Origin of the sequence: Mycobacterium sherrisii (assembly GCF_002102355.1) — a bacterium.
GTDB lineage: Bacteria > Actinomycetota > Actinomycetes > Mycobacteriales > Mycobacteriaceae > Mycobacterium > Mycobacterium sherrisii.
This window is the reverse complement of the sequence record NZ_LQPT01000028.1, coordinates 56,177-168,376: the sequence shown is the minus strand read 5'-3', so window position 1 is coordinate 168,376 and position 112,200 is coordinate 56,177. Positions and strand designations below refer to the sequence as shown.

Below are 112,200 nucleotides of genomic sequence, written 5' to 3'. Positions count from 1 at the left end.
CGAAGCATTCGCCGACGACCTCCCCGACGCGCAGATCCACCTGCTGGACGGCGGACACTTCCTGCTGGAGTCCGCACTGGATGAGGCCACCGCCCTCATCCGCGCTTTCCTCGAACAACGCCTGCCCGGCTGAACCCGCCACGCTGCGCACGCAATGGGCTACAGATCCCATAAGCGGCGCCGCTGACGGGTTAGCCTGACGCGATGGTCCATCCCGACGCTCAGGATGAACGACGGTTGACCGCCAAGGGCCGCGCCACCCGCGACCGGATTGTGCAGACCGCCGCCCAGCTGATCGTCACCGAGGGCCTGTCTGCGGCGAACATGGACAAAGTCCGCAAGGCTGCGTCGGTCAGCGGGTCACAGCTCGCCCACTACTTCGCCGACAAGGGCGCCTTGATCCGCGAGGTGATCAAACGCCAGATCGCCGTGGTGCTCGACTTCCACCGCCAGCCCAGCCTTGGCGACTTGGACTCGTTCGACGATTTCGAGCGATGGCTCGATCTCAACATGCGCTACCTGCGACGCATCGGAACCTCGGGCGGCACGCCCACTTATCACGCGCTTGCCGCACAGCTGGCCAAATCGGACGACACGATGCGCGCCACCTTGGCGGCCGGCTATTGGGACTGGGCGAAGTTGCTGGAGTCCGCGATTCTGCGGATGAAGGGCAACGGTGCGCTGATGGCCGGCGCCGATGCGCGCCGGTTGGCCCTCGTGATCATCGCCGCACACCAGGGGGGCGGCACCATGGCCTTCACCTATCGAGCGGAGTGGCCGCACGCCGATGCGACCCGCTTCGCGGTCAACTACTTGCGCATGTTCGCCACCGACCCCGACGAGCGCACGCCACGCCCCGTCCGTCGTCCTCGGCACCCGGCACGTAAGGGCAACGGCCGCAACATGGCCGGCGACTCCAAGTCCCGGTTCACCCCCAAGGGACAGGCGACGCGGAACCGCATCATCACCGCCGCGGCCGAGTTGATGTTCGAGCGCGGGGTAGCAAACACCAGCATCGAAGAGGTGCGCCGCGCCGCGGGGGTAGGTGGGTCACAGATCTCGCACTACTTTCGCGACAAGCGCGAGTTGACCCGCGAGGTCATCGCGGCGCGCCGCGACGACGTCATCGAGTTTCACACCCAACCTCGGCTCGCCACGCTCGACAGCATTGAAACGCTGCAGACATGGGCCGAGGCCTGCATCGACGACATCGACACCGTGTACCGGTTGGGTGGCTGCGTGTACGGGTCGCTGGCGGGTGAATTGATCGAAGCCGACCACGAGGTGCGCGACGACCTGGCGTACGGTTATGACCGGTGGCTCGAGCTGTTCCGGACCGGCCTGACAACCATGCGTCAGCGAGGGGAACTCCGACCCGAGGCCGATCCGCGGCATCTGGCCGCGTCGCTGGTCATCGCGCACCAGGGCGGGGCCATGATCACCCATGCCACCGGCGATGCCGAACCGCTGCGGGTGGCGGTCACCGCGGCCGTCGACTACGTGCGTTCCTTCATCGCCGGCACGGGCGAACGGCGGCCATCTCGGCGACGCCGCAAACCCTGAGTCTCCAGCGCCACCCCTGGGCATTTTTGGGTTTTACAGCCCATAATATTGGGTCATATGGCCCATAATTGCCGCATGCGTCGATAGCAACGCCTGCCTGAAGATTCGGAAAGAGGCACCGCCATGACCAGCACCAGCAGCGCATTGCCCACCGCCCCAGCTGTGGTGCGAGAGCAACCCGGTGGGGACAGCATGCGGGCGATCATCTTGAACGGGTTCGGCGGGCTCGACAGTCTGGTCTACACCGAAATCCCCAAGCCGCGTCCCAGAGACGGCGAGGTGGTGATCGAGGTGAAGGGATTCGGGATCAACCATGCCGAGTTACACATGCGCCGTGGCGAGTGGGCCGAGGCCGCCGAGGTCAGTGGCATTGAATGCGTCGGGATCGTCGATTCCTGCCCCGGCGGGGAATTTCCGGTCGGCGCCAAGGTCGCGGCGCTGATGGGCGGTCTGGGACGAACAATCAACGGCAGTTACGCGCAATACACCCGGGTGCGGGCAGCCAACGTTGCGCTCATCGAATCCGAGCTGCCGTGGCCGCAACTGGCGGCGTTGCCCGAAACCTACGCCGTAGCGTGGACGTGCCTGTTCCGCAACCTCGACTTGAAGGCCGGACAGACGCTGGTGCTACGCGGCGCCACCTCATCCTTCGGCCAAGCGGCGCTGAAGATGGCAGTGGCCGCCGGCGCGAAGGTGATTGCCACGGCGCGCAATCCGAAGCGATTTCCGATGCTCGAGGATTTGGGCGCCTCGGGTGTCGTGCAGGAAAGACGCGACCTTGCTGCCCACATCACCGAATCCAAACAGATCGACGCCGTGTTGGATCTGGTGGGCAACAGCACGATTCTCGACTCTCTGGACATGCTGCGCCGCGGTGGCACGGCCTGCCTCGCCGGATGGCTGGGCGGGCTCGACCCGATCGGTGACTTCAACCCGCTGCTGCGCATGGCCAGCGGGGTGAACCTGAACTTCTTCGGCAGCTTCGTGTTTGGGACACCCGGCTTCCCCCTATCCGATGTGCCGCTGCAGGACATCGCGCGGCAGGTGGCCGAAGGCAAGCTCGATGCAACCCCGTCACACGTCTTTTCTTTCGACCAGATTCACGAGGCACACCGCATCATGGAGGCCGGCGAAGCCGGCGGGAAAATGGTCGTCGTCATGGACTAAAGGTTCACGAGATATCGACTCTGACAAAGTATTCGGCGAAAGGTGGCGGCGAAGATGGGGTTGGCATGGCAGCAAGGCCCGCTGGCCACCGGGTCGGTCGGCCACTTCCTGACTCCGCAGCCGCTGCCGCCCCGGTTGCTCTACGCGGAGCCGTTACGTCGCCGCATGCGCGTCCGCTTTGCGGACCGATGGATCGCCGACAGCCAGGACGTGGTCCTGCTGCACGAGCCCGGACGCTATCCCGTCGCGTATTTCCCGGTGGAAGACGTGGCAGGAAGCGTCCTGCTCTCCGAGGGTCGCGTGACCCAGCACCAAGACCTCGGCGACACTCAGTGGTTCACCATGCGGGCTCCCGGGCGGGAGGCCACGCACGCGGCGTGGCACCACGTCGGCCTGCCCCACCATGCCGCCGTTCTCGGCGGACGTCTGGCCTTCGCGTGGCGTGCCGCGGACGCCTTCTACGAGGAGGACGAGCGCATCGTTGGGCATGCGGCCGACTCGTATCATCGCATCGACATTCGCTCCACCTCACGGCATCTGGTGGTTCGAGACGCCGATCGGGTGGTCGCCGACTCGCACCGCCCGCTGGCTCTGTACGAGTCCGGCTTTGCGCCGCGTTGGTACGTGCCGCGCGACGACATCGACGACTTGGCCCTCGAACCCGTTGGCGGGCAAACATTCTGTCCTTACAAGGGAATCGCCTCTTACTACGATATCGGGGCCCACAAGCGCGCCGCCTGGTCCTATGTCAATGCCTGGGCCGAGGTTTCTCGGGTGCGCAACCTGGTGTCCTTCGAACCCGACAAGATCGAGGTGCGCCTCGACGACAAACGGCTGCACCTCGAACCGGGCCAAACCGTCGTCCCGCACGGCGTCGACCGGGGACTCGACATCGACGAGATACTCGGCGAGCCGCCGACGGCAGACCGTCGGGCAGACTGAACCGGACGCGACGGGAGGTCACCGTGGCTGCACACAAAGTCAGCGCGGAACGAGTGCAGGCATTCTCCGACGGCGTCTTCGCGGTGCTCATCACCATTCTGGTGCTCGAACTCAAGCCGCCCGGTGCGCCCAGCATCAGCGCGTTATTGCCGCTGTGGCCGACGGGGCTGAGCTACGTAGTCAGCTACGTGTTCATTGCGATCGTCTGGGTCAACCATCACCACCTGTTCGGCTACGCCCAGACCGCAACTCCGCGGCTGGTGTGGTCCAATTTCGCGCACCTCTTCTCGGTGTCACTGATCCCGTTCACCACCGAATGGATCGCCGACAGCCGGTTGGCCGACGCACCAGTCGTGTTGTATGCCTCGGTGTTCGTCCTGGTCAACATCACCTACATTGCGCTGTGCACCGAGGTCATCGACCGTCCCGCCCACGAGGATGTTTCGCACCGGATGCGCAGGCTGCTGCGGATGAGATCATTCCTCACGATCTTCGTCTTCTCGACAGCCGCGGTTGTCGCACTCCGCTGGCCAGCCGTCGCGATGGCGTTGATATGTCTGTGTCTGATCGGATACATACGGCCGGACATTCCGGATAATCAGGAGGCGCAGCAGTAGCCATGCGGACGACACCGTCGGTACTTGTCTTCGACGTCAACGAGACGCTCATCGACATCGACTCCATAGCGCCGCTTTTCGGCGAACTGTTCGGCGACCAGAAGGTGCTGCGCGAATGGTTTGGCCAACTCGTGATGTACTCGATGACCATCACGCTGGCCGAACGCTACGTCGACTTCTTCACGCTCGGGCAAGGCGTCCTGCGCATGTTGGCCGAGGCCCACGGGGTCGACATCACCGACGCTCAGGTCGACCGGCTGCACTCACACATGCAGACGATGCCCGCCCACCCGGACGTCGAAGCAGGACTTGTTGCGTTGCGCGACCACGGTTTTCGGCTCGTTACGCTGACGAATTCACCACACCGCCCCGGTGCGACGACACCGCTTGAGCACGCGGGACTCGCCGGCTTTTTCGAGCGACAGCTCAGCGTGGACGCCTGCCGGGCGTTCAAGCCGTCTCCCGCGGTCTACCGCTACGCGAGCCAGTCCCTCGGCGTGGATCCCGCCGATTGCATGATGGTGGCCGCCCATGTGTGGGATCTGCTCGGCGCGCAGAACGTCGGCTTTGACACCGCCCTGATCACGCGACCGGGCAACCCTCCGCTGCCGGTCGACGGCCTGCCCCAACCGACCCTGGTCGCAAGCGACCTGCGACAGCTAGCCGAGCAGCTCGCCGCCGGGACCCGCTGAACCGACCGCCGAGCGACGCGAACAGGCCCCACCGAAAGCGAGAACATGACACCCAGCAACGAATTCGACGTGGTGGTGCTCGGCGCCGGACCGGTGGGCCAGAACGCCGCCGAACGTGCCCGCTCCGGCGGCCTGCGGGTCGCGGTCGTCGAGCGCGAACTTGTCGGCGGTGAATGCTCGTACTGGGCGTGCGTGCCGAGCAAGGCGCTGCTGCGACCCGTCCTTGCCCTGGCCGACGTCGAGCGGGTCGACGGCGCACGCGAGGCGGTCACCGGGCCGATCGACCCGGCCGGGGTATTCGGCCGCCGCAATCGCTATGTGACCGATTGGGACGACACCGGGCAGGCCGACTGGGTCAGCGGCATCGGCGCGACACTGGTGCGTGGGCACGGCCGGCTGAATGGGACCCGCCGGGTCACCGTGTCATCCTCCAGCAAAGAGGTCTCCCTCGATGCCAAGCATGCCGTGGTCGTCTGCACCGGCAGCCGGGCCGCGCTTCCGGACCTGCCGGGCATTGCCGAGGCCCGACCGTGGACCAACCGTCAGGCAACCGATAGCAGCACGGTACCGAGGCGCCTGGCGATAGTTGGCGCCGGCGGTGTCGGCGTCGAAATGGCAACCGCCTGGCAGGGACTGGGCTCCTCGGTGACTCTGCTGGTTCGCGGGTCAGCTTTGTTGCCGAGGATGGAACCGTTTGTCGGCGAACGTATTCGGCGCGGCCTCACCGACGCGGGTGTGGATGTGCGGGTCGAAGTCACCCCACGCGGGCTGCGACGGACCGACCCGGCGGGGCCGGTCACCATCGAACTGGACGACGGCACCGCCGTAACGGTCGACGAGGTGCTCTTCGCTACGGGCCGGACGCCCCTCACCGACGACATTGGCCTGGAAACGATTGGGCTGTCCCCAGGCAGCTGGCTTGATATCGACGACACCTGCCGAGTCCAAGCCGTAAAAGAGGGCTGGCTCTACGCGGCGGGCGATGTCAATCACCGAGCGTTGTTGACTCATCAGGGCAAGTACCAGGGCCGTATCGCCGGTGCAGCGATCGCCGCGCGTGCTGCCGGGGAACCGTTGGACACGGCGGCGTGGGGCGCGCATGCCACAACGGCAGACCACCATGCGGTACCCCAGGCATTCTTCACCGACCCGGAGGCAGCCGCCGTCGGACTGACCGTCGAGCAGGCCTTGCGGGCCGGGCACCGGGTGCGCACCGTCGACGTCGAAATCGGTGACGTTGTGATGGGCGCCAAGCTTTATGCCGACGGCTATAGTGGCAGGGCGCGTATGGTGGTCGACGAGGATCAGCGCTATCTACTTGGGGTAACAATGGTCGGTCCGGGTGCCACCGAAATGTTGCACTCGGCCACCATCGCCGTCGCCGGTCAGGTCCCTATTGCCCGACTGTGGCATGCGGTGCCGTGCTTCCCGACGATCAGTGAGCTGTGGCTGAAACTGCTTGAAGCCTACCGGAATTCAGATTAGCGACAGGAGCACAAATGGCAACCGCCGACGGTTTTCACCCAGACTTCGACGTCACCGAACAGAGTTCCCTGCGCAGCCGGGTGCACCACATCAAGGCGTCCGACATCAGTGCCAACACCGCGCAGTCGGAAGGCCTGCGGCGGTTCGTGGCCCTCAACGGCAAGTTGGTAGGCGCCGAGAAGCTGTGGATGGGTGAGACTCATGCGCTGCCGCAGACCGTCTCCGCCAACCACCATCACGGCGACTCCGAGACGGCGATCTACGTGCGAAGCGGGCACCCGGAGTTCGTGTTTCACGACGGAGTCGAAGAGGTGCGCATTGCTGTCGCTCCCGGTGACTACGTGTTCATCCCGCCCTATCTGCCGCACCGGGAAGAAAACCCCCACCCCGACGAGCAAGCCGAGGTCGTGATCGCCCGTAGCACGCAGGAGGCCATCGTTATCAACCTGCCCGCTCTGTATCCGCTGGAAAGCGGTCAGTAGACGGCGATTTCGACCAGATTGCCGTCGACGTCTCGGCAGTAGTGAGAGGTCATCGGCCCCAACGCGCCGGTCTTGGTCACCGGGCCCGCGGTGATCTCGACCCCACACTCGATGAGATGTGCGCGCACGTCGTCCGGGGTGGCGTCGGTGATGAAGCAGAGGTCTTCGGAGCCTGAGGCTTCCACAGCGCCGGTGACCCAGTCGGGGTCGTCGGCCAGCGCGCCCAGCGGCCGAAGGTTGATCTTCTGGTTCCCGAAGGCCAAGGCGGTCCGGTTCGACGGCCCGAACGTCTCTCGTCTCATGCCCAGCACCCGCTCGTACCACGCGGCGGTAGCTTCGACGTCGTTGCAGTTGATCACGATATGGTCGAACCGTTGCACGGTGAATCCCATACTCACCCCTCGTACGTTAACGCGTCGCAGCACGACGCGTGTCCCCGAACCAGCACCGAACCAGCCCAGGGACGTGATAGCGTCACGACTCGGTATCCGTATTCCGTTGTGCGCGTGACTGAATCGTTACACTCAGCAAACTTTCAACCAATTCTTGGCTCTCGCACTGCTTCGCTCCCAGGATCCGCAAAGGCGCAGGGCCCAGCATGGATTTCATGACGACTGAGGCGCTGTCCGCCGAGCTGATCGAACGTTACCTGTGCACCCGCGGCAGCCGGTATTTCCGCGGTCAGCACGACGGTGAATTCTTCTACGTGGCCAATACCCGTCCGCGGCGACTGCATGTCCACCTCGGCATCTCCCGTTGGCACAGTGATGAATTCACGATCCAAGTGACTCCCGGCTGCTTCTTCCCGGTGGGCGACAGCGCACGGCTGGCCGCCCTGGCCGATTCGTGGAATCACGACCACCGGGACGTTATCGCGACCGTCCACGGATCCTCCGACCCGCAGCGGATCGGGGTGGTGGCGCGCAACTCTCGGCGGATCCGCGAACCCATCGAGTTCGACGAGTTCGCGACCCATGTCGACCACAGCATCGCGGAGGCCATCGAATTCTTTGCCGCGCTGAGCGGTGTCCCGGAGTGCCCGCAGGAGTCGTTGCTGCGGGACGCCGGGTGAGCGTCCGCCTCGCGTCCCCTGGCGCCTAGTGCTTCAGGTACCCACGATCCACCACGACCTGATTACCGGACATGTTCGCCGAGCCGTCCCCGGCAAGCCACACGACGACATCCGCAATGTCCTCGGGAGTCATGGCTTCCTCCGGAACGCCGAGCGCGCGGTACGGCATCGGGGAAAGACTGTGCAGATAGGACGGATGCTCGGCAAGGAACGTCAACATCTCTTCGGAGCTGCCCATCGGCGTGCTCACCGCGTACGGATGGACGGAATTGACGCGGATGCTGTATTCGCCCAACTCCACCGCCAAGGCGTTGGTGAGCCCGACCAGCCCGTACTTGGACGCCGAATAGTGCCCGTTGCCGGGCGTGGCCTTCAGGCCGGTCGTCGAGCTGATGATGATGATCGAACCGCCGTTACCCAGCTCGATCATGGCCGGGACGGCGGCGCGCAAAGTGCGCCACGTGCCGCTGAGGTTGACGTCGATGACGGTGTCCCAGTGTTCTTCGGACATTTCCCACAACCTGCCGAAGCTCAAAATCCCGGCGTTGGCGACCACGACATCGAGCCGGCCGAATTGACTGACTGCGTCATCGACCAGCCGCTGCATCTCGTCCAGGTGGCGAATATCGACCTCGCGGGTCAGCACTTTGCGGCCCAGATTCTCCACAGCGCGCGCCGTCTCCGCCAGGTCCTCGGAGGTCGCGGGTGCATACCGGACGGTGCTGGATACCGGGGCGCACACGTCGACGGCGACGATGTCGGCACCTTCGCCGGCCAGCCGGGCGGCGTCCGCGCGACCCTGCCCGCGCGCCGCCCCCGTCACCAGAGCGACGCGACCCTCGAGACTTTTACCGTTTTCACTCATCGGCTTTCCCCCTCTGTCTCGATCGTGTGTATGGACGGCGGCCGTGACAACGACGCATCTACTAACTCGAAAGAGGCTGGCCCTCTTACCGCGACCGAGCAACGAAACCGGCGATAGCATCCCATGGCAGTTGCACACCCGATGTGGCAGGCTGCTCGCGCGCGCTATGGACATCGACGGCTCGGCACAAGACGAACGGGACGACGACCAGGCGGGTCACACCCCGTTGTGAACTACGACGGGCGGGCCGACCGGTCGCTCAGCGCATCGGTGCCCACCGCGACCGACAAGTCCGACCGCATCACCGGCAACGAGATCAGCGGCGATGAGTGTGGCCCTGTCCAGCGTGGTGGGCCCGCGCGAACGCGGGCATTTCGTGGGCGCCGCGGTGAGCGAGATCCTTCCCACCGGGGTGCTTGCACCGATCAACAGCACGGTGTGGAGCTACGTCGATCAGCTCGGGATGACGGTGCTCACCGACGATCAGACCCTCGACGGTCCACCCGAGACGACGGATGCGATGACCGAACCTTTCGCCGAATTGCGTAATGCCGCAGGCGTTTCGGTCACGTTAGGCAGTAAGCACGGCGTCCAGCGCTGAATAGAACAGCCCCAACCCGTCGTCGGATGGCCCCGTCAACGCCTCGATCGCATGCTCGGGATGCGGCATCAGCCCGACGACCCGGCCGTTGGCCGAGCTGATCCCGGCGATGCCGCGCATCGAACCGTTGATGTTCTCGTGGTAGCGGAACACCACCCGTCCCTCGCCCTCGAGCTCGTCGAGCACGTTGTCCGGCGCCACATAGCGCCCCTCACCCGATTTCAGCGGAATCAGCAAGTCCGCGTCGGCGTCGAAGCGCGATGTCCAGGCGGTCGCGTTGGAGACGACCCGCAACCACACGTCGCGGCAGACGAAGTGCAGACCGGCGTTGCGAGCCAGCGCCCCGGGCAGCAGTCTGCTCTCGCAAAGCACCTGAAATCCGTTGCAAATTCCCAACACCGGCATGCCGGCGCGCGCGGCGTGGATCACTTCGGACATCACGGGGGCGAACCTGGCGATCGCACCGGCCCGCAGGTAGTCGCCGTAGGAGAACCCGCCCGGCACCACCACCGCGTCGACCTTCTTCAGATCGGCATCGGCATGCCACAAACTGATCGCCTCGGCGCCGACGCGGCGCACCGCCCGGGCGGCGTCGACGTCGTCGAGCGTCCCGGGAAAGGTGATGACGCCGATCCGCGGGCTCACAGCGCTTCCCGGCTGATGGACCAGTCCTCGATCACGGTATTGGCCAGCAGGGATTCCGCGATTTCGGCGAGCGCAGAATCGTCGACGGAGTCGTCGATCTCCAGCTCGAACCGTTTGCCTTGCCGAACTTCTGAAATTCCGGGATGTCCGAGTCGGCCCAGCGCGCCGACAATTGCCTGTCCCTGCGGGTCGAGAATCTCCGCTTTGGGCATCACATTGACGACCACCCGTGCCACCGGCGTCCCTCCTGACGATTTGCTACCGGCCCCAACTCTACCGGCGGCCACCGGGCCGCGCGGCTCACGGGCAGGACGCGATGTAGGCGTCACACAGTGGCGCCGTCATCGCATCCAGCGGTTTGGTATCGAGCATCGACGGCCAGGGCACCTGGGGCGGTCCCGACGACCACAGCGTCAGCTCGGCGATTGTGCTGCTCGTAACGTGGGCGACCAGGTAGGTGTGCATGATCACCGGTCCGCTGATCACCGCGGCCATCCGGTTGGTCTCGTCGGTGGTGATCGATGGTGACTGCAGCGGTGCCCCTTGCTGGCAGTCGCGCAGCGCCGCGACGGCGCCGGCGAACACCGATCCCGCGATGGCGCCGCCGTGGGCCGTGTCGCCGCGCCAGTGCAGGATCTGGGCCTGCAGCTGCCACTGCCCGTCGGGCGCAGCCACCGCTGCACGGGCCGCGACCGCCGACTCGCGCGGGTCCTGCGGGCGCGGCGGCGTTGCGCACAGCTCCTCGAACCGAAACCGCGGACCCGGCCGCAGCCCCGTCGTCCGCACCGCCCGGCCCGCCAGCGCGGGCCAGTTGTAGGTGGAGTTCAGCGGAATCGCACTCTGCGGGATCCACGCACTCGCGGGGATCTGGTCGCACACCGGCGGGCAGGTCTCGGGTTCGGCCGGCGCGGGGACCACGAAAACGATGCCCGCCACCAGGCCACCGGCGACCAGTATCGTCGCGAAAACTACCCGCACACGACCACCCCCGTCAGGGCACAATCGTAAACATGCAACTGACGCATTTCGGGCATTCCTGCCTACTTGCCGAGTTCGACCACACTAGCTTGCTCTTCGACCCCGGTGTCTTCGCGCACGGTTTCGAGGGAATCACCGGTTTGTCCGCCATTCTGGTCACCCACCAGCACCCGGATCATGTCGACCCGGCGCGGTTGCCGGCGCTGATCGAGGCCAATCCCGGTGCCGCGCTGTACACCGACTCGCAGACGGCGGCACAGCTGGACGCGCCGTTCCAGGTCGTACACGTGGGTGACGAGCTACAAATCGGGGAATTGACCGTGCGGGCCGTCGGGGGTCGGCACGCCACCATTCATCCGGAAATCCCTGTGATAGAGAACATTTCGTTTTTGGTGGGCGACGGGGACCACCGCGCCCGGCTGATGCATCCCGGTGACGCGCTGTTCGTGCCCGACGAGCCGGTCGACGTGTTGGCCGCACCGGCGGCAGCGCCATGGATGAAAATCGCCGAGGCGATCGACTACCTGCGCGCGGTCGCTCCGGCCCGGGCGGTGCCGATTCACCAGGGCGTCGTCGCACCCGAGGCGCGCGGCCTCTATTACAGCCGTTTCACCGAGATGACCGACACCGACTTCCAGGTGCTGCCCGAAGAGTCCGGAGTCACGTTCTAGCTGGCGCCGCCGTCGAATGGCCGGACTAGGTGATATCGCCGGCGGCACCGCGCCCGGCGGCCCGGCCGCTGAAGATGCAGCCACCGAGGAAGGTGCCCTCCAGCGCCCGATAGCCGTGCACCCCGCCACCGCCGAACCCGGCCACCTCGCCGGCCGCATACAGACCGGCCAGTGGCTTGCCATCGGCTGTCAGAACACGCCCATCCAAATCAGTCTCGATGCCGCCCAACGTCTTTCGTGTCAGGATGTGCAGTTTGACGGCAATCAGCGGCCCGGCCTTCGGGTCGGTCAGCCGGTGTGGCGGCACGACCCGGCCCAGCCGGTCGCCCAGGTATCCGCGGGCCGCACGAATCGCGGTGATCTGACCGTCTTTACTGAACTTGTTGACCACCTCCCGATCCCGGGCGGTGACCTCGGCCGCCACCGTCGCATAATCCAGCGGGACCACATTCGGCAGCTTGTTCATCCCGGTTACCAACTCGCGCAACGAGTCTGCGCTGACAAAGTCGACCCCCCGGTCGACGAACGCTTGTACCGGGCCGGGCGGACCGGAACTGACCCTGTTGCGCAGCAGCGCCCGCACACTCTGACCGGTCAGATCCGGATTCTGCTCCTGCCCGGAAAGTGCGAATTCTTTCTCAATGATCTTGGCGTTCAAGATGAACCAGGTGTAGTCGTATCCGGATTTGGTGATGTATTCGCACGTACCCAAGGTGTCGAAGCCGGGATACAGCGGAATCGGTAGCCGGTTGCCGGCGGCATCCAGCCACAGCGACGACGGTCCGGGGATGATGCGGATTCCATGCAACGGCCAGATCGGATCGTAGTTGGTGATGCCCTCGGTGTAATGCCACATCCGGTCCGGGTTGATCACGCGGGCGCCCGCCCGCTGCGATATGCCGATCATCCGGCCGTCGACGTGCGCCGGCACCCCGCTGAGCATCTGCTCGGGCACCCGTCCCATTCGTTCGGGCCAGTTCTTGCGCACCAGATCGTGGTTGCCGCCGATGCCGCCGCTGGTCACGATCACGGCAGAAGCGCGGAATTCGAACTGGCCCATCCCTTTTCGAGAAGAGGGCCGGCCGCGCGGCTCGGCTGAGGGCTCCAAGACGGTGCCCCGGACGCCGGTCACCGCGTTGTTCTCGACGATCAGTTCGTCTACTTGATGCCGGTGCGCGAAGCGCACCGTGGACCGGTCTCGCAGTCGGCGAGCGAAGATGTCGACGAGCGCCGGCCCGGTGCCCCAGGTGATGTGAAAGCGGGGGACGGAATTGCCGTGCCCTTGAGCGTTGTAGCCGCCGCGTTCGGCCCAGCCGACCAGCGGAAAGAGCTTCAGGCCACGCTCTCTCAGCCAGCTGCGCTTCTCACCCGCGGCGAAATCCACGTAGGCGTGCGCCCATTGACGTGGCCAATAGTCCTCTTCGCGGTCGAAAGCCGCTGTGCCCAGCCAATCCTGCAGGGCAAGCTCGTGACTGTCTCGGATGCCCAGCCGTCGCTGCTCGGGACTGTCCACGAAGAACAGCCCGCCAAACGACCAGTACGCCTGCCCGCCCAGGTTGGCGCTGTTCTCCTGGTCGACGACGAGCACCCGTAAACCGCGGTCCACCAGCTCACAGGCCGCCACCAGCCCGGAAAGCCCCGCCCCTACGATGATCGCGTCAGCCGCGAAACCCGCCGCCGAAGAGTCGCTCATGCCCGAAGAGCGTAGTGGCCGCAACCCACCGGTTGATCAGTCGGCTTGGTCAGGCGGCGTCCAGGATGGCCTTGTCGGGCCGCCACCGATACACCGTAGGCACGCAGCCGTGCATCGAGGCCAGGTCGACGGCGTCCAGCATTGTTTGCAGGGGACCCGGCTTGCGTAATTGCCGCGCCGCGACCGCAACCCGCACGATGCCGCCGCGCCGTGCGATCCGCTCGGCCGACAGCACCACCATCCGGCACCACCACGGCTCGGTCAAGAAGCCTTCGCCGATGCCCAGCACTCTGGCTCGGACGGTGGTGTGACGGACCAGGTCAGTCACCCCGTGTAGATCAGCAAGCAATCGAAAGCCGTTGCGCGGCAATGCCTTCACCACACCCGGTGACACCGTCCAGCCGGGCGCCGCGAACAGCCGGGTACGCAGCCCCATGTGCTCGAGGACGCGGTCGGCGGCCATCAGGCGCAGGTTGGCCTCATGGGCGCGCAGCACGGCGAACTCGCCGCGTCGTTTCTTGCCCGCCGCATCGTCGTAGCCGTGCAGCACGATTGCGTCACCACCGGCGCGACGCGCCGCCAACCATTCGACGGTGCGCGGATCGCGATCGAGTCGGTAGTCGCCGGATAGGCGCGGAGCCACCAGCAACGAAACCGGCACCCTGCGGGCGTCCATTTGGGCGCAGAACGCCTCGACGTCGTCCAGGGTGCGCTCGCCTATCCCCGAGACCGAGACGATCAATTTTCCAGCCACAACCGCAGTTTGGCGAGCTCAGGTGTCGGGACGGTGAAGGACACGCAGACGAGAGGCATATATCAACGCAAACGAACGCCGTGATGCGGTGCCCGCCGGGGCCCCCTCGACAGGGCTGACGCCGACCCGGGAGCAAACGCGTGCCGGCCTCGGCCCCGAAATCGATTCGATATGCTAAGCAACGTCATGGAGAAGGCCCGTTCCGCGGCGGCCGACGCCGCACTGCCGACCACCCCCACCGGGTCGCTGGGCGCCGGCGAACGGGTTTATCCGGACAAATTGGATGCCCCGCTGCTGCGGATTTCCGGCGTGTGCCTGCTGGCCGCCATCATGGCGATACTCGACGTCACCGTCGTCACCGTCGCGCAACGCACCTTCATCACCGAATTCGACTCCGACCAGGCCGTCGTCGCATGGACGATGACCGGCTACACCCTGGGGTTGGCGACGGTGATCCCGTTGGCCGGGTGGGCCGCGGACCGGTTCGGCACCAAACGGCTCTTCATGGGCTCGGTGGTGGCCTTTGTGCTGGGCTCACTGCTCTGCGCGGTGGCGTCAACGATCTTGCAGCTCATCGTTTTTCGCGTGGTGCAAGGCGTCAGCGGCGGCATGCTGATGCCGCTGGGATTCATGATCATGACCCGCGAGGCAGGTCCGGGACGGCTCGGGCGGCTGATGTCAATTCTGAGCATCCCCATGCTGCTGGCGCCGATCGCCGGGCCGATCCTGGGCGGCTGGTTGATCGACACCGCCAGCTGGCGGTGGATTTTCTTGATCAACCTGCCCCTGGGACTGGCGACGCTCGTGCTGGCCGGCGTCGTGTTCCCCAAGGATCAACCGGCGCGCTCGGAGACGTTCGACGTCATCGGCGGACTGCTGCTCTCACCGGGGTTGGCGACGTTCTTGTTCGCCGTGTCGTCGATCCCGCGCTGTGGGACGGTCGCCGACCGTCGCGTGGTGGTGCCCGCCACCATCGGGCTGTTGCTCATCGCCGCCTTCGTCGTACACGCGCTGCGTCGCGGGGATCATCCGCTGATCGATCTGCGGCTGTACCAGAACCCGGTCATCACCCAGGCCAACGTGACGATGTTGCTGTTCGCCGGAGCGTTCTTCGGCGCGGGCCTGCTGCTTCCGAGCTACCTGCAGCAGGTGCTGCACCAGACCCCGATGCAGGCCGGGGTGCACCTGATCCCGCATGGGCTCGGCGCCATGCTGACCATGCGCCTGGCCGGCCCGCTCGTGGACCGGCAGGGGCCCGGAAAGTTTGTCTTGGCCGGTATCGCCATGATCATCGCCGGCCTGGGCGCGTTTGCCTTCGGCGTGGCCCGGCATGTCACCTACCAGCCGATGCTGCTGGTGGCGCTGGCGATCATGGGCCTGGGGATGGGGTGCACGATGATGCCGCTCTCGGTGGCTTCCGTGCAAGCGTTGGCGCCGCACCAGATCGCTCGCGGGACGACGCTGATGAGCGTGAGCCACCAGGTGGGTGGGTCGCTGGGCACCGCGCTGATGGCGATGATTTTGACAAATCAGTTCAACCGCAGCCACGACATCGCCGCGGCGAATAAATTGGCGGCGTTGCAGCAAAAGGCCGCAATTTCCGGCGAGCCCGTCGATCCGTCGCAAATACCGCCCGAAACTCTTGCGCCCGGCTTTTCCGCCAATCTTTTACACGACCTGTCACACGCCTATACGGCGGTATTTGTGGTGTCGGCCATTGTCGTGGCATTCACCATCATCCCGGCAGCATTTTTGCCGAGAAAGCCCGCCATCCAGACCGCCGCCCGATAGCCGTCGAACCCTTGGTCGCTGCCGGTCGCCGGCTATCTGCGTCGCCGGGACCCTGAGCTGGAAGTTTCGCCGCTGACGCGGGCAATGAATGCGCAGCTGAGGGCCGTGGGTATACCCAAAGCTCCAACACAACAGAACGGCCTCGATATGCTCAGCCGCATGCTCAGCGACGCCATGGGACGAGCGCGTTCCGCCGCTCCCAGGGTCGCGGCGCCGCAACCGCCCAGCCCAGTCCAGGCTGCGACCGATCAGGACTATCCGGACAAGCTCGACGCCAAGATGCTTCGCATCGTCTTCGTATGCGGACTCGCGTGCATCATGGCGGTGCTGGACAGCACCGTCGTCGCGGTCGCGCAGGGCACCTTCGTCACCCAGTTCAATTCCGATCAGGCGGTCGTGTCGTGGACGGTCGCGGCCTACATGTTGGCGTTCGCCACCGTTATCCCAATAACGGGGTGGGCGGCCGACAGATTCGGCACCAAACGACTTTTTGTCGGCTCGGTTCTGCTGTTCATGCTGGGCTCGCTGCTCTGTGCGATAGCACCAACCATCGCGCTGCTGATTGTTTTTCGGGTGGTCCAAGGCATCGGCGGCGGCATGTTGATGCCGGTGAGTTTCGTGATCCTGACCCACGAGGCCGGCCCGAAGCGTGTTGGTCGGCTGATGGCGATCGGCGGCATTCCGATTTTGCTCGGGCCGATCGGTGGGCCGATCCTGGGCGGCTGGCTGGTCGGCGCCTACGGCTGGCAGTGGATATTTTTGATCAACCTGCCGATCGGCCTGCTCGCGGTGGTGCTCGCGGTCCTCACCTTCCCGAAAGATCGGCCGGCTCCGGCGGAAGCGCTCGACATCGTCAGTGTGCTGCTGCTGCCCCCCGGTGTCACCTTGTTCCTGGCGGGGGTGTCGTCCGTCCCGGCACAGGGCACGATCCTCAATCGGTACGTGCTGGCACCGACGATCGCGGGGCTGGTGTTGGTCGCGGCCTTTGTCGTTCATTCCTTTCGCGTCGAGCACCCGCTCATCGACCTGCGGCTGTTCAAGAATCGCGTCGTGACGCACGCCAACTTGGCCCTACTGGTATTCGGAGCCCCCTTTGTCGGCGTGGGTCTGCTGGTCCCGAGCTATTTCCAGCTCGTCATGCATCAGACGCCGATGCAGTCCGGGATGCATTTGGTACCGGTCGGCATCGGTGCCGTATTGACGATGCCGCTGGCCGGGGCATTCATGGACAAACACGGGCCCGGCAAAGTCGTGCTGGTCGGCCTGCCCGCCATGGCGATCGGTTTGGGAATCTTCACCTACGGTGTCGCGACGCAGGCCGCGTTTTCGCCGGTGCTGCTGATTGGCCTGGCGGTGATGGGTCTCGGCGTCGGCTGCACCACGTCGCCCCTGTCGGCGGCCGTCCTGCAGTCACTGGCTCCGCATCAAGTCGCACGCGGCACCACGCTGGTGACGGTCAACCAGCAGGTGAGCGGATCGATCGGGGCCGCGTTGATGACGGTAATCCTGACTCAGCTGTTCAACCACAATCAGAGCCTGATCACGGCCAACAAGCTGGTGGCGGCGCAACAACAAAGCAGCGGCCAGCGTCTTCCCGTCGAATCCACGGACAGCGCCTGGAGGGGTCTGGGCCCCGACTTCGCGGCCAGTGTGGCGCAAGCCTTTTCGCACGCCTACACGACCGTGTTCGTGGTCGCCGTCGCCTTGATCGTCGTGACGATCATCCCGGCCGCGTTTTTGCCGATGAGACGGCCGGAGCCGCCGGTAGATCCCGAACCCGCCGCCTGACGACCCGCTAGTTACCCCTCGAACAACATCGTCGCGATCCGCATCACCGTATCCTGCGGGTCGGTTGCCTTCACATCGGCGTTGACCGCGTCGTTGAGCCACAGCGTCGAAAAGCCGTGTACCAGTGACCATGCCGCCAACTGGGCCGCGCCGGGGTCGGCACGCGCCCGGGTATCACTCAATGTCTCGACGCCCCGGGCCAACTCGGTGGCCGCGGCCGTTTCCGCCTCGGCCAGTTCAGTGTTCGCGGAGTCCAGCAGCGGCCGGTTGAACATCACTTGATAGTGCCCGGGGTGGTCGAGGGCGAACCGCACATAGGCAACCGCCGCCGCTGCGAAGTCGCCGCGGACGTCGTTGAGCGCTTCGGCGAGCAGCCGGAAACCCTGCGCGGCCAGGGCGGTGAACAGGCCGCGGCGATCGGTGAAGTGATGAGCCGGCGCGGCGTGTGACACCCCCGCGGCGCGGGCCAGCTCACGCAGCGATATGCCGTTCGCGCCGCGTTCGGCCACCAGTTGCGCGGCGTGGCCGAGGATCACCGCGCGCAGGTCGCCGTGGTGGTAGCTGGGACGGTCCACCGACCCAGCATAGCGGTAAATCTTGACACTGACTAGATCGGAGAGTTAGCGTGAGCGTTGCATCTTGTCACTGCCTAGATTGGATTCGCGATGGCCCCGCTGATCACCCTGTTGTTGGGCAGCGTCGTCGCCGGCGTCGCCGGCCGGTTCGCCGTCGATTACCTGGACGGATCGACCGCGCCGATCGCCGTCGGCCTGGCCGCCATGTTCGTCGTGACCGGTACCGCGCATTTCGCGCCTCCGCTGCGCCGCGACCTCGTCGCGATCGTCCCGCCCCGGCTACCCGCGCCCGCCCTGCTCGTCAGCATCACCGGCGTGCTGGAACTCGTGGGGGCGGTTGGCTTGCTACTGCCTGCTACCCGGGCGATTGCAGCCTGGTGCCTCCTGGTGCTGATGCTGGCCATGTTCCCGGCCAACGTCTACGCATCCCGGATGCCGCAGCCCCCCAAGTCGATGACCACGCGGCTACCGCTGCGCACCGCCACCGAGATCGTCTTCCTCGCCGCCGCCCTGGCGGTCGCCGTCGGCAACGGATAACAGCCAGGCATATTGAAACGCGGTTTCCTGCCATGCCCGGTAACGGCCGCTGACGCCACCGTGGCCCGCCGCCATCTGAGTCTTCAGCAACACCGTGTTCCCGTGCGGGTTGGCGTACCGCAGTGCGGCAACCCATTTGGCCGGCTCGACGTAGTACACCCGGGTGTCGTTAAGCGAGGTCATTGCCAGGATGGCCGGATACCTTTTGGTCTCGACATTCTCGTAGGGTGAATAAGACTTCATGTATGCGTAGACTTCGCTGTCGCTCAACGGGTTTCCCCATTCGTCCCACTCCGTGACGGTCAGCGGCAGGGACGGGTCGAGGATGGTGGTCAGCGGGTCGACGAACGGAACCTGGGCGAGAATTCCGGCGAACAGATCCGGCGCCAGGTTGGCCACCGCGCCCATCAGCAACCCCCCGGCACTGCCGCCCAACGCCACGAGCCGTTCCGGGCGCGTCACGCCGGAGTCCACCAGATGCTGCGCTGCCGCGACGAAGTCGGTGAACGTGTTCTTCTTCTCTAACAGCTTGCCGTGCTCATACCACAGCCGACCCATTTCTCCGCCGCCGCGGACATGGGCGATGGCGAACACCATGCCCCGGTCCAACAGCGACAACCGTGCTATGGAAAAGCTTGGGTCCGTGCAGATTTCGTAGGCACCGTAGCCGTAGATCAGGGTGGGGGCGGGAAGGTCGAGGCCGGCCCGGTGCACGATCGAGACCGGAATCAAGGTGCCGTCGGACGCGGGCGCCCAGTCGCGGCGCTCGATGTAGTCATCGGGTCGATAGTCACCCAGCACGGGTTGCTCCCGCAGCAGCGTGCGCTCACCGGTGCTCAGGTCGATGTCGTAGACCCGCAGGGGCGTGACCAAAGACCCCGCCCTGACCCGAAGCTTTGGCGAAACCCAATTTGGATTGGCGCCCAGGCCCGACGACATCAGTTCCGACTCGAAACCGATTTCCTCCGGCGCACCGTAGCTACCGTCGGAAGAGATGGGCCACAACTGAATTCGCGGCAGCGCCGCGCGCCGGTAGCTGATCACCAGATGACTGGCGAAGGCGTCCGCGGCTTCGATCCGCACATCGTCGCGGTGTGGGATCAGCGTCCGCTGCTGCGTGGGATCGCTGACCGGGGCGTCGGTGAGGGTGAAGTTCACCGCGCCGTCGTTGTGCAGAATCAAGAACCGGTCCTGCCCGCCGACTATCGCGTGCTCCACCGAGTACTCGATGCCTTCCCGGCGTGGCAGCACGACGGTGAACTCGGCCCGCGGGTCCCGCGCGTCGGCGTAGCGGACCTCAGAGGTGATGGACGAGCCGGAGGCGATGAAGACGTAGGCTTCACTGCGGCTCAGCCCCACACCGAGCCAGAATCGTTCGTCGGCTTCGTGATAGACCAGCTCGGCCGCTTCGCCGGAGCCCAGCCGATACCGCCACACCTTGTCCGGGCGGTGGGCGTCGTCCAGGGTCAAGTAGTACACGGTCCGGTTGTCCGCGGCCCATGTCACCCCACTCGCAATGTCGGCGATCTCGTCCGGGTATTTTTCGCCCGTACGTAAGTCTTTGAACCGCAAGGTATACCGCTCGTCACCGACGGTGTCGACGGAATACGCGAGTAGCTGGGAATCCAGGCTCACCAACGCGGCGCCCAGGGCGAAGAAGTCGTGCCCGTCGGCCTCCTCGTTCGAATCGAGCAGAATCTGCTCACCCGCAATCTCGGTGTTCTCGTCCAACGCCGGCGGATCCCAATCGTCGGCGTCGGCGATCGGGCACCGGCACTGAACGCGGTACTGCTGGCCCTCGAACGTGCGCGAGTAATACCACCAATCACCCTGGCGGGTGGGCACCGAGAGGTCGGTCTCCTTGGTACGTGCCTTGATCTCGTCGAAAATCTTCTGCCGCAACGGTTCCAGCTGCTCCAGCGACCGATCGGTGTGGTCGTTTTCGGCCTCGAGATAGGCGATGACCTCGGGACTGGATTTCTCGCGCAGCCACTCGTAAGGATCGACGAAGACGTCACCGTGGTGCGCACGGGTCGTCGGAACACGTTTGGCCACGGGTGGTGCGGGCGTGCGGGCATCGGCCTGCGTCATGCCGCCGGACCGATCCACTCGTCGAAACTCAAACCGGAGATCCGTTCGTAGGCATTGATGTAACGATCGCGGGTGGCGTCGATGATCTGCGGTGGCAACGGCGGTGGCGGTATCGCGCCGTGCCGGTCCCAGCCGGACTCGGGGCTGGTGAGCCAGTTGCGGACGAATTGCTTGTCGAAACTGGTCTGCACCACCCCGACTCGGTAATCCTCGGCGGGCCAGTACCGCGACGAGTCGGGAGTAAAAATCTCGTCGGCCAGCAGCAGATTTCCGTCCGGGTCGGTGCCGAATTCGAACTTGGTGTCGGCGATGATGATTCCCCTCGTCAAGGCGTGGTCGGCGGCGCTTGCATAGATCTGCAGCGTGCGATCGCGCAGCTGGTTGGCGCGGTCTGCACCGACCAGCTCGACCACCCGCTCGAAGGCGATGTTTTCGTCGTGGTCACCCAGCGCGGCCTTGGTAGCCGGTGTGAACAGCGGCTCGGCGAACTTGCTGGCCTCGACCAGACCGGGCGGCAGTTCGATGCCGCAGACCTGTCCGGTCGCCTGGTAGTCCAGCAACCCGGAGCCGGTCAGGTATCCACGCGCCACGCATTCGACCGGCATCATCTCCAACTGCCGTACCACCAACGCGCGGCCCAGCACCTCGTCTGGGATGCGCGGGTCATCCGGCGGCCCGGCCAGGTGATTGGGAGTGCCAGTGAGTTCCGAAACGAGGCCGAAGAAGAAGACGCTCATCGCGGTCAGGATGCGTCCCTTGTCCGGGATCGTGCTGTCCAGAACGAAGTCGTACGCGGAGATCCGGTCGCTGGCGACCAGCAACAGATGCTCGCCGTCGACGCGATAGAGCTCACGGACCTTGCCGCTGGCCAAGTGCTGATAGTCGGACAGTGCAGGGCGCATCCGGCCAGCCTATCGGGCGCCGCCACGTCCGTCGGGCCGGGAGCTGTGCTGGGATCGAGGTCATGAGATCGCGCTTTTTGCCCTACGCCACCACGCCGGGCCGGCTGCTGGCCCAGTTGGTCAGCGACGCCGTCATCGTCGGGTGGACGGCGATCTGGCTGTTGATCGGCACCGCCGTCTACGACGCCATCTCGACGATTGCCGACGCCGGCCGGCAGGTCGAGAACGGCGCCCACAGCATCGCCGACAACCTGGGCTCGGCAGGCCATGGCGCACAACATGTTCCGCTCATCGGGGACACGGTCGGCAAGCCGCTCAACGCGGCCAGTCAAGCCGCCGTCGACATCGCGGGTGCTCTGCACGAACTGGACACCACGGCGAGCTGGCTGGCGGTGCTGCTCGCCCTGGCCGTCGTCGCGGCGCCGATTCTGGTGGCGGCCACGCCGTGGCTCTATCTGCGGCTGCGCTTCTTCCGGCGCAAGTTGACGGTCACCGCGCTGATCGCCACCCCGGCCGGCGAACAGCTGCTGGCACTGCGCGCATTGACCAACCGCGCACCGGCGAAGCTGGCCGCGGTCAGCGCGGATCCGGTCGGTGGCTGGCGTCGCGAGGATCCCTACACGATCCACGCGTTGGCGGCGCTGGAACTGCGCGCGGCGGGCATCGCGCTGCGCGCGCGTTAGGTGCCGGATAAGACGGCGTGGCGGGCGCGCAGCAGGCCGGCCGCCACCACAATCAGCCACGTCGCCAACGCGTCCCAGAAGAAGACGAGCGACACCGTGACCAGCGATCGCTGGTCCAGTTCCGCGGCCATCGTGTAGGTCGCCGTCGAGTACATGCCGAGCGGGAACACCAGGGCCCACCACACACCGGCGAAGCGCAGCATCTCGGGGCGACGGCTGATCCGGTGCAAGCCGAAATAGATCAGTGGCGGTATCCACAGCGTGGCCGCCGCCCAGGTCGCCACCGTGACGACGACGGCCGGCCCGGTAAGCCAGCCCGGCGCGTGCAGGTAGATGTTCTCCCCGGCCAGCGTGGCAATCGCCAAGCCGCCCATCAAGATCCAGGTGTCGGGCTCGAACCCGTCACGGTCCTGACGTTCGGTGACGGTGCGCCACAAGATCAGCCAGGTCATCAAGGCGTAGCTGCACAACCCGGCGAGCCAGACCGGCACCGCTATCCCGAGCCACCAATGCTGGGAGGTCGACCCCGCGACTTTGACCGCGACAATCGCCAGGCCCGAGGTTCCCACGCTGGCCAGTTCCCACGCGCCGTGCGCCTGGTCGCGTAGCGCCGGCCACCGGCGTGTCGAGAAATTGCGGACACTCAGCGCCACCAGCACCAGCCAGGACACCAAAGCCGAGGTTCCCAGCACCCACACCAAGACCGGGTGGGCCGCCAGCCGACTGTCCAACACCGCGCAGGCCGCGACAAAGGTAAACAGCCGCAACGTGACATCGGGATCGCGCAGGTTCCAGTGCGCCAGCCGTCGCGTCATGATGACCAGCGCCAGCAGCGACACCAGACCCACCGATGCGAGGGCGCCCAGCGTTTGGCTGATCTTTGCGTAGTGATGATTGGCCGCCGCGACAGACAGGATCCCGGTCGCCATCACCGCGGCGAACACATCGGGCGACGGCTCGATGTCGGCGAGCCGGACCCTCACTGTTCCTCGAGGAGTTCCACGACCAAGTGCCGGATACCGGTGTGGCGGTTGCTCCGTGTCCATTCGACGGGTCCGGCCACCCGAACCGCGCCGAAACGCGAGAGCAGCTCCTCGAACAGGACCCGCAATTCCAGGCGGGCCAGATTGGCGCCCAGGCAGTAGTGCACACCTTGGCCGAAACCCAAGTGCGGATTGGGTTTGCGGCCGATGTCGAATTCGTCCGGCCGGTCGAACACGTCCCCGTCGCGGTTGGCCGAACCCTCCCAGATCTGCACCTTCGCACCGGCGCTGATCGTCCGGCCGCCGAGGATGACGTCGCGCGTGGCGGTGCGCCGTTTGGACGGCGACGGCGACGTCCAGCGCACGATCTCTTCGATCGCCGTCGGCAACAGCGCGAAATCGTCTCGCAGCCTGGCCAATTGCTCGGGGTGCTGGGCCAGCGCCAGCAGCCCGCCGGCGACCGCGTTACGCGTCGTCTCGGCACCGGCGCTGAACAGCAGGCTGAAGAACAGGTATAGCTCGAGCTCCGACAACGCCGGGGCCTCGGCGTCGCCGAGAACGGCGTTGGCGACGACCGACAACATGTCGTCGGTGGGGTTCGCGCGCTTGGCCGCGATCAGCTCCTGGCCGTAGGCATACATCCGCGACCCGGCTTCTTCGGCGGACAACTGCGGCAGGGCGGCCCGGCGTGCGGCACCGAAGTCGAACTGTGGCTCGATGGCCTGGAATAGCCAATGCCGTTCGGATTCCGGCACTCCCAGCAAGATGCAAATCATCTGCATCGGCAACTCGGCGGCGATATCGACCAGGAAGTCGAACGGTTCACCGGGCGCCACGTCGTCGAGCAGCCGGCGCGCGCGCGACCGCAGATCGTCTTCGACCAACCCGATCATGCGCGGCGTCAGCCCGGAACTGACCAGGCGCCGAATCTGCGAATGCCGAGGGTCGTCCATCATGTTGAGCACCTGGCCCGCGATGGACAGGTCCTGCAGCAACGTCCCGCCGAACGGCCGAGCACCCCCGGTCACCGACGAGTAGGTCTGTGGATCCTTTAGCACCGCAAGCGTTTCCGCATAGCCAGCGACGGACCAAAAGCCCTCGCCGTCGGGGGTGTTGTCCGTCGGCTCGTGCCAATAGACCGGCGCTTCTCGACGATGCACGGCAAACAGGTCGTGCGGGAAACCGTTGGCGAAGTTGTCCAGATCGGTGAAGTCGATGCCCGAAAGCGCCGCGGTGAGCGTCACAGGATCTCACCCGGAACATATTTGGCGGCGTCCGGGTAATTGCTCACCAGCGCCTCCACCGCCGCTGCGACCTCGTCGACCTGGTCACCGGCGGCCCCGGTGAACGCCTGCTTGTCCGCGAGCGCGGCGTCCAGCGCGGCGCGGTCCAGCGGCAGCCGGCCATCGGCGGCGAGCCGGTCCAGCAGGTCGGGTTCGGCGCCACGTTCCCGCATCGCCAGAGCCGTTGCCACCGCGTGTTCCCGGATCACGTGGTGGGCGGCCTCGCGGCCCATCCCGGCGCGCACGGCGGCGATCAACACCTTGGTGGTGGCGAGGAACGGTAGATAGCGATCCAGTTCGCGCTCGATCACCGCCGGGTAGGCGCCGAACTCGTCGAGCACCGTCAAGAACGTCTCGATCTGGCCGTCGACTGCAAAAAAGCTGTCCGGCAACGCAACCCGGCGTACGACCGAGCAGAACACGTCGCCCTCGTTCCACTGGGCGCCGGCCAATTCGGCGGTCATGGACGCGTAACCGCGCAGCACCACCTGCAGCCCGTTGACCCGCTCGCAGCTGCGCGTATTCATCTTGTGCGGCATCGCCGACGAGCCGACCTGGCCGGGCGCGAACCCCTCGGTGACCAGTTCGTGGCCGGCCATCAGGCGGATGGTGTGCGCCATCGAGGACGGCCCGGCCCCCAGCTGGACCAGGGCGGAGAGCACGTCATGGTCCAGCGATCGCGGATACACCTGCCCGACGCTGGTCAAAACCGTTGTAAAGCCTAGGAATTCGGCAACACGCTGTTCCAGCTCGGCCAGCTTGACCGCGTCACCGTCCAACAGGTCCAGCATGTCCTGCGAGGTTCCCATCGGGCCCTTGATGCCGCGCAGTGGGTAGCGGTCGATCAATTCGCGCAGCCGCGTCAACGCGATCAGCGTTTCCTGGGCCGCGGAGGCGAACCGCTTGCCCAGGGTGGTCGCCTGCGCGGCGACGTTGTGGCTGCGCCCCGCCATCACCAGATCGCGGTAGGCCACCGCCCGCTCGGCCAGCCGCGCAACCACGGCCACGCCGTGCGCGAACACCAATTCCAGCGACCGCCGGATCTGCAGTTGCTCGACGTTTTCGGTCAGGTCGCGGCTGGTCATCCCCTTGTGCACGTGCTCGTGGCCGGCCAGTGCGTTGAATTCCTCGATGCGCGCCTTGACGTCATGGCGCAGCACCCGTTCCCGCGCCGCGATCGAGGCCAGGTCCACGGTCTCCAGCACTCTCTCGTAGTCGGCGACCGCGTCCGCGGGCACGGCAACGCCGAGTTCCGTTTGTGCCCGCAATACGGCTAGCCACAATCGGCGTTCGGCGACGACCTTGGCCTCGGGCGACCAGATCGCGACCATCTCGGCGCTGGCGTACCGGGCAGCCAGCACATTCGGAATGCTCACCGGGTCAGCTTATCGACCGCGAGACTGCGACTGGCAACGCATTTCCCAAGAGTAGGGACGGCGGTAGTTACAGTTTCGCGGCATGTACTTCGCCGGCGTCGACCTGGCCTGGGGCGTCCGCAACCCGACCGGCGTCGCGGTCGTCGACTCCGACGGTTGCCTGGTGCGGGCCTGCGCGGTCCGCGACGACGACCAAATCCGGGCCGAATTGCGGCCTTACCTGCACGGCCCCTGCGTGGTCGGATTTGACGCGCCGCTGGTGGTGACCAACCCGACCGGCACCCGCCCGGCCGAGGCCGCGCTGAATCGCGACTTTCGCCGCTTCGAGGCCGGCGCCCATCCGGCCAACACCGGCAGACCCGAGTTCGCGAATGGTTCGCGCGGGGGCCGATTGGCCGCCGCGCTGAGCCTGGATCTGGACCCGGATTCGCCCGGCATGCGCCGCGCCATCGAGGTCTATCCGCACGCCGCGACTGTCGCGCTGTTCCGCCTGGAGCGGACGTTGAAGTACAAAGCCAAGCCCGGTCGCAGCGTGGATCGCCTCCGATCCGAGCTGTTGCTGCTGATGGACCGTGTGGAACGGCTCGCCGACACCGACGTGCGGCTGCGCGTCGCAGATCACCACGACTGGGTGGCGCTGCGGGCACAAGTGATGGCCGCAGAGCGCAAAAGCGAACTGCGCCGCGCCGAGGATCCCGTCGACGCGGTGGTTTGCGCCTACGTGGCGTTGTACTCGGTGCGTTGCCCGGCGCGCACCACCATCTACGGCGACGCCGACACCGGATACATCGTGACCCCGTCGCTGCCGCCGGAGCTGACCGAACGGTGACCGATCAGATCCGCACCGGCCGTTCGTCGATGGGCGCGAGCACATCGATGATGTCGATCACGGTGCCCATTGCCGCGGTACGCGGGTCACGGCCCTCGACCAGCGCGGAGACGACCGAACCGTCAACCGCGCAGATCAGCGTGCAGATCAGCTCGATGCGCACCGCCCGGCCGGACCGCTCGATCGCCTCGGCCACGGCGTCGGCGCGCTGACGCAGACTGCGGCGCATCGTCTCGCGCAGCGCGGTCAGGCGGGTGCAGGCGATGTTGCGTTCGTACCGCGAGATCAGTTGCTCGACGAGGGTCTGGTCGGACAGGTCTCCCACCAACAGGTCGACCAACACCTCGGCGGTGGTCTCGGGCCCGCGGCGCCGGCGAGACAGCACGTTGACCCGGGCGCGTAGCTGGGCCACCTCGATCATCGCGATGTGCTCGACGGCGCGGGCGATCAAGTCGTCAAGGGAAGAGAAGTAATAGGTGGTGGACGCCAGCGGCAGGCCGGCGCGCTGCGCGACCGCACGGTGTCGCACCGCCTCGAAACCCCCCTCGGCAAGCAGCTCGGCGGCAGCGCTGACGAGCGCATACCGTCGACGTTCTCCTTTCGGAGTAACCGCTGCAGTCACGAGTAGCCATCGTGCCAGCCAAAGTGGTACTGCATTGCCATTTCCGCCAAACGTCCGACCGAACCCACATGGCATGATGGCCGGCATGCCTGATGTCAGCCGCCGCGCCGTGCTCGGTCTTGGTGCCAGCGCGGCCATCGGCGCAACGGGTGCGCTCGTGATCGACAACCTGTTACACACCAGAACATCTCGCAGCGTTCCCGTGTCGACGGCCAGCACGCAGGTGCCGATGGCCCCGCCCGCCGCACCGCTTGAGCCGCCGGCACCACCGGCGGAGCCTGCCCCCACCATGACGACCGGTTCGTTCGTGTCCGCGGCCCGGGGCGGCATCTCGACCAACTGGGCTATCGCGCGGCCGCCGGGACAGACGAAGCCGCTGCGACCGGTGATCGCGCTGCACGGCAAGGGCAGTGACGCGGCCACCGTGATGGCCGGCGGTGTCGAACAGGGTCTGGCCCAGGCCGTCGACGCCGGATTGCCGCCGTTCGCGGTCGTCGCCGTCGACGGTGGCGGCAGTTATTGGCACAAGCGGGCTTCCGGAGAGGACTCCGGGGCGATGGTGCTGGGCGAGCTGCTTCCGATGCTCGACACCCAGCGCCTGGACACCTCGCGGGTGGCGTTTCTGGGATGGTCAATGGGCGGGTATGGCGCCTTGTTGCTCGGCGGTCAGCTGGGAGCGGCGCGCACTGCGGCGATCTGTGCGGTGAGCCCGGCGCTGTGGCTGTCGTCGGGGGCGGCGGCGCCCGGCGCTTTCGACGGACCCGACGACTTCGCGGCGAATTCGGTGTTCGGAATGCCTGCCTTGGCGTCCATTCCGATCCGAATCGACTGCGGTGACAGTGATCCGTTCTACGACGCGACCAAGCAGTTCATCGCGCAGTTGCCCAACCCGCCCGCGGGCGGGTTCTCACCCGGCGGCCACAATCCCGCGTTCTGGAGTTCCCAGCTACCGGCCGAGCTGACCTGGCTGGCGCCGCTGCTGACCGCCTAGGTCGCGGTGGCATCGGGACGGCCCCGCCGGAATCGGCGGTAGCGCTACGCTCGCGTGCGTGAACGCACCTTTCGACTGGTCCTTCCCCTACGCCTGGCCGCGCAAGCCCGTGCTGGGCGCCAACGTGGTGTGCACCTCGCAGCCACTTGCCGCCCAGGCCGGACTTCGGATGCTCGCCCAGGGCGGCAGCGCCGCCGACGCGGCGGTCGCGACCGCCATCGCGCTGACCCTGGTGGAGCCGGTATCCAACGGGATCGGCTCGGACGCTTTCGCCATCGTCTGGGACGGCAAGCATCTGCATGGCTTGAACGCCTCCGGCCGCTCCCCGGCGGCGTGGACGCCAGAGTACTTCGGCGGCAACACAATTCCGGTGGTCGGGTGGAATTCGGTGACGGTTCCGGGCGCGGTGTCGGCGTGGGTGGAGCTGCACGCGAAATTCGGCAGGCTGCCGTTCGAGCAACTCTTCGAGCCGACCATCGCCTACGGCCGTGACGGCTTCTTGGTCTCCCCGACGATCGCGCAGCAGTGGGCCGCTCAGGTCCCGGTGTTCGAATCGCAGCCCGGCTTCGCCGAGGCGTTTCTGCCCGACGGGCGAGCGCCGCGTGCGGGCGAGCGGTTCCGGTTCCCGGACCATGCGGCCACCCTGGAAAAGATCGCCACCACCGGCGGAGCCGCGTTTTATCGTGGCGAGCTGGCAAACCAACTCGAAGCACACGCAACGGCGACCGGCGGCGCGATGCGCGCCAGTGACCTGGCCGCTCACCGCGCCGACTGGGTGGGCACGATCAGCGGCGGATACCGCGGATACACCGTCCACGAGATCCCGCCCAATGGTCAGGGCATCGTGGCGTTGATCGCGCTCGGCATTTTGCAGCACTTCGACATGGCTTCGCTGCCAGTGGATTCCGCGGACAGTGTGCATCTGCAGATCGAGGCGCTCAAGCTGGCCTTTGCCGACGCACACGCCTATGTCTCCGACATCGACCACATGTCGATCCGACCCGAGGACTTGTTGGAGGAGGGGTATCTGAAGCAACGGGCCGGGTTGATCGACCGCGAGCGGGCCAGGACCGCATCCGCGGGCACCCCGGGTGGTGGCACGGTGTACCTCACCGCCGCGGACGCCTCGGGGCAGATGGTGTCGATGATCCAGTCGAACTACATGGGCTTCGGATCCGGCGTCGTGGTGCCGGGCACCGGTATTTCCCTGCAAAACCGGGGCGCGGGTTTCGTTGCCGCACAAGGTCACCCGAATCAGGTCGGCCCGAACAAGCGGCCATTCCAGACCATCATCCCCGGTTTTGTCACCAAGGACGGTGCACCCGTGATGAGCTTCGGCGTGATGGGCGGCCCAATGCAACCCCAGGGCCACGTTCAGGTGATGGTGCGCATCGCCGACCACGGCCAGAACCCGCAAGCAGCGTGCGACGGCCCGCGGTTCCGCTGGATGGACGGTTTGCAGGTCAGCTGCGAACAAGGGTTTTCGCCGTCGACGCTGGAGGAATTGCGCCGACGCGGGCACGACCTGCTCACCGTCGACGACTACAACGCCTTCGGCAGCTGCCAAGCGATTTGGCGCCTCGATGGCGGATACGTGGCGGCCAGCGATCCTCGTCGCGACGGTCAGGCCGTGGCGTTCTAGAGTTCGATCTTGCCCTCTTGGGCCAGCAATCCGATATCGCTTCGGAAATGGCTGCCCGGCAAGCGGATTGACTCCAGAATGCGGTAGGCGTGCGAACGCGCCGCAGCCAGATCGGCACCGGTGCCGACCACCGAGAGCACCCGGCCCCCGGACGAGACGGTGGCTCCGTCGTCGCGCACCGTCGTCCCGGCGTGCAGCACCCCCTCGGCCTCGGACCCGATGATGACGTCGCCGACCCGCGGCCGGCCCGGATAGTTTTCGGCCGCCAGCACAACCGTCACGGCGGCGCCGTCACGCCAACGCACCTCGCCGAAGTCGGCGAGCGTGCCGCTACCGGCCGCGTAGAGCAACTGGCCCAGCGGCGAGTCCAGCAGGGCCAGCACGGCTTGGGTCTCGGGATCGCCGAAGCGACAGTTGAATTCGACCACCGCCGGCCCGTTGGCGGTGATGGCCAGTCCGGCGTACAGCAAACCCGAGAATGGAGATCCACGCCGAACCATCTCGGCGGCAACAGGTTCCACGATGCGGGTGACCACATCCCGATACACGTGATCGGGCAGCCACGGCAGTGGCGCGTAGGCCCCCATGCCACCGGTGTTGGGACCGGTGTCGCCGTCGCCCACCCGTTTGAAGTCCTGTGCGGGCAGCAACGGCACCACCGTCGCGCCGTCGACGACGCAGAACAGCGAAACCTCGGGGCCGTCGAGGAACGACTCCAGCAAGACGGGATGACCCGACTCGAGCAAGCTGGCGGCGTGCGCCCGCGCGACGTCGCGATCCGGCGTCACCACCACGCCTTTGCCGGCGGCCAACGAGTCGTCCTTGACCACCCACGCCGGATCGCCGCCCGGTGGGCCGAAACGCTCTAGCGCTGCGTCCAAATGTCCCGGGTTGTCGATGATCTCGCTGGATGCGGTCCGAACCCCCGCGGCCGCCATGACCTCTTTGGCGAACGCCTTCGAACCCTCGATTCGCGCCGCGTCCTTGCTGGGACCGAAGCACACGATGCCGGCCGAGCGCACCGCGTCGGCGACCCCGAGTACCAACGGCACCTCGGGGCCGATCACGACCAAGTCGGCGGCCACGTCGCGGGCCAGTGCGACGACGGCTTCGCCGGAGGTGATGTCGACGTCGCGCTGCTCGGCGAGCCGGCCGGTGCCGGCATTGCCCGGGGCGATCACCAACCCCGTGACCTGTGGATCCCGGCTCAGAGCCAGGAGCAAGGCATGCTCACGGGCACCGGACCCGATCACCAGAACGCGCACGACACGTCAGACTAGCCGCGCAATTTCCCGGCACCTACGGCAGGTATGTGACGGCAGTCACCGCGGCCGCGGCCGGCCCGCCGCCACGCTGACAATGTTTCGACAATGTTACTAAAGTGATGCATACGATACATCAGCGTAATTCAGCCATAACCATCTGGTAATGGTATGCGGCTGTAATCGGCAGATCGGCATTCACCGACACCCTGGCACTGTCGCCAACTCTTCCGATCACATCGAAATGTGGAGTACTCCATGCCTTTTGACGAATCCATCGCCGCAAACATCAAAGCGTCGCTGGCCGAAATCCCGCACCCGTCGACGTCGAAAGGCTCGAGCATCTACGGCGCCACGAAGATCTTTCCCTCCTACCAAGCCGAGAACGGGGAGAGCTACTTCACCCTGATCCACGGCATCGCTCACGAGTCGTCGGCCTCGTTCATCGCGGTGCTGCAGGCTACTCGCGCTCTGCGCCAAGGCTTTGAGTCGACGCTATATTTTTACGGCCCCGGCTCTATGAATTGCCTTGCCACACGTGGCTTTCCGAAGACCGGCGACGCCGCGTTCCCGGGTGAGCAGAACATCAACGAGGCCCTGGCGACATTCATCGGCGAGGGTGGCACCGTGTTCTGTTGCCGGTTCGGCCTCGGTATGCACGGCGGCCGCGAAGAGGACCTAATCGAAGGTGTCATCCCGGCGCATCCGCTCGACGTGCAAGACGCACTCATCTACTACTCCCGAAAAGGCGCCATCATCAACTCCACCTACATGGTGTAAGTCAAAGCCAAAGATTCCGCCAAACAACGAAATTCATATGAAGACTCTTGCTGCCGTCTCGGCCAATTTCACCCGCGATCTCGAGCAGAACTACGCGCTCATCACCTCACTTGTCCAGCGGGCCCGCGACAAGGATGTCGACTTCATGGTCCTGCCGGAGGCCGCCATCGGCGGTTATCTGCCTTCCCTGGGCAACCACGGTGACACGGTGGTGCCCACCACACAGCGCTCGTTACCTCCGGCCATTCGCCTCGACGGCCCCGAGATCGCCCGCGTGCAGGCGATCCTCGGTGACCTGGTCACGGCGATCGGCTTTTGCGAACTGGACGACGACGGTGAAACCCGCTACAACACCGCTGCGGTGCTCGACGGCGGCACCGTGTACGGCGTGTATCGCAAAGTCCATCAGCCGCTCGGCGAGAGCATGTCGTACGCCGCCGGATCCCGATACGGGGTCTACGACACACCGGTCGGTCGGGTAGGGCTGCAGATCTGCTACGACAAAGCCTTTCCCGAAGCCGCGCGGATCATGGCCCTTGACGGTGCGCAGATCATCGCCAACCTGTCGGCCTGGCCCGCCGCCCGCACCGCGCCCGCCGAAAATCTTCAGGAGGACCGCTGGACCTACCGGTTCAACCTTTTCGACATGGCCCGCGCGCTGGACAACCAGGTGTTCTGGATGGCTTCCAACCAAAGCGGCACCTTCGGATCGCTGCGGTACGTCGGCAACGCAAAGATCGTGGATCCGGGTGGAAACATCTTGGCCACAACACTTCTCGACAGCGGTATGGCGGTGGCCGAAGTGGACCTCGACGCGACCTTCCGCACCATGCGGGCCGGAATGTTCCACCTGCGCGACCGTCGGCCCGATGTGTACGGTCCGCTGACCGAGACAACTCAGTCGGCCAAGTGGCAAGAGGTGTCGCATGCCTGAGATGACCTTTGAGGTGCGCTGGCCAGATGACAGCGCGCAACGCTGCTACTCCCCCAGCTTGGTGATGCACGACTACCTGCGCACCGGAGCCAACTACACCGTCGCCGAGTTCCTGGACCGGTCCAGCCGCGGGCTGACCGAGGCCAGCAATAGAGTGCGCGTCAAATACGGATTCGACTGCACCTCGGCCGCCGACACCAAAGACCGGATCCGCAACGCCGCCAAGAAATTTCCGCTCGACGCCGTGATCACGATCACCGCGATGCATCCCGAATTGGAGCAGTCATGACAACGCCAGAGCACACGCGCGTCGCCATCATCGGCGGCGGCCAGGCCGGTCTCTCGGTCAGCTGGTACCTGTGCCGCGCCGAGATCGAGCACGTAGTCCTCGAGGCACAAACCCCGGTTCACGCGTGGGCCGACAGTCGCTGGGACAACTTCACACTGGTGACACCGAACTGGCACTGTCAACTGCCCGGGTACGCCTATGAAGGACCGGACCCGCACGGATTCATGACCCGCGACGAGGTCGTCGCGTGGCTGGCCGGATGGTTGGAGAAATTCGCGCCGCCCGTGCGCGCCCACTCGACGGTGACGCGGCTGACCAACCGACCCGAGGGCGGGTTCGAGCTGGCGGTGCAAACCACCCACCGCGTCCAAACTCTGACTTGCGAACATGCCGTCGTTGCCACCGGCGGATACCCGGTGCCGGTTGTGCCGCCGTTTGCGCAGTCGCTCACTCCTGCGATAGCGCAAGTCCACTCCGCGCGGTACCGCAACCCCGACCAGCTACCCGACGGTGCGGTGTTGGTAGTCGGTACCGGGCAATCGGGCGCCCAGATAGCAGAGGACCTGCACCTGGCGGGGCGCCAAGTGCATCTGTCCGTGGGTGACGCGCCCAGGGTCGCCCGTTTCTACCGCGGACGCGACTGCATGTCATGGCTGGCCGACATGGGCTTGTACGAGAAGCCGGTGCAGGAGTATCCGGGCGGCAAGGCCGCGATCGAGAAGACGAACCACTATGTCACCGGGCGCGGCGGTGGCCGCGACATCGACCTGCGCCAGTTCGCCGCCGAGGGCATGAAGCTCTACGGATTGCTCAGCGACGGAAAGGATTCGACGCTGAAATTCGGCGCCACCCTCAACGCGGCGCTCGACCAGGCCGACTCCGTCTACAACTCCATCTGCGCGGATATCGACGGCTATATCACTCGCGAAAAGATCGACGCCCCGCCGCCGTCGCGCTATACACCGGTGTGGCGACCCGAGTTTGAGCCGACCGAGCTGGATCTGGCGGCCGAGGGTGTGACCAGCATCGTGTGGGCCATTGGCTACCGCCCCGACTATCGATGGATCGAAGCCAGTGCTTTTGATGGCGGCGGCCACCCGATGCAAACGCGCGGGATCACCAACGTTGCCGGGCTGAGTTTCGTCGGCCTACCCTGGATGCACACCTGGGGCTCAGGCCGCTTTCTCGGCATCGACCGTGACGCCCGGCATATCGCCGCCACCATCATCGGCAGTTATCACGAATCCGTGCTGCGCCTCGCGGCGGGCCACTGACGCGCGAGACTCCGTCAACCAACGTCTAGGAGCGTCAGTGATGGTCCCATCCACCAGAGTCGAACTTGCGCTGCGTGGCTTCCGCGGTGCGGTTCCTCTGAGCCGCGCCGCGGGCGCCGGCCCGAGCGCCGACGGCCACGTGGTCATCGATGGACTCAACGCCGCCATTCCGCTGAATCCCAACAGCCCCTTCGTATTCGACGGGAGCCGAATACTCGTCGACGACGAGGACACCGGCCTGGACGTGCAGGCCATCAACCGACCCCGTTTCTACGATCTGACCACCGCGGACGGAGTTCCCTACGAAAAACTGGCCCGGCTGCACGGACGCAACGTGCTGGCCACCACCGTCGTGCAGACCTGTATCCGTTACGCACCCGATCAGCGATGCCGGTTCTGCACCATCGAGGAGTCGCTGCGATCCGGCAGCACGACGGCTGTGAAACGCCCGGCGGAACTTGCCGAAATCGCCGAGGCGGCAGTGCGACTCGACGGTGTGACACAGATGGTGATGACCACGGGCACAACGGCCGGGGCCGACCGCGGAGCCCGGCACCTGGCCCGCTGTGTGCGCGCGGTCAAAGCCGCGGTCCCCGATTTGCCGATCCAGGTGCAGTGTGAACCGCCGGCCGATCTGGCGGTGCTCGCCGACCTGCGAGGCGCCGGCGCCGACGCCATCGGCATCCACGTCGAATCGCTTGACGACGAGGTTCGCCGGCGATGGATGCCCGGCAAAGCGGCCATACCCCTGGAGGTGTATCGCGGGGCCTGGCGTGCGGCCGTCCGTCTGTTCGGCCGCAACCAGGTCTCCACCTACCTGCTCGTCGGACTGGGCGAAGATCCCGACGAACTCGTTTCCGGCGCAGCCGAACTGATCGACATGGGGGTGTACCCCTTCGTCGTCCCGTTCCGCCCGCAAGCCGGGTCACTGGCCGTCGACGTCGACGCCGCTCCGACTCCGGACCCGACAGTCGTCGAGAAGGTCACCCGGGCAGTCGCCACCCTGCTGCGCGCGGCCGGCATGTCCGGTGCCGCGCAACGCGCCGGGTGTGCGACCTGCGGAGCCTGCAGCATCCTGCAGAATTTCGGTGCCTGATGATTTTCTTCAGCACCAACACCGAAGCCGCGTCGGTGGATTCGTCGATCCTGACCGGCGCTCCGGCGGCGCCCGCGCCGTTTCTGATCCACCCCGCGGAGTCCGGGCGCGAACTCGAGGCCTACCGGCGGATACGCCACGATGCATTCGTCGGCGATCAGGGTCTTTTCGCGGGAACAGATCGCGATGAGGTCGACGACGATCCACGGGCCGTCGTGCTGGTGGCGAGGACGCCCGATGGTCAGATCCTCGGCGGAGTACGGCTGGCCCCGGCTACGGCGGTGGACCTCGGCTGGTGGACCGGCTCGAGACTGGCGACGGATCCGGCCGTCCGGATCGTGGGCCTGGGCTCCGCGCTCATTCGCGCCGCATGCGCCTACGTTGAATCGGCCGGCGTGCTGCGATTCGAGGCCACCGTGCAGCAACGCTACATGCCCCTGTTCACCAAGCTGGGCTGGCAAATGCTGGGTGAGTGCACCGTCGCGTCGCGACCTCATGCGTGGATTCGCTGGCCGTTGAACCCATTTCAGCGCATCGTAACGGCCACCAAGTCATTCCTCGGCCCCGCGCTCGAGCCGCTGCGGCCGGTGCCCGGGGCGCTGGGGCCGGCAGGCTTCGTGGGTGATGACGGAACGCCGATTCCTGGCAGCGATCTGATCGCCGCGTGTGACGCCATCATTCCCGCGATGGTCGAACGTGACCCGGAATGGGCGGGGTGGTGTTCGGTTCTGGTCAACGTCAACGACCTTACCGCGATGGGCGCCACGCCAATCGGTCTCCTGGACGCCGTCGGGGCGCCGACCGCACGGCTGCTCGACCGAGTGATCGCCGGGTTGTCCGCCGCGTCGGCGGCGTGGCAGGTGCCGGTGCTGGGCGGGCACACCCAACTGGGCGTTCCGCCGGCTCTGGCGGTGACCGCGCTGGGGCGGGCCGCGACTCCCATTCCCGCCGGTGGCGCGACGTCCGGGGACCGGATTCGGTTGACGGTCGACACCGCCGGTCAGTGGCGGCCAGGATATACAGGAAGACAATGGGATTCGACGAGCAACCGCAGCAGCGGCGAGCTCGTCGCGATGACCCGCGCGGTCGCCTCGATGCGTCCCCGCGCGGCCAAGGATGTCAGCATGGCCGGCGTTGTCGGCACGCTGGGAATGATGGCCGAAGCCAGTCGATCCGGCGCCGAACTCGACATCGCTGCGGTAGCGCGCCCCGCCGGCACCAGCATGGGCGAATGGCTCACGTGCTTCCCGGGATTCGCCATGCTTACCGCGGGTGGCGGGGGCCCGGTTCTCGAGTTGCCCGACGGCGTCGTCAGCGCGGAGTGTGGTTCAGTGACCGCGACCCCGGGGGTGAGGTTGCGCTGGCCGGACGGCGTTGTGACAATGGCGCTGACCTCCCCCGTCACCGGCCTCGGACCGGCCTGAGGAGGGTGCGTTGGCATTGCTGACCGTCGCGGCTGTCGCCGCTCATTTCGGGAGAGACCTGCAGCGCTGCCTGGACAAGGTCCTCGGGATCATCGCGGCCGCCGCGCAGGACAGGGTCGACCTCTTGGTGTTTCCCGACGCCTGCCTCGGCGGCTACATCGGCGATTTCCGGACGCCCGACCTCGACGACCCGCCGCCGGCCCTGGACCCCGACGGTCGGGAGATCGCGGCGGTCGCCGCCGCGGCCGGCTCCATGACGGTGTGCGTCGGGTATGCAGAAGCGGCGCCCGAAGGCGGCCGCTACAACGCGGCGGTGTGCGTCTGTGGTGACGGTGTTCTGGGCACCCATCGCAAAGTGCATCAGCCGGCTGGTGAGTCGCTGACCTACCTGGCCGGCGACACGTTCTGCACCTTCGACACCCCGGTCGGGCGGATCGGGATGCTCATCGATTACGACAAGACGTTCCCCGAGGCCGCCCGGGCACTGGCCACCGACGGGGCGCAGATCATCGCGGCGCTGTCGGCCTGGCCGGCCAGCATCACCGACCGGGCTTCCCGCCTGCCCGCCGACCGGCAGTCGCGGCTCTTCGACCTCTACGACTGCGCCCGCGCCGCCGAAAACCAGGTGGTCGTCGTGTCATCCAATCAGACCGGCGTGATGGGAAATCTTCGATTCTTGGGTCAGGCGAAGGTGGTGGGACCGGGTGGCGACATTCTGGTGACGACCCGCTCCACCGGCGGACTTGCCAAGGCGGACATCGACATCGATGCCGAAATCACCCGCGCGCGCAGGGTTTTGAACCACCTTGCCGAACTACGGCCGCAGGCCTACCGGACCAGGACCAAGCCGAGATGACCCAGCGTGTTGCGTTGCTGACCTATTCGACCAAGCCGCGCGGCGGTGTCGTGCACACGCTGAGCCTCGCCGAAGCGCTCGCCGGGCTCGGCGTCGACGTGACGGTGTGGTCATTGGCACGCGCCAACGACAGCGGCTTCTTTCGCCCCGTCGACCCGGCCGTGACCGTGCGCCTGGTGGAATTCGTCGACTACCCCGGCGACACCGTCACCGATCGTGTCATCCGCTCGATCGAGTTGCTGGGCAAGGCATTCAACCCCGGTGATTACGACATCGTGCACGCCCAGGACTGCATCAGCGCCAACGCGGTCGGCGATTGCATCCGCACCATTCATCATCTCGACGAGTTCACTACTGCAGTCCTGGCGGCGTGTCACGAGCAGGCAATCACCAAACCTTATGCCCGCATTTGCGTCTCCACCGCCGTCGCTGGCGAGGTGGCGGCGAAGTGGGGTTTTTCTCCGACCGTTATTCCGAACGGTGTTCAGGCGCAGCGGTTTATCGATGCCGCCTCCGATGATGCGGCGGCAACGGCTGCGCGGGCACGGTGGCGCGACCGCCTGGGGCGGTACCTGCTCACGGTGGGTGGTATCGAACCGCGCAAAGGCACCATCGACTTGGTCGATGCCTACCACCTGCTGCGCCGGGAGATGCCCGAGCTGGCCCTGGTGGTCGCGGGGGGTGAGACGTTGTTCGACTACCGCGAGTACCGCTCCGCGTTCGAACTGCGGTGCACCGAACTCGACGTCGAACCGATCATCCTCGGCGCCGTCGACGACCGGCAATTACCGAGCCTGGTCGCCGGATGCGACGCATTCTGTTTCCCCTCCACGAAAGAGGGATTCGGCCTGGCCGCTTTGGAAGCGCTGGCGGCGGGACGGCCGGTCGTTGCCCGCGACTTACCGGTACTGCGCGAGGTCTTCGGAACGACGATCAGGTACGGCCACGACGCCGCCGGGATCGCTGCCAGCTTGATCACGGCGATCCAAGAGTGCTACGACCCCCTGCCCGGACGCCGCCTGGCCGCGAAGATGACCTGGCGCGTCGCGGCGCAGGCACACATCGACTTCTACCTCGATCACCCGAATCCGTTGCAGCAAAACGGTCAACGTCGATGAGGCCGCGTCAGACGATCCGCTCGAGCAGGCTTTTGAGGTCCTTTCGCTGCGCGGCGGTCAGTCGCCCGAGACGCTTGTCGAATTCGCCGGACAGCACGGCCAGGCCCTTGGTCACCGCCTGACGTCCCGCGGCGGTGAGCAGCAACCGGTGCCGCCGCAGATCGGACGGGTCGATCTCGCGGCGCACGAAGTCTGCGGACTCGAGCCGTTTCAGGTACAACGTCACCGTCGCCTTCGGCATGCTCAACGTCGCGGCCAATCCGGCCGGGTAGGGATGGTCCTCGATCTCGGCGAGCAGAAACAGCTCCTTCGACTCCAGCCCCAGCGCGCCGATATCGGCCTCGGCGTCCGCAATCACCGACAGCAGCACCCGGTAGTTCAGCGACCAGATCTTGGCGGCGTCAAGGGCAGTGATCGACTTGCCAGATCGTTCAGTCATGAACTAGTTTATTTACGAACAACAACATGGTTGAACAATCTACCGGAAGTCGTTCCATGCCTCTAGATCAATACGTGACACTCGGCCGGTCCGGCTTGCGCGTCAGCCCGCTCTGCCTGGGCGCGATGACGTTCGGAGAAGACCTCGGCTGGGGCACCGGTGTCGAAGAGTCCCAGCAGATCATCGACCGCTACACCGACCTCGGCGGCAACTTCATCGACACCGCCAACTTTTACACCAGGAGCCACTCGGAAAAGATCATCGGTGATCACATCGGACGCCACCCCGCGCGTCGCGACCGCTTGGTCATCGCCACCAAATTCAGCGGCAACCTGTATCCCGGCGACCCGAACGGGGGCGGCGCTGGTCGCAAGTCGTTGATCGACGCTTGCGATAACTCGTTGCGCCGCTTACAGACCGATTACATCGACCTGTACTGGCTGCACATGTGGGACGTGAACACCCCCATCGAGGAGACGATGGGCGCACTCGACGACCTCGTCGCAGCGGGCAAGGTTCGCTATATCGGCGTCTCGGACACTCCGGCGTGGAAGATCGTCGAAGCCAATCTGATCGCGCGGTTCCGCGGCTGGTCCTCGTTCATCGGATTGCAGGTCGAGTACTCGCTGCTGGAACGCACGATCGAACAGGAGCTGGTGCCGATGGCCGACGAGTTCGGCCTTGGCATCACGCCCTGGTCTCCCTTGAAGGGTGGCGTGCTCAGCGGCAAGTACACCCGGCGAAATGCCGGACAGCACAAGGCCGGTCGCGGAGCGATGGTCGACTCATTCCTCAACGACAAGACCTACACGGTGATCGACGAGCTGGAGAGTATCGCCGCCGCGCATCAGACCACCGTCGCCAGCGTCGCGCTGGCCTGGGTGCGGGCCCAGCGTGCCGTCGCCTCGATCATCATCGGTGCACGCACGCTCTCCCAGCTCGACGACAACGTGCGCGCCGCCGACGTCGATCTCGGCGCCGAGGAATTGGCTCGGCTCAGCACGCTGACCAAGCCGAGGTTGGGCTTTCCGCAGAGCATGCTCGAGATGACGGCCGGCATAATCCAGGGCGGCACCACCGTCAATGGTGTTTTCGCGCCGCCGTCGGAATACGTGATGCCCGCGGGCGGCCGGCCCTACTGAGCACCGCGCCGTTTGTGCCACCCGTGGTGGGGTAGCCGGTGGCGGGAGGACTGATGACGCGCGACGAAGGCGATGACCTGCTGCAGGAACTGTTGTGGACCTACGGGCCGTGCGGCCAGGAGGAGGCGGTGCGCGCCGTGTGCGCGCGTGAACTCGAGCCCGTTGTCGACGACATGTGGACCGACGACGCCGGGAATCTGATCGGATTCGTCAGCGCAGCAAGCGATTCCGGGACCAGTGTCGAGCAGAACCGGCACCGGTGGGCACCGCCGGCGGGCCCGGGCAACGCAACCCGCGTCCTGGCACATTTGGACGAGCTCTCGATGCTGGTGAAGCGGATCGAGCCCGACGGGTCACTGCACGTCACACAGCTCGGGGTGATGTATCCGGGTAACTTCGGTCTTGGCCCGGTCGCGGTGCTCGGCGACAACGAGACATTCACCGCGGTTCTCACGCACGGCTCCGAACACACCACGAAGGAAAGCCCGCGGATCTGGGAGACCAAGCCCGATCAAGGCGACCGAGCGCTGGACTGGCAACACGTCTACGTCTTCACCGGTCGCAGCCAGGAGCAGCTGGCGGCCGCGGGAGTCCATGCCGGAACTCGGGTCTGTGTCGACCGGAGCAAAAGGACACTGGTCGACGTCGGTGACTACATCGGGTGTTACTTCCTCGACGACCGCGCCGCCGTCACGGCCCTGCTACGCGCCGCCCGGCTGTTGCGCGACCGGGGGCGACGACCGGCCGAGGATGCCTACCTGGTGTTCACCACCAACGAAGAAATCGGCGGGATCGGTGGCTGCTACGCCAGCGCCACGCTGCCGGGCACGCTCACGGTCGCGCTCGAGGTGGGACCCACCGAACAGGAGTACGAGACCACCGTCGCCGGAGGCCCGATCGTCGGTTACAGCGACGCGCTGTGCGTCTACGACAAGGACATCGCCGACCGGCTGATGCGGACGGCGGCCGACCGGGGCCTGCGGCCCCAGGCCGCGGTGCTGGGCGCCTTCGAAAGTGACGCGTCTCGCGCCAAGGCCGGGGGTCTGACACCGCGCGCGGGACTGCTGTGTCTACCCACCCTGAGCACGCACGGGTTCGAAGTCATCACCCGCGATGCGATCGACGCGATGGCCGCGATCGTCGCCCACTTTCTGGCGGCCTAGCCGGTCGTCTTACCCGAATGCATCTTCAGCGCGGCGTCGACGTTGGCCTTCTTGTCCTCGCCCGCGCCCGTGGCCGCGGCCTTCTTGCGCTTGGCCACGACGCTCTCGACCGCGCCGTTGAGCGCGGAGCCGAGCGGGAATCCGAGGTATTGAGTCAGGAAGACGGCCATCTCCTTCAGTTCGGTCTCGGAAAGTTCGCCGTTGAGCAGCGCGGCGTTGATCTGAATCTCGGCCAGGTCGCGCTTGCCGGCCGCGGTCACCGCGGTCAGCGTCATGATGCGCTTGTCGCGCATCGACAGCCCCGGTCGCGTCCAGATGCTGCCGAACAAGTGGTCGACGGTCAGGTCGAAGTAGGCGTCGCCCTCGACATTGGGCATTTCCCAGCCGTAGACCTCGTTCATTTTTTCGAGACCCTTGCGGCGTAGTTCGTCCATTACGACTCTCCCTCTGTGTGCGGCACGCCGAGACCGGCAGCCAGCCCGTCATAGGCCAATCGGGCCAGCGGCAGGTCGACCGACACCGATTCGCCCAGCGCCAAGGCCAGACTCAGATCCTTCTCCCCCAGGCCGCGGGTGTGCAAGAACGGCTCGTATAGGAAGTTGTCCGGTTCGAGGTCCTTCATGCTGTCGCGCACCATGATCGCGCCGGGCCCGCTGGTGAGTGCGTCGGTGTGCCGTACCACCCGGCCCAACGCCTGCAGATCCAGTCCCGCCGCCTCCGCCAGTCTCATGGCTTCGCACGCCGCGACGTACGAGGTGAAGGTCAACATGTTGCGGGCCAGCTTCATTCGCGTTCCGGCTCCCGGCTCGCCGGCATGGACGACCACCGCCGCCCAATGTTTGAACGCCGGCTTGATCCGTTCGTACACCTCGCGTTCGGCGCCCACCATGGTGGCGAGCTCGCCCTTGGCCGCCGCGGCGGCGCCGCCGCTGACCGGTGCGTCCACGACATGAATGCCGTGCGGCCTGAGCTCGGCCGCGAGCTCGACGGCCGTGGTGTCGCTGATGGTCGAGTGAATTGCAATGACGGTGCCGGGCTTGGCGGTTACCGCCAGCTCGCCGACGACCTCACGCACCTGGGTGTCGTCCAGCACGGTGACGTGGATGATGTCGGCGGCGGCCACGTCCGCCACACTGTCCGCCAGGTTGGCACCCTTCTCGGCCAGCGGCGTCATCGCCTCGGTGCGAATGTCGTAAACCGTTACACCACCGGGCCATTCGGTCATCTTTGTCGCCATGGGGGCGCCCATGTTGCCTAGGCCGATATAGCCGAGCGTGAAATGCTCAGTCACCTGCGCCGCTCCTTTTCACCGCGAAGCTCCCCGTCGTCGCCGACGCGAGTCATGACCGGATTACCTGCCCCCCGTCGACGTTGAAGATCTGCCCGGTGATCCACTTGGCCTCATCGGAGAGCAGGAACAGGCACATGCCGAGCAGATCCTCGGGAGTTCCCATGCGAGACAGCGGAAGTCCTTTGACGATGTCGTCCACCATCTCTTTGGGCGTGGTGGTCCGGCTGGCCTGGGTGTCGATCGGTCCGGGTGCGATCGCGTTGATCCGGATGTTGCGACCGCCCAGCTCGCGCGAGAGTTGTTGGGTCAACCCGTTGATGCCGACCTTGGCGAGTCCGTAGTAGTTGGAGTACAGCCACGCCGCGCTGGACGACTGGTTGACGATCGCCCCGCCGCCGCGCTTGCTCATCTTCTTGTAGACCGCGCGCGTGCACCACAGTGCCCCATCGAGATTGACGCTCATGAACTTTTTGTAGTACTCGGGGTCGATGGTGAGCAGGAAGTCCAGCTTCATCCCGCCGAAGATCGCCGCGTTGTTGACCAGGTAGTCGATGCCGCCGAACTCGGCCAGCGTGCGATCGGCCATCGCCTTGGCCGACTCCGGATCCGACACGTCGACCGGGATGCTGATGGCCGTCCCGCCGTCGGCGCTGATCTGCTTGGCCACCCCCGCGGCGGCCTCGGCGTTGATGTCGGCAACGACGACCGCGGCGCCTTCGCGCGCCAGCGCCTCGACGTAGGCCTGGCCGATGCCGCCGCCCGATCCGGTGACGATCGCGACCTTGTTTTCGAACCTCATCCGTCAAGCTCCTCGCTTCAAACCGCGGTCGCGATCGTTTTGGTCTCGAGGTATTCCTCGAAACCTGCCAATCCCATCTCGCGACCGTTTCCGGACTGCTTGTAACCGCCGAATGGCGCATCGGCCGAATACCACACGCCGCCATTGACATTGATCGTTCCGGCGCGGATGCGGGCGGCGACCGCGGCCGCCCGGTCCGGATCGGCGCCAAACACGGTACCCGACAGGCCGTAGGGCGAGTCGTTGGCGATGCGCACGGCGTCGTCGTCGCCGTCGTGGGCGATGACGGTCAGGACCGGACCGAAAATCTCTTCGCGCGAGCAGCGCGCGTCGTTGTCCAGCCCCGCGATCACGGTGGGCTCGATGAAAAAGCCGACCTCGCGGTCGGCCGGGCGGCCGCCCCCGCACGCGAACGTCCCGCCCTCGGCGATCGCCGACTCGAGGTAGCCCTCGATGCGGTCGCGCTGCCGTGCCGAAATCACCGGCCCGCAAATGGTTCCCGGGTCGGTGGGATCGCTTGCCTTGATGCCGCCCATGGTCGCCGCGGCGATCGCGACAGCTTCGTCATACCGCGCCCGCGGCACCAGCAGCCGGGTGGTGATGGCGCACCCCTGCCCGGCGTGCATGCACACCGAAAATCCCGCCACGCCCACCGCCGCACTCAGGTCGGCGTCGTCGAGGACGATGAACGCCGACTTGCCGCCCAGCTCGAGGAACACCTTTTTGATCGTGGCCGCGCCATCCGCCATCACGCTGCGACCGGTAGCTGTCGACCCGGTGAACGAAACCATGTCCACCCGAGGGTCTTTCGCCAGCAGCGCGCCAACACTGTGATCGCTGGCGGTGACGATGTTGATCACGCCCGGCGGAAAGTCGGTGTGCTCGACGATGAGTTCGCCCAGTACGGCCGCACACCACGGGGTGTCGGGGGCGGGCTTGAGGACGACGGTATTTCCGGCGGCCAGCGCGGGCCCGATCTTGGCGAGGTTGATCTGGTGCGGAAAGTTCCACGGCGTGATCGCACCGACGACGCCGACGCCTTCGCGGGCGATGGTGCGCCGCGTCGGGATCCCCATCGGCGATGCTAACCCGAGATCCTGGTTGTACTCATAGGATTCGGCGGTATCCGCGGCGAACGCCAGGTCGTTGACCGGTACTTCCAGTTGAGCGATGCCGGTGAGCATGCGCGGCGCGCCCACCTCGGCGATGGTGAGTGCGCGTAGCTCTTCGAGGTGCTGTTGCATCGCCTCGCGCAGCTGTCGCACGCACCGCACCCGCAAGTCGGTGTTCCGCGACCAGTCCGTCTCGTCGAACGCGCGGCGGGCGGCATCGATGGCGCGGCTCATGTCGTCGGCGTCGCCGTCGGCCGCGACCCCGAGCACTTCCTCGGTCGCGGGGTTGACGGTGGGGAAGGTACCGGCGCTGCCGGCCGACATCTTGCCGTCGATGAACAGTTCACTCACGCCGTCGGCCAGCAAGGCCATCTCGCGCTCCCGTCTGTGCGTGGCAGTCCCAGGGGTCCAGTTTCATCCCCCGCTCAGATGGACAGTTGTCCGATATTGTTTCACCGCACCATAGCCGTCGGGCCCCGCCGGTGCAAGAGATTGGACCGCGCAGCGCCGCCGCGAGCCTCAATTTATCGCTATTACCACCGTGTTTGGCCGACGGGCTTGATTCGTCATGCTGTCTTCCTCTAGTTTGGACATGTGTCCAGCGATGCCTTGGTTGCGGTCACTTCCCCGGCCGAGCAGCAATCCGGTCTTCCGGCGCGCAATCGGCGCCAAGAGGAGACCTTCCGTAAGGTGCTCGCCGCCGGGATCGAGACGTTACGGGAGAAGTCCTATGCCGGCCTGACGGTGCGCGCCGTCGCTGCCGTCGCCAAGGTTGCACCGGCCACGGCATACACCTATTTCTCGTCGAAGAACCACCTGATCGCCGAGGTGTATCTGGACCTGGTGCGGCAGGTGCCATTCTTCACCGACGTCAACGAACCGATGCCAATCCGGGTGGACAAGGTGCTGCGCCACCTGGCGCTGGTGGTCGCCGACGAGCCCGAGGTCGGTGCGGCGTGCACGACGGCGTTGCTCGGCGGCGGCACCGATCCGGCGGTGGCGGCCGTTCGCGACCGGATCGGCGCGGAAATTCACCGCCGCATCGCGACGGCCATTGGGCCGAGCGCCGATCCGAATACGGTTGCCGCGCTGGAGATGACTTTCTTCGGCGCGTTGGTCCAGGCCGGCAGTGGCCAGTTCACCTACCACCAGATCGCCGACCGGCTGGCCTATGTCGTCAGTCTGATCCTGCCGGGTCCCGGGGCGACCAGCGGGGAGGCCGGAACCGAATGACCGTGCATGTTGGAGACCACGAATTGGTGCTTGACCCTTACGACTACGACTTCCACGAGGACCCGTACCCGTACTACAAGCGGCTGCGCGACGAGGCCCCGCTGTACCGCAATGACGAACTGAACTTTTGGGCGCTGTCCCGACATCAGGATGTGTTACACGGATTCCGCAACAGCACAACGCTTTCCAACAAGTACGGGGTGTCGTTGGATCCGGCCTCGCGCGGCCCGCACGCCAGCAAGACGATGAGCTTTCTGGCCATGGACGATCCCGCCCACTTGAGGCTGCGCACCCTGGTGTCGAAGGGCTTCACGCCGCGCCGCATCCGCGAGCTGGAACCGCGGGTCACCGAGATCGCGGTCAAGCACCTCGACACCATGCTCGACCTGGCTTCCGCGGACGCCACCGTGGATTTCGTCGACGAGTTCGCGGGCAAATTGCCGATGGACGTGATCTCCGAGTTGATGGGCGTGCCGGAGCAAGACCGCGTGCAGGTTCGGGCCTGGGCCGACGGCGTCATGCACCGCGACGAGGGCGTCACCGACGTTCCGCCGGAGGCGGTCGAGGCGTCGATCAACCTGATCGTCTACTACCAGCAGATGGTCGCCGACCGGCGCACCAAGCCCACCGACGACCTGACCACCGCACTGCTGGAAGCCGAGATCGACGGCGATCGGCTCACCGACGACGAAGTCCTCGGCTTCATGTTCTTGATGGTGATCGCCGGCAACGAGACCACCACCAAACTGCTTGCCAACGCCGCCTTTTGGGGTTACAAGAATCCCGGCCAGCTCGCGCCCGTCTACGATGACGCCGCCCTGGTTCCGCTGTGGGTGGAGGAGACCCTGCGCTACGACACCTCGAGCCAGATCCTGGCCCGCACCGTGTCCGGCGAGCTGACCCTCTACGACACCACCATCCCCGACGGGGACGTCCTGCTCTTGCTGCCCGGCTCCGCCCATCGCGACGAGCGGGTGTTCGACGATCCCGACGAATATCTGATTGGACGCGATATCGGTTCCAAGCTCATGAGTTTCGGTAGCGGCGCGCACTTCTGCCTCGGTGCCCACCTGGCCCGGATGGAAGCCCGCGTGGCGCTCACCGAGTTGTTCAAGCGAATCCGCGGATATCGGGTGGACGAGGCCAACGCCGTCCGCGTCCACTCCAGCAATGTTCGCGGATTCGCTCACCTACCCATCACCGTGGAGACCCGCTGATGCCTCGCTTTGAGCCCCTGCCCGAACGACGGCCGGCAATCGTGGCCGGCGCCTCCTCCGGCATCGGGGAGGCCACCGCCATCGAGCTCGCAGCGCACGGCTTCCCCGTCGCGCTCGGCGCCCGTCGGGTGGAGAAGCTCAACGACATCGTCGGCAAGATCAACGCCGAAGGCGGCGAGGCGGTGGGATTTCACCTCGACGTCACCGACCCCAACTCGGTGAAATCTTTTGTTGCACAGGCTGTTGGCGCGCTCGGTGAGATCGAGGTCCTGGTGGCCGGAGCGGGTGACACCTACTTCGGCAAGCTCGCCGAGATCACCACCGACGAATTCGAGTCGCAGCTGCAGATCCACCTGGTCGGCGCTAACCGGCTGGCGGCTGCGGTGCTGCCCGGCATGCTCGACCGGCAGCGTGGCGATTTGATTTTCGTCGGCTCCGACGTCGCGCTGCGTCAGCGCCCGCACATGGGCGCCTACGGTGCCGCCAAGGCGGCGCTGGTCGCGATGGTTACCAACTTCCAGATGGAGCTGGAGGGCACCGGCCTGCGGGCCTCGATCGTGCACCCCGGCCCGACCAAGACGTCGATGGGATGGAGCCTGCCGGCCGAGAAGATCGGTCCCGCACTGGAAGACTGGGCGAAATGGGGCCAGGCCCGCCACGACTACTTTTTGCGCGCGGCGGATCTGGCGCGGGCCATCACCTTCGTCGCCGAGACGCCGCGCGGCGGCTTCGTCGCCAACATGGAGCTGCAGCCGGAAGCGCCGTTGGCCGACAACAAGGCTCGTCAGAAACTCGCGCTCGGCGAAGAAGGGATGCCAGGACAATGACCACCACCGCGACTGTGCCGCGGGTTTCCGGCGGCGAAGAAGAGCATGGCCATCTCGAGGAATTTCGCACCGACCCAATCGGTTTGATGAAACGGGTCCGCGAGGAATGCGGCGATGTGGGCTGGTTCCAGCTCGTCGACAAGCACGTCATCTTGTTGTCCGGCGCAAGCGCCAACGAGTTCTTCTTCCGCTCCGCGGACGAAGACCTGGACCAGGCCGAGGCGTATCCGTTCATGACGCCGATCTTCGGCAAGGGCGTGGTGTTCGACGCCAGCCCCGAGCGGCGCAAGGAGATGCTGCACAACTCGGCGCTGCGCGGCGAGCAGATGAAGGGTCACGCCGCCACCATCGAGGGCGAAGTCAAGAAGATGATCGCCGACTGGGGACCTCAGGGCGAGATCGAGCTGCTCGACTTCTTCGCCGAACTGACCATCTACACCTCGACGGCCTGCCTGATCGGTCTGAAGTTCCGCGAGCAATTGGATCACCGGTTCGCCGAGTACTACCACGAACTGGAACGCGGCACCGATCCGCTCTGCTACGTCGATCCCTACCTGCCGATCGAAAGCTTCCGGCGCCGTGACGAGGCGCGCGTCAAACTCGTTGCGCTGGTGCAGGAAATCATGGACCAACGGCTGGCCAACCCGCCGAAGGACAAGGCCGACCGCGACATGCTCGACGTACTGGTCTCGATCAAGGACGAGGACGGCAATCCCCGCTTCTCCGCCGACGAGGTCACCGGGATGTTCATCTCGCTGATGTTCGCCGGGCACCACACCAGTTCCGGCACTTCGGCGTGGACGTTGATCGAGTTGATTCGGCACCCCGAAGTGTACGCGGAGGTGCTGGCCGAGCTCGAGGAGCTCTACGCCGACGGCCAGGAGGTGAGTTTCCACGCGCTGCGGTCGATTCCGAAGCTGGACAACGTGGTCAAGGAGACCCTGCGGCTGCACCCGCCGCTGATCATCCTGATGCGGGTCGCCAAGGGCGAGTTCGAGGTCGAGGGCTTTCCGATTCACGCCGGCGACTTCGTCGCGGCGTCCCCGGCGATCTCGAACCGGATCCCCGAGGACTTTCCCGATCCGGACGCATTCCGTCCCGATCGCTACCTCAAGCCCGAGCAGGCCGACATCGTCAACCGATGGACCTGGATCCCGTTCGGCGCGGGGCGGCACCGCTGCGTCGGCGCCGCCTTCGCCCAAATGCAGATCAAGGCGATCTTCTCGGTTTTGTTGCGCGAGTACGAATTCGAGATGGCACAACCGGCCGACAGTTACCACAACGACCACTCCAAAATGGTGGTGCAGCTCGCCCGGCCGGCCAAGGTGCGATACCGCAAACGGAAGGCGTGAGAAGACCATGCCTTTTCGAATCGAGGTCGATCTGGACCTGTGCCAGGGCCACGCCATGTGCGAACTAGAGGCACCGGACTACTTCCGGGTGCCCAATCGGGGCAAGGTCGAGATCATCGATCCCGAGCCACCCGAAGACGCCCGCGACGAGGTCGAGCTCGCGGTGCAAATGTGCCCGACCCAAGCACTATTCCTCAAAGAGAAAGAAGGCTGACCCCATGAATGCCACGGCGTCACATTCGCGGGAAGATCTCGAGGCGTGGGTGCAGCGCTGGCTGCAGGCCAACAAGGACTGCGAGAAGGCCGGCGACTGGCGGCCGTTGGCCGACTTCTACGCCAAGGACGCCACCTACGGCTGGAACATCGGCCCCAAGGAAGACGTGATGTGCGTGGGCATCGACGAGATCCGCGACATCGCACTGGGACTGGAGATGGAGGGCCTGGAGAACTGGGTGTACGAGTACCAGAAGGTGCTCATCGACGAGAAGCAGGGCGAGATCGTCGGCTTCTGGAAGCAGATCGTCAATAAGGCCGACGGCATCCAGGACGAGATCTACGGCATCGGCGGCAGCTGGTTCCGGCTTGACGGCGCCGAGCTCATCGAGTGGCAGCGCGACTTCTTCGATTTCGGTCACGTGGCCAAGATGTTTGCCAAACTCATCGAGTCCGGCGACCTCAGCGAGGGCATGCATCGGCGCATTGAACGCAGCGTGGCCGGGGAGAAGCTACCCGGCTACTACCCGCTGGGTCAGGCGCCGGTGCCGATCTGGTGAGCATTCGGGCAATGGCAGCCAACCAAGCATTTGATTCGCTGCGCGCGCTATGCTGACGCGACGGGGTGCCTGTGGCATCCGTCACCGAGCTGCCCGGCCCGAAGGGCCGGGCAGCGCTGATCAATTCAACGGCGAAATGGGGTCAGGACCATCGTGAAGACAAAAGGCGCACTGATCTGGGAGTTCAACCAGCCCTGGTCCGTCGAGGAGATTGAGATCGGCGACCCGCAGGCCCATGAGGTCAAGATCCAGATGGAAGCGGCGGGCATGTGCCACTCCGACCACCACCTGGTCACCGGCGGCATTCCGATGGCCGGTTTCCCGGTGCTCGGGGGCCACGAGGGCGCTGGCATCGTCACTGAGGTCGGGCCGGGCGTTGAGGACATCGCCCCCGGCGACCACGTCGTGCTTTCGTTCATCCCGTCCTGCGGGCAATGTCCGACCTGTCAGGCGGGCCTGCGCAACCTCTGCGACCTCGGCGCGGGATTGCTCGGCGGCGCCGCAGTGTCCGACGGCACCTTCCGCATCCAGGCACGTGGTCAAAACGTCTTCCCCATGACGCTGCTGGGGACGTTCTCGCCGTACATGGTCGTGCACCGCAGCTCGGTGGTGAAGATCGACCCATCGGTCCCGTTCGAGGTGGCCGCGCTGGTCGGTTGCGGGGTGACCACCGGCTACGGGTCGTCGGTGCGCACCGCCGACATCCGGCCGGGCCAAGACGTCGCCGTCGTCGGTGTCGGCGGGGTCGGCATGGCGGCGCTACAGGGCGCGGTCAACGCCGGCGCGCGCTACATCTTCGCGATCGACCCGATCGAGTGGAAGCGTGACCAGGCGTTGAAATTCGGCGCCACCCACGTCTACCCCGACATCCTCGCCGCCATGGCGGGCATGGCTGAGGTCACCTACGGCCTGATGGCGCACAAGGTCATCGTCACGGTGGGCGAGCTGCAGGGCGCCGACATCGACAACTACCTCAACATCACCCAAAAGGGCGGCACCTGCGTGCTGACCGCGATCGGCAGCCTGCTGGACACCAACGTCACGCTGAACCTGGCGATGCTGACGCTGATGCAGAAGAACTTGCAGGGCACCATCTTCGGCGGTGGAAACCCGCAGTACGACATCCCGCAGCTGCTGTCGATGTACAAAGCCGGCAAGCTCAACCTGGACGACATGATCACTCGCCAATACCGGCTCGAGCAGATCAACGACGGTTACCAGGACATGTTGGACGGCAAGAACATTCGCGGCGTGATCCGCTACACCGACGCCGACCGGTAACACTGCGGCCACGTCCATCACGTGACGGTTTCCTCGTTCCTCATGGCGCCGGGTCAGATCGGCGCCATGAGGCGACGCTGTCGTGTGGTGACCGCGTGCGCGATCGAGTGACAGGAGAAATATCGATGACCCAAACGGCTCAATCCCCGGCACTGACCGCGTCGCAGTCGTCGTGGCGGTGCGCCCAGGCCAGAGATCGCGACGGCTGGTTGGCCCTGATGACAGACGACGTCGTTATCGAGGACCCGATCGGCAAGTCGGTCACCAACCCCGACGGCTCGGGGGTGCGCGGTAAGGCCGCCGTCGGTGAGTTCTTCGACAACAACATCGCCAAGAACCAGCTCACCATCGCCTGCGAGGAGACCTTCCCGTCCAGCTCGCCCAATGAAATCGCCCATATTCTGGTGCTGCAGAGCAGGTTCGAAGGCGGGATCACCAGCAAGGTGCGCGGCGTGTTCACCTACCGGGTCGACGACGCGGGACTGATCACCAACATGCGCGGATACTGGAATCTCGACGTGATGGAGTTCGGCCAAGAGGACTGACGCGGGGGCGCCGGATCGAGAGAACCTATGCTGGGCCCATGGCGTCGATCTTCACCAAGATCATCAACCGTGAGCTGCCCGGCCGGTTCGTTTACGAGGATGACGACGTAGTCGCATTCCTCACGATCGAACCGATGACCCAGGGGCACACTTTGGTCGTGCCCCGTGCCGAGATCGATCAGTGGCAAGACGTCGACAGCGCGGTGTTCGGCCGGGTGATGTCGGTGAGCCAGTTGATCGGCAAGGCCGTCTGCAAGGCGTTTCGCGCCGAACGTGCCGGCTTGATCATCGCCGGGCTGGAGGTGCCCCATCTGCATGTGCACGTCTTCCCCACCCGCAGCCTCAGCGACTTCGGTTTCGCCAACGTCGACCGCAATCCGTCGCCGGAATCCCTCGATCAGGCCCAGGCCCGGATCAAGGCCGCGCTGCAGCAGTTGACCTGATCCTCAGGTCAACTGGGCCGCGACGTCGCTGACCCGCGGCAACGTGACACGGAAGCAGCAGCCCTTTCCGGGCGCGGTTTCCACCGTCACCGTGCCGCCGTGGGCCTGCACCAGCGAGGCCACGATGGACAGGCCGAGCCCGGTGCCGCCGCTGGTCCGGGCCCGTGACGAGTCGGTCCGATAGAACCGCTCGAACACCCGTGACGCATCCTCTTGACTCATGCCGGGACCGGTGTCGGACACCTCGATCACCGCGTCGTCACCGGAGGTACCCACCCGCACTATAACCCCGGCGGTGACCGGAGTGTGCTGCAAGGCGTTGGCCACCAAGTTGCTCAGCACCTGACGTATCCGAGGCTCGTCCCCGACCACCTCGGGGGTGCCGGGCCCGTCGAGGACCTCCATCGAGATGCTGCGCTTGGGATCAATCGCCTGTCCGTCGTGCACGGCATCACTGGCCAACGCCAGCAGGTCGACCCGATGGTGTTCCAGCGGCCGTTGCACGTCCAGGCGCGCCAGCAGCAGCAGGTCGTCGACCAGCAGTCCCATCCGGCTGGCTTCGTTTTCGATGCGCGATAGCAGCATGGCCACGTCGCGGGCCGCACCTTGCCGATACAGCTCCGCGAAGCCGCGGATGGTGGTGAGAGGGGTACGCAGCTCGTGGCTGGCGTCGGTGATGAACCGCCGCATCCGGTCCTCCGAGCCCCGGGCCTTCTCGGCGGAGGACTCCGACGACGCCACCGCCTGCTGGATCTGGGTGAGCATCCCGTTGAGGGCCAACGAAAGTCGACCCACCTCGGTGCGCGGATCACGTTCTGGGACACGGCGATCCAGCTGCCCGGCGGCGATCGCGGCGGCCGTCTGTTCGACTTCGATCAACGGCCGCAGGCTGCGATGCACCACCGCGAAACCTGCGATGCCCACAACCACCAGCACCGCAACCCCGATGCCGAATTGCAGCCACACCAGGGACCGCACCGTGTGATCGACGTCGGACAGGTCGATCGCGACGGTCGTCAGACCATTGGGCCCGCGGACGGAGACCGCCCGCCACTGAATGTCCGAACCGTTGACCGACTCCAGCGTCGTCGGATTCGGCCCGACGTCGTTGTCGGGTGGCAGGGCGGGTTCGGCGTTGCGGTCATTGATGGCGGTGAACGGCTTGCCGTCGGGACCGACCCCGCGCACGTAGTACTTCGACGGCGGCCGCCCCGGATCCGGGCCCTCGTAGGGGGACGCCGGGACCTGCCGCCGAGGCGCCGATGCCCACCCGCGGGAGGCTTCGAGCAGCGTCTGGTCGATGCGGCTGACCAGGCTGTGCCGCAGGATCGAGGTGACCATGACACCCGAGGCCGCCAAACCGCAGGCCACCAGCACCAGCGTTGCCGCGACCAGGCCGACGCGCAGGGGTAATCCGCGCCGGACCGGTGTGGGCGTCTCCATAGTTGCCACCGATCGCTACTTTCGCCGACTGGCAAAGGGTGTACTCAGCGCGGCTCCCGCAAAACGTAACCCACGCCGCGCAACGTGTGCAGGAGCCGCTTCTCCCCAGTATCGATCTTGCGACGCAGATAGGACACGTAGGACTCGACGACGTTGACGTCGCCGCCGAAGTCGTAACGCCAGACGTGGTCGAGGATCTTCGGTTTGCTCAGCACCGTCCCGGCGTTGATCACGAAATAACGCAGCAGGGTGAACTCGGTCGGGGACAACGACACCGGTTCACCGGCCTTCCACACTTCGTGGGTCTCTTCGTCCAGTTCGATGTCGGCGAATGTCAGCCGGGCGTTGTGCGCCTCGGCCGTGCCCTTGCCGGCGCGCCGCAAGATGACCCGCAACCGGGCGACGACCTCCTCGAGGCTGAACGGCTTCGTCACATAGTCGTCGCCGCCCAGGGTGAGACCCGCGATCTTGTCCTGCAGCGAGTCGCGGGCTGTCAAAAACAGTGCGGGAGCGTCGATGCCGTCGGCGCGTAGCCGGCGCAGCACCCCGAAGCCGTCCATCCCGGGCATCATGACGTCGAGAATGACCGCGTCGGGCCGGGTTTCGCGGGCGCGGTCGAGCGCTTGAGCTCCGTTGGTCGCTGTGGCGACCTCAAATCCCTGGAATTTGAGACTCACTGAGAGCAGTTCGACGATGTTGTCCTCGTCATCGACGACGAGAACACGTGCTTCGGGTCTGGTTTCGGTTACGGTCGGCGCTGTCATCTACTACTTCCGCCCTGTTTGTACGTTGCCTTTACAATTATTGTGCAAATCCTGCGAATTGGTTGGAGATAGCCTGCCAGTATTCTGCCAGGAATCATCGCGTCAGCTTGGACCGGTCCGGCTTTTCCCGCACCTGCCGTGCCTAGACTCGAATTATGAATCTCGCCAAGAGCATGGTTTCCGCGGCGACGGCGCCCGCGCGAGTCGGCCTGGCGGCCGCCGAGGCGAGTTTGAACCTCGCCAGCGCGGCGGTCGGGGTGGCCAAGCGTTCCCTGGGTGAAGCGGGGACCGGGACCAACGCCGTGACGTCCATGCTGGGGCTCGACGATGCGCTCGTCCGCGCCAATCGCCTGGCCAGAATGATGGACGACGACGCGCCCTTGGGACGCGCCATGGCACCCGACGGACCGCTCGACCGGTTACTTCGCCCCGGCGGCGTGGTCGATCTGTTGATGTCCGACGGCGGTCTGGTCGACCGGTTGACCGCCGAGGGTGGTGGTCTGCATCGGGCGCTGCAGCCCGGCGGCCTGGCCGATCAGCTGCTGGCCGAAGACGGCCTGATCGAACGGGTCCTGTCCGAGGACGGACTGGCCGATCGGCTGCTTTCCGAGGGCGGCCTGATCGACAAACTCACCGCCAAAAACGGTCCGCTCGACCAGCTCGCCGACGTCGCCGACACCCTGGCGCGGTTGACCCCCGGGATGGAGGCACTCGAGCCGGCCATCGCGACGCTGCAAGACGCGGTGGTCGCGCTGACCATGGTCGTCAACCCGTTGAGCAGCATCGCCGATCGGATCCCGCTGCCCGGCCGGCGCACCGGGCGACGCGGCCCGTCGCGTCCGGTGCCTTCGCAACGCATCATCGAGGGCGAGGCGTGACCGGCTAAGCTGGCAGCCGATTTACCCGGCCTCCTTAGCTCAGTGGTAGAGCACTCGCCTTGTAAGCGAGCGGTCGTCAGTTCAATCCTGACAGGGGGCTCCCGCTTCTGTAGTTGACCTAATTGCGGATCGGCTTCAAGCAGCGCCGCAAAGACGTTCGAGAGCAGAGAATGACGCCTTGGAGGCCGCCGCGGACACTTGAACGAGTTGTGACAAGGTCATGACATCGCGCGATTTAAGCTAGACGACCAGGGCCGCGGTTCTTACGCGTACGAGGGTCTGGACGCGGTGGTCGTCTTGAGTCAGGACGGCCAGGTGGTTACCGCTTGGGCGAAGAACCAAAACGGGTGGAGGCACCCGTGAACAATGTTTTGGACGCCATCCCTGCCGAGCATCGCGCGGTGATCATTGACGAACTCGCACGCCGGGATCCGACGATGCTGGCTGAACTTCGCGCCACAAAAGAGCCGAGCAGCGAACAGAGTCGCGCCGTGGTGGACGTCCTCATCAGCAAGATGATGAATAATTTCGGGCCCGATTGCAGCCGAATGAACGTGGGCGAGCCATCGAAAAAGCAGTAGAAGCCTGCTATTCGGCGTGGCCCACCCATGATTGACTGGCGGAACTGCCGGTCAGTTCGGCTGCGACGAGGGCTCCGCACTTGGCCCGCTCCTAAAGAGACCAACGGACCTCGCTCGCCCGCAAGGAACAAACGATGACGGCTGTCACCGTCGCGGCATACGTCTGCGACAAATCGGCCAGGTCCGAAGAGACCCAGCCGCTATGCCTAAATCCGCAATTCCCGTGCGGTAGCGGTATTTCCGCTGACTTCTAGTCGTTCGCTATCCTGACAAGGGCCTGTACACCGGAATTGGTCGATGGCTACTGCCCCAGCTACTGCGGTGCGACGTACGCGGACGGCAACGCCACAAGCAGCGCCAAGACGGTCTCATCGGCGCCCAAGCGGCCCCAAATCTGGATGCCCACCGGGAGGCCGGATCGGCCGAGCCCGGCGGGGACCACCGTGATGGGAACGCCGGCCATGCTGGACAGCGTCGACAGTGCCGGCGATCCGGTGTGGGTGAGCGTTCTCGGCGCCGGCGACGTTGCCGCGGGCAATATCAGCGCATCGAACCGATCGAAATACCCATCGACGCGCGTTCGGAGCTCGGCTACCGCCTTCTCGGCTTCGCGTTGCTGGGTCGCGGTTGTGTCGCGCCCGCGCTGCAGAATTTCGACGGTCTTGGGGCCGAGCTTGTCGATGAGATCCGGGGCCAGCAGGCTCCGATGCAATTGGTAGAGCTCCGGTGCCAACACACCGTAATACGCATCGAATGTCTCAGGTGCCAACACTTCTGGAAGTCGTACCGGTTCGACCTCGTGACCGGCTTCCCGCAGTTGTCCGACGTACGCGATGAACGTCTCCACGACCTCGTCGTCAACGTCGACCAAATCTTGCGTGTCGACGACCCCCAGCCGATAGCCGGACGAACTTTGCTGCGGCACTTGGAGATCGCCCGCGACCTCGGCCAGCCTCGTCACGGTTGCCGCATCGCGGGCAAAGAAGCCGGTGTGATCGAACGAGTCGCTGATCCGCGTCATTCCGGTGAGGTCCAAGCGGTCATAACCCGCCTTGTACGCGAATAGTCCGCAGTAGCTGGCGGGCCTGACTACCGAGCCATTGGTTTGGCTGCCGATCGCCGCGGTCACCATGTCGGCCGCGACGGCGGCCGCGGACCCGCTCGACGATCCTCCCGGTGTGCAGTTGAGATCATGCGGGTTTCGCGTGAGAGTTGGCTGATACCAGCAAAGCTCGGTCGAGCGAGTCATGCCGGTGATGACCGCACCGGCGCCGCGCAAAATCCGGATCAGTGCAGCGTCATCCTCCGGCATGTCACGGGAAAGCATTCCAAAAACGGTGCGATTTCCGTTGCCGGGGCTGCGACCGCTGAGCTCGAAGATGTCCTTGACCCCGAGCGTCATGCCCCGCAGCGGTTCGGTGCCCGAGGCCGGATCTCCTCCGTCGAGAAGTTCGGCGCGCGCGACTGCATCGTCGGCGAAGACCTCTTCGAATGCCTGAATGCTGTTGTCCGACTGGCGAATCTTCGCTAGCGACGACGAAACCGATGTTCGGACACTGGTGGGGCTGGTCATGATGCGCTGCTCACTGTGGCTGGTTGCGGAACCTCGTGACTCGGCTCACGCAGGCTGGCGGTAATCAACAGACAGACTACGGCCGCCGCCGCGAGGAACAGAAATCCGGCGGTATACGTCCCGGTGACCGCGATCGTCCAACCGATGACAATCGGGGATATGAATCCCGCCAGCTGTCCCGCGAAGTTGATCAGCCCCGCGCCCGCGCCCATCAGCGAGCTCGGGAGCAGCTGCATCGGGAGTGACCAGAACGGTCCGTACATCGCGGGCAAGAAGAAGCCGACTCCGATCAGGCACACGATCGCCGCGCCCGGGCTCTTCGCAAGAGCCAGCAACGCGAGGAAGGTGGCGTTTCCGACCAGGCAGACCATGATCACGGTGCGACGCTTTGCGATTCGATCGGCGGCATAGCCCGCGCCCAGCATGCCGATGATGCCGACGGCAAACGGGAGGGAGGCCAGCAGGCCGGTCTTCTCCAACGAGAAGGCTCGCCCGGAATACAGGTACGAAGGCACCCAGGAGATGAATCCCCACCAGGTGATGTCCCAGGTTCCCCAGATGAGGAACAGCTTGCCGATCACCGGATTCATCAGGGCCTTCCGCATGGAGATCGGCTCGGCGGCGGTCTGGGCATCGACCTTGACCGCGGATCCGTTCTTGGCGGCCGGCAGGAACTTCAAACAAATGAAGGCGGCGAAGATGCCGGGTATCGCCAGGCACCAGAACGCCGGACGCCACCCGATTGACGCGATGAACGGAGCCAAGACAATCGGCGCGAGGGCGGGGCCGACGAGGTTCGAGGTGAGCATCAAGGCATTAGCCCGCGCCCGGTTTGTCTCGTCCACCGCCATCGACAGGATTTTCCAAGACGCGGGAGAGAATGCGCCCTCGGTCAAACCGAACAGAATCCGCACCGTGATCAGCGTCAGGATGGTGCCGGCCGCTCCGGTGAGGGCACAGAATATCGACCAGCCCAGCACGGCTCCGAACGCGACGCGGCGGGGACCAACCCGGTCGGCCAGAATACCGCCCGGGATCTGCACCGCCGCATATCCGATAAAGAATGCACTGCTGACAAAGCCTTTCAGCGTTGGCGACAACCCGAAGTCGCGGCCGATGAACGGCAGAGCGGTCGCAATCAGCGATCTATCGAAGTACGAAATCAGCCAGGTCGCGAAGAGAACGGCGATGATGGTCCATCGTGATCGTGTCAACGTGATTCACCTACTTGAGAATTGAAGGAGTATGCCGGAATTCGGCGAACGGGCCAGTGGCATGAACATGCGCGCTGGGCACCCTTCGACCCGAAATTGGCGATTCGGGTGGACGGGGGCGCGACCTCAACGTTGCGCTGGTGGGCTGCTGGCGGCGGTGGCGAGTTCGCCCGTGGTGATGCGTGCAAGTAGTTCGGCGACCATCGCCACCCCGTTGCACAGGTCCGCGTCGGCGGTGTATTCCAGTTCGCTGTGTGAGATTCCGCCGACGCTGGGGATGAACAACATCACCGTTGGGACCAGGTCCTTCATATTGGTCGAGTCGTGCCCGGCTCGGGTGCGGATCTCCATGTGGCTCAGACCAAGATCTTCGGCAGTTCTTCGGGCCAGTTCGACGCCTTCGGGCTGGTAGTAATTAGCCGACCAGCTATGGGTGCGTCGCCTCTCGACTTTGATATTGGCCTTGACCTCGATGGCCGCGCACCGTTGGCGCAGAAGTTCCTCCGCCTCAACAAGAATCGGATCGTCGGAGGTGCGTAGGTCAAGATGCATTCGGACTTTGCCCGCAACGGCGTTCGGAGAGTTCGGGAATACGGTCAACTGACCACATGAGCTGTGCAGCTGCCCCGGGAACGCGTCAGCGATTTCCCGCACCGCGGCCACCACAAGCGCGGCGCCGTACAGGGCGTCCTGCCGGTCTTCCATGTCGGTCGCGCCCGTATGCGACTGTGCGCCAACGACTTCAACCTCGTACTTGTTCGCCGCCCAGGTGGACGTGACCAATCCGAGGGCGGTCGCTTCCTTTTCGAGTGTCTTGCCCTGTTCGATGTGGATCTCGACATAGGCCGCGGCGGCCGCGCTCTGCGGGCCGACGGGGTTCGACCCGAGCTCGTCGATGGATGCCATCGCGTCCCCCACGGTGACGCCCGCAAGGTCACACGTACTGAGCGCGTTTTCGAGATCCAGCTTTCCGGTGAAGACGGCGCTGCCCATCATGCTGGGCTGGAATCGAGACCCCTCCTCGTTGAACCAGTCCACGACGGCGATATTCACGGCGGCCCGAGCGCCGGTGCGTTGGTAGTGGTTTCGGACACGGTCGGCGGCGTGCGCGGCCGCGAGCACTCCGTAGGCGCCGTCGAATTTTCCGCCTCGCGGTTGACTATCGAGATGCGAGCCCACAAGCACGTAGGGCGCGCCGGGCGTCAGATCGAGGAAGCCGAACAGGTTGCCGATACGGTCGCGTTCGACGCGGAAGCCGCGGCTTTGCAACCAGTTGGCAAGCCATTTACGCGCCTGTCCGTACGCGACGCTCGCAGCCTGTCGGTCCACGCCACCCGCGTCGGTGGCGCCGAAAGTGGACATCGCCGCGAAGTCGCCGAGGAAGGCGCTGTCCTGTTCCGGAGATGCCGACATGTGCGTGGCGTGCTCGATATCGGTCCGCGAGGCCAACTGTCACTCACTTCCTGTGCTGATAGGCTGGGTCTATTACGCCAAGTGGCACAAGCCGTTTGGAACAATGGCCATGTGTCGGCTGGTAAGGAAATTAGCGCGAGGCGTGCGCCGCTTTCGAGAGCACAGAGCAACCAGTTATCGCCAACCCAGTGTTCAAATGCACACTCAATTGCTTTGCGGTGCCGCGCTGTCGCAAGACGAAGCGGCCCTACCACGGCGACGCCGATATCCGTTGGAAACTAGCGACAAACCGCGTTAACACTGGTTGATCGACTTGTTACAGTCCTGCGCGGCAACCGCGTCCAGTGGCGCCCGCATCGAACCTCACGATCAGTATCGTCGGGGCACAAGCACTCGACAAGAGCCGATGTCAACACAGCACAACTAGATTTCGTGTCATGAAGAGTGTCGATCGCATCCGCGTGACGACAACGGCACGCTGGCTGGAACTGCTCGGGGAGCTGCACGGGTGGCGCGACCAACTTGCGGACCGATTCATGCAGGAAATCCAGGAGGGGCAGCTGTACTACGAGGGATTGGTCGAACGCCACGAGTTGCGTGAGTCATCCAGGGATGCGTTCGACTTTCTCCTCTTTGAGTTGCGTCGCTACGCCGGTGCCGGTTGTGCGCAACGACCCGGTGCGCCCGACCCCGAGTTCCCGGCCAGGCTCGGTGCGCGACGCGCCCGCCAAGGTGTCGAAGCCCAGAAGCTCACGGCGGCCATCCATCTCGACTTTGGCCTGCTGTGGTCACACCTGTTGTGGCTTGCCAAGCAAAGCGACGCGCTGACGTTGGCCGTCCACGTTCAGCACGTCTGGACGGCCGTCGACTCTTTCGCCGGGCGCATCCACAGCGCATTCATGGACGAACGAGTCCGCATGGCCGAAGAGAAGTCGATCAGCAAACAATCCTTTGTAGCCCTGCTGCTTTCGGATGACCCGCAGCCGAGCGAGCTGACGGCTCGCGCCAGCGCAACGTTGGCGATCCCCGTGGACGCCGGGCTGTGGGCGGCAGCGGCTCCGATCACCCATGACGACTCGTTGCGGTCATTCGCCGAACAACTGCGCCGGCAAGGCCGCCAGGCCTACAGTCACGCGCGGGGCGGCTGCACGGTGGTGTTCTGGTCGGCCGCCGCGGCGGACGCTACCGCACTGCCAGGCGTGCCGGACGGATGGCGACGCAGCGCCGATGCGCACGCGCTCGCCCAAGTCGCCTGCGGAATCGCCCCACTTCATCTGGGTCTGCAGGGCATTCGTCACGCCGCGAGTGTGGCCTGCGAGATCGCGCTCGCGTTGCCGCCCAAGTTCACCGGCCCGGCGGCGATGACCGACGTCTGGACGCTAATGGCCGGCGAAAGCCTGCGGAGCCGAATGCCGCAATTTGTCGACAGCGTGCGGCAAAGTGTCGACGCTTTGAGCGAAACCGAACGACATCATCTGCTCATGACTGTCCGGACCTATTCCCGAACCGGCGACATCGCCCGTACCTCGGCAATGCTGTTCTGCCACCGCAACACCGTGATGAAACGGCTGCGGCGATTCAAGGAAATCACCGGATTGGACATGTCGGTACCCGAGGATGCGGCGCAGGCGCTCATCGCGCTGGCGGACAGGTCGGCGTGACTCGCCTATGGGCTGCCCCGCAGCAACTCGGTCGATACCTCGAATCAGGGATGCCCCGGCAGATTGTCCAGACCGCCCTGAATCCCGTGCAGATCGTCCTGAATGCCTTGCAACTTTCCCTCGATCGCCTGCAAATCGGAAAGGGTGTTCTGATAAGCCGGCTGTAATTCGTCGGCCATCGAGGGCTGCGACTGCGGGCAGTACGAGATGATGGCGCCCGCGGTGACCTCGGCGCTCTGGTCCGCATCCCATATCGACGACCGCTGCACGAAGGCGACCGCGTCCGCGTAATTGCGGTGCTGCGCGAGGTAGTCGCACACGGCGCGGCCCTGGCTCACGACGTACTCCTGGCTGGGTACCGGTACGCCTTCCTGCGTCAAGGCGGCGACGAACGCCTTGTCCGTGATGCTGCTGCGCGGCCCGGGCGCTGGCGGCGCCGTCGGCTGCGGCGCCGCGGACGACGGCGGACGTTGTGCAGGTTGCGCTTCGGCGGGCTGCGCCGCCGAATAATGACGATGCATCACGAACGTCAGGATGACCGCGGCGACGAGGGCCAGCAGCGAAAGTGGCAACGCCGCCCTCATGCCGAACCGGCGCAGCGTGCCACGGCGCCGGCGGCGGGCGCCGCGGGCCCGAATCGCGCGGGGCTTGCGGGCCTTGAGAGGCTCACGCAACCAGGCATCGGGGACAAAAACGAGTTCCTCCGGTGTCACCGCCTCGATGCGCGACGCACCCGCGTTGTGGGCCAAGAGCTCGTCGAGCAGCGCATCGGCCTCTCGCGGCGAGAGTTGTCCGCCCCGCTGCGCAAGCCGCCGCAATTCCGACTCGATGGTCTCGCGGTCACGCATATCACCAGTCTGAGAGCGCCGCGGGGTTGCCACAAGTCCGGGTTCAGGCGAATGACAAGCGTCACGCGGGGCACAACCTCAATAACCAGCTGAGTGCGACAAGAAAGCAGACCATGGCCACTGAACGCGACCCCCAGGCACGAGCAGTCGACGCCGCCCGACGCGCCGCCGAACTGCGCCACCGGCAGGACGGACCGGACGAGGGACCAGTCACCCGACAAGACGCCGATGACGCCGAGCACCGCGCACAGCAGGCACGTGCAGCCGCGGCTGAGGCGGCGCGCTCGGCGGCCGGGAGCCTCGAAAGGTCGGCGAGATTCCACGAGCGACTCGCGCAGATCGAGGACGAAACCCTTCGGCAAGGCGTCGGCAACGCCGACGTGGTGCGGAAGTCTGTCGCATTTCACCGCGAATCGGCCGAGGTCGACCACAAGCTCGCCGCACTCAAACGCAAGGAAGCCGAAGCCGGCGACCGGTGACCCCGATTGCGACCCCGATTGTGACGGCCCGACTAGGTCCGGTCAGCCGGCCGAAGGCCGGGCAGCGCGGGCCCGCGCACAGTAACGGCACAGCCAACTCCCGGATAACCTGCCTATGGTCGGCATCTATGACGAAATTGCTTCCAGTAATGGCGTTGGCGATTCCGCTCCTCGGCGCGGGCGTGTTCCCCGCCGATGGCCCCGGCGCACGCCGACCCGATCACGTTTGCCCCCGATTGGCCGAACCACAGAAACCAGACGGCGACGACGATTTGTGCGGCGTTGGCGCAAGGGTGGACTCGCCGGCAGATTGTCAGCACGGCCGAAAAGGCCAACGACGTCGTTCTTACCGGCATGGATGACGACGCGGCCGCGGAGCGCGCGGACGCCTTCATCGATGCGGCTCGCTATCAGGATTGCCCGAGTCTCAACGCGAACTAGCCGCCGCGCTGGGTTTACCTGCGCGAGCTACGGGTTACTCCCATCGAACGAAATGAAACGAAATCGACCGAATTCGTTGACGTTCCTATTGCGGAGCCCCAGGACACATCGTGAGCGCTAAACATCGAATGCCGGTATCGCGCAAGCGAGACCGTGCGGCGGTGTGCGCCGCTGCTCCCCTGTCCCTGCTGTGCGCCGCCGGCTTTACCGCCTTGACGATCGCGGGGTGGCCCGCCGAAAAGCCTTCTACGTCCGACCGCGCCACGGCCGCAGCACCTTCGGAATCGGCCACCAATCCGGTGAGTCAAGAAGGCGTCCTAATCGCGGTGACGCCTGATTCGGTTACCGCGCGCAGCGTCGGCGGGTTTACCCGAACCTACTTTTTCACCCCGGATACCACCGTGATCACGCAGGACGGAAGTCAACACGTCACGGCCACTTCGCCTTTCACGATCAACGAAGACGTGGACATCGTCGGGACCGTCCGGGGCGGCAAGGCGTTTGCCACCAGCTTGGCAAGCCGCAATCTCGGGCACGGCGACGGACCGCCCATGGACGGGATCGCAGCCCCATAGCCGCGAAACGGCCTGCGCACTCAAAGACCCTCGGCATCAATCACTTCCGTTGCGGCGGTGCTATTGCTTCGTGGCCGAAGCGATACGTGACCCCGATTCCTTCTTGGTGCGATCGGGTATGCGGGGACGTATGAGCTTAAAGAATTCAGCGGTCTCGCCGGCACCGGCGCCGCTGAGCTGTGTGGGCTCAGCGGATGCCGCGACCGCGAGTAAATTACGTCGTGTCCTGCGAAACTGGCTACGACGGTTGCCGCAAGCCTCCCCTGAGATCAGTGACGACATCGTCCTCGGTGTCAATGAGGCGCTGGCCAACTGCGTCGAACACGCATACCGCGCTCGACATTTCGCCGGCACCATGGAACTGGAGGCCGGCTACGACCCCGGCGCGGAAACCATCAGGGTGTGCGTCAGCGATCAGGGGACATGGCAGCAACAGTCGTCGCCGCCCCACCCCCGCGATCCGCGCGCCTCCCGCGGCATCATGCTGATGCACGCGCTGGCGGATCATTGCCGCATCGACACTCGCCCCGACGGCACCACCGTGTGTCTCGATTACTTTGCGAATCAAAAACATTGATGGCTTCGATCAATAGACGTCGCGCAGGTAACGGTGGTTCTTCATCAGTTCGTTGACGTAGGCGTGCGCGGCGGCATCGTCCATCCCGCCGCAGCGGGCGACGATGCCGCGCAGCGTTGTGTCGACGTCTTTGGCCATCCGGTCGGCGTCGCCACAGACGTACACGTGCGCGCCGTCTTGTAGCCACGCGTAGATCTCCGTCGAATTCTCCCACATACGGTGCTGCACATACCGCTTCGGCTCATCACCGGCGCAGTCGCGGGAGAACGCAAGATCGAGTCGGCTGAGCGTGCCGGAGCCGACGAAGGCGCCGAGCTCGTCTCGGTACAGGAAATCGCAGTGACGTCGACGATCGCCGAAGAACAGCCACGATCGGCCAGACGCGCCCACCGCCTGACGTTCCTGCAGGAACGCGCGAAACGGTGCAATGCCGGTGCCGGGACCGATCATGATGATCGGGACGTCGGCGGCGGGCAACCGGAACGAATGGTTGGGCCGCAGCTGCACTCGTACCGTCTCGGCTCGATCGGCCAGGAACGTCGAAGCCACGCCGCCGTGTCGACGTCCGCCGGCGTCGTAGCGCACCGTCGCCACCGTCAAGTGCGCCCGGTCGGGATGTACCAGCGGACTGGAAGCGATCGAATAATCCCGGGACTGCAGTGGGCGCAGGGTGTCGACGACTTCATCGATGGTCAGCCGGGCCAGCCTGATCAGGTCGAGCACATCCTTGCCGTCCCGCCACGGGTCCGGCCCGGTCGCATTGGCGCCGCCCGGCGGGAACGTCGCAAGCCCCGCCCCGATCCGCGCTGCCGCCAGGGTCTGCAACGCCCGCGACGGAGTCCGAATTTCAAGCCGCTCCGTGAGCAGCACGCCCAGTGGCTCGTCGTAACCGGCCACCGCATGCTCGCGATCCGCGCCCAGCTCGTCCAAGATGGCCTCGACCAACACGGGATTGTTGGTTGCCTGCACGGCGACGGAATCGCCTGCCTCATAAGCGATCCCGGATCCGGAGAGATCTATCTCGTAATGCCGGACCTCTTTGTCCGACTCGGCGGTGGTGAGCAGGCGATTGACCACGACGCGCGCGTCGTGAAGCGGGTGGCTGCGGTCGCGCCGCGCGGATCCGGCGCCCTGTGCCGGTCCTGGTTCCGACACGCTTGCGACGACCGCGGGCACGGTCTTGGTCTGGGCCGCGACGAGCAGCTTGATCACCTCATCCGTCCACGTCTGCGCCGCCTGCTGGTAGGGGCCGTCGACGTCAACGCGATCGAGTAACCGGATGCCACCCAGACTTGCCAGCCGCTCGTCGAGCAGCCGGCCCGCATTGCAGAATTGGTCGTAGCCGGTGTCACCGAGCGCGAGGACCGCGAATCGCAAATGCTCCAACCGGTCGGCATCCTCGGCGCGTATTGCCTCCCAGAACAATGCGGCATTGTCTGGGAACTCGCCCTCGCCCCACGTCGAGCACACCACGAAGAAGTGAGTTACCGATTGCAGGTTGGCGGGTTCGACCTGGTTGAGTTCGAGTGCGGTGGTGCTCAGGTCGAGCGCCTCCTTGAGCGCTTCGGTAAACGAGATGGCGGCGTCTTCGGCATTCCCCATGTCGCTGCCGTAGCCGACGAGGACCGCACATTCCGAAGTCATGGCGCCGCTCCTGGTCGTCCAGCGTTATAAGGTAAGCCTTACCTTAATTACGAAATTGCGTCGCCGCAACAACGTCCCGCCCGCGTTGACGTGATCAGGCCGGCTAGCTCATCGGGCGCTTACGCGACAGAAATGCCCGCATGTGCTGCTGCGGCTCCCCGGTCAAAAAGGACAAACCGAACTGCTCCACGCTGTCTTCGATCGCCGCGTGCACGGTCATGTCGAACCATTTGTTCAGCAAGCGCTTCTGTTGACGGACTGCGGCCGTCCCGAATCCGCTGAGTTTCGTCGTCAGTTCGGTGATGCGGGGGTCGAGTTCGTCGGCGGCCACGACCTCGTGCACCAGGCCCCAGCCGGCGGCCGTGTCGGCGTCGATCGTTTCACCGGTCAACAGCAGCCAGGCCGAGTGCGATGCGCCGATCAGTGCGGGCAGCATCGCCGAATGGATCACCGAAGGAATTCCGACGGCCACCTCCGGCATCCCGAACTTGGCCCCCGCCTCCGCAATTCGCAGATCGCAACAGATCGCGACCTCCAAACCACCGCCCAGGCACCATCCCGCGAGTCGGGCGATCACTGCCACGGGACACGAGCGGATCGCCTCACACAGACCGGCGAGCCGACGGATGAACACCTCGGCGGTGGACCGCTGAAGATTGACCATCTCGTGGATGTCGGCCCCACCGATGAACGCCGCGTCGCCCGCGCCCCGGAGTACCACCACGCGAATGTCGTTGTCGGCACTGATCGTTCGAAACGCGTGGGTCAGTTCCTCGATGCCGCCGCTGCCCAGGATGTTCAGCGGCTCGGAGTTGATCAGCTCGACGACGAGCAGGCCGCCGTCGCGATGGAGGCTGACAAACGGGCCTGTCAACTCACGGGTGTCCGGTCGCGGTTCAGTACAGCGGAACCCACACACCGAAGAACCAGTACCCCCAACCGCCGAACTGCCAGTTGAAGACGGGAACGACGGTGAAGGTGTTGTAGGCGAACGGGCCGAAGTCACGGCGGGCGACAGCCACGTCGCGCGGCGGCCCGGACCACGGGCGGTTCCAGCCGCCCGGGGGCGGCGGGCCGTTCCAACCGCCTGGAGGAGGCGGACCCTGCCAATGTGGCGGTGGGTGTCCGGGAGCGGGCCCGTCGTTCCAGCCCCAGCCTCGCGGCGGTGGCGGTGGCGGCGCGCCGCGGCCGACAATGCTGAACCCGACGTCAGCGTTCGTCGGACCACCGACGTCGGCGGTGGCGGTCAGAAACGCGCCACGAGGGGTGTACGGCTGGTGCGGTGGTTGCGTGCTCGGCGCCACCAGGGCCCGGGTGGGCCGCTGCGCGGACGGCGAAGTGGTCTGCCCGCCCGCCGGGGTGGTGGTTTGCGCGCTGGGCGAGGTCGTTTGTTCGGCCGGGGATGTCGTGCGCCGGCTCGGCGCAGTCGAGGAAGGGGTCGCCGGCGTCGTGGTCCGGCTGGCCGGCGGCGTGGTTGTCTGGCTGGCCGGTGCCGTCGTGGTGGGCGCGCTGGCGCTGGTTTGCGGTGCCGTGGTCTGCGGCTCGGTCGTGCGGGGGCTCGGTTGCTCGGTGGTCTTCGGCGCCTCCGTAGTCTGCGGGACTTCCGTGGTTGCCGGCGCAACCGGATGTTGCGGGGCCTGCGGCGCCCCACCGGGGCCGCCGGAACCGCCGTGGCAGCTGCCCCCGGGGCAGGGCGGATCGAGTGGAGCGGCGGTGGCCAGCGCCTGGCTCAACGTCAGCGCGGAGATGCTGAGGCTTGCGGCGACGGCCATCGCGCTGACACGCCTTTTAGACATAGCTTGCGTCCCCTCTGGGGCCTCGGCCCCGACGATAGCTCTCGGTATCACTTGGTATCTCGCGGGCTACGGGCAAGTCACGTCCATCTCGAATGTCTTGGTGACGGTTTGCGGCTGCTGCGGATTGGTCATGTCGGTCCCCGTCGCAGTGCCCTTGATCGCATAGTTCTTGCCGTCCACCGCGGCTCCGGCATTGGTGGCCTGATCGGGCGCGGCGTCGGAGAAACCAAACGCGATGCCGTTGACGTTGCCCAGCCCCACCGAATGAACGATTGGCGGGTTGGCGTTGCTGATCACCGCGCCGATGCCGGCGGTCGGGTCGCCGATGCCGATGTTGATGTTGTCACCGGACGGCGTGCACGAGACCTGGCCGGTGACGTTCTGCTGCTGCCCGTCCACGATGAGCCGCGGGCCCGACGGCGCTGCCGCCGTACTGGAGGCGCCGGTGCTGGACTTGTTGCTCGAACATCCGACACAGCCTGCGACCACCATGGCCACACCGGCCACGCCGATCACGATCTGACGTTTCACCGCCCACCCCCGTGTTGTTCCTGGCGCTACCTTCGCGTTCGCCTGGACCCTACCGTTAACCATGGGCCATGACGCAAGACACCGCTCCGGCTTGTACCCACCCTTTCGGCCGATCGAAACCTGCCGTCAGGGCAGAATGTGCAGCCCCCACTGGTCGAGCACCGGCTGCACCAACGTGAAGTAGGTGGTGTTGTCGTCGCCGTCGGGTGAGGACATCAACAGGCCGACGGCGCTGACGGTTCCGTCATCATTCTTGACGTAGCCCGGGCTGCCACTGTCGCCGTTCAGGCTGAACACGCTGGCTTCGACGACGTCGCCGTCGATTCCCATCACCTTTCCGCAAGTTTCCCCGGTTACCGCGCCCAGCTTGCAAAACGGTGCACCGACGTTGATTTCGTTGCTGCTCAATACATCTCGAATCGGCAGGCCGCCGACGCCACCGGATGGCGCGCCGACATTCGTGTTGAGCCGGATGATGGCCGCATCCCGCCCGTCGCCTTCTTTCTCACTCGCGGTGATGGTTCCGAGCGGAATGTGCGCACCGTAGGTCCACACCGAACCGTCGTGCGGGTCGCAGTGCCCGCTGGTCAACAGGTAGTAGCTGCCGTCGGTGCCCAGAGTCGCGAAACCCGCTGTGCACCTGCCGCTTTCATGATCGAGCTGCACGCCCGCTTTCGGTGGCGCCTCTGCTGCTGCCGTATTCGCCACCATCGTCGCGGCCACCACCATGACGACGAACAGCCCCGACCCCCACAACCGCGCTCTGGCCACGCCGATCTCCTCTTGTCGGGCCAGGATGCTACCAGCCGCCCCCCGCAAGTGCCTGGTCAGAGCGCGGCGCCCCGCAGCAGCTCACGGTCGTGCGCGGGCGGATCGGTGCGGCGTTATCCCGACCCGACGTGGCGGGACAGGAAGTCGAGGACGGCGTCCGCGAAGATGTCATTGCGATCGCCGGCGACCATGTGACCGGCGCCGCGGACGTCGGTGAACTCGACCTGCGGGAAGCGGGCGAGAAACTCCTCCGCCCGCTCCTGGCTGACCAGATCGCTCATCTGTCCCCGGATCAGCAGCATCGGTACGCCGCCGCGCAGTATCGCCTCGACGGCGGTGTGCATGCGACCGGCGTCGGTGACCTCAAACGGCGGGAAAGCCGCAGTGCCACTGATGAATTGGGGGTCCCAATGCCAATACCACCGATCACCGCGGCGACGCAGATTGGTGGTCAACCCCTCCAGGTCGGTGGGCCGCGGGCGGTGCGGGTTGTACTCGGCGATCGCGTCCGCGACTTCCTCTAGGGATGCGAAGCCGGACTCCACCCGATCGGCCATGAAGTTGTGAATGCGGGTCGCCCCGGATTGCTCCATGTCCGGCACGATGTCGACGAGGACCACAGCACTGGCGATGCCGGGCGAGAGTTCCCCGGCTAGCAGCATTGAGGTGAACCCGCCCAGCGATGCACCCACCAGCACGGGCTGCGGGGGTAGCTCCCGCAACACCTCTTCGACGTCTTTGGCGAAGCTGACGACGCGGTAGTCGCCGTCGCTGGACCAATCGGATTCCCCGTGCCCGCGTAAGTCGATGGTGACCGCCTGCCAGCCGCGTCTGGCCACGGCGGCCGCCGCCCGGCCCCAGGATCGTCGCGTTTGCCCCCCGCCGTGCAGGAACACCACCGCACGAGCGGACGGATCGCCTTGCCGGTCGGCGACGATGCGTACACCGCCCAACCCGGTGGTGAAGAACTGTTCAGGAGCGGTCGTCATCCAGAGATCGTAAGACGACCTAAGCAGGGCATGGCACCCTATTCGCCGCGGAAGAACCCAGTGATCCGCGCTACGAGTCGTCCCAGCGGGCTTTGGGCCCGTTGTGCATCCTTGATGCGGTCGTGGGTCTGCTTGCCCTCCGCCGCGTAATCGCGGACGGTTTCGTCGCCTTCCTCAGCACGCATGTCGTCATTCCCTTCGTTTGCAACGCTCCGTTGCCTACCCACCGCGTCGGCCGGTCAAAACGGGCCCGACACCGTCGATGGGGTCCGCCGGGTGCACGCGTCATAGCTGTGCGACCCCAGGTCCCCGGAATCGCGGGTGATTGTGCTTAGACTCCATCGGTTATGTATTCCGTGCACACGAGGCATCCGGTGACCAAGGCGCCCGCGCTGATCGGAATCGTCTTGTCGCTGGTCATTGGCGTACTCGCGCTGCCGACCAAGCAAAGGTGCGGCGGGCCGGGTCTGACCTGCGCCACCACGTTGGACACGCGCGGCTACGTTCATCATTACTACGAGGTCGAACCGGTCGGTGTGTACCTCGCGGAGATGATCACCGGGTCGAACATTCGTTTTTACTACCACTCGGGCGAGGAACTGGAAAAGCTTCGCTAACGCGACGACGAGGAGCGCGGCAGCAAACTCGAGCGACCAGCTTGCACCCTGTCGGTCAGCGGGCGCTCCTTCGCCGCCGCACAGCGGAGCCCAGCCAGGTTTGTATCCCTACGGCGACGAGTTGGAATCGATTTGGCCGGCCCACAATTCCCCCCGAGGATCGTCGACACCCCGGGCAACCGCGGCATGGTAACGAAAACACGCAGGTAGTGGAGAGATTGCCGTCGGCGAGTCCGCCAGCGCCGGCCGGTGACAACCACCACAGTCGGACGTTTCGGATGGTCTTTATTGGAGGCTTCACAGCAAGCTACCGCATACTTGACCTCATGCTTTTCGCGTCAGCTCCGCAAACCGCCCCGGCGGTACGCGGCGCTGCGCGGGTTTCGGGCCGGAGTTTTTGATGGGACGCTCCGGCGGCGCGCATCGCCGCCACCGGGCGGTTCGCCAGCCCTCGGCCCTGCGCCGCGGGGTATCGCGGGCGTTCATGGCGCTGGTGTCCACGGCCGCGGTGCTGATGACCGGAGCCGGTTATTACGTGGCGCACGGGGCGCTGGGCGGCATCACCGTCTCGGACGCGTTGACCCCCGACGACCCGCGGTCCACCGGCGACAACATGAATATTTTGTTGATCGGCCTGGACTCCCGGAAAGACCAGAACGGCAACGACCTGCCCAACTCGATTCTCAAGCAGCTGCACGCGGGCGATTCCGACGACGGCGGCTACAACACCAACACGCTGATCCTCGTGCACGTCGGCGCCGACAACAAAGTGGTGGCCTTCTCGATCCCCCGCGACGACTGGGTCCCGTTCAACGGTGTCCCGGGATACAACCACATCAAGATCAAAGAGGCCTACGGGCTGACCAAACAGTACGTCGCTCAGAAGCTCGCCAATCAGGGTGTCAGCAGCCAAAAGGAACTGGAAACCAAGGGCCGCGAAGCCGCCCGGGCCGCGACATTGCGGGCGGTGCGCAGCCTGACCGGAGTCCCGATCGACTACTTCGCCGAGGTCAACCTGGCCGGCTTCTACGATCTGGCGCAAAGCCTGGGCGGAGTGAACGTGTGCCTCAACCACGCGGTGTACGACTCCTACTCCGGCGCCGACTTCCCGGCCGGACCGCAGCGGCTGGACGCTTCCGAAGCGCTGGCCTTCGTCCGCCAGCGTCACGGCCTGGACAACGGCGACTTGGACCGGACCCATCGCCAGCAGGCGTTCATCTCTTCGGTGATGCGGGAGCTGCAGGATTCGGGGACCTTCACCAACCTGGACAAGATGAAGAGCCTGATGGCGGTGGCCCGCAAGGATGTCGTGCTGTCGGCCGGATGGGACGAGGACATGTTCCGCCGGTTGGGTGAAATCGCCGGCAGCGCCGCGGCAAACCAGGTGGAGTTCCGCACCTTGCCGGTGGTGCGCTACGACACCATCAACGGCCAGGACGTCAACATCATCGATCCCGTCGCAATCAGGGCAGAGATCGCGTCGGCAATCGGCGCCGATACCTCGACGAGTTCCTCGCCGACGACGGTCGCCAAACCCAATCCGTCGACCGTGGTCGACGTCGTCAACGCGGGCGGCATGAGCGGTCTTGCCAGCCAGGTGTCGCGCTCGCTGAAGAAGTACGGCTACACACCGGGCCAGGTCCGCGACCGCACCTGGTTCGATCCGACCACCAACGCCATCCAATACGGCACGGGCGCCGAGACCGACGCCCAGAATCTCGCGAACCTCCTCGGCCTGGATGCGCCCAAGCAACCCGACCCCGGCCTCGAGCCCGGGCATGTCCGGGTGACCGTGGACAGCAGCTTTTCCATGCCCACGCCCGACGAGTCCATGGACGATTCGTACTCGTCCACGTCTTCCACCACCACGACGACGACGACGAGCAAGAGCAGTAGCGGCTACGCCTACGGCACCAGTACCTACCCCACCCCCGACCAGGGCAAGCCGATCGACGGCGGCGGCGTGCCCTGCGTCAACTAGGCGTGCGTGCCGCCGTCCATCCGGATCTCGGTGCCCGTGATCCAGGCGCCGTCGTCGGACACCAGCATGGCGATCACCCCCGCGACGGCGTCGGGCTCGGCCATCCCGGCGCCGCTGGATTCGGCCGTGGTCGGCAGGATCGGCATCAACCGGGGAAACAGCGACCAGTCCGCGTCCTTCGGGATGTAGCCGCCGGTGGCATCGGTGATGCCGGACTTGATGCTGCCGGGCGCGACGCAGCTGGCCCGCAGGCCGTCCTTCGCGTATTCCAGCGCCAGCGAATGCGTGAAGGCCTGAATCCCGCCTTTGCTCGCGGCATAGGCCGCCATGTACGGATGGGCGAAAGAGGCCGACGTCGAACTGAAGTTCACGATCGCGCTGCGCGGATTCGCCAACAGCGCCGGCAGCGCCTCGCGCACCACCAAAAACGTGCCGGTCAGGTTCACCCCGATGATCTGGTTCCACTGGTCGAGCGAGGTTTGGTGGGTGTGCCACGCGCGTAGCACCCCCGCCGCGTTGACCAGAGAGTCCAGGCCCCCGAGCTGATCGACCGCCGTGGCCACGCCGTCGATCACCGAGTCCTCGTTGCTCACATCGATGGGCAGCGTGCTGAGGCGCTCGCCGGCGCCGGCCCGCTCGGCGCTGCCCTGGGTCAGGCGCAACCCGTCGATCGAGACATCGGCGGCCACGACGCGGGCGCCCTCGCTCAGCAACCGCAACGCGGTGGCCTGCCCGATGCCCGACCCGGCACCGGTAACCAGAATCCGTTGTCCCTCAAGCCTTTTCATCGCTCACCCCGGCTCACATCACGCCGCGCAGTGCATCCTGACCGAACATCTGCACCATCATCGAGGAATAGTCAGGACCACGGCGCAGGATGTGGCCGCCATCGACGTTGATGCATTGCCCGGTGATCCATTCCGCCGCGTCGCTGAGCAGGAACACGGCCAGGTTGGCGACGTCCTCAACCTCCCCTACCCGGGGCAACGGTGTGCACAGCGCATAGTCAGCGCTGATCTCCGGCGACTGGATGACGCTCGCGTCGACCAGATCCGTGCGGATCAGACCCGGACGAATGCTGTTGACCCGCACCCACGACGGCCCCAATTCGTCGGCGGCCAACATCATCATGTGATCGATGGCCGACTTGGTGACACCGTACGGGCCGAACCAGCGGTGGGTGTTACTGGCCGCGATCGACGAAATCCCGACGAATGACCCGCCGCCCCCGCGCACCAGTTCGCGGCAGACGTGTTTGAGCACATACATGGTGCCATTGACGTTGAGGTCGACGGTGTTTCGCCAGGCCTCCGAGTCGGTGTGGGTGATCGGCCCGACGGTCAACGAACCGCCCGCGCAGTGCACCGCGCCGTTCAACCGGCCGTGCCACGCGGTTGCGGCGTCGACGGCGCGAGTCACCTCCTCCTCCTTGGTGACGTCGGTGGGCTCGTAGCGGATCGCGCCGCCGTTCGCGGCGGCCAGCGGTCCCAGCTCCTCGACGGCTTCCGCCAGCCGATCCGGGTTGCGGCCGACGATCATCACCGAAGCCCCGGCCGAAGCGAGCGCAGCGGCGACCCCCTTACCGATCCCGCTGCCGCCGCCGGTGATCAGGTACGTCCGGTCGTCGAAAGTTAGCTGCACCCGAGGCCCTCCAAACTGGAACATGTTCTAGCAATAGAAGCATGTGCCTATGGCGTAAATATCGCTACCCCCGGTCTCGTTACCGGTGGCTGACCCGGGCCCTGGCGCGGTGGGGTTACGGCGTGTCGCGGCGAGCGACCTTGGTCGGCTTGGCGTCGCGCCAATCCTCGACGTGCGGCGGCTGCCCGACCGGCCAGCGGTTTTCGTTGAAGGCGGCCCAGTGGGCGTGTCCCAACAAGTGGACGTGGAAGGCGTGCCGCAATGCCTCGGTGTATCCCATCGCGTCGGAGGCGGCATTGACCGAATCCTTGATGAGCAGCGACGCCATCGTGGGACGCTCCGCGATACGGCGAGCGAACTCCAGTGTCTTTTGCTCCAATTCGTCAACCGGGAACACCTTGGACACCATCCCCAGCCGATACGCTTCGTCAGCGTCCAGCGAATCACCGGTCAACAGCAGCTCTTTGGCCTTGCGCGGGCCGAATTCCCAAGGGTGGGCGTAGTATTCGACGCCCGGCATGCCCAGCCGGACCGCCACCACGTCGCTGAACTTCGCGTTGTCGGCCGCGACGATCAAATCGCAGGCCCAGATCAGCATCAGGCCGGCCGAGATGGCGTTGCCCTGCACCTGAGCGATCGTGATCTTGCGCAGATCGCGCCAGCGGCAGGTGTTCTCGAAGAAGAAGTGCCACTCCTGGTGGTACAGCTTCTCCATGATCGGTTCATAGGTCGCGCCGTGCGAGCGGAAGGTCGGATGCTGACCCGGCCCCGGCATGCGCTCGGCCAGGGCCTGCTCGGAACCGAGGTCGTGGCCGGCGGAGAAGTTCCTGCCGCGGGCGGCCAGGATCACCACGCGGACGGTGTCGTCGGCCTCGGCCCGCCCGAATGCCTCGTCGAGCTGAACCAGTAGGCCGCGACTCTGCGCGTTGTGCGCCTCGGGCCGGTTCAGCCAGATCCGGGCGATACGCCCCTCGTCAAGGGTTTCGTAGGCCACCAATTCGGGGTCCTCGGCGTTGGCCGCCCCGGCGTCGGCTTGCTCGGAGACCGTCATTGCGCCCACCTCGTTCGTCCTCGATCGTCGTTGATTCGCCTTGTTTACACATTACGGCGAGTGTGTAAGCGAATCCCCGCCGGGTTGGCCGCTGGCCGAGACCGCTGCGAGCGGATATCGACGTCGCATACAGTTATGTCATGCCTACGAAATCTGATCCTGGCGAAATCGGGGACGTCGAGCCGCTGGCCGATAGCACCGCGAGCCAGGCCAGGCGGGTCGTCGCCGCGTATGCGAACGACGCCGACGAATGCCGCGTCTTCCTGTCCATGCTCGGTATTGGACCGGCGAAACTCGACGCGTAAATGGCTTCCGGCCGAGACCGATCCTCGAAGAAGGCGTCGAGTGCCGAGAGCTTCGGGGACTCCGACTTCGTGGTGGTCGCCAACCGGCTGCCGGTCGATCTGGAACGGTTACCCGACGGCACCACGACCTGGAAGCGCAGCCCCGGAGGCCTGGTCACAGCGCTGGAGCCGTTGCTGCGCCGCCGTAGCGGCGCCTGGGTTGGCTGGCCGGGCATCACCGACGACGAGGCCGACGTCGGTGAGGAGCCCATCGAGCAGGACGACCTGCAGCTGCACCCGGTGCGGCTGTCCGCCGATGACGTGGCGGAATACTACGAGGGTTTCTCCAATGCCACCCTGTGGCCGCTGTACCACGACGTCATCGTCAAGCCCATCTACCACCGCGAATGGTGGGAGCGATACGTCGATGTCAACCGTCGCTTCGCCGCAGCCGCGTCGCGAGCGGCCGCCCGGGGCGCCACCGTGTGGGTGCAGGACTACCAGCTGCAACTCGTCCCGAAGATGCTGCGCGAGCTGCGCCCGGATCTGACCATCGGCTTCTTTCTGCACATCCCGTTCCCGCCGGTGGAGCTGTTCATGCAGCTGCCCTGGCGCACGGAGATCGTCGAGGGCCTGCTCGGAGCCGATTTGGTGGGCTTCCATTTGGTCGGCGGCGCCCAGAACTTCCTGATCTTGTCCCGGCGCCTGATCGGCGCCAACACATCGCGTGGAGCCGTGGGGGTACGCTCCCGATTCGGCGAGGTGGAGGTGGGTCACCGCAGGATCCGGGTGGGCGCGTTTCCCATCTCGATCGACTCGGGGTCACTCGATCAGGCCGCCCGCGGACGCAACGTCCGGCGCCGGGCCCGCGAGATCCGAACCGAGTTGGGCAATCCGCGCAAGATCATGCTCGGTGTGGACCGGCTGGACTACACCAAGGGCATCGACGTTCGGCTGAAGGCCTTTTCGGAGTTGCTCGCCGAGGGCCGTGCCAAACGCGATGACACCGTGCTGATCCAGTTGGCGACCCCGAGCCGCGAGCGGGTGGACAGTTATCGCTTGCTGCGCAACGACATCGAGCGCCAAGTCGGCCACATCAACGGCGAGTACGCCGAGGTCGGTCATGCGGTGGTGCACTACATTCACCGCCCAGTCCCGCGCGACGAACTGATCGCGTTTTTCGTGGCGGCCGACGTCATGTTGGTCACGCCCCTGCGCGACGGCATGAACTTGGTGGCCAAGGAGTACGTCGCCTGCCGGAACGACCTCGGCGGCGCTCTCGTGCTCTCCGAATTCACCGGTGCCGCAGCCGAATTGCGGCAGGCGTACCTGGTCAACCCGCACGACCTCGAAGGGGTCAAGGACATGATCGAGGCCGCCCTCAATCAGACGGTCGAAGAGGGACGCCGCCGGATGCGCTCGTTGCGGCGCCAGGTGCTGGCCCACGACGTGGACCGGTGGGCGCGGTCATTTCTCGATGCGCTCACCGAGGCGAATCCACCGGAAACCAACTAGCGGCGGCCGGCCCATGGTGTTGGCGCCGAAACGCTGTGATACTCGATGCAGCGTGCCGGCAACGGTGCGACGGGAGGGCGTGAAGGGAGGGATCGTGCAGGTCCGCCGGATACTGGCCGCCGCGGTCGGCGTCGTCTCTGCGGTGGCGATCGCCGTCGCCCTGGAATCGGGGAATCCGGCGCACGCGCTCGGACCACCCGCGGATGGCAACTACACCTACAGCGAGGCCGGGGTCTCGGGGGTCACCTGGACCATCACGGCACTGTGCGATCAGCCGTCCGGGACGCGGAACATGAACGACTATTCCGACCCGATCGTGTTCGCCATGCAATGCGCGCTCAACGTCGTCAGCTTCACCGACGAAAAGATCAGCGCCGCGGACAAGTTGCAAAACTTCAGCGGCCGGGCCCGGATGTCCAGCATGCTGTGGACTTTCAAGGTCGACAAACCCGACGGTGTCGCGTGTCCGGGTGGTGGCACCGCTCCCACCACCGAGACGTGGTCGTTCAGCGATGAGACCATGAGCGGAACCCACACCGTCATGCACGGCGCCGTCTGCGGGTTGCAGCCGTCGATGCAAAAGCAACCGTTCTCGCTGCAGATGACCGGGCCACCGCCCAGCCCCATCCAACGTTATCCGTTGTACTGCAACGGTATTGCGATGTGCTACTGAGTGCGATGGCTCAGATCGGGGTGATGTAGTTGATCAGCCACCTGTTGCCGATCCGCTGGAAGTCCACCCGCAAGCGGCTGCCGTCGTAGAGCGGCTGCCGTGACTTGTCGGTCACGGTGCGGTTCATGTAAACCATCACCGAGGCGGAATCGCGCTTGGCCGACATCACGCCCACACCAACGACATTGGCCTGAACGACCACCTCGCGCTTCTTGGCTTCCGGGATGATCTGCGCGTTGGCGCTCTTCTGGAACTCCTGGCGGTAGGCGGGCGTCAGCAGTGGATACGCGGCAGCGAGACTGCGTTCGACGGTCTGGTAGTCGTAGGCGAACACCGCGGGAACTTCCCTGGCCGCCAACTCCGGCAGCACCGCCCGGGCGGCTTGCTCGCCACGCGTCTGCACCCGGTCCCAGTAGAACCAGCCGGCCGCCGCGGACAATCCGACAACGGCCGCGATCGCCAGGTACACCGATGCGGTGATCAGCCAGCGCCGCAACCGCATCAGTTGCCCCCGTCGGGATACTTCAGGTCGTAGCCCGTCATGTGGCCCTGCTCATCCTCGTGCACGATGACGCGTAGCCGGTACGGCAGGGACGGCTTGTGGACGCCGTCGATGTCGGCCACCGTGACCCGCACCGACACCAGCACCGACGCGTTATCGGTCACGGTGTCAATGCCTTCCAGCGCCGCGCCGTTGATCACCGCCTCCGACGTCGCGTTCGTCGAGCGGAACAAGGCCTTCAGGTTTTCGATGTTGTTGTTGGCACCGAGCATGCCGCGCAACGGACCGCTGGTGCCGTTGTAGAACCGATTCACGCTCTCGTCGATGTTGTCCTGTTTGTAGCTGAACATGTTGACGACGGTCTGGGTGGCGGTATCGACGAAGCGCTGATCGCGGTCCTGCGCCGCCTGGGCGTGCCGCTGTTGAATGACGAGCACGGCCACGCCGGCGGCCAGCGAGCCGATCGCCAGCAACGCGGCCGCGAACGAGATCCAGCCGACCAGGACGCGATTCGGCCTGCGCCGCGGCGGCGGCTTGACCGTCTTGAGCGTCCCGGCGCGTCTCGGGGTTTGCTTCTTCGGCTCGGCGGGCGCGTCGACCGCAACCGTGGCGGCCGCGTCCGGCTGCTCGACCTTCGCCGGCCCCGCCGCCCGCGACGCCCGCCGACGCACCCGTGGTGTCGGAGAAGCCACTACATCGGCCTCGGATCAAGCATCAGGTCCACCCAGTTCTCGGCTTTGGACGTGTTTCCGCCGGCCGCGAAAATACCAGTCCCTCCTGCCGGATCCCTAAAGGCGCCGGTATCCGGGTCATAGGTGGTGTACGCGGGCCCACTGGCCTGCGGGCCTGCCCCGGGTGCCGGCGCCGGTGGGGGCAGCCACTTCGGATACGGGAGTTGCGGCGGGACCGGGGGCACGCCGGGCGGTTGCCACGACGTGAACGGCGGCGGCGGACCGTTGTCGTTGGGTGGCGGCGGCGAGTAGGCCGGCTGGTGGTTGGGCAGCGGCCCCGGCCCCGGCACCACGCCCGGCGGCGGTGGGCCGACGATCGGTGTGCCAGGGTCCGGCTCTGCCTCCGGCGGAATGTAAGGAAATTTGTTGGGCGGCAACGTGTTCAGCCCGTTGGTCTGCGGGGTGTTGTACGGCACCGGCGGACCGCGCCACGGGTTACGGCCCACCGGCACATAACCCTTCGGGTCGCGGCACAGCTGAATGGTCGGAGCCCGCTTGCCGGGAAACTCCTGGCACGGATAGTTGCGCGCGCCCCGGACCGTGCTGGGGTCGTTTTGGGCAACCTTGCAGTATAAATCGCTCGGGAGCTCGCGCAGCGTCTCGTCGGCGGGGGTGCGCATCAGCGGTGGGGGCAGGAAGCCGACGGCGCACGGGGGCGGGTCGTTGAGGTCGAGCTTGAAGTCCAGCTTGGCGCCCTCGTCCTGGGGCGCGCCGCCCGCGGCCGTGGCGATCGCCGCGAACAGTGCGGGCAACACCACCAGGAGTTGTTCGATCGACTTGTGGTAGATCACGCCCACTCGGCCCAGGTTGGCCAGGTTGGCGGCCAGCGCGGGAAACGACGGGCGAATGCCGGAAAACGCCGTGCTGGCTTCGTCGGTCGCGCCCGGCGCGGTCGCCAACGTCGAGCGCAGCTGCGGGTCGGCTCGACGCACTTCGGAGGTGAACCGGGCCAACCCGTCGGACAGCGATTTGATGTCGGCACCGGCGCGAATCTGAGACTCCAGCAGCGGGCCGGCCTGATCGATCAGCTGTGACACCTGCGGATAGTCGGCATTGGCCTCGTCCACCAGCAATCGCGCCGATTCGAGCAGCCGGGCCAATTCCGGCCCCGACCCGTTAGCCGCCTGGAACGTCTCGTGCAGCAACTCCCGCAGCCTGGTGTCGCCGAGACTGTTGACCAGCGTCTCGGCCCGCTTCAACAGGTCGGAGACGTCTTGGCCGATGCGGGTGTTGGCCCGATCGATCCGAGAGCCGTCGTGCAATTTGGTCGTCGCGGGCTTGCTCGGTGGCACCAGATCGATGTACTGCTCACCCACGGCGGACACGCTCTTCACCGTGGCGACGACGTTGGACGGGATGGGCGTGCCGCTGTTGAGCCGCATCCGGGCGGTGACGCCGCTGGGGTTCAACCCCACCGCGTCCACCCGGCCGACGGCGACGCCGCGGTATGTGACGTTGGCGCTCTTGTACAGGCCGCCACCCGCGACGAAGTCCGCACTCACCTCGTACGTTCCGAGGCCGAACGTGGCGGGCAGCCGCAGATAGAAGATCGCCATGACGGTCAGCGTGATCACCGTGATCACGGCGAATATCCACAACTGAATCCGGGTGAGTCTGTCGATCATCTACGCCGCCCCTACTGCGCTGCCGTGCCGGGCGGGATCTTGAACGGGTCGGCGGCCTGTCCGCTCAGGTTGGCCAATTCACCGATCAAGAAGTCGGGCGGATTGAGGATCTCGGACATGTGCGCCATGTTCGGGTCGAAATAGGCAGTGGTGAAGAATGTTTCACCCAGCCGCCGCAAGGTGAGGTCGAAGGTGGTGAACACGTTGAGGTAGTCGCCACGCACGGCTTGCTTGATGCCGAAGTTCGGGAACGGGAAGGTCAGCAGCAGCTGCAGCGAGGTGACGAAGTTCTTCCGGTTGTCGTTGAGCGCCTTGACGACCGAGTACAGGCCCTTGAGGTCCTCGGCGAAGTCGGTCTTGGTCTTCGACAGCACGTGTGAGGTGACCGTCGCCAGTTTTTTCAGCGCGCCGAATGCCTCGACGATGTGGGCCCGATTCTTGTTGAGCACCCGCAACGCCTCCGGCAAAGTGTCCAGCGTCCGGCTCAGGTTGTCCTTGTCGCGGGCCAGCGTCGCGGAGAACCTGTTCAGGCCGTCGATCGCGTCGATGATGTCACCGACCTGCCGGCTCAGTCCCGACGTCAGCTCCGCGAGCCTGGGGAGCAGGCCCTGGAACTGGTCCTGCCTGCCGGCCACCGCCTGGTAGGTCTCGTCCGTAATCTCTTCCAGGGCACCAAGATTGCCCTTGTTGACCACGACACCGAGCGCGGAGAACACCTCTTCGGTGGTGGGAAAGCGACCCGTGTTGGATTCGGCGATCTTGGATCCGTTGGCCAGCCGGCCGGTCGCCGGCTTGCCCTTCGGCGGGGCCAGATCGATGTGCAGCGAACCCAGCAGCGATGTCTGCGCGACGGTCGCGGTCGCGTTCGCCGGCAGGACGACATTCTTGTCCAACGCCAATTTCACTGCGGCGTAGAAGGATCCGTCGCTGCGCTGCTCGGCTGAGATACCGGAGACACTGCCGACGGTGACATCGTCGATCATCACCGGAGAGTTCTGCGGCAGCGTCGCCACGTCGGCCATCTCGACGGTGACCGTAAAGGCGCCGCTGCCGTGGCCGGCGGTCCCGGGCATCGCGATGGAGTTCAGGCCATCGAATTGGCACCCGGCCAGCAATACGCTGCCCGTCACCAAGGCGCCGCCGCGCAACAAGATTCGCCTCATCCGCCCGACCCCTGACCGTCCTGCAGGCCCGCCGAAGGTGCGGGGGTGGGGGCGGGACCGGGCAGCGGACCGAACGCCGAACCGGCACCCGGGCCCGGTCCGGGTCCGTTCGCCGGAGCCGGAGCACCCGGCGGCGCGGCGGCCTGCGGGGCCGTCGGCACCAACAGTGCCTGCAGGTCGGCCGGATTCTGCGTGGGGCCAGGCGCCGCGCCCTTGGCCGGCACCCAGGTCAGCTCCGGGATCGGGGTCTGCGCCTTGGCTTGCGTCTCGGGGGTGTCGTAGATGATCTGCCCCTTGTACGCCGTGATGGTGTTGAGCGGGTGGAACATGATCGGCGGGTAGTTCACTGCCAGCCGGCGCAGCACCGGCCCCAGCCGCTCGCGGCACAGCTCCGCGCGCCGGTAGTAATCGGGAGCCCTTGGGCCGCCGGCGGTTTCGAAGGACCCACCGCAGATGAACTGGACCGGGTTGGCGAACTCGGGGATCGACAACAGGCCGTTGAGCGTGCCCTGCGCCGGGTCATAGATGTTGTAGAAGTTGGCGATACCGGGCCCCGCGACGTGCAGCACCTGTTCGATGTTGTCGCTTTGGTCGCTCAACGTCTTGCTGAAATCGTTGAGCTGGTTGACGGTGTCGATCAGTGTCGAGTTGTTTTCGTGCAGGAAGCCGCGGATGTCGGACAGCGCCTGATTGAGGGTGCCCAGGGTGTTGTCCAGGTGTCGCGAGCTATCGGCGAGCACCTGGGAGACCGACGCGACGTTACCGGCGAACTGCACGATCTGCTCGTTGCTCTCCGACAACGCGTTGACCAGAATCTGCAGATTTTTGACCGTGCCGAAGATGTCGTTGCGCGAGTCTCCCAGTCGCCCGGCGACTTGCGAAAGCTCCCGCAGCGCGTTGTGGAACGATTCGCCCTTGCCGTCGAACGTGTTGGCGGCCTGGTTGATCGCCGCGCCCAGCGGCCCCTGCATGGAACCGCTGGTCGGACCCAGCGAAACCGACAGCTGAGTCAACGCTTCCTTTACCTCGTCCCACTCCACCGGCACCGCGGTGCGGTTGAGGTCGATGCTGCCGCCGTCGGGCAGCACCGCCCCGCCGGTGTAGGCCGGCGCGATCTGAATGAAGCGCGCCGCAACCAGATTGGGTGACATGACGACCGCCCGCGCATCCTTCGGGATCTTCACGTCCTTGGGCACCGTCATCGTGATCTTGACGTCGGACGGCCGGGGTTCGATCGAGTCGATCGTGCCCACCGGGACCCCGAGGATGCGTACCTGGTCACCGGGATACAGCCCGACCGCGGACGTGAAGTAGCCGACGATGGTGCGGTTATTCGCTTGTGACGTCAGCACATACACGCCACCCACCAGCACCGCGACCAGCGCGATGATGGTGAAGTAGCGCAGCCCTCGGCTGCGGGTGAGCCTGCTCATGAAGACCATCTCTGCATCATGGTGACTTCGGCCTGATGATCCAGCGCTCCTGAATAAGCCCGCGCAGGTAGTCCGACAGGCTGGCCGGCAACTTCCCCGGTTGATAGAAGAAGTCGAACATCGCGGCCAGCAGCGGCGCCGGGATCACCCCGTAGACGTTGACGTTGAATCCGGGCCCCGAGCCCACCACCTCGCCGAGTTCGGTTGCGTAAGTGGGCAGCCGCTTGAGCGCCTCGGTGATGTAGTCGCGGCGTTCGTTGAGATTGCTCAACACGTCGTTGAGCTTGCTCAGCGCCGGGCCGAATTCTTTGCGGTTGTCGGCGACGAAACCGGAAATCTGCGCCGACAAACCGCTGATCCCCGAGATCAGTTGCGCCAGTGCACCTCGACGCTCATCGAGCGCGGCGAACAACTCATTGCCGTCGTTCACCAGTTGGTTGACCTGGTTGGCCCGGTCGGACAGCGCCGCGGTCACCGACTTCGCGTGCGCCAGCAGGTTTTGCAGTGCCTCGTCGCGACGGTTCAGGGTGCGCGACAACGAGGTGACCCCGTCCAGCGCGCCGCGCAATTCGGGGGTGGCGTCCTGCAGTGTGTCGGTGAGCACGTTCAACGCCCGCTCGAATTGCGGCTTGTCCAAGTTGTTCGCATTCTGGCCGAGATCTTCGAGGGCACCGGCCAGCGTGTACGGCGTGGTCGTGCGGCTGCGTGGAATGCTGGTGGCCTTGCCATGACCCGCCGGGGTGACCGCGATCGAGCGCTCGCCGAGGATGGTGTCGGTGCGGATCGCGGCCAACGACTGGTCGCCCACGGCGATGTGGCGATCCACCGAGAACGTCACCTTGGCGCTGTCGCCGGCCAGACCGACGTCCTGCACCTTGCCGACTTTGACACCGGAGACGTAGACCGAGTTACCGGGTGTGATCCCGCCGGCATCGCTGAAGTAGGCGTCGTACATCTTGCCCTGCGGGTAGAACGGCAAGCTGGCATAGCCGAAGGCGAGCAGCACAACACAGACCACCAGCACGACGCCGAACACCCCGGTGCGCAGGGGATCACGTTCCCGTTTCGGGCCATTAGACGGGTTACTTGGCGTGTTACTTGGCGTGTTACTTGACAAAGGCGCACCTCCCCTGGCTGGGATCCACCTGACCACCGAGGGGCAGCAGAATGTCGCTGCCGGCCGGTCCGTTGATCTTGATGGTCACGGAGCAGAAGTAGATGTTGAAGAACGATCCGTAGGCACCGAGTGCGGCAAGCCGCAGATAGTCCTCGCCCAATTGCTCAATGTCGTTGTTGACCTCGGCCTTACGCTTGTCGAGCTCGGTGGCCAGTGGGCGGGTATTTTCCAGGATGCCCTGCAGCGGCCGACGTGACTTCGCCAGCAGCTCGGTCAGATCCGTCGTGGTCGACGCCAGCGGCGGAATGGCGCCGGCGATCGAATCTTTGTTTTTGGCCAGCCCGGTGATCAGTTGTTGCAGCTGGTCCACGCTGGCCGAGAATTGGGCGCTCTTTTGATCGATGGTGCCCAGCACCGTGTTCAGGTTGGTGATCGTGTCACCGATGAGCTGATCGCGCTGGCCCAGTGCCGTCGAGAAGGCACTGGTGTTGGCCAGCACATCCGACAATGCCCCCCCTTGACCCTGTAACAACTCGATCACCGCGCTGCTGATCGTGTTGACCTTGTCCGCGTCGAGACCCTTGAGCACCGGCTTGAGTCCGCCCAGCAACGCGTCGAGGTCCAGCGCCGGTTGGGTGTGTTGGGCATTGATCGTCCCGCCGGGCGGCAACTTGCGCAGTTCCCCGGGGCCCGAGGTGATCTCCAAAAACCGGTCGCCAACCAGGTTTTCGTAGCGGATCACCGCGCGGGTCGACGAGTACAGCGTGTAGCGGCTGTCGATTTCGAATCCGACGTCGACGGTGTTGTCGGAGTTGAGTTTGATGCCGGTCACCGACCCGACCGGCACCCCGGAAATCCGCACCTTCTGGCCGGCCTTCAACCGCGACGCGTCGATAAACGTTGCGTGGTAGCTGTTTTCATCGCCGAACCGGAAGTCGCCGAAGACCACCACCAGGCCAGCGGCGACCAGCAGCATCGTGGCGGCGAAGATGCTGACCTTGATCACCATCGACCGGTGCGACGGCATTTCCGAACCCGCCATTAAAAGTCGTCCCGTTCGGCGAAGGCACCGTGGAACAGGAACTGCAGCGTCGAGGGCGCGTCGACCTGGAGTTCGGTGAACGGCTCGTACGGGATGTTGGCGTTGTCGGTGACCAGGAACGGCGCCCGGTAGAACGATCCACCGTTCTGCTTGGTCGGAATGTCGGGTAGCCCACGGCAATTGGGCCCACCGGAGGCGTTGACGATCGGCAGCGACTCGGGGTAGGTGTACGCCGGTGCGCCCAATACGAAGCTCGACGACGTGAACAGACCTGCCTTGCGAACACCCAGCAGCGGGGCGAATTCCTTGATGCCGCGCTCGATACCGGCAAACAGGCAACCGAGTTCGGGCGAGTAGTCGGCGGCCACCTTGACCGGTGCCCGCAGCCGGTTGATGGCGGCGATCAAATCCTGCTCGGCCGGCGCCAACGTGTCATAGGCGTTGTTGGACAGTCCGATCGTCGCCAACAGTGTGTCGTTGAGGTTTTTCTGTTGGTCGACGACGGTCTTGTTGATGGTGGGCAGGTTGTCGAAGATCGTGTTCAGGTCCGGTGCTGCGTCGGCGTAGACGCCGGTGACGGCGGCGGTCTTGCGAAAGTCGTCCTGCAGGGTGGACAGTTTCGGATTCGCTTGTGCGGTAAGGGTGTTCAGGACCGACAGCAGCGCGCCCAGGTCGTCGCCATGGCCGCGCAGGCCCTCAGCGAAAGCGCTCAGTGTGCCGTTCAGTTCGACCGGATCGACCTTGTGCAGCAGGTCGATCAGCGACTGGAACAACGTGTTGACCTCCAGTTGCACCGCCGAGGCTTCGACATGCGCATTGGGCCGCAGGGAGATCGGCGACGGCGTTTTGGGCGGAACGAATTCGACCGACTTGGCACCGAAGATGGTGTTGCCCCCGATGTGCACCGCCGCGTTGGACGGCACGAAGTGCATGTCGTCGCTGTTGATGGCCAGCGTCAGCCGCGCCTGATCGTCGCCGTAGCTGATGTCGGTGACCTTGCCGATCTGGATGCCGCGGTATTTCACCTTGGCGCCCTTGTCCATCACCAGACCCGCCCGCGGAGTGGCGACGGTGACCGTGTCAACCGAGGCGAACGCCGCGGTGTAGGAGAGGTAGGTCAGCACCGAGAACGCCACCAACAAACTGGCCAGCAGCGCCGCTGCCAGCCGTACCGTCGTGCGTCGTGGATCGGTATCTGCCATAGATCGAAGCGGTCCCCTTACCCGGAGAGGTTGAAGTTACCGGACGCGCCGTAGACGGCCAGCGAGATGAACAAGGTAATGACGACGACCACGATCAGCGACGTACGCACCGCCTGCCCGACCGCGATGCCCACGCCGACCGGCCCGCCGCTGGCGTTGTAGCCGTAATAGGTGTGCACCAGCATCACCGCGATCGACATGACGATGGCCTGCAAGAACGACCACAACAGGTCCGACGGGATCAGAAAGGTATTGAAGTAATGGTCGTACAGGCCGGCCGACTGGCCGTTGATGAAGACCGTGGTGAAACGCGCCGCGAAGAACGCGGCGAGCACCGACAGGGAGTAGAGCGGGACGATCGCCACCAGCCCGGCGATCAGGCGAGTCGAGACCAGGTAGGACACCGAGTGCACCGCCATGCATTCCACGGCGTCGATTTCCTCCGACACCCGCATCGCCCCCAGCTGGGCGGTCGCGCCGGCGCCGATCGTCGCGGCCAGCGCGATCCCCGCGATCACCGGTGCGACAACGCGCACGTTCAGGAACGCGGACAGGAAACCGGTCAGCGCCTCGATGCCGATGTTGCCCAACGACGAGTAGCCCTGGACGGCGATCACGCCACCGGAGGCCAGCGTCAAAAACGCGGCGACGCCGACCGTGCCCCCGATCATCACCAGCGCTCCCGCACCCAGCGTCATCTCGGCGACGAGCCGGATCGTCTCCTTGCGGTACCGGGTCAGCGCGTTGGGGACATAGCGCATGGTCTGCCCGTAGAACAGCGCCTGCTCGCCGAAGTCGTCGACCGGGCCCTGCAACCGGGCCGCGAAGGTGCGGAACCGGTAGGTGAGGTCATAGCTCATCGGGTGCTCACTCGCCTCATCATTTGGTCGAGAACCGCACGCCGATCGCGGTCATCACCACGTTGATGACGAACAGGCAGATGAACGCGTAGACGACCGTTTCGTTGACGGCATTACCGACTCCCTTGGGCCCGCCCTTGACGGTGAGGCCGCGGTAACACCCGACAAGGCCGGCCATCACGCCGAACAGCAGCGCCTTCACCTCGGCGAGCACCAACTCCCGTAGTCCGGTCAACACGGTCAGGCCGTTGATGAACGCACCGGGGTTGACACCCTGGAGAAAGACGGAGAAGACATAGCCACCCGATAAACCGATCGCACACACCAAACCGTTCAGCAGCAGTGCGACAACGGTCGACGCCAAAACGCGCGGAACCACCAGCCGGTGGATCGGGTCGATGCCCAGCACCCGCATCGCGTCGATTTCCTCGCGGATGGTGCGAGCACCCAAATCGGCACAGATCGCGGTGGCGCCGGCCCCCGCGACGACGAGCACGGTGACCACCGGTCCCAGCTGGGTGATGGTGCCGAAGGCCGTCCCGGCGCCGGACAAGTCGGCCGCGCCGATTTCACGCAACAGGATATTGAGGGTGAAGGCCACCAGCACGGTGAAGGGGATGGAAACCAGCAGCGTCGGGACCAGCGACACGCGGGCGATCATCCACGTCTGATCGAGGAACTCGCGGAACTGAAAGGGCCGACGGAAGCTTGCCCGGGCGGTGTCGATCATCATCTCGAAGAACCCGCCGACAGCACGGGCCGGGACCGCGAGTTGTGGGATCAACTCGACTCCCCCCTTTGCTGCTCACGGCGAAGCCTGTGCGTCGCCTTTGCTTTGTCTTCGGTCGCACCCGGCTCCGTGTGAGCCGGATCATATTAACTCAGAGGAAGATCACCGTTGTCAATGAACAGGTTCAACTGCCGACTGCGTCAATTTCTCCTGGTCAGAGGCCTAAGGGCCGTACTAATCTGACACACGTTCTACTAAAGGATTCCGCCCCCGGAGAAACCCCATTATGCCGCTATTGCTCCATTAAAGCGGTCGCGGAAAAGTTACGTTCGGGGTCGCGACCAGCAAAGTAGTACTGCAAGGTGCTGGTGAGTTGAGCAGGGTCCCAGGCGGCACCGTCGGCGACGAAGCGATGCTCGGCCGTTGGCGCTGAGACCAAGGTCACTTGCGGGCCGTAGACGATGAAGACCTGGCCGTTGACCTCCGCGGCCGCGGGCGACGACAGGAACTGCACGAGTTTCACCACGTGCTCGGGCGACAACGGGTCGATGCCGCCTTCTTCTATTTCCGGCGCGCTGCCGAACACGTCGGCAGTCATCGCGGTCCGGGCCCGGGGGCAGATGGCGTTGGCGCACACTCCGTAGCGGCCCAGCGCGCGGGCGGCGGTCAGGGTCAGGGAGATGATGCCCGCCTTTGCGGCGCCGTAGTTGGCCTGCCCCACCGGACCGACCAGCCCAGCCTCCGAGGCGGTGTTGACGATGCGCCCGAAGATCGAACCGCCCGCGTCTTTGGCTTTGCCGCGCCAGTAGGTCGCGGCGTTGCGGGTGAGCAGGAAATGGCCGCGCAGATGCACGGCGATGACCTGATCCCATTCCTCGTCAGACATGTTGAACAGCATCCGGTCGCGGGTGATGCCGGCGTTGTTCACCACGATGTCCAGCCCACCCAGCCCGTCGGCGGTGGACACCAGCTCGTCGGCGGTGGCGCGCTGACTGATGTCGCCGGCGACCGCGATGGCCTTGGCCCCCGCCGAGCTGATTTCGTCGATGACGTCGGAGGCGTCCAGTGCGGTCGCGATGTCGTTGACGACAACCGTCGCACCGAGCCGGGCCAGGCCCAGGGCCTCGGCCCGCCCCAGCCCAGCGGCCGCGCCGGTAACCACCGCGACCTTTCCGGAGAGATCGATCGCGTTCGTGCTGCTACTCAATTTATGAATACCTCTAGTTTCGGGGTCCTCGCGTCAGTCCTCGCGCAGCAGCGCCGCGCGCGGACACTCGGCGATCGCCTGCTCGGCGAGATCTTCCTGCTCCGACGGAATTGGATCGGTCTTCACGACGGCGTAGTCCTCATCGTCCAGGTCGAAGATATCCGGCGCGATTCCCAAGCACACGGCGTTACCTTCGCACCGATCACGATCGACGATCACCCGCACGGCATCCTCCTTGAAGCTAGCCAGGGATCCGGCCCTATGGCCCCTCAGAACGTAGCTCCACCATAGGGCTCGCGAACGCCTGAGGAAACGGTGGCTGGATTCCAAGACTAGAACGTGTTACAACCTCCGAAGACGAACGGGTAGCCGTTGGTCGAGTCACAGCGTGTCACGTTAACCAAAGGACTGGCTGGAATGCGCATCAGTTACACCCCTGAACAGGAGGAGCTGCGTCGCGAGCTGCGGTCGTACTTCACCAGGCTCATGACACCCGAGCGTCGGGAGGCGCTGACCTCGACCCAGGGTGAGGTCGGGACGGGCACCGCCTACCGAGACACCGTCGCGCAGATGGGCAAGGACGGGTGGCTCACTCTGAACTGGCCCAAGGAGTACGGCGGCCAGGACCGTTCCCCGATGGACTCGCTGATCTTCACCGACGAGGCCGCGATCGCCGGCGTGCCGGTGCCGTTCCTGACGATCAACAGCGTGGCGCCGACGATCATGGCGTTCGGCACCGAGGAACAGAAGAAGTTCTTCCTGCCCAAGATCGCCGCCGGAGAGCTGCACTTCTCGATCGGCTACTCCGAGCCCGGCGCCGGCACCGACCTGGCCAACCTGCGCACTACCGCTGTCCGCGACGGTGACGACTACGTCATCAACGGCCAGAAGATGTGGACCAGCCTGATCGCCTACGCGGACTGGGTCTGGCTGGCGGTGCGCACCAACCCCGAGGCCAAAAAGCACCGGGGTATCTCGATGTTGGTCGTGCCCACCACAGCCGAAGGTTTCTCCTGGACGCCGGTGCACACCATGGCTGGCGTGGACACCAGCGCCACCTACTACTCCGATGTGCGCGTTCCGGTGAGCAACCTGATCGGCGAAGAGAACGGCGGCTGGAAGCTGGTGACCAATCAGCTCAACCACGAGCGGGTCGCGCTGGTGTCGCCGCAACCGATTTTCCTCGCGCTGCGCGAGGTTCGGGAATGGGCGCAGAACACCAAGGACTCCGGCGGGACACGGCTGATCGACTCGGAGTGGGTGCAGCTGAACCTGGCGCGGGTGCACGCCAAGGCCGAGGTGCTCAAGCTGATCAACTGGGAGCTGGCTTCCTCGGCTGGCGAGGCGCTGAACCCCGCGGACGCGTCGGCGGCCAAGGTGTACGGCACCGAGCTGGCCACCGAGGCCTACCGGTTGCTGATGGAGGTGCTGGGCACCGCGGCGACCCTGCGCCAGGATTCGCCGGGCGCGAAGCTGGCCGGCCGGGTCGAGCGGATGCACCGGGCCTGCCTGATCCTGACTTTCGGCGGCGGCACCAACGAGGTGCAGCGCGACATCATCGGCATGGTCGCCCTCGGCCTGCCCCGAAACCGCTGAGCCCTGGAAAGGGATATCGATGGACTTCACAACAACCGAAGCAGCCCAAGACCTCGGCGGCCTGGTCGACACGATCGTGGACTCGGTGTGCACGCCGGAGCATCAGCGAGAATTGGACTCCCTGGAGCACCGGTTCGACCGGGGCCTCTGGCAGAAGCTGATCGAGGCCGACATCCTCACCAGCGCATCGGCGTCGGTGCTGGGCGGTGATGGATTCGGAGCGCTTGAGCAGGTCGCGATCCTGGTCGCACTCGGCCGCCAACTGGCCGCCGTGCCCTACCTCGAGTCGGTGGTGCTCGGCGCCGGTGTGTTGGCCCGGTTCGGCTCCGAGGAGCTGCAGCAGGCTTGGGGGGTTCCGGCCGTCAAGGGCGAGACGATCCTGACCGTGGCCCTCGACGGCGAGATGGGCGACGGGCCGGTACAGGGCACCCCCTCGGCCGCCGGTTATCAGCTGACCGGAACCCGCACGCAGGTCGGTTTCGGCACCGTCGCGGACGCATTCCTCGTGCCCGCCGAAACCGAGTCCGGCACAGCCGTTTTCCTGGTCGCCGCCGACGACCCGGGTGTGCGCGTGACCCCGTTGGTCACCACCGGCCTGGGCAGCGTCGCCCACTTGGGGCTCGACGGTGTCGCGGTGACCGAAGCGCGGCGGGTCGGCGGGGGGGAGGTCGTGGCGTGGCTGGGCACGCTGGGGACCTTGGGCCGCACCGCATATCAGCTGGGGGTGCTCGACCGCGGCTTGCGGATGACGGCCGAATACGCCCGCGAGCGTGAACAATTCGACCGCCCGATCGGCAGCTTCCAAGCCGTGTCGCAGCGGCTGGCGGACGGCTACATCGACGTCAAGGGCTTGCGCCTGACGCTCACCCAGGCGGCCTGGAAGGTTTCGGAAGACATTCCCGCCGAGCTCGACGTGGCCAGCGCGGCGTTCTGGGCCGCCGACGCGGGCCACCGGGTCGCGCACACTATCGTGCATGTCCACGGCGGCGTCGGCGTCGACACCGATCACCCGGCGCACCGCTACTTCTTGGCAGCCAAGGAAATTGAGTTCGCCCTGGGCGGGGCCACGGGTCAGCTGCGCCGAATCGGCCGCGAGCTGGCGGAAACCCCTGCCTAGCCGCCTGGCGACGATGCGGTCCAGGCAGCCGGCCAATGGGGCGGGCGTGTTGACCCCGGTGATTCCGGCTAACCCGACGGTCACCAAACTGCTGGCGCCGCTGGCTGAAATCGGCGATCGGGGCGTCTATTTCGAGGATTCGTTCACCAGCTGGCGCGACCACCTGCGCCACGGGGCCGCGATTGCGGCGGCGCTGCGCGCGCGGCTCGACCCGGCCCTTCCTCCGCACGTCGGCGTGCTGCTGGAGAACACGCCGCTGTTTTCGGCGATGCTGGTGGCCGCCGGAATGTCGGGCATCGTGCCGGTCGGCCTCAACCCGGTGCGGCGAGGTGCGGCGCTGGCCAAGGACATCGCCAAGGCCGACTGCCAGCTGGTGCTGGCCGACACGAAATCGGCTGTGCCACTTGGCAACTTCCCGCACCTGAATGTCGACTCGGCCGCCTGGGCCGATGCGGTCGAGGCGCATCGCGACGCCGAGCCGGCGTTTCAGACCGCGTCGGCCGACGACCTGTTCATGCTGATCTTCACGTCGGGTACCAGCGGTGAGCCCAAGGCGGTCAAGTGCAGCCACGGCAAGGTCGCGATCGCCGGATTGACCATGGCGCAACGCTTCGACCTCGGTGCTGACGACATCTGTTATGTGTCGATGCCGTTGTTTCACTCCAACGCGGTGCTGGTGGGCTGGGCGGTGGCCGCGGCATGTCAGGGTTCAATGGCCTTGCGGCGCAAGTTTTCCGCGTCGAATTTCTTGGTCGACGTCCGCCGCTACGGCGCCACCTACGCCAACTATGTGGGCAAGCCGCTGTCCTACGTGCTGGCCACGCCAGAACGGCCCGACGATGCCGACAATCCGTTGCGGGCGGTGTACGGCAACGAGGGGGTTCCCGCGGACATCGAACGGTTCGCTCGCCGGTTCGGATGTGTCGTGCAGGATGGGTTCGGTTCGACCGAGGGCGGGGTCGCGATCGCGCGCACTCCCGACACACCGCCCGGGGCATTGGGGCCGCTGACCGAGGGACTCGAGATCGTCGACCCCGAGACCGGTAAACCCTGCCCGGTTGGCGTGGTCGGCGAGCTGGTGAACACGGCCGGCCGGGGCCGATTCGAGGGCTACTACAACGACCCGGCGGCCGAAGCCGAGCGGATGGCCGGCGGGGTCTATCACAGCGGTGACCTTGCCTATCGCGATGACGACGGATACGTGTACTTTGCTGGGCGGCTTGGTGATTGGATGCGGGTCGACGGCGAGAATCTGGGTGCGGCGCCGATCGAGCGGGTATTGCTGCGGTATCCCGACGCGGCCGAAGTCGCCGTCTATGCGATCCCCGATCCCGTGGTCGGCGACCAAGTGATGGCCGCGTTGGTGCTGACCCCCGGGGCCGAGTTCGATCCCGAACGGTTCCGGAGCTTTTTGGCCGGGCAACCCGACCTGGGACCCAAACAGTGGCCGTCGTACGTCCGGATCAGTCCGGAGCTACCGCGGACGGTGACGTTCAAGGTGCTTAAACGCCAGTTGGCGGCCGAAGGCCTCGACTGCGATGATCGGGTATGGCCGATTCCCCGATAGCCCGATGACGTCGCGGCCGCTGGAGCTTGCATTGGAGGCGAGCTTTGAGCAGCTCGCCGACGTGGTGCCGGCCAACATCGGTGTCGCGGTGGCCCGTCCGGACCGCACCTTTTCACTGGGGAGGTGGTGGTCCGGCGTCGCCTGGTCGACAATCAAAGTGCCGCTGGCGATCGCGGCACTACGCAGCGATTGGCTCACTGCCCGTGACCTTGCCGTCAAGGCCATCTGCGAATCCGACAATCGCGCCTCCGATCAGCTGTGGTCGTTGCTGGGCGAGCCGACCGACGCGGCACGCAAGGTGCAAGGTGTCGTCGCCGAGGGCGGCGACACCGCCACCGTCGTCGAATCACGCCGCCTGCGGCGTGGTTTCACCGCGTTTGGCCAGACGCAGTGGACGTTGCAGCGGCAAGCCCGGTTCGCCGCGGAGTTGTCCTCGATTCCCGGCGCGGCCGAGGTGATCGAGATCATGGGGCAGCTCATCCCCGATCACCGATGGGGGCTGGCCGCCAACGGCTTTGCGGCAAAGGGGGGTTGGGGACCGGGGACGAACGGGGACTACTTGGTCCGGCAATTCGGCATTCTGCCGACGCCGTCGGGACAGTGGGGTGTCGCGTTGGCTGCCGAGGTGCGCGACGGCGGTTTCGAGACGGGTGTCGAGGTCCTCAACACGATGATGGACTGGCTGATCAGCCGCCTTCCCGTGCTGGCCCGCTACTGAAACGCAGCCGGGTAACCATGCCGATCAGCGGGGGCGCCCAGCCAGCCCGACAGCAATTTTTGACAACGCGTGATGCCAACTTCTCGCGACGTTCCGACAATCTGACGGAAGCGTAAAATCAGCTGTGCCGCATAGCTTTCCAGGCTACCGGTAGGCAGGAGACCGCGATGACGACATTCGCGTTGATACACGGCGGCTGGCTCGGCGCCTGGTGTTGGGAACTGTTGACTCCGCTGATCGACAACTGCGGACACCACGCGGTGGCAATAGACCTGCCGTCGGCCGACGGGTCGGCGACATTCGACACGTATGCCGACGTGGTGTGCGCCGCACTGGACGGCTGCAACGACGACGTAGTGGTGGTAGGACATTCCACGAACGCCGCGACGGCAGCACTGGTCGCGGCGCGGCGACCGGTTCGGCACGTGGTCTATCTGTGTGCCTTCCCCCCTGCAATCGGTCAGAGCCTGCAGGAACAGTTCGCGACCGAAGCGGACATGACGGACTTCGCCTGGATGGCCGCGCTCGCGACGATGGACGTTCAGGGAGCGCAGACCTGGGACGACCGTAGCCTCGCCCGAAAGCTGCTGTTCGCCGACGTTGATGACGTGACCGCGGAGCGCGCGATTGACCGGCTTCGGCCGCAGTCGCCTCGACCCGCCGAAGTAAAATTCCCGCTGACCGAATTTCCTTCGACGAGATACACTTCCGTGATTTGTGCCGACGATCGGGTGGTCCGGCCGGAGTGGTCCAGGCGGGTCGCTCGCGAGCGGTTCGCCGCCGACATCGTCGAACTCGCCGGCGGTCACACACCATTTCTGTCCCGGCCCGCGGTGTTGGCAAACCTGTTGCGGTGCATTGCGGATTTGCCCGAGGAACGGATGCTCGTCGCGAAAAGCCGCCGCAAACCCTGTAATCCGAGCTCCGTCTAGCCGGTGATCGAGGGCACCACCGCATCGATCAGGTGCGGTCCGGGCTCGACGAGGGCGGCGCGCAGCGCGTCGGCGAATTCCTCGGCCGTGGTGACCCGACGCGCCGGCACTCCCATGCCCTCGGCGATTTTGACGAAATCCATTGTCGGGCGCGATAAGTCGAGCAGATCGAGTGCCTTCGGCCCGGGCGCCGACCCGGCGCCGACGCGTTGCAACTCGATGCGCAGGATGTCGTAGGCGCTGTTGTCGTAGACCACCGTCGTCACGTCCAGGTTCTCGCGCGCCTGGGTCCACAGTCCGGAGATCGTGTACATCGCCGAGCCGTCGGATTCCAGGCAGAGCACCGGGCGGTCCGGCGCCGCCACCGCCGCGCCGACGGCGGCGGGGATGCCGTAACCAATCGCCCCACCGGTCAGGGTCAGCCAGTCATGGGCGGGCGCTCCGGCGGTGCACTGCGCCAACAACACCCCGGAGGTGTTCGACTCGTCGACGACGATCGCCCGTTCGGGCAGCAGCGCCCCGATCACAGCCGCCGCCGATGCGGAGGTCAGCGCGCCGGTCGGCAACTGCGGGCGCGACGCGGCGGCCACCGGGGCCACGGTGCCGGGTGCGAGCTGGTCGGCCAATGCCACCAATGCGTCGGCGGCACCGCCATACTCGGCGAGCACGTGCACCCCGCAGCCCGCCGGCACCAGGTCGCTGGGCATGTTGGGGTAGGCGAAAAACGATACCGGCGATTTGGCGCCGGCCAGCACCAGATGCTTGGCGCCATCCAGCTGGGCCGACGCGGCCTCGGCGAAGTACGCCAACCGCTCGACGGCCGGGACGCCGGCGCCGCGCTCGAGCCGGGTGGGGAACGTCTCGCACAGCAGGCGCGCGCCGGTCGCCTCGGCGATTCGGGCCGCCGCGGCAAGGCCGCGGGCCCGGGTCGCGTCGCCACCCACCATGATCACCGTCGGTTCCCCCGACGTCAGCACCTCGACGATCTCGGACGGCAGCTGCGGCTGCGCGGCCGGCGGCGCGCCGGGCACCGGTGCCGGGTGGCCACCGTCCGACCAAGACGCGTCGGCGGGCAAAATCAGCGTGGCGATCTGCGACCCGGCACGGCTCGCGGCGATCGCTTCGGCGGCATCGAGGGCCACGTCGGCGACGGCGGCCGAGCGGCGCACCCATCCCGAGACGGTGCCGGCAACCGCGTCGATGTCGGATTCCAGTGGGGCGTCGTACTTTTTGTGGTAGGTGGCGTGGTCGCCGACCACCACCACCATCGGCACCCTGGCGCGCCGAGCATTGTGCAGATTCGCCAGGCCGTTACCGAGTCCGGGGCCCAGATGCAACAGCACGGCCGCCGGACGCTCCGCCATGCGTGCATAGCCGTCGGCCGCGCCCGTCGCGACACCCTCGAAAAGGGCGAGCACGCCCCGCATCTGGGAGACGGCGTCCAATGCGGCCACAAAGTGCATCTCCGAAGTGCCGGGGTTGGCGAAGCATACGTCGACGCCACCGTCGACCAGGGTGTTGATCAGAGCCTGCGCACCGTTCACCTGTTCGCCTCCAAACTGAATACGCGTTCGGCGTTGCCGTGCAGAAAATCGTGACGAGCCGCCTCGTCGAGTCCTAGGCCGTCCAGGCCGGACAGGGCATGCTGGTGACCGATCATCGGGTAGTTGGTGCCGAACAGGACTTTGCGTTGTCCGGTACCGGTTTTCATGAATCTGATCAGTTCGTCCGGAAGGCGTCGCACGGTATAGGCGGAGGTGTCGATGTACACATTCTGGTGCTTACGCGCGACGGCCACCATCTCTTCGGTCCAGGGGTAGCCGACGTGTCCGCAGACGATGACCAACTCGGGAAAGTCGAGCGCGACCTGGTCGATGTAGGGTATCGGGCGGCCGGTCTCTGACGGCCGCAGCGGGCCCGTGTGCCCGACCTGAGTGCAGAACGGCACGCCGGCCTGGACGCATTCGACGAACAGCGGGTAGTAGCGGCGATCGGTGGGCGGGGCGTTCCACAGCCACGGCACCACTCGCAGGCCGACGAATCCGGCACCGATGCATCGCCTGAACTCGCGGACGGCGTCCATCGGACGATCCAGATCGACGCTCGCCAAACCGGCAAACCGCTTCGGGTACAACCGAATCCACTCCGCGACCTCGTCGTTGGAGATCAAGTCCTGGCCGCCCGGGCCGTACCACGCGCTGAGCAGGCCGCACTGCACGCCCGCGGCGTCCATCGACGCCACCGTCGCCTCGATCGGCACGTCGCCGTCCGGTATCGACCCGCCCGTCCAGCGCCGCAGGGATGCCAGCATCTCGCTGCGCAGGAAACGCGCCGTCGGATGCTGCATCCACACGTCGATGGTCATCGCGCTCAACAGTAGTCGCGGAGTTCAGCCGGCCAGGGCGGCGCGGGCAGAAGACGACACCTGTTGCACGTAACCGCCGCCGAACAGCACGACGTGGGCCAGCAGCGGATAGAGCTGATGCAGCCCGATGCGCTGGCGCCAGCCCGGCCGCAGCGGTCGCATGTCCTGGTAGCCGACGATGACGTGCTGGTAGTGCGGGCAGCCGAACAGGGCGAGCATCGCCAGATCGGACTCTCGGTGCCCGGCGTGCGCGGCCGGGTCGATCAGCACCACGCCGTCGGGCGTCCACATCACGTTGCCGCTCCACAGGTCGCCGTGCAGCCGGGCCGGCGGGTCGTCGTCGTCGAAGTCGCCCGCCCGGCAGCGCCGCATGACGGTGTCGAGGGCGGTGCGGGTCGCGGCGTCCAACCGCGGCGCGGCGCGCTCGGCCATCGGAGCCAGTCGCTCGTCGGCATAGAACTCCCCCCAGCGTGGGTGCGCCCGCAGCGACATCGGCAATGGCTGCGACAGCGGGCCGAAGAAGCCCGGACCGGCCCATCCGTCGGGACCGACGCCGAACGCCGGCGCGCCCGCGTCGTGTGTGACGGCCAGTTGGCCGCCGAAGGCGCGCGCCGCCGCCGGAGTGGGGCGCACCGTCGCGAGTCGGTCCAAGACGAGGCCGGACGCGTCCACCGATAGCACGTGCGCACACGGCACACCCCCGGCGACCTCGGACAGCCAGCGCAGGCCGGCGGCCTCCCAGGCGAAGTACCCGGCGGGAGCGTTGGGATTCCGTTTGGCGAAGTCGCTCAAGCGGTCACGTGCGCGGCGTGCACGTCATCGGCGGGCCGAGCCTCGGTCTGCTCCCTGGCCCACCGGTAATCCGGCTTCCCAGCGGGTGAGCGTTTGACCTCGTCGACCAGCCAAAGGCTGCGTGGCACTTTGTATCCGGCGATCTCGGAGCGGACGAACGCGTCGAGTTCGGCCAGCGTCGGCCGCGCTCCGGGACGAGCCTGCACCACCGCGGCGACATGCTGACCGAAACGCGGGTCGGGAACGCCCACCACCAACGCGTCGAAGACGTCCGGGTGGCCCTTGAGGGCAGCCTCGACCTCTTCGGGGTAGATCTTCTCGCCGCCACTGTTGATCGACACCGAGCCGCGGCCCAGCATCGTGACGGTGCCGTCCTCTTCGACCGTCGCGAAATCGCCGGGGATGGCATAGCGAACCCCATTGATGGTCTTGAACGTCTCGGCGGTCTTCTTCTCGTCCTTGTAATAGCCGACGGGAATGTTGCCCTTCTTGGCGATGAAACCACGCACCCCAGAGCCCGGCTTGACCTCGTTGCCGTCCTCGTCGAGGACGACGGTGCGGTGGTCGATCGTCACTCGCGGGCCGCCGCTGTGCGGGGCGTCCTTGGCGACGATGCTGGTGCCACCGAACCCCGTCTCGGACGAGCCGATGGAATCGGTGATGACCCGATTCGGCAGCAGCTCAAGGAACTTCTCTTTGATGCTCGGGGAAAACAGGGCCGCGGTGGAGGCGAGCAGGAACAGCGATGACAGGTCGTACTCGTTTCCGTTGTCCTGGTGGGCGAGCAAGGCGTCCAGCAGCGGCCGCGCCATCGCATCGCCGGTGAAGAACAGCAGGTTCACCTTGTGCTCGTGGATCGTGCGCCACACTTCGTCGGCGTTGAATTCCGGTGCCAGGACGGTGGTTTGGCCCGAGAAGATGGACATCCAAGTCGCCGACTGCGTGGCGCCGTGGATCATCGGGGGAATGGGGTAGCGCACCATCGGCGGGTTGGCCGCCGCGGCCTTGGCCAGATCGTACTCGTCTTTGACGAATTCGCCTGTCGCGAAGTCGGTTCCACCGAACAGCACTCGGTAGATGTCCTCGTGGCGCCACATCACGCCCTTGGGGAATCCGGTGGTGCCGCCCGTGTAGAGCAAGTAGATGTCGTCGGCGCTGCGCGGGCCGAAGTCACGTTCGGCCGAGCAGCCGGCGATGGCGGAGTAGAACTCGACGCCGCCGTAACGCTGGAAGTGGTTGTCGGGAACGTCCGAGCCGTCCTCGACTACCAGGACCGTCTTGACGTTCGGGGTCTCCGGCAGCACGTTGGCGACGCGGGCGGAGTATTGCCGCTCGTGCACCAGCGCGACCATGTCGGAATTGTCGAACAGGTAGCGCAGCTCGCCCTCGACGTACCGATAGTTGACATTCACCAGGATTGCGCCCGCTTTGACGATGCCGAGCATCGCAATCACGATCTCGATGCGGTTGCGGCAGTAGAGTCCGACTTTGTCGTCTTTCTTCACGCCCTGTTCGATGAGGTAGTGCGCAAAGCGGTTGGCCTTCTCCTCGAGCCCGGCGTAGGTGAGCTGGTCATCACCGCAGATGAGGGCGACGCGGTCTGGCACGGCATCGATGGCGTGCTCGGCGAGATCGGCAATATTCAGGGCCACGGCCACCAAATTAGAACGTGTTACATTTCTTGACAAGTTCATGCTCGATGGCGAGGGAAAGGCGGGACCCGTGGCCCCTGACAACGGCCAAGCGCCAGCAAAGGTGGATTCCGATCCTCAGCAGGCCGACGCGCTGGTGGAGCAGCGCGGCCACACCCTGATCGTGACCATGAACCGCCCGCACCGGCGCAACGCGCTGAGCACCGAAATGATGGAAATCATGGTGCAGGCCTGGGACCGCGTCGACAACGATGACGACATCCGCTGCTGCATCCTGACCGGCGCCGGTGGCTACTTTTGCGCGGGGATGGACCTCAAGACAGCAACGCAAAAGCCGCCGGGCGATTCATTCAAGGACGGCAGCTACGACCCGTCACGGATCGATGCGCTGCTCAAGGGCCGCCGGCTCAAGAAGCCGCTGATCGCCGCCGTGGAGGGCCCCGCGATCGCCGGCGGTACCGAGATTCTGCAGGGCACCGACATCCGGGTGGCGGGCGAAAGCGCCAAGTTCGGCATTTCCGAGGTCAAGTGGAGCCTGTACCCGATGGGCGGCTCGGCCGTGCGACTGGTGCGTCAGATCCCCTACACGGTCGCCTGCGACCTGCTGTTGACCGGCCGGCACATCACCGCCGCCGAGGCCAAGGAGATCGGCCTGATCGGCCACGTCGTTCCCGACGGACAGGCACTGGCGAAGGCGCTCGAGATCGCCGAGGTGATCGAGAACAACGGCCCGCTCGCCGTGCAGGCCGTGTTGAAGACCATCCGCGAGACCGAGGGCATGCACGAGGAAGAGGCCTTCAAACCCGACACCGCCAACGGCATCCCGGTGTTCTTGTCCGAGGACTCCAAGGAAGGGCCGCGCGCGTTCGCCGAGAAGCGCAAGCCCAACTTCAAAAACAGGTAGTCCCCGCGAGACCGGCGCCGCAGCTGCGTCGAACGCGGCTGTCGGCGCCCGGCGGCACACTTCCTGCGTGACTGCACCATTCCTCGGCAGCGAAGCACGGGCATCCGGCCAGGCAACGCGCCACGAGCTGCGCACCCGATTCGTCGCGATCTATCCCGACGTCTACGTGCCATCCGGATCTGCCCTCACCGCTGCGGTACGGGCCCGCGCCGCGTGGCTGTGGTCCCGTCGACGTGGCATCATCGCCGGGCATTCGGCCGCGGCACTACACGGTGCCAGGTGGGTCGACGACAGGGCGCCGGCTCAGTTACTGCATCAACATCGGCGGCCGCCGGCGGGAATTCACACCTGGCTGGATCGAGTTGCCGACGACGAAATACAGCTAGTCGAGGGGATGTCGGTAACCACCCCGGCTCGCACCGCCTTCGACCTGGCTTGCCGCAATCCGATCGGCAGAGCAGTCGCCGCAATCGACGCGCTAACAAGAGCTACGAGGCTTGACACCGCAAAGGTCGAACTACTCGCCGAACGCTACAAAGGGCACCGCAACATCAGGCGCGCCAGGCGAGCACTCAAGCTCGTCGATGCCGGGTCGGAGTCACCCCGCGAAACCTGGTTGCGGCTGCTGCTCGTCGACGCCGGTTACCCACGCCCGCGGACACAAATTCCTGTCTATGGCGAATACGGCGAGCTCGTGGCCGTAGTCGACCTGGGTTGGGAGGACATCAAACTCGCCCTCGAGTACGAGGGTGATCATCACCGGACCGATCGCAGGCAATTCACGCGGGACATCGCGCGTTTCGAGGCGCTGTCCGATCTCGGCTGGATCGTCATCCGGGTTACCGCCGACGACACACAGGGCGGAATTCTGCACCGAGTCGCTGCGGCCTGGGCCCGCCGAACGTGCTCTGGTGGCGGGAAAATCGCCTAAATCCCGCCACCAGAGCACGTTTGGCGAAAGGAGGTCAGCGCAGCGGCGCAGTCGGGGTGAATTCGACCGGCATCTGTTCCAAGCCGGACACGAAATTGGCCGGGCGCAACGGCAGCGGCGCGTCCGGGCTGGCCAGCCGCAGGTCGGGCAGACGCTGCAGCAGACGGCTCTGCATGATCGACAACTCCAAGCGGGCGAGCTGATTGCCCAGACAGAAGTGCGTGCCGAAGCCGAATGCCAGGTGATTGTTCGGGTAGCGCTCGATGTCGAACTTCTCGGGCTCGTCAAAGACCTTCTCGTCGAAATTCGCCGACTCGAACAGCAAGATCATCTTTTCCCCTGCACGCAACTGCGCGCCGTGGAACTCGGTGTCGGCGGTGACCGTGCGGGCCATGTTCTTCACCGGCGCGGTCCAGCGCAGCATCTCTTCGATCGCGTTGGGCAACAAGCTCAAATCGCTCGCCAGCCGTCGGTGCTGATCGGGGTGCAAAAGCAACTGCCGGGTGCCACCGGACAGGGTGTGTCGGGTGGTCTCGTCGCCGCCGATCAGCAACAGCAAGACCTCGGTGACGATCTGGTGGTCCTCCAGCCGGGAGCCTTCCACCTCCGCGTGTACGAGCACGCTGACCAGATCGTCTGTCGGCTCGGACTTGCGCGCCTCGATCATGCCCATCATGTATTGGCTGTAGGCGGCAAAGGCATCCATCGTGACCTGGACGTCGGCTTCGGCTGCGGTGCTGCTCAGCGCGCCGACCAAGTCGTCGGACCACTTCAGGAACATCTCGCGTTCCTCGGGTAGCACGCCGAGCATGTCGCCGATGACCGCCATTGGCAACGGCGCGGCCAGGTCCCAGACGAAATCGCATTCGCCGCGTTCGCACACGGCGTCGATCAGCGTGTCGCACAGCGAGGTGATCTTGGACTCCAGATCCTTGACCCGCTTGCGGGTGAATCCGGAGTTGACGAGCTTGCGGCGCAACAGGTGTTGCGGATCGTCCATCTCGATCATCATCTCGACACCGGGCTGGTCGGGGCGGATACCGCCGGCATTCGAGAACAACTCGGGGTGGCGCTCGGCCTCGATGACGGCCGGGTAGGTCGACGCCGCGGCCAGGCCGTTGCGATCCCTGAACACCGGCTCGTTCTCGCGCATCCACTTGTAGACCGACCGGGAGTCACCCGCGTAGAACGTCCCGTCGGTCAGGTCGACGTCGGGTTTGGTCTGCAGATCGGAAAGGGTCATGAGATCTCCTGGGCGTCGCCGAATGTCATCTGTACCTGGTCTGCCGAGCTGGACAGCAGTGCGCGCTTCGGAAGCCCCAGCGAGGCAAGCTCTTTCGCGTAGGGGTGATCGCCCAGTCGAACCCGTGCCCCACCAAGCCGCGTCCGCACGCCGTCGAGCGTGTGCTCGAACGCCGTCTCGCGGGTGATTCCGTCGCGGTGTGAGTAGCTGCGCTGGGCCTGCTGGCGCGGCATCAGCCGGATCGGCAAGCCGGGGCGAAAGTGCATCTCGATCACCAGTTGCCCGTCTATCGTGCACTCGAAGCCGAACTGGCGACCCTCCCGAATCGTGAAGTCCGCCATGACTTTCGGGTAACCCCAGATCTTCGTGCCGGCCTCCAGCGTGAACGGTTGATCCACGGGCAGGTGGTGGATGAACGCTCCGGCCGACCGCAGCGCCCGGGGCCCGCTGGCGGTCGACCCCGGTGCATTGACTATGACGCTGGTACCGAACTCGTAGTACTGCCCCAGGTCACCGTCGATGTAGTGCATCAGCATCAGGACCACGACCGTGCGGCCGGGCAGATACCGGCAGACCTGCAGGCCGCTGTAGTCGATCAGCCGCTGCCCGGCGTCGGCATCCACGGAGAACATCGCCATGTGCTGCGCGGCCTTGCGGATCCGCACCGGCATGGTAACCACGGTGCCGGCGATCACGTGCTGCGCAGCTGTCATCCGGTCAATCTAGAACCCGTTCTACTGACGGGGCAAGCCCCGCCCTAGATCAACGCGGCGAGGTCCCTTACCTGCTGCGGAGTGCGGCCCGACACCACCATCATGGTGACGCCGGCGGCTTCCCACGCCGCTATCTGCTTACGGACGTAGTCGATGTCGCCGACGATCATGGCGTCGTCGACGAGTTCGTCGGGGATGATCTCGGCGGCTCGTTCTTTGCCGTCCTTGCCGCCACTGCGGAACAGCTTGGTGACGTCCTCAACCACCTGCTGATAACCCATGCGGCGATAGACGTCGGCGTGGAAGTTGGTGTCCTCGGCGCCCATGCCGCCCATGTACAGCGCCAGATGCGGCTTGATCGCGGCGTGTGCGGCGGCCCGGTCGTCGGTGACCACGACCTGGGCGGTCGCGCAGATCTCGAAGTCCGCACGGGTGCGCCGGGCGCCGGGCCGAGCGAAGCCCTCGTCGAGCCACTCGTTGTACATGTCGGCCATCCGCGGGCTGTAGAAGATCGGCAACCAGCCGTCGCAGATCTCCGCGGCCAGCGCGACGTTCTTCGGGCCCTCGGCGCCGAGCATGATCGGAATGTCGGGCCGCAGCGGATGGGTGATCGGCTTGAGCGCCTTGCCCAGGCCGGTCGCCGGTCGCCCAGGCCCCTCCTTCAAGGGCAGCGGATAGTGGGGACCGTCGCTGGTTACCGGCTTCTCGCGGGCCCAGACCTGCCGGATGATGTCGATGTATTCGCGGGTGCGGGCCAACGGCTTGGGGAACGGCTGGCCGTACCAGCCCTCCACCACCTGCGGCCCGGACACACCGAGGCCCAGAATGTGCCGGCCGCCGCTGAGATGGTCGAGGGTCAGCGCGGCCATCGCGCAGGCCGTCGGCGTGCGGGCCGAGAGCTGGACGACCGACGTGCCCAGCCGCACCCGCTGCGTCGAGGAGCCCCACCAAGCCAGCGGGGTGTAGGCGTCCGAACCCCAGGCCTCCGCGGTGAATACGGCGTCGAATCCCGCGGCCTCGGCCTCGGCGACGAGTTCACCGGCATTGTCCGGCGGATGTGCGCCCCAATATCCGAGCTGCAAACCGAGCTTCATCTCTCCGCCTCTCCCGGCCGTGATGGATCCGATCCAAAGAAATATTTGAAACGATTCTTAGAACCTGTTCTACTCGAAGGCGTGACAGCCACTTCGAGCGGCCCGACCACGACCGATCACTCCGAGCCGCCTCTCTCAGCGCCGCTAACCCTGGCCTTCGACTACACCCGTTCAGTGGGTCCTACGCTAGGCAAGTTCTTCACCGCACTGCGCGAGCACCGCATCCTCGGGGTGCGCGGATCGGATGGCCGGGTGCACGTGCCGCCGGCCGAATACGACCCGGCCACCTATCAACCGCTGGGCGAAATGGTACCGGTCGCACCGGTCGGCACCGTGGTCTCCTGGACCTGGCAGACCGAGCCGTTGCCGGGCCAGCCGCTGTATCGACCGTTTGCCTGGGCGCTGATCAAGCTGGACGGAGCCGACACCGCGCTGCTGCATGCCGTCGATGCCGGCGACTCGAACAAGATCAAGACCGGCGCGCGGGTGCATGCGCACTGGGCCGACGAGACGGTGGGCGCCATCACCGACATCGCGTATTTCAAGCTGGGCGAGGGAAACGCTGCCGCGGAGCCTGAGGCCCCGCAGAGCGATCAGGACCCGGTCACCATGATCGTCACCCCGATCTCACTGACCATCCAGCACACCGCATCCCATGAGGAAAGCGCCTATCTGCGCGCCATCGCCGAAGGCCGACTCCTCGGCGCCAAGACAGGCGAGAACGGCAAGGTGTATTTCCCCCCGCACGGCGCAGACCCGGCGACCGGCCTGCCCACCACCGACTTCGTCGAACTGCCGGACAAGGGCACCGTGACGACGTTCGCGATCATCAACATCCCCTTCCAGGGCCAGCGCATCAAGCCGCCGTACGTCGCGGCCTACGTGCTGCTCGATGGCGCCGATATCCCCTTTCTGCATCTGGTCGCCGACATCGACGCCACCGAGGTGCGGATGGGCATGCGGGTGGAAGCGGTGTGGAAACCCCGTGAGGAGTGGGGATTTGGCATCGACAACATCGAGTACTTCCGGCCGACCGGCGAGCCGGACGCCGACTACGACACCTACAAGCACCACCTGTAAAGGGCCCCACTGCACATGAGCGAACGCAATGTTGCGGTCGTCGGCTTTGCCCACGCCCCGCATGTCCGCCGCACCGACGGCACCACCAACGGTGTCGAGATGTTGATTCCGTGTTTCGCCCAGCTCTATGAGGACCTCGGCATCAGCAGGACCGACATCGGATTCTGGTGTTCTGGATCCTCCGATTACCTTGCCGGACGGGCTTTTTCGTTCATCTCGGCCATCGACTCGATCGGCGCCGTGCCGCCGATCAACGAGTCGCACGTCGAGATGGACGCCGCCTGGGCGCTTTACGAGGCCTACATCAAGATCCTGACCGGCGAGGTCGACACCGCGCTGGTGTACGGATTCGGAAAGTCCTCGGCCGGGATCCTGCGCCAAATCCTGTCGCGGCAGACCGATCCGTACACCGTCGCGCCACTGTGGCCGGACTCGGTGTCGATCGCGGGATTACAGGCCCGCATGGGCCTCGAAAACGGCAAGTGGACCGACATCCAGATGGCCCGCGTGGCCTTCGACTCCTTCGCCAACGCCCGCCGCGTCGACCGGGTGGAGCCGCCGGTCAACGTCGAGGAACTGCTCGACCGCCCCTTTTACGCCGATCCCCTGCGTCGCCATGACATCGCACCGATCACCGACGGCGCCGCCGCGATCGTGCTGGCCGTCGACGACCGGGCCCGCGAACTGCGCGAAAACCCGGCCTGGATAACCGGAATCGAGCATCGGATCGAGACCCCGGTGCTGGGAGCGCGTGACCTCACCGACTCCCCGTCGACCAAGGCCGCGACCAAGGCGGCCACCGGCGGCACCACCGCTAACCTCGACGTCGCCGAGATCCACGCCCCGTTCACCCATCAGCACCTGATCCTGATGGACGCCATCAACATTCCGGGTAAGACGAACGTCAATCCGTCCGGCGGCGCACTGTCGGCCAATCCGATGTTCACCGCCGGGCTGGAACGCATCGGGTTTGCCGCACAACATATCTGGGACGGCTCGGCGAACCGGGTGCTCGCGCACGCCACCAGCGGGCCGGCGTTGCAACAGAACCTGGTCGCGGTCATGGAAGGAAAGAACTGATGGCCGGCGCAGGGGCGCACCTCGCCGCGGTACTGGGTACCGGGCAAACGAAATATGTGGCCAAACGCAAAGACGTTTCAATGAACGGCTTGGTGCGCGAGGCGATCGACCGTGCCCTACAAGACTCCGGCTCGACGTTCGACGACATCGACGCCGTGGTCGTCGGCAAGGCCCCGGACTTTTTCGAGGGCGTCATGATGCCCGAGCTGTTCATGGCCGACGCCATGGGCGCCACCGGCAAGCCCCTGATCCGGGTGCACACCGCGGGTTCCGTCGGTGGTTCGACCGCGGTTGTGGCCGCCAGCCTGGTGCAGTCCGGCAAATATCGCCGCGTACTGGCGATGGCCTGGGAGAAGCAGTCGGAGTCAAACGCCATGTGGGCGTTGTCGATTCCGATTCCGTTCATCAAGCCGGTGGGCGCGGGTGCGGGAGGCTATTTCGCCCCGCACGTCCGGTCCTACATCCGGCGATCGGGCGCACCGCTGAACATCGGCGCCATGGTCGCAGTCAAGGACCGGCTCAACGGCGCCCGTAACCCGCTGGCCCATCTGCACCAGCCGGACATCACCGTGGAAAAGGTGATGGAATCGCCGATGCTGTGGGACCCGATCCGCTACGACGAGACCTGCCCGTCCTCCGACGGTGCGGCCGCAGTCGTCATCGGCAACGAGGAGATCGCCGATGCGCATGCAGCGCAAGGACACCCGGTGGCGTGGATTCACGCGACCGCGTTGCGCACGGAGCCGCTGCAGTTCTCCGGCCGGGACCAGGTCAGTCCGCAGGCCGGCCGGGACGCGGCGGCCGCGCTGTGGGCCGCGGCCGGCATCAAGAGCCCGATCGACGAGATCGACGCCGCCGAGATTTACGTCCCGTTCTCGTGGTTCGAGCCAATGTGGTTGGAAAATCTGGGCTTTGCCGCCGAAGGCGAGGGGTGGAAGCTCACCGAGGCCGGTGAGACGAAGATCGGTGGACGGCTGCCGGTGAACCCCTCCGGTGGCGTGTTGTCGTCGAACCCGATCGGCGCGTCCGGCTTGATTCGGTTTGCGGAGTCGGCGATCCAGGTGATGGGCAAGGGAGGCGATCATCAGGTGCCCAATGCCCGAAAGGCGTTGGGCCATGCCTACGGCGGTGGTTCGCAGTATTTCTCGATGTGGGTTGTGGGTGCCGACAAGCCCCAAAAGGCAGGGGTGTGATGGCCGAGCATCCGGCGCACGAGGCCGGTCGTCGGTCCCGCGAGGCCGTGGCGGCCAGGGACAAGGATGCCTGGCTGGCGGTGTTCGCCGACGACGCGATCGTCGAGGACCCGATAGGTCCGTCGGTGTTCGACCCCGAGGGCGCCGGGCACCGCGGCCATGCCGCGATCGCGGCGTTCTGGGACAAGGCGATTGCCCCGACGACCAAGATCGAGTTCGTTTTCCGCGACACCTATCAGTGCGGCAACGAGGAAGCCAACGTCGGGCACATTCTCATTACCACCGGCGAATACCAAACGACGGCCGAAGGCGTGTTCACCTACAAGGCCGACGATCAGGGCAAGTTGGTGGCGTTGCGCGCGTATTGGGAGATGGAACGGGCCGCCGCCAACACCCGCAAGATTTAAATCGCCTCCAGCCCGGCGACGTGTCGCTGTGCCAGGTCGCGATAGGTCTGCGGGTTGAGGTTGACCCAAATTTCCGCGCCGGTTCCCGCGATCGGTCCCTTGATTTGCGCCGGCGCCCCGACGACCAGCACGCCCGAGGGAATCTGGGTGCCGGCCGTCACCAGCGAGTGCGCCGCGATCAGGCTGCGTGCCCCGATGACCGCCCCGTCCAGCACGGTGGCGTGGTTGGCGATCAGTGCCTCGGCGCCGACGTGCGCGCCATGCACGACGCACAGGTGGGCGACCGTCGCGCCCGGTCCGATATCGACCGGAATTCCGGGCGTCGCGTGCAAGACCGAACCGTCCTGCACGTTGGCGCCCTCGCGCACCACGATCGGCCCGAAGTCGCCGCGCAGGACGGCGTTGAACCACACCGACGCGCCGGCTTCGACCGTGACGTCGCCGATCAGGGTCGCGGTCGGCGCCACGAAGGCCGTCGGATCGATCCGCGGGGCGCGCCCCTCGAAAGCAAACAGCGGCATCGTCTAGATATACCCCAGCCGGAATATCCCGTGGTTAACGCCACTCTCATTGCGCGGCGACGGGGCAAAACTGTAACGTGTTCTAGTTAGAGGGCACAACGTTGGAGGTGACAGGTGATGACTACCGACACCAAAGCGGTCGGCATCCGGGAGATAGATCCCGGCGCCTTGCCGACCAGGTATGCCCGGGGCTGGCACTGCCTGGGTGTGGCGAAAGACTTCCAGGACGGCAAGCCGCACTCGATCCAGGCGTTCGGCACCAAGCTGGTGGTGTTCGCCGATTCGCATGGGGACATCAAGGTTCTCGACGGTTACTGCCGGCACATGGGCGGTGACCTGTCCGAGGGCACCATCAAGGGCGACGAGGTCGCCTGCCCATTCCACGACTGGCGCTGGGGTGGCGACGGCCGCTGCAAGCTGGTGCCCTACGCCAAGCGCACGCCCAAGACCGCCCGCACCCGCGCCTGGACGACCGACGTGCGCGGTGGCCTGTTGTTCGTCTGGCACGACCACGAGGGCAATCCGCCGGATCCCCAGGTGCGAATCCCCGAGATTCCCGAGGCCCACTCCGACGAGTGGACCCAGTGGCGATGGAACCGCATCCTGATCGAGGGATCCAACTGCCGGGACATCATCGACAACGTCACCGACATGGCGCACTTCTTCTACATCCATTTCGGCTTGCCGACGTACTTCAAGAACGTCTTTGAGGGGCACATCGCTTCGCAGTACCTGCACAATGTGGGCCGGCCGGACGTCAACGATCTCGGAACTTCGTACGGTGAGGCGCATCTGGACTCCGAAGCGTCCTACTTCGGGCCGTCGTTCATGATCAACTGGCTGCACAACAGCTACGGCGGCTACAAGGCCGAGTCGATCCTGATCAACTGCCACTATCCGGTGACGCAGAACTCGTTCGTGCTGCAGTGGGGCGTGATCGTCGAAAAGCCCAAGGGCATGGACGAAGAGATGACGGACAAGCTGTCGCGGGTGTTCACCGAGGGCGTCAGCAAGGGCTTCCTGCAGGATGTCGAGATCTGGAAACACAAGACCCGGATCGACAACCCGCTGCTGGTCGAGGAAGACGGTGCGGTGTACCAACTGCGCCGCTGGTATCAGCAGTTCTACGTCGATGTCGCCGACATCGAGCCGGAGATGGTCGAGCGCTTCGAGATCGAGGTGGACACCAGCCGCGCCAACGAGTACTGGAACGCCGAGGTGGAGCAGAACCTGAAGGCGCGCGATCTGGAATCGCCGGCCGCCGAAGACGTTCCGGCCAAACAGCACTGATTCGCATGCCTGACGATCAGTCGGCGGTTCCTGACGTCGATCGGCTGGCCCGGTCGATGTTGTTGCTGCACGGCGACGGTCACGACCACGAGGACAAGCCGGCCCGCGATGGTGGCTCCGGGTCGTGGTCGAAGTCCCGGGATTTCGCGAACGACCCGGAGCGCGCGGCCGCGGTTCGCGAGGCCAGCCGCGCTGACCGGGAGCGTTACCTCACCTCCGGTCTGCAGCGGGTGGACTGCCGGTTCTGCCACGTCACGGTGAGCGTCAGACGGCTGGGCCCCGGACACACTGCGGTGCAATGGAATTCTCAGGCATCGCAGCGATGCGCGCACTTCGCCGAAGTGCGCGCGGCAGGCGGTGACACGGCACGGACCAGGGCCTGCCCGCGGATGTCCGACAGCATCGAGCATGCCGTGGCTGAAGGCGTTCTCAACCATCCGGCCGCCGAATAGGATCACAGACCGGCGAAGCGCTCCTTGACCT

At 65.7% G+C, this 112,200-nt stretch carries 117 protein-coding genes, 1 tRNA gene and 2 pseudogenes (2 of these 120 only partly in view); 63 read left to right on the top strand and 57 right to left on the bottom strand.

What is annotated here, in order from left to right; genetic code table 11:
- The 8 genes and pseudogenes from AWC25_RS05660 to AWC25_RS05625 all read left to right on the top strand — a co-directional run.
- Window positions 1–133, top strand: partial view of an alpha/beta fold hydrolase gene (locus tag AWC25_RS05660; RefSeq protein WP_085166458.1) — the final stretch only. It extends 737 nt beyond the left edge of the window; only the last 133 of its 870 coding nucleotides appear in the window; its start codon lies off the left edge, out of view; its stop codon occupies window positions 131–133.
- Between the two features lie 71 nt (window positions 134–204).
- The gene (locus tag AWC25_RS05655; protein WP_069401912.1) at window positions 205–1,563 is read left to right on the top strand and encodes a TetR/AcrR family transcriptional regulator; all 1,359 of its coding nucleotides are present in this window, start codon (window positions 205–207) and stop codon (window positions 1,561–1,563) included.
- Window positions 1,564–1,686: 123 nt separating this feature from the next.
- On the top strand, window positions 1,687–2,730 hold the full coding sequence (locus AWC25_RS05650; protein WP_069401911.1) for a zinc-binding alcohol dehydrogenase family protein: 1,044 nt from the start codon (window positions 1,687–1,689) through the stop codon (window positions 2,728–2,730).
- A 54-nt stretch (window positions 2,731–2,784) separates the two neighbouring features.
- On the top strand, window positions 2,785–3,672 hold the full coding sequence (locus tag AWC25_RS05645; RefSeq protein WP_085166470.1) for a DUF427 domain-containing protein: 888 nt from the start codon (window positions 2,785–2,787) through the stop codon (window positions 3,670–3,672).
- Between the two features lie 23 nt (window positions 3,673–3,695).
- On the top strand, window positions 3,696–4,289 hold the full coding sequence (locus tag AWC25_RS05640; protein ID WP_232327205.1) for a TMEM175 family protein: 594 nt from the start codon (window positions 3,696–3,698) through the stop codon (window positions 4,287–4,289).
- Between the two features lie 2 nt (window positions 4,290–4,291).
- Window positions 4,292–4,981 carry a haloacid dehalogenase type II gene (locus AWC25_RS05635; protein WP_069401910.1) on the top strand — a complete coding sequence of 230 codons (690 nt, stop codon included), beginning with the start codon at window positions 4,292–4,294 and terminating at the stop codon, window positions 4,979–4,981.
- 13 nt (window positions 4,982–4,994) lie between these two features.
- Window positions 4,995–6,466: pseudogene (locus AWC25_RS05630) on the top strand (dihydrolipoyl dehydrogenase family protein); the annotation flags it as partial.
- 14 nt (window positions 6,467–6,480) lie between these two features.
- Complete coding sequence (locus AWC25_RS05625; RefSeq protein WP_085166457.1) at window positions 6,481–6,948, top strand: cupin domain-containing protein; 468 nt, start codon at window positions 6,481–6,483, stop codon at window positions 6,946–6,948.
- Here the strand turns inward: AWC25_RS05625 and AWC25_RS05620 are convergent.
- Window positions 6,942–7,340: a VOC family protein gene (locus AWC25_RS05620; RefSeq protein ID WP_069401907.1), complete on the bottom strand. Its 399-nt coding sequence runs from the start codon at window positions 7,338–7,340 to the stop codon at window positions 6,942–6,944. The two genes, AWC25_RS05625 and AWC25_RS05620, sit on opposite strands and share 7 nt — an antisense overlap.
- Window positions 7,341–7,555: 215 nt before the next feature.
- Here AWC25_RS05620 and AWC25_RS05615 point away from each other — a divergent pair, with 215 nt between their 5' ends.
- A complete protein-coding gene (locus AWC25_RS05615) occupies window positions 7,556–8,020 on the top strand; it encodes an immunoglobulin domain-containing protein (RefSeq protein WP_069401920.1) in 465 nt (154 codons plus the stop codon).
- A 25-nt stretch (window positions 8,021–8,045) separates the two neighbouring features.
- Here AWC25_RS05615 and AWC25_RS05610 read toward each other — a convergent pair whose 3' ends face one another.
- Window positions 8,046–8,885, bottom strand: coding sequence for a mycofactocin-coupled SDR family oxidoreductase (locus AWC25_RS05610; RefSeq protein WP_069401906.1), 840 nt, complete (start codon window positions 8,883–8,885; stop codon window positions 8,046–8,048).
- Between the two features lie 325 nt (window positions 8,886–9,210).
- On the opposite strand from AWC25_RS05610, the gene AWC25_RS27280 reads away from it, so the two are divergent.
- A complete protein-coding gene (locus AWC25_RS27280) occupies window positions 9,211–9,486 on the top strand; it encodes a WS/DGAT domain-containing protein (protein WP_069401905.1) in 276 nt (91 codons plus the stop codon).
- Here AWC25_RS27280 and purQ read toward each other — a convergent pair.
- From purQ to AWC25_RS05590, 3 genes and pseudogenes are all read right to left on the bottom strand, one after another.
- Window positions 9,457–10,131, bottom strand: coding sequence for a phosphoribosylformylglycinamidine synthase subunit PurQ (gene purQ / locus AWC25_RS05600; protein ID WP_069401904.1), 675 nt, complete (start codon window positions 10,129–10,131; stop codon window positions 9,457–9,459). The two genes, AWC25_RS27280 and purQ, sit on opposite strands and share 30 nt — an antisense overlap.
- Window positions 10,128–10,367, bottom strand: a complete 240-nt coding sequence (gene purS / locus AWC25_RS05595; protein ID WP_069401903.1) for a phosphoribosylformylglycinamidine synthase subunit PurS — start codon at window positions 10,365–10,367, stop codon at window positions 10,128–10,130. Before purS ends, purQ begins: the two co-directional genes overlap by 4 nt.
- Before the next feature lie 64 nt (window positions 10,368–10,431).
- Window positions 10,432–11,165: pseudogene (locus AWC25_RS05590) on the bottom strand (ATPase).
- Between AWC25_RS05590 and AWC25_RS05585 the strand changes: the two are divergent.
- A complete protein-coding gene (locus AWC25_RS05585) occupies window positions 11,142–11,780 on the top strand; it encodes an MBL fold metallo-hydrolase (RefSeq protein ID WP_069401901.1) in 639 nt (212 codons plus the stop codon). The pseudogene AWC25_RS05590 and the gene AWC25_RS05585 overlap by 24 nt on opposite strands.
- A 25-nt stretch (window positions 11,781–11,805) precedes the next feature.
- Here AWC25_RS05585 and AWC25_RS05580 read toward each other — a convergent pair whose 3' ends face one another.
- Both AWC25_RS05580 and AWC25_RS05575 read right to left on the bottom strand, forming a co-directional pair.
- On the bottom strand, window positions 11,806–13,473 hold the full coding sequence (locus tag AWC25_RS05580) for an FAD-binding dehydrogenase (protein ID WP_069401900.1): 1,668 nt from the start codon (window positions 13,471–13,473) through the stop codon (window positions 11,806–11,808).
- 49 nt (window positions 13,474–13,522) lie between these two features.
- Window positions 13,523–14,227: a DUF2334 domain-containing protein gene (locus AWC25_RS05575; protein ID WP_069401899.1), complete on the bottom strand. Its 705-nt coding sequence runs from the start codon at window positions 14,225–14,227 to the stop codon at window positions 13,523–13,525.
- A gap of 171 nt (window positions 14,228–14,398) precedes the next feature.
- Here AWC25_RS05575 and AWC25_RS05570 point away from each other — a divergent pair, with 171 nt between their 5' ends.
- Together AWC25_RS05570 and AWC25_RS05565 are read left to right on the top strand one after the other, a co-directional pair.
- Entirely contained in the window at window positions 14,399–16,018 is a 1,620-nt protein-coding gene (locus AWC25_RS05570; protein WP_211281020.1) for a DHA2 family efflux MFS transporter permease subunit, read from the top strand.
- A 159-nt stretch (window positions 16,019–16,177) separates the two neighbouring features.
- Window positions 16,178–17,806, top strand: coding sequence for a DHA2 family efflux MFS transporter permease subunit (locus AWC25_RS05565; protein WP_085166469.1), 1,629 nt, complete (start codon window positions 16,178–16,180; stop codon window positions 17,804–17,806).
- Between the two features lie 11 nt (window positions 17,807–17,817).
- On the opposite strand, the gene AWC25_RS05560 is transcribed toward AWC25_RS05565, so the two are convergent.
- The gene (locus AWC25_RS05560; protein WP_069401897.1) at window positions 17,818–18,381 is read right to left on the bottom strand and encodes a TetR/AcrR family transcriptional regulator; all 564 of its coding nucleotides are present in this window, start codon (window positions 18,379–18,381) and stop codon (window positions 17,818–17,820) included.
- A gap of 90 nt (window positions 18,382–18,471) precedes the next feature.
- Between AWC25_RS05560 and AWC25_RS05555 the strand changes: the two genes are divergently transcribed.
- Entirely contained in the window at window positions 18,472–18,918 is a 447-nt protein-coding gene (locus AWC25_RS05555) for a DoxX family protein (RefSeq protein ID WP_085166455.1), read from the top strand.
- Here the strand turns inward: AWC25_RS05555 and AWC25_RS05550 are convergent.
- Window positions 18,847–21,009, bottom strand: coding sequence for a S9 family peptidase (locus AWC25_RS05550; RefSeq protein WP_069401917.1), 2,163 nt, complete (start codon window positions 21,007–21,009; stop codon window positions 18,847–18,849). The two genes, AWC25_RS05555 and AWC25_RS05550, sit on opposite strands and share 72 nt — an antisense overlap.
- Window positions 21,006–21,911 carry a phosphoribosylaminoimidazolesuccinocarboxamide synthase gene (locus AWC25_RS05545; RefSeq protein ID WP_085166454.1) on the bottom strand — a complete coding sequence of 302 codons (906 nt, stop codon included), beginning with the start codon at window positions 21,909–21,911 and terminating at the stop codon, window positions 21,006–21,008. The genes AWC25_RS05550 and AWC25_RS05545 overlap by 4 nt, the downstream gene beginning before the upstream one ends.
- 62 nt (window positions 21,912–21,973) lie before the next feature.
- Between AWC25_RS05545 and AWC25_RS05540 the strand changes: the two genes are divergently transcribed.
- Entirely contained in the window at window positions 21,974–22,594 is a 621-nt protein-coding gene (locus tag AWC25_RS05540; protein WP_085166453.1) for a hypothetical protein, read from the top strand.
- Here the strand turns inward: AWC25_RS05540 and AWC25_RS05535 are convergent.
- From AWC25_RS05535 to purB, 3 genes are read right to left on the bottom strand one after another with little or no spacing between them, the layout of a single operon-like run.
- Window positions 22,591–23,577, bottom strand: coding sequence for a tellurite resistance/C4-dicarboxylate transporter family protein (locus AWC25_RS05535; protein WP_084229483.1), 987 nt, complete (start codon window positions 23,575–23,577; stop codon window positions 22,591–22,593). The two genes, AWC25_RS05540 and AWC25_RS05535, sit on opposite strands and share 4 nt — an antisense overlap.
- The gene (locus AWC25_RS05530; RefSeq protein WP_069401893.1) at window positions 23,574–24,821 is read right to left on the bottom strand and encodes a cytochrome P450; all 1,248 of its coding nucleotides are present in this window, start codon (window positions 24,819–24,821) and stop codon (window positions 23,574–23,576) included. The genes AWC25_RS05535 and AWC25_RS05530 overlap by 4 nt, the downstream gene beginning before the upstream one ends.
- A complete protein-coding gene (gene purB / locus AWC25_RS05525; protein ID WP_069401892.1) occupies window positions 24,818–26,236 on the bottom strand; it encodes an adenylosuccinate lyase in 1,419 nt (472 codons plus the stop codon). Before purB ends, AWC25_RS05530 begins: the two co-directional genes overlap by 4 nt.
- Window positions 26,237–26,318: 82 nt before the next feature.
- Between purB and AWC25_RS05520 the strand changes: the two genes are divergently transcribed.
- A complete protein-coding gene (locus tag AWC25_RS05520; RefSeq protein ID WP_069401891.1) occupies window positions 26,319–27,065 on the top strand; it encodes a DUF429 domain-containing protein in 747 nt (248 codons plus the stop codon).
- A gap of 4 nt (window positions 27,066–27,069) precedes the next feature.
- On the opposite strand, the gene AWC25_RS05515 is transcribed toward AWC25_RS05520, so the two are convergent.
- Window positions 27,070–27,687, bottom strand: a complete 618-nt coding sequence (locus AWC25_RS05515) for a TetR/AcrR family transcriptional regulator (RefSeq protein WP_069401890.1) — start codon at window positions 27,685–27,687, stop codon at window positions 27,070–27,072.
- A 73-nt stretch (window positions 27,688–27,760) separates the two neighbouring features.
- On the opposite strand from AWC25_RS05515, the gene AWC25_RS05510 reads away from it, so the two are divergent.
- The gene (locus tag AWC25_RS05510) at window positions 27,761–28,678 is read left to right on the top strand and encodes an alpha/beta hydrolase-fold protein (RefSeq protein ID WP_069401889.1); all 918 of its coding nucleotides are present in this window, start codon (window positions 27,761–27,763) and stop codon (window positions 28,676–28,678) included.
- A gap of 58 nt (window positions 28,679–28,736) precedes the next feature.
- On the top strand, window positions 28,737–30,320 hold the full coding sequence (locus AWC25_RS05505; protein WP_069401888.1) for a gamma-glutamyltransferase family protein: 1,584 nt from the start codon (window positions 28,737–28,739) through the stop codon (window positions 30,318–30,320).
- On the opposite strand, the gene purD is transcribed toward AWC25_RS05505, so the two are convergent.
- Complete coding sequence (gene purD, locus AWC25_RS05500; RefSeq protein WP_085166452.1) at window positions 30,317–31,585, bottom strand: phosphoribosylamine--glycine ligase; 1,269 nt, start codon at window positions 31,583–31,585, stop codon at window positions 30,317–30,319. The genes AWC25_RS05505 and purD overlap by 4 nt on opposite strands.
- Before the next feature lie 255 nt (window positions 31,586–31,840).
- Here purD and AWC25_RS05495 point away from each other — a divergent pair, with 255 nt between their 5' ends.
- Genes AWC25_RS05495 through AWC25_RS05460 form a run of 8 tightly spaced genes read left to right on the top strand, consistent with a single transcriptional unit; the run spans window position 31,841 to window position 39,353 of the window.
- Entirely contained in the window at window positions 31,841–32,362 is a 522-nt protein-coding gene (locus tag AWC25_RS05495) for an MSMEG_0572/Sll0783 family nitrogen starvation response protein (protein WP_069401886.1), read from the top strand.
- A 37-nt stretch (window positions 32,363–32,399) separates the two neighbouring features.
- Window positions 32,400–33,296, top strand: a complete 897-nt coding sequence (locus tag AWC25_RS05490) for a carbon-nitrogen hydrolase family protein (RefSeq protein WP_085166451.1) — start codon at window positions 32,400–32,402, stop codon at window positions 33,294–33,296.
- Complete coding sequence (locus tag AWC25_RS05485; RefSeq protein ID WP_069401884.1) at window positions 33,289–33,585, top strand: MSMEG_0570 family nitrogen starvation response protein; 297 nt, start codon at window positions 33,289–33,291, stop codon at window positions 33,583–33,585. The genes AWC25_RS05490 and AWC25_RS05485 overlap by 8 nt, the downstream gene beginning before the upstream one ends.
- Window positions 33,582–34,859, top strand: a complete 1,278-nt coding sequence (locus tag AWC25_RS05480) for an MSMEG_0569 family flavin-dependent oxidoreductase (RefSeq protein WP_069401883.1) — start codon at window positions 33,582–33,584, stop codon at window positions 34,857–34,859. The genes AWC25_RS05485 and AWC25_RS05480 overlap by 4 nt, the downstream gene beginning before the upstream one ends.
- 40 nt (window positions 34,860–34,899) lie before the next feature.
- Complete coding sequence (locus tag AWC25_RS05475) at window positions 34,900–35,955, top strand: MSMEG_0568 family radical SAM protein (RefSeq protein WP_069401882.1); 1,056 nt, start codon at window positions 34,900–34,902, stop codon at window positions 35,953–35,955.
- Window positions 35,955–37,379 (top strand): MSMEG_0567/sll0787 family protein, encoded by a 1,425-nt coding sequence (locus tag AWC25_RS05470; RefSeq protein ID WP_085166450.1) that lies wholly within the window; start codon window positions 35,955–35,957, stop codon window positions 37,377–37,379. Before AWC25_RS05475 ends, AWC25_RS05470 begins: the two co-directional genes overlap by 1 nt.
- A 19-nt stretch (window positions 37,380–37,398) precedes the next feature.
- Window positions 37,399–38,235 (top strand): carbon-nitrogen hydrolase family protein, encoded by an 837-nt coding sequence (locus AWC25_RS05465; RefSeq protein WP_372513390.1) that lies wholly within the window; start codon window positions 37,399–37,401, stop codon window positions 38,233–38,235.
- Window positions 38,232–39,353 (top strand): MSMEG_0565 family glycosyltransferase, encoded by a 1,122-nt coding sequence (locus AWC25_RS05460; RefSeq protein ID WP_069401879.1) that lies wholly within the window; start codon window positions 38,232–38,234, stop codon window positions 39,351–39,353. The genes AWC25_RS05465 and AWC25_RS05460 overlap by 4 nt, the downstream gene beginning before the upstream one ends.
- Window positions 39,354–39,360: 7 nt before the next feature.
- Here AWC25_RS05460 and AWC25_RS05455 read toward each other — a convergent pair whose 3' ends face one another.
- Window positions 39,361–39,792: a MarR family winged helix-turn-helix transcriptional regulator gene (locus AWC25_RS05455; protein ID WP_069401878.1), complete on the bottom strand. Its 432-nt coding sequence runs from the start codon at window positions 39,790–39,792 to the stop codon at window positions 39,361–39,363.
- Between the two features lie 56 nt (window positions 39,793–39,848).
- On the opposite strand from AWC25_RS05455, the gene AWC25_RS05450 reads away from it, so the two are divergent.
- Together AWC25_RS05450 and AWC25_RS05445 are read left to right on the top strand one after the other, a co-directional pair.
- On the top strand, window positions 39,849–40,934 hold the full coding sequence (locus AWC25_RS05450; protein ID WP_085166449.1) for an aldo/keto reductase: 1,086 nt from the start codon (window positions 39,849–39,851) through the stop codon (window positions 40,932–40,934).
- A gap of 53 nt (window positions 40,935–40,987) precedes the next feature.
- On the top strand, window positions 40,988–42,097 hold the full coding sequence (locus AWC25_RS05445) for a zinc-binding metallopeptidase family protein (RefSeq protein ID WP_069401876.1): 1,110 nt from the start codon (window positions 40,988–40,990) through the stop codon (window positions 42,095–42,097).
- Here AWC25_RS05445 and AWC25_RS05440 read toward each other — a convergent pair.
- The 4 genes from AWC25_RS05440 to AWC25_RS05425 are packed head-to-tail and all read right to left on the bottom strand — an operon-like array spanning window position 42,094 to window position 45,671.
- On the bottom strand, window positions 42,094–42,531 hold the full coding sequence (locus tag AWC25_RS05440) for a carboxymuconolactone decarboxylase family protein (RefSeq protein ID WP_069401875.1): 438 nt from the start codon (window positions 42,529–42,531) through the stop codon (window positions 42,094–42,096). The two genes, AWC25_RS05445 and AWC25_RS05440, sit on opposite strands and share 4 nt — an antisense overlap.
- Window positions 42,531–43,388, bottom strand: a complete 858-nt coding sequence (locus tag AWC25_RS05435; RefSeq protein WP_069401874.1) for an NAD(P)-dependent oxidoreductase — start codon at window positions 43,386–43,388, stop codon at window positions 42,531–42,533. Before AWC25_RS05435 ends, AWC25_RS05440 begins: the two co-directional genes overlap by 1 nt.
- Before the next feature lie 49 nt (window positions 43,389–43,437).
- Window positions 43,438–44,187, bottom strand: coding sequence for an SDR family oxidoreductase (locus AWC25_RS05430; RefSeq protein ID WP_069401873.1), 750 nt, complete (start codon window positions 44,185–44,187; stop codon window positions 43,438–43,440).
- A 17-nt stretch (window positions 44,188–44,204) separates the two neighbouring features.
- Entirely contained in the window at window positions 44,205–45,671 is a 1,467-nt protein-coding gene (locus AWC25_RS05425; protein WP_069401872.1) for an aldehyde dehydrogenase, read from the bottom strand.
- A 222-nt stretch (window positions 45,672–45,893) separates the two neighbouring features.
- Here AWC25_RS05425 and AWC25_RS05420 point away from each other — a divergent pair, with 222 nt between their 5' ends.
- From AWC25_RS05420 to AWC25_RS05380, 9 genes are all read left to right on the top strand, one after another.
- On the top strand, window positions 45,894–46,532 hold the full coding sequence (locus AWC25_RS05420) for a TetR/AcrR family transcriptional regulator (protein ID WP_069401871.1): 639 nt from the start codon (window positions 45,894–45,896) through the stop codon (window positions 46,530–46,532).
- Entirely contained in the window at window positions 46,529–47,749 is a 1,221-nt protein-coding gene (locus tag AWC25_RS05415; protein ID WP_069401870.1) for a cytochrome P450, read from the top strand. The genes AWC25_RS05420 and AWC25_RS05415 overlap by 4 nt, the downstream gene beginning before the upstream one ends.
- Entirely contained in the window at window positions 47,749–48,576 is an 828-nt protein-coding gene (locus AWC25_RS05410; RefSeq protein WP_069401869.1) for an SDR family oxidoreductase, read from the top strand. Before AWC25_RS05415 ends, AWC25_RS05410 begins: the two co-directional genes overlap by 1 nt.
- On the top strand, window positions 48,573–49,928 hold the full coding sequence (locus tag AWC25_RS05405; RefSeq protein WP_069401868.1) for a cytochrome P450: 1,356 nt from the start codon (window positions 48,573–48,575) through the stop codon (window positions 49,926–49,928). The genes AWC25_RS05410 and AWC25_RS05405 overlap by 4 nt, the downstream gene beginning before the upstream one ends.
- A 7-nt stretch (window positions 49,929–49,935) precedes the next feature.
- Window positions 49,936–50,142 (top strand): ferredoxin, encoded by a 207-nt coding sequence (locus AWC25_RS05400; protein WP_069401867.1) that lies wholly within the window; start codon window positions 49,936–49,938, stop codon window positions 50,140–50,142.
- Between the two features lie 4 nt (window positions 50,143–50,146).
- Window positions 50,147–50,701: a hypothetical protein gene (locus tag AWC25_RS05395; RefSeq protein ID WP_085166448.1), complete on the top strand. Its 555-nt coding sequence runs from the start codon at window positions 50,147–50,149 to the stop codon at window positions 50,699–50,701.
- A gap of 153 nt (window positions 50,702–50,854) precedes the next feature.
- The gene (locus AWC25_RS05390; RefSeq protein WP_069401865.1) at window positions 50,855–51,982 is read left to right on the top strand and encodes an NDMA-dependent alcohol dehydrogenase; all 1,128 of its coding nucleotides are present in this window, start codon (window positions 50,855–50,857) and stop codon (window positions 51,980–51,982) included.
- 125 nt (window positions 51,983–52,107) lie between these two features.
- Complete coding sequence (locus AWC25_RS05385; protein WP_069401864.1) at window positions 52,108–52,527, top strand: ketosteroid isomerase family protein; 420 nt, start codon at window positions 52,108–52,110, stop codon at window positions 52,525–52,527.
- A gap of 38 nt (window positions 52,528–52,565) precedes the next feature.
- Entirely contained in the window at window positions 52,566–52,970 is a 405-nt protein-coding gene (locus AWC25_RS05380) for an HIT family protein (protein ID WP_069401863.1), read from the top strand.
- Between the two features lie 3 nt (window positions 52,971–52,973).
- Here the strand turns inward: AWC25_RS05380 and AWC25_RS05375 are convergent, their stop codons facing one another.
- Entirely contained in the window at window positions 52,974–54,413 is a 1,440-nt protein-coding gene (locus tag AWC25_RS05375) for a sensor histidine kinase (RefSeq protein WP_069401862.1), read from the bottom strand.
- Window positions 54,414–54,457: 44 nt separating this feature from the next.
- Complete coding sequence (gene phoP / locus AWC25_RS05370) at window positions 54,458–55,177, bottom strand: two-component system response regulator PhoP (RefSeq protein ID WP_069401861.1); 720 nt, start codon at window positions 55,175–55,177, stop codon at window positions 54,458–54,460.
- A gap of 155 nt (window positions 55,178–55,332) precedes the next feature.
- On the opposite strand from phoP, the gene AWC25_RS05365 reads away from it, so the two are divergent.
- The 3 genes from AWC25_RS05365 (at window position 55,333) to AWC25_RS05355 (ending at window position 56,636) form a co-directional block, all read left to right on the top strand.
- Window positions 55,333–56,055 (top strand): hypothetical protein, encoded by a 723-nt coding sequence (locus AWC25_RS05365; RefSeq protein ID WP_069401860.1) that lies wholly within the window; start codon window positions 55,333–55,335, stop codon window positions 56,053–56,055.
- Between the two features lie 28 nt (window positions 56,056–56,083).
- Window positions 56,084–56,155, top strand: a tRNA-Thr gene (locus tag AWC25_RS05360).
- 259 nt (window positions 56,156–56,414) lie between these two features.
- Window positions 56,415–56,636, top strand: a complete 222-nt coding sequence (locus AWC25_RS05355) for a hypothetical protein (RefSeq protein WP_244899459.1) — start codon at window positions 56,415–56,417, stop codon at window positions 56,634–56,636.
- A 313-nt stretch (window positions 56,637–56,949) separates the two neighbouring features.
- Here AWC25_RS05355 and AWC25_RS05350 read toward each other — a convergent pair whose 3' ends face one another.
- From AWC25_RS05350 to AWC25_RS05340, 3 genes are all read right to left on the bottom strand, one after another.
- The gene (locus AWC25_RS05350; protein WP_069401641.1) at window positions 56,950–58,209 is read right to left on the bottom strand and encodes an amidase; all 1,260 of its coding nucleotides are present in this window, start codon (window positions 58,207–58,209) and stop codon (window positions 56,950–56,952) included.
- The gene (locus AWC25_RS05345; protein WP_069401640.1) at window positions 58,206–59,423 is read right to left on the bottom strand and encodes an MFS transporter; all 1,218 of its coding nucleotides are present in this window, start codon (window positions 59,421–59,423) and stop codon (window positions 58,206–58,208) included. Before AWC25_RS05345 ends, AWC25_RS05350 begins: the two co-directional genes overlap by 4 nt.
- 126 nt (window positions 59,424–59,549) lie before the next feature.
- Entirely contained in the window at window positions 59,550–60,836 is a 1,287-nt protein-coding gene (locus tag AWC25_RS05340; protein ID WP_069401639.1) for a M20 family metallo-hydrolase, read from the bottom strand.
- 437 nt (window positions 60,837–61,273) lie between these two features.
- Between AWC25_RS05340 and AWC25_RS05335 the strand changes: the two genes are divergently transcribed.
- The gene (locus AWC25_RS05335; protein ID WP_069401638.1) at window positions 61,274–62,497 is read left to right on the top strand and encodes a PucR family transcriptional regulator; all 1,224 of its coding nucleotides are present in this window, start codon (window positions 61,274–61,276) and stop codon (window positions 62,495–62,497) included.
- A 44-nt stretch (window positions 62,498–62,541) separates the two neighbouring features.
- Here AWC25_RS05335 and AWC25_RS05330 read toward each other — a convergent pair whose 3' ends face one another.
- Window positions 62,542–63,345, bottom strand: coding sequence for a DUF732 domain-containing protein (locus AWC25_RS05330; RefSeq protein WP_069401637.1), 804 nt, complete (start codon window positions 63,343–63,345; stop codon window positions 62,542–62,544).
- 113 nt (window positions 63,346–63,458) lie between these two features.
- Between AWC25_RS05330 and AWC25_RS05325 the strand changes: the two genes are divergently transcribed.
- From AWC25_RS05325 to AWC25_RS05310, 4 genes are all read left to right on the top strand, one after another.
- On the top strand, window positions 63,459–63,824 hold the full coding sequence (locus AWC25_RS05325) for a hypothetical protein (RefSeq protein WP_232327168.1): 366 nt from the start codon (window positions 63,459–63,461) through the stop codon (window positions 63,822–63,824).
- A 195-nt stretch (window positions 63,825–64,019) separates the two neighbouring features.
- A complete protein-coding gene (locus AWC25_RS05320; protein WP_084229455.1) occupies window positions 64,020–64,265 on the top strand; it encodes a hypothetical protein in 246 nt (81 codons plus the stop codon).
- Between the two features lie 212 nt (window positions 64,266–64,477).
- A complete protein-coding gene (locus AWC25_RS05315; protein ID WP_232327166.1) occupies window positions 64,478–64,840 on the top strand; it encodes a hypothetical protein in 363 nt (120 codons plus the stop codon).
- 130 nt (window positions 64,841–64,970) lie between these two features.
- Window positions 64,971–65,417, top strand: coding sequence for an ATP-binding protein (locus AWC25_RS05310; protein ID WP_085166447.1), 447 nt, complete (start codon window positions 64,971–64,973; stop codon window positions 65,415–65,417).
- 9 nt (window positions 65,418–65,426) lie between these two features.
- Here AWC25_RS05310 and AWC25_RS05305 read toward each other — a convergent pair whose 3' ends face one another.
- The 7 genes from AWC25_RS05305 to AWC25_RS26985 form a co-directional block, all read right to left on the bottom strand.
- Entirely contained in the window at window positions 65,427–67,061 is a 1,635-nt protein-coding gene (locus AWC25_RS05305; RefSeq protein ID WP_069401634.1) for a diflavin oxidoreductase, read from the bottom strand.
- A gap of 103 nt (window positions 67,062–67,164) precedes the next feature.
- A complete protein-coding gene (locus AWC25_RS05300; RefSeq protein ID WP_069401633.1) occupies window positions 67,165–67,935 on the bottom strand; it encodes an enoyl-CoA hydratase in 771 nt (256 codons plus the stop codon).
- Window positions 67,936–67,957: 22 nt separating this feature from the next.
- Window positions 67,958–68,857 carry an MAP_0585 family protein gene (locus tag AWC25_RS27100; protein ID WP_069401632.1) on the bottom strand — a complete coding sequence of 300 codons (900 nt, stop codon included), beginning with the start codon at window positions 68,855–68,857 and terminating at the stop codon, window positions 67,958–67,960.
- Between the two features lie 66 nt (window positions 68,858–68,923).
- A complete protein-coding gene (locus AWC25_RS05290) occupies window positions 68,924–69,388 on the bottom strand; it encodes a lipoprotein LpqH (protein WP_069401631.1) in 465 nt (154 codons plus the stop codon).
- A 126-nt stretch (window positions 69,389–69,514) separates the two neighbouring features.
- On the bottom strand, window positions 69,515–70,159 hold the full coding sequence (locus AWC25_RS05285; protein ID WP_169717111.1) for a S1 family peptidase: 645 nt from the start codon (window positions 70,157–70,159) through the stop codon (window positions 69,515–69,517).
- Between the two features lie 113 nt (window positions 70,160–70,272).
- Entirely contained in the window at window positions 70,273–71,148 is an 876-nt protein-coding gene (locus tag AWC25_RS05280; protein WP_211281019.1) for an alpha/beta fold hydrolase, read from the bottom strand.
- A 38-nt stretch (window positions 71,149–71,186) separates the two neighbouring features.
- The gene (locus tag AWC25_RS26985; protein WP_169717110.1) at window positions 71,187–71,333 is read right to left on the bottom strand and encodes a hypothetical protein; all 147 of its coding nucleotides are present in this window, start codon (window positions 71,331–71,333) and stop codon (window positions 71,187–71,189) included.
- Window positions 71,334–71,495: 162 nt separating this feature from the next.
- Between AWC25_RS26985 and AWC25_RS05275 the strand changes: the two genes are divergently transcribed.
- Both AWC25_RS05275 and AWC25_RS05270 read left to right on the top strand, forming a co-directional pair.
- Window positions 71,496–71,765: a hypothetical protein gene (locus tag AWC25_RS05275; RefSeq protein WP_084229454.1), complete on the top strand. Its 270-nt coding sequence runs from the start codon at window positions 71,496–71,498 to the stop codon at window positions 71,763–71,765.
- 400 nt (window positions 71,766–72,165) lie between these two features.
- Window positions 72,166–73,746 carry an LCP family protein gene (locus AWC25_RS05270; RefSeq protein ID WP_085166446.1) on the top strand — a complete coding sequence of 527 codons (1,581 nt, stop codon included), beginning with the start codon at window positions 72,166–72,168 and terminating at the stop codon, window positions 73,744–73,746.
- Here the strand turns inward: AWC25_RS05270 and AWC25_RS05265 are convergent.
- The 3 genes from AWC25_RS05265 to AWC25_RS05255 all read right to left on the bottom strand — a co-directional run bounded on the left by AWC25_RS05265 (window position 73,743) and on the right by AWC25_RS05255 (window position 76,438).
- Window positions 73,743–74,534 (bottom strand): SDR family NAD(P)-dependent oxidoreductase, encoded by a 792-nt coding sequence (locus tag AWC25_RS05265; RefSeq protein WP_069401628.1) that lies wholly within the window; start codon window positions 74,532–74,534, stop codon window positions 73,743–73,745. The genes AWC25_RS05270 and AWC25_RS05265 overlap by 4 nt on opposite strands.
- Before the next feature lie 13 nt (window positions 74,535–74,547).
- Window positions 74,548–75,387, bottom strand: coding sequence for an SDR family oxidoreductase (locus AWC25_RS05260; protein ID WP_069401627.1), 840 nt, complete (start codon window positions 75,385–75,387; stop codon window positions 74,548–74,550).
- A gap of 115 nt (window positions 75,388–75,502) precedes the next feature.
- Window positions 75,503–76,438, bottom strand: a complete 936-nt coding sequence (locus AWC25_RS05255; protein WP_069401626.1) for an enoyl-CoA hydratase — start codon at window positions 76,436–76,438, stop codon at window positions 75,503–75,505.
- Window positions 76,439–76,578: 140 nt separating this feature from the next.
- Here AWC25_RS05255 and AWC25_RS26395 point away from each other — a divergent pair, with 140 nt between their 5' ends.
- The 3 genes from AWC25_RS26395 (at window position 76,579) to AWC25_RS05245 (ending at window position 78,910) form a co-directional block, all read left to right on the top strand.
- A complete protein-coding gene (locus AWC25_RS26395) occupies window positions 76,579–76,743 on the top strand; it encodes a hypothetical protein (RefSeq protein WP_108920566.1) in 165 nt (54 codons plus the stop codon).
- Complete coding sequence (locus AWC25_RS05250) at window positions 76,744–78,237, top strand: alpha,alpha-trehalose-phosphate synthase (UDP-forming) (protein WP_069401625.1); 1,494 nt, start codon at window positions 76,744–76,746, stop codon at window positions 78,235–78,237.
- 94 nt (window positions 78,238–78,331) lie between these two features.
- Entirely contained in the window at window positions 78,332–78,910 is a 579-nt protein-coding gene (locus tag AWC25_RS05245) for a hypothetical protein (RefSeq protein WP_085166467.1), read from the top strand.
- A gap of 10 nt (window positions 78,911–78,920) precedes the next feature.
- Here AWC25_RS05245 and AWC25_RS05240 read toward each other — a convergent pair whose 3' ends face one another.
- The 12 genes from AWC25_RS05240 to AWC25_RS05185 all read right to left on the bottom strand — a co-directional run bounded on the left by AWC25_RS05240 (window position 78,921) and on the right by AWC25_RS05185 (window position 90,747).
- A complete protein-coding gene (locus AWC25_RS05240; RefSeq protein ID WP_069401624.1) occupies window positions 78,921–79,412 on the bottom strand; it encodes a mammalian cell entry protein in 492 nt (163 codons plus the stop codon).
- On the bottom strand, window positions 79,412–80,104 hold the full coding sequence (locus AWC25_RS05235; protein ID WP_085166445.1) for a mammalian cell entry protein: 693 nt from the start codon (window positions 80,102–80,104) through the stop codon (window positions 79,412–79,414). Before AWC25_RS05235 ends, AWC25_RS05240 begins: the two co-directional genes overlap by 1 nt.
- Complete coding sequence (locus AWC25_RS05230) at window positions 80,104–81,768, bottom strand: virulence factor Mce family protein (RefSeq protein WP_069401622.1); 1,665 nt, start codon at window positions 81,766–81,768, stop codon at window positions 80,104–80,106. The genes AWC25_RS05235 and AWC25_RS05230 overlap by 1 nt, the downstream gene beginning before the upstream one ends.
- Before the next feature lie 11 nt (window positions 81,769–81,779).
- The gene (locus AWC25_RS05225) at window positions 81,780–82,931 is read right to left on the bottom strand and encodes a virulence factor Mce family protein (RefSeq protein WP_085166444.1); all 1,152 of its coding nucleotides are present in this window, start codon (window positions 82,929–82,931) and stop codon (window positions 81,780–81,782) included.
- Window positions 82,928–84,373 carry a virulence factor Mce family protein gene (locus AWC25_RS05220; RefSeq protein WP_069401620.1) on the bottom strand — a complete coding sequence of 482 codons (1,446 nt, stop codon included), beginning with the start codon at window positions 84,371–84,373 and terminating at the stop codon, window positions 82,928–82,930. The genes AWC25_RS05225 and AWC25_RS05220 overlap by 4 nt, the downstream gene beginning before the upstream one ends.
- Window positions 84,374–84,380: 7 nt before the next feature.
- Window positions 84,381–85,481 carry a virulence factor Mce family protein gene (locus AWC25_RS05215; protein ID WP_211281018.1) on the bottom strand — a complete coding sequence of 367 codons (1,101 nt, stop codon included), beginning with the start codon at window positions 85,479–85,481 and terminating at the stop codon, window positions 84,381–84,383.
- Window positions 85,471–86,523 (bottom strand): virulence factor Mce family protein, encoded by a 1,053-nt coding sequence (locus AWC25_RS05210; protein WP_069401619.1) that lies wholly within the window; start codon window positions 86,521–86,523, stop codon window positions 85,471–85,473. The genes AWC25_RS05215 and AWC25_RS05210 overlap by 11 nt, the downstream gene beginning before the upstream one ends.
- Window positions 86,523–87,725, bottom strand: coding sequence for an MCE family protein (locus AWC25_RS05205; RefSeq protein WP_069401618.1), 1,203 nt, complete (start codon window positions 87,723–87,725; stop codon window positions 86,523–86,525). The genes AWC25_RS05210 and AWC25_RS05205 overlap by 1 nt, the downstream gene beginning before the upstream one ends.
- 17 nt (window positions 87,726–87,742) lie before the next feature.
- Window positions 87,743–88,585 carry an MlaE family ABC transporter permease gene (locus AWC25_RS05200; RefSeq protein WP_069401617.1) on the bottom strand — a complete coding sequence of 281 codons (843 nt, stop codon included), beginning with the start codon at window positions 88,583–88,585 and terminating at the stop codon, window positions 87,743–87,745.
- A 19-nt stretch (window positions 88,586–88,604) separates the two neighbouring features.
- Complete coding sequence (locus AWC25_RS05195; protein WP_044508576.1) at window positions 88,605–89,369, bottom strand: MlaE family ABC transporter permease; 765 nt, start codon at window positions 89,367–89,369, stop codon at window positions 88,605–88,607.
- A gap of 238 nt (window positions 89,370–89,607) precedes the next feature.
- Window positions 89,608–90,522, bottom strand: a complete 915-nt coding sequence (locus AWC25_RS05190; protein WP_085166442.1) for a 3-oxoacyl-ACP reductase — start codon at window positions 90,520–90,522, stop codon at window positions 89,608–89,610.
- Between the two features lie 33 nt (window positions 90,523–90,555).
- Window positions 90,556–90,747, bottom strand: coding sequence for a ferredoxin (locus tag AWC25_RS05185; RefSeq protein ID WP_069401615.1), 192 nt, complete (start codon window positions 90,745–90,747; stop codon window positions 90,556–90,558).
- A 192-nt stretch (window positions 90,748–90,939) separates the two neighbouring features.
- Between AWC25_RS05185 and AWC25_RS05180 the strand changes: the two genes are divergently transcribed.
- The 5 genes from AWC25_RS05180 (at window position 90,940) to AWC25_RS05160 (ending at window position 96,452) form a co-directional block, all read left to right on the top strand.
- On the top strand, window positions 90,940–92,118 hold the full coding sequence (locus AWC25_RS05180; RefSeq protein WP_069401614.1) for an acyl-CoA dehydrogenase: 1,179 nt from the start codon (window positions 90,940–90,942) through the stop codon (window positions 92,116–92,118).
- A gap of 19 nt (window positions 92,119–92,137) precedes the next feature.
- On the top strand, window positions 92,138–93,235 hold the full coding sequence (locus AWC25_RS05175) for an acyl-CoA dehydrogenase family protein (protein ID WP_069401613.1): 1,098 nt from the start codon (window positions 92,138–92,140) through the stop codon (window positions 93,233–93,235).
- Between the two features lie 58 nt (window positions 93,236–93,293).
- Entirely contained in the window at window positions 93,294–94,802 is a 1,509-nt protein-coding gene (gene fadD17, locus AWC25_RS05170; protein WP_142278698.1) for a long-chain-fatty-acid--CoA ligase FadD17, read from the top strand.
- Between the two features lie 4 nt (window positions 94,803–94,806).
- Window positions 94,807–95,520: a serine hydrolase gene (locus AWC25_RS05165; RefSeq protein ID WP_069401611.1), complete on the top strand. Its 714-nt coding sequence runs from the start codon at window positions 94,807–94,809 to the stop codon at window positions 95,518–95,520.
- 167 nt (window positions 95,521–95,687) lie between these two features.
- Window positions 95,688–96,452, top strand: coding sequence for an alpha/beta fold hydrolase (locus tag AWC25_RS05160; RefSeq protein WP_069401610.1), 765 nt, complete (start codon window positions 95,688–95,690; stop codon window positions 96,450–96,452).
- Here the strand turns inward: AWC25_RS05160 and AWC25_RS05155 are convergent.
- Genes AWC25_RS05155 through AWC25_RS05140 form a run of 4 tightly spaced genes read right to left on the bottom strand, consistent with a single transcriptional unit; the run spans window position 96,449 to window position 101,267 of the window.
- Window positions 96,449–97,996, bottom strand: a complete 1,548-nt coding sequence (locus AWC25_RS05155) for an acetolactate synthase large subunit (protein ID WP_069401609.1) — start codon at window positions 97,994–97,996, stop codon at window positions 96,449–96,451. The genes AWC25_RS05160 and AWC25_RS05155 overlap by 4 nt on opposite strands.
- Window positions 97,993–98,817 (bottom strand): amidohydrolase family protein, encoded by an 825-nt coding sequence (locus AWC25_RS05150; protein ID WP_069401608.1) that lies wholly within the window; start codon window positions 98,815–98,817, stop codon window positions 97,993–97,995. Before AWC25_RS05150 ends, AWC25_RS05155 begins: the two co-directional genes overlap by 4 nt.
- Window positions 98,818–98,841: 24 nt before the next feature.
- Window positions 98,842–99,609: a fructosamine kinase family protein gene (locus AWC25_RS05145; protein WP_069401607.1), complete on the bottom strand. Its 768-nt coding sequence runs from the start codon at window positions 99,607–99,609 to the stop codon at window positions 98,842–98,844.
- On the bottom strand, window positions 99,606–101,267 hold the full coding sequence (locus AWC25_RS05140; protein WP_069401606.1) for an acyl-CoA synthetase: 1,662 nt from the start codon (window positions 101,265–101,267) through the stop codon (window positions 99,606–99,608). The genes AWC25_RS05145 and AWC25_RS05140 overlap by 4 nt, the downstream gene beginning before the upstream one ends.
- 34 nt (window positions 101,268–101,301) lie before the next feature.
- On the opposite strand from AWC25_RS05140, the gene AWC25_RS05135 reads away from it, so the two are divergent.
- Both AWC25_RS05135 and AWC25_RS05130 read left to right on the top strand, forming a co-directional pair.
- Entirely contained in the window at window positions 101,302–102,165 is an 864-nt protein-coding gene (locus AWC25_RS05135; RefSeq protein ID WP_069401605.1) for a crotonase/enoyl-CoA hydratase family protein, read from the top strand.
- 67 nt (window positions 102,166–102,232) lie between these two features.
- Entirely contained in the window at window positions 102,233–103,096 is an 864-nt protein-coding gene (locus AWC25_RS05130; protein ID WP_069401604.1) for a hypothetical protein, read from the top strand.
- A 34-nt stretch (window positions 103,097–103,130) separates the two neighbouring features.
- Here AWC25_RS05130 and AWC25_RS05125 read toward each other — a convergent pair whose 3' ends face one another.
- From AWC25_RS05125 to AWC25_RS05115, 3 genes are read right to left on the bottom strand one after another with little or no spacing between them, the layout of a single operon-like run.
- Window positions 103,131–104,339, bottom strand: coding sequence for a cytochrome P450 (locus AWC25_RS05125; protein ID WP_069401603.1), 1,209 nt, complete (start codon window positions 104,337–104,339; stop codon window positions 103,131–103,133).
- Complete coding sequence (locus tag AWC25_RS05120; RefSeq protein WP_069401602.1) at window positions 104,336–105,052, bottom strand: acetoacetate decarboxylase family protein; 717 nt, start codon at window positions 105,050–105,052, stop codon at window positions 104,336–104,338. Before AWC25_RS05120 ends, AWC25_RS05125 begins: the two co-directional genes overlap by 4 nt.
- Before the next feature lie 44 nt (window positions 105,053–105,096).
- A complete protein-coding gene (locus tag AWC25_RS05115; protein WP_069401601.1) occupies window positions 105,097–106,146 on the bottom strand; it encodes an LLM class F420-dependent oxidoreductase in 1,050 nt (349 codons plus the stop codon).
- An 81-nt stretch (window positions 106,147–106,227) separates the two neighbouring features.
- Between AWC25_RS05115 and AWC25_RS05110 the strand changes: the two genes are divergently transcribed.
- Genes AWC25_RS05110 through AWC25_RS05095 form a run of 4 tightly spaced genes read left to right on the top strand, consistent with a single transcriptional unit; the run spans window position 106,228 to window position 109,906 of the window.
- On the top strand, window positions 106,228–107,226 hold the full coding sequence (locus tag AWC25_RS05110) for a Zn-ribbon domain-containing OB-fold protein (RefSeq protein WP_069401600.1): 999 nt from the start codon (window positions 106,228–106,230) through the stop codon (window positions 107,224–107,226).
- A 15-nt stretch (window positions 107,227–107,241) separates the two neighbouring features.
- Window positions 107,242–108,306, top strand: a complete 1,065-nt coding sequence (locus AWC25_RS05105; RefSeq protein WP_069401599.1) for a thiolase domain-containing protein — start codon at window positions 107,242–107,244, stop codon at window positions 108,304–108,306.
- The gene (locus AWC25_RS05100) at window positions 108,306–109,499 is read left to right on the top strand and encodes a thiolase domain-containing protein (protein WP_085166441.1); all 1,194 of its coding nucleotides are present in this window, start codon (window positions 108,306–108,308) and stop codon (window positions 109,497–109,499) included. The genes AWC25_RS05105 and AWC25_RS05100 overlap by 1 nt, the downstream gene beginning before the upstream one ends.
- Complete coding sequence (locus AWC25_RS05095; RefSeq protein WP_069401597.1) at window positions 109,499–109,906, top strand: nuclear transport factor 2 family protein; 408 nt, start codon at window positions 109,499–109,501, stop codon at window positions 109,904–109,906. The genes AWC25_RS05100 and AWC25_RS05095 overlap by 1 nt, the downstream gene beginning before the upstream one ends.
- Here the strand turns inward: AWC25_RS05095 and AWC25_RS05090 are convergent.
- Complete coding sequence (locus AWC25_RS05090; RefSeq protein WP_069401596.1) at window positions 109,903–110,427, bottom strand: gamma carbonic anhydrase family protein; 525 nt, start codon at window positions 110,425–110,427, stop codon at window positions 109,903–109,905. The two genes, AWC25_RS05095 and AWC25_RS05090, sit on opposite strands and share 4 nt — an antisense overlap.
- Before the next feature lie 117 nt (window positions 110,428–110,544).
- Between AWC25_RS05090 and AWC25_RS05085 the strand changes: the two genes are divergently transcribed.
- Both AWC25_RS05085 and AWC25_RS05080 read left to right on the top strand, forming a co-directional pair.
- Window positions 110,545–111,717, top strand: a complete 1,173-nt coding sequence (locus AWC25_RS05085; RefSeq protein WP_085166440.1) for a 3-ketosteroid-9-alpha-monooxygenase, oxygenase component — start codon at window positions 110,545–110,547, stop codon at window positions 111,715–111,717.
- 5 nt (window positions 111,718–111,722) lie between these two features.
- Window positions 111,723–112,169, top strand: coding sequence for a hypothetical protein (locus AWC25_RS05080; protein ID WP_085166439.1), 447 nt, complete (start codon window positions 111,723–111,725; stop codon window positions 112,167–112,169).
- A gap of 2 nt (window positions 112,170–112,171) precedes the next feature.
- On the opposite strand, the gene AWC25_RS05075 is transcribed toward AWC25_RS05080, so the two are convergent.
- On the bottom strand, window positions 112,172–112,200 hold the 3' portion of the coding sequence (locus tag AWC25_RS05075) for a sulfotransferase family protein (RefSeq protein WP_085166438.1). The gene runs 1,126 nt beyond the window's last position; the window shows 29 of its 1,155 coding nt (coding positions 1,127–1,155); the start codon falls outside the window, past its right edge; it ends in the stop codon at window positions 112,172–112,174.

Excerpts from the sequence above, each read along its gene's own strand:
- AWC25_RS05265 (WP_069401628.1), bottom strand. The coding sequence starts at position 74,534 with ATGAAAAGGCTTGAGGGACAACGGATTCTGGTTACCGGTGCCGGGTCG.
- AWC25_RS05405 (WP_069401868.1), top strand. The coding sequence starts at position 48,573 with ATGACCACCACCGCGACTGTGCCGCGGGTTTCCGGCGGCGAAGAAGAG.
- AWC25_RS05375 (WP_069401862.1), bottom strand. The coding sequence starts at position 54,413 with ATGGAGACGCCCACACCGGTCCGGCGCGGATTACCCCTGCGCGTCGGC.
- AWC25_RS05135 (WP_069401605.1), top strand. The coding sequence starts at position 101,302 with ATGCTCGATGGCGAGGGAAAGGCGGGACCCGTGGCCCCTGACAACGGC.
- AWC25_RS05495 (WP_069401886.1), top strand. The coding sequence starts at position 31,841 with ATGCCTTTTGACGAATCCATCGCCGCAAACATCAAAGCGTCGCTGGCC.
- AWC25_RS05275 (WP_084229454.1), top strand. The coding sequence starts at position 71,496 with ATGTATTCCGTGCACACGAGGCATCCGGTGACCAAGGCGCCCGCGCTG.
- AWC25_RS05340 (WP_069401639.1), bottom strand. The coding sequence starts at position 60,836 with ATGTCGGCATCTCCGGAACAGGACAGCGCCTTCCTCGGCGACTTCGCG.
- AWC25_RS05540 (WP_085166453.1), top strand. The coding sequence starts at position 21,974 with ATGAGATCGCGCTTTTTGCCCTACGCCACCACGCCGGGCCGGCTGCTG.
- AWC25_RS05280 (WP_211281019.1), bottom strand. The coding sequence starts at position 71,148 with ATGACGACCGCTCCTGAACAGTTCTTCACCACCGGGTTGGGCGGTGTA.
- AWC25_RS05455 (WP_069401878.1), bottom strand. The coding sequence starts at position 39,792 with ATGACTGAACGATCTGGCAAGTCGATCACTGCCCTTGACGCCGCCAAG.
- AWC25_RS05210 (WP_069401619.1), bottom strand. The coding sequence starts at position 86,523 with ATGGCGGGTTCGGAAATGCCGTCGCACCGGTCGATGGTGATCAAGGTC.
- AWC25_RS05320 (WP_084229455.1), top strand. The coding sequence starts at position 64,020 with ATGGCCCCGGCGCACGCCGACCCGATCACGTTTGCCCCCGATTGGCCG.
- AWC25_RS05255 (WP_069401626.1), bottom strand. The coding sequence starts at position 76,438 with ATGACGGTCTCCGAGCAAGCCGACGCCGGGGCGGCCAACGCCGAGGAC.
- AWC25_RS05565 (WP_085166469.1), top strand. The coding sequence starts at position 16,178 with ATGCTCAGCGACGCCATGGGACGAGCGCGTTCCGCCGCTCCCAGGGTC.
- AWC25_RS05150 (WP_069401608.1), bottom strand. The coding sequence starts at position 98,817 with ATGACCATCGACGTGTGGATGCAGCATCCGACGGCGCGTTTCCTGCGC.
- AWC25_RS05485 (WP_069401884.1), top strand. The coding sequence starts at position 33,289 with ATGCCTGAGATGACCTTTGAGGTGCGCTGGCCAGATGACAGCGCGCAA.
- AWC25_RS05175 (WP_069401613.1), top strand. The coding sequence starts at position 92,138 with ATGGACTTCACAACAACCGAAGCAGCCCAAGACCTCGGCGGCCTGGTC.
- AWC25_RS05460 (WP_069401879.1), top strand. The coding sequence starts at position 38,232 with ATGACCCAGCGTGTTGCGTTGCTGACCTATTCGACCAAGCCGCGCGGC.
- AWC25_RS05570 (WP_211281020.1), top strand. The coding sequence starts at position 14,399 with ATGCTAAGCAACGTCATGGAGAAGGCCCGTTCCGCGGCGGCCGACGCC.
- AWC25_RS05200 (WP_069401617.1), bottom strand. The coding sequence starts at position 88,585 with ATGAGCTATGACCTCACCTACCGGTTCCGCACCTTCGCGGCCCGGTTG.
- AWC25_RS05620 (WP_069401907.1), bottom strand. The coding sequence starts at position 7,340 with ATGGGATTCACCGTGCAACGGTTCGACCATATCGTGATCAACTGCAAC.
- AWC25_RS05635 (WP_069401910.1), top strand. The coding sequence starts at position 4,292 with ATGCGGACGACACCGTCGGTACTTGTCTTCGACGTCAACGAGACGCTC.
- AWC25_RS05225 (WP_085166444.1), bottom strand. The coding sequence starts at position 82,931 with ATGAGGCGAATCTTGTTGCGCGGCGGCGCCTTGGTGACGGGCAGCGTA.
- AWC25_RS05450 (WP_085166449.1), top strand. The coding sequence starts at position 39,849 with ATGCCTCTAGATCAATACGTGACACTCGGCCGGTCCGGCTTGCGCGTC.
- AWC25_RS05090 (WP_069401596.1), bottom strand. The coding sequence starts at position 110,427 with ATGCCGCTGTTTGCTTTCGAGGGGCGCGCCCCGCGGATCGATCCGACG.
- AWC25_RS05555 (WP_085166455.1), top strand. The coding sequence starts at position 18,472 with ATGGCCCCGCTGATCACCCTGTTGTTGGGCAGCGTCGTCGCCGGCGTC.
- AWC25_RS05115 (WP_069401601.1), bottom strand. The coding sequence starts at position 106,146 with ATGAAGCTCGGTTTGCAGCTCGGATATTGGGGCGCACATCCGCCGGAC.
- AWC25_RS05475 (WP_069401882.1), top strand. The coding sequence starts at position 34,900 with ATGGTCCCATCCACCAGAGTCGAACTTGCGCTGCGTGGCTTCCGCGGT.
- AWC25_RS05430 (WP_069401873.1), bottom strand. The coding sequence starts at position 44,187 with ATGAGGTTCGAAAACAAGGTCGCGATCGTCACCGGATCGGGCGGCGGC.
- AWC25_RS05335 (WP_069401638.1), top strand. The coding sequence starts at position 61,274 with ATGAAGAGTGTCGATCGCATCCGCGTGACGACAACGGCACGCTGGCTG.
- AWC25_RS05085 (WP_085166440.1), top strand. The coding sequence starts at position 110,545 with ATGACTACCGACACCAAAGCGGTCGGCATCCGGGAGATAGATCCCGGC.
- AWC25_RS27100 (WP_069401632.1), bottom strand. The coding sequence starts at position 68,857 with ATGTCTAAAAGGCGTGTCAGCGCGATGGCCGTCGCCGCAAGCCTCAGC.
- AWC25_RS05220 (WP_069401620.1), bottom strand. The coding sequence starts at position 84,373 with ATGGTCTTCATGAGCAGGCTCACCCGCAGCCGAGGGCTGCGCTACTTC.
- AWC25_RS05650 (WP_069401911.1), top strand. The coding sequence starts at position 1,687 with ATGACCAGCACCAGCAGCGCATTGCCCACCGCCCCAGCTGTGGTGCGA.
- AWC25_RS05625 (WP_085166457.1), top strand. The coding sequence starts at position 6,481 with ATGGCAACCGCCGACGGTTTTCACCCAGACTTCGACGTCACCGAACAG.
- AWC25_RS05105 (WP_069401599.1), top strand. The coding sequence starts at position 107,242 with ATGAGCGAACGCAATGTTGCGGTCGTCGGCTTTGCCCACGCCCCGCAT.
- AWC25_RS05270 (WP_085166446.1), top strand. The coding sequence starts at position 72,166 with ATGGGACGCTCCGGCGGCGCGCATCGCCGCCACCGGGCGGTTCGCCAG.
- AWC25_RS05240 (WP_069401624.1), bottom strand. The coding sequence starts at position 79,412 with ATGCGGTTGCGGCGCTGGCTGATCACCGCATCGGTGTACCTGGCGATC.
- AWC25_RS05380 (WP_069401863.1), top strand. The coding sequence starts at position 52,566 with ATGGCGTCGATCTTCACCAAGATCATCAACCGTGAGCTGCCCGGCCGG.
- AWC25_RS05580 (WP_069401900.1), bottom strand. The coding sequence starts at position 13,473 with ATGAGCGACTCTTCGGCGGCGGGTTTCGCGGCTGACGCGATCATCGTA.
- AWC25_RS26985 (WP_169717110.1), bottom strand. The coding sequence starts at position 71,333 with ATGCGTGCTGAGGAAGGCGACGAAACCGTCCGCGATTACGCGGCGGAG.
- AWC25_RS05250 (WP_069401625.1), top strand. The coding sequence starts at position 76,744 with ATGGCTTCCGGCCGAGACCGATCCTCGAAGAAGGCGTCGAGTGCCGAG.
- AWC25_RS05480 (WP_069401883.1), top strand. The coding sequence starts at position 33,582 with ATGACAACGCCAGAGCACACGCGCGTCGCCATCATCGGCGGCGGCCAG.
- AWC25_RS05425 (WP_069401872.1), bottom strand. The coding sequence starts at position 45,671 with ATGGCCTTGCTGGCCGACGGCGTGAGTGAACTGTTCATCGACGGCAAG.
- AWC25_RS05410 (WP_069401869.1), top strand. The coding sequence starts at position 47,749 with ATGCCTCGCTTTGAGCCCCTGCCCGAACGACGGCCGGCAATCGTGGCC.
- AWC25_RS05545 (WP_085166454.1), bottom strand. The coding sequence starts at position 21,911 with ATGCGCCCTGCACTGTCCGACTATCAGCACTTGGCCAGCGGCAAGGTC.
- AWC25_RS05205 (WP_069401618.1), bottom strand. The coding sequence starts at position 87,725 with ATGGCAGATACCGATCCACGACGCACGACGGTACGGCTGGCAGCGGCG.
- AWC25_RS05165 (WP_069401611.1), top strand. The coding sequence starts at position 94,807 with ATGACGTCGCGGCCGCTGGAGCTTGCATTGGAGGCGAGCTTTGAGCAG.
- AWC25_RS05120 (WP_069401602.1), bottom strand. The coding sequence starts at position 105,052 with ATGACAGCTGCGCAGCACGTGATCGCCGGCACCGTGGTTACCATGCCG.
- AWC25_RS05520 (WP_069401891.1), top strand. The coding sequence starts at position 26,319 with ATGTACTTCGCCGGCGTCGACCTGGCCTGGGGCGTCCGCAACCCGACC.
- AWC25_RS05385 (WP_069401864.1), top strand. The coding sequence starts at position 52,108 with ATGACCCAAACGGCTCAATCCCCGGCACTGACCGCGTCGCAGTCGTCG.
- AWC25_RS26395 (WP_108920566.1), top strand. The coding sequence starts at position 76,579 with ATGCCTACGAAATCTGATCCTGGCGAAATCGGGGACGTCGAGCCGCTG.
- AWC25_RS05645 (WP_085166470.1), top strand. The coding sequence starts at position 2,785 with ATGGGGTTGGCATGGCAGCAAGGCCCGCTGGCCACCGGGTCGGTCGGC.
- AWC25_RS05415 (WP_069401870.1), top strand. The coding sequence starts at position 46,529 with ATGACCGTGCATGTTGGAGACCACGAATTGGTGCTTGACCCTTACGAC.
- AWC25_RS05160 (WP_069401610.1), top strand. The coding sequence starts at position 95,688 with ATGACGACATTCGCGTTGATACACGGCGGCTGGCTCGGCGCCTGGTGT.
- AWC25_RS05445 (WP_069401876.1), top strand. The coding sequence starts at position 40,988 with ATGACGCGCGACGAAGGCGATGACCTGCTGCAGGAACTGTTGTGGACC.
- AWC25_RS05510 (WP_069401889.1), top strand. The coding sequence starts at position 27,761 with ATGATGGCCGGCATGCCTGATGTCAGCCGCCGCGCCGTGCTCGGTCTT.
- AWC25_RS05350 (WP_069401641.1), bottom strand. The coding sequence starts at position 58,209 with ATGACCAGCCCCACCAGTGTCCGAACATCGGTTTCGTCGTCGCTAGCG.
- AWC25_RS05330 (WP_069401637.1), bottom strand. The coding sequence starts at position 63,345 with ATGCGTGACCGCGAGACCATCGAGTCGGAATTGCGGCGGCTTGCGCAG.
- AWC25_RS05400 (WP_069401867.1), top strand. The coding sequence starts at position 49,936 with ATGCCTTTTCGAATCGAGGTCGATCTGGACCTGTGCCAGGGCCACGCC.
- AWC25_RS05395 (WP_085166448.1), top strand. The coding sequence starts at position 50,147 with ATGAATGCCACGGCGTCACATTCGCGGGAAGATCTCGAGGCGTGGGTG.
- AWC25_RS05490 (WP_085166451.1), top strand. The coding sequence starts at position 32,400 with ATGAAGACTCTTGCTGCCGTCTCGGCCAATTTCACCCGCGATCTCGAG.
- AWC25_RS05080 (WP_085166439.1), top strand. The coding sequence starts at position 111,723 with ATGCCTGACGATCAGTCGGCGGTTCCTGACGTCGATCGGCTGGCCCGG.
- AWC25_RS05610 (WP_069401906.1), bottom strand. The coding sequence starts at position 8,885 with ATGAGTGAAAACGGTAAAAGTCTCGAGGGTCGCGTCGCTCTGGTGACG.
- AWC25_RS05125 (WP_069401603.1), bottom strand. The coding sequence starts at position 104,339 with ATGACCCTTTCCGATCTGCAGACCAAACCCGACGTCGACCTGACCGAC.
- AWC25_RS05095 (WP_069401597.1), top strand. The coding sequence starts at position 109,499 with ATGGCCGAGCATCCGGCGCACGAGGCCGGTCGTCGGTCCCGCGAGGCC.
- AWC25_RS05180 (WP_069401614.1), top strand. The coding sequence starts at position 90,940 with ATGCGCATCAGTTACACCCCTGAACAGGAGGAGCTGCGTCGCGAGCTG.
- phoP (WP_069401861.1), bottom strand. The coding sequence starts at position 55,177 with ATGACAGCGCCGACCGTAACCGAAACCAGACCCGAAGCACGTGTTCTC.
- AWC25_RS05550 (WP_069401917.1), bottom strand. The coding sequence starts at position 21,009 with ATGACGCAGGCCGATGCCCGCACGCCCGCACCACCCGTGGCCAAACGT.
- AWC25_RS05310 (WP_085166447.1), top strand. The coding sequence starts at position 64,971 with ATGAGCTTAAAGAATTCAGCGGTCTCGCCGGCACCGGCGCCGCTGAGC.
- AWC25_RS05325 (WP_232327168.1), top strand. The coding sequence starts at position 63,459 with ATGGCCACTGAACGCGACCCCCAGGCACGAGCAGTCGACGCCGCCCGA.
- AWC25_RS05440 (WP_069401875.1), bottom strand. The coding sequence starts at position 42,531 with ATGGACGAACTACGCCGCAAGGGTCTCGAAAAAATGAACGAGGTCTAC.
- AWC25_RS05585 (WP_069401901.1), top strand. The coding sequence starts at position 11,142 with ATGCAACTGACGCATTTCGGGCATTCCTGCCTACTTGCCGAGTTCGAC.
- AWC25_RS05100 (WP_085166441.1), top strand. The coding sequence starts at position 108,306 with ATGGCCGGCGCAGGGGCGCACCTCGCCGCGGTACTGGGTACCGGGCAA.
- AWC25_RS27280 (WP_069401905.1), top strand. The coding sequence starts at position 9,211 with ATGAGTGTGGCCCTGTCCAGCGTGGTGGGCCCGCGCGAACGCGGGCAT.
- AWC25_RS05470 (WP_085166450.1), top strand. The coding sequence starts at position 35,955 with ATGATTTTCTTCAGCACCAACACCGAAGCCGCGTCGGTGGATTCGTCG.
- AWC25_RS05230 (WP_069401622.1), bottom strand. The coding sequence starts at position 81,768 with ATGATCGACAGACTCACCCGGATTCAGTTGTGGATATTCGCCGTGATC.
- AWC25_RS05365 (WP_069401860.1), top strand. The coding sequence starts at position 55,333 with ATGAATCTCGCCAAGAGCATGGTTTCCGCGGCGACGGCGCCCGCGCGA.
- AWC25_RS05615 (WP_069401920.1), top strand. The coding sequence starts at position 7,556 with ATGACGACTGAGGCGCTGTCCGCCGAGCTGATCGAACGTTACCTGTGC.
- AWC25_RS05655 (WP_069401912.1), top strand. The coding sequence starts at position 205 with ATGGTCCATCCCGACGCTCAGGATGAACGACGGTTGACCGCCAAGGGC.
- AWC25_RS05305 (WP_069401634.1), bottom strand. The coding sequence starts at position 67,061 with ATGACTTCGGAATGTGCGGTCCTCGTCGGCTACGGCAGCGACATGGGG.